The organism is Thioclava sp. PTB-PU3-1, from assembly GCF_055666785.1.
Map to the genome: position 1 here is coordinate 1 of NZ_JBVNVL010000003.1, position 109,868 is coordinate 109,868.

Annotated in this window: 110 protein-coding genes, 1 tRNA gene and 1 riboswitch (1 of these 112 running past the window's edge); of the genes, 53 read left to right on the forward strand and 58 right to left on the reverse strand. The window is 64.1% G+C overall.

From position 1 onward, the window contains the following. Nucleotides 1-659 precede the first annotated feature (659 nt). The 3 genes from ACZ7GB_RS09685 to ACZ7GB_RS09695 form a co-directional block, all read right to left on the reverse strand. Nucleotides 660-2,303: a flavin monoamine oxidase family protein gene (locus tag ACZ7GB_RS09685; RefSeq protein WP_472158481.1), complete on the reverse strand. Its 1,644-nt coding sequence runs from the start codon at nt 2,301-2,303 to the stop codon at nt 660-662. 175 nt (nt 2,304-2,478) lie between these two features. Beyond that, nucleotides 2,479-3,093 carry a glutathione S-transferase family protein gene (locus ACZ7GB_RS09690; protein WP_078570525.1) on the reverse strand — a complete coding sequence of 205 codons (615 nt, stop codon included), beginning with the start codon at nt 3,091-3,093 and terminating at the stop codon, nt 2,479-2,481. After that, nucleotides 3,090-4,466 (reverse strand): NAD-dependent succinate-semialdehyde dehydrogenase, encoded by a 1,377-nt coding sequence (locus ACZ7GB_RS09695; RefSeq protein ID WP_078602497.1) that lies wholly within the window; start codon nt 4,464-4,466, stop codon nt 3,090-3,092. The genes ACZ7GB_RS09690 and ACZ7GB_RS09695 overlap by 4 nt, the downstream gene beginning before the upstream one ends. Before the next feature lie 329 nt (nt 4,467-4,795). Between ACZ7GB_RS09695 and ACZ7GB_RS09700 the strand changes: the two genes are divergently transcribed. Further along, the gene (locus tag ACZ7GB_RS09700; RefSeq protein ID WP_078602496.1) at nt 4,796-5,908 is read left to right on the forward strand and encodes a zinc-binding dehydrogenase; all 1,113 of its coding nucleotides are present in this window, start codon (nt 4,796-4,798) and stop codon (nt 5,906-5,908) included. A gap of 82 nt (nt 5,909-5,990) precedes the next feature. On the opposite strand, the gene ACZ7GB_RS09705 is transcribed toward ACZ7GB_RS09700, so the two are convergent. From ACZ7GB_RS09705 to ACZ7GB_RS09745, 9 genes are all read right to left on the reverse strand, one after another. Next, complete coding sequence (locus ACZ7GB_RS09705) at nt 5,991-6,683, reverse strand: DUF4386 domain-containing protein (RefSeq protein ID WP_143595198.1); 693 nt, start codon at nt 6,681-6,683, stop codon at nt 5,991-5,993. 25 nt (nt 6,684-6,708) lie between these two features. Then, the gene (locus tag ACZ7GB_RS09710) at nt 6,709-7,608 is read right to left on the reverse strand and encodes an EamA family transporter (RefSeq protein ID WP_472158483.1); all 900 of its coding nucleotides are present in this window, start codon (nt 7,606-7,608) and stop codon (nt 6,709-6,711) included. Between the two features lie 70 nt (nt 7,609-7,678). After that, entirely contained in the window at nt 7,679-8,176 is a 498-nt protein-coding gene (locus ACZ7GB_RS09715) for a P-loop nucleotide/nucleoside kinase family protein (protein ID WP_472158484.1), read from the reverse strand. Nucleotides 8,177-8,199: 23 nt separating this feature from the next. After that, nucleotides 8,200-8,349, reverse strand: coding sequence for a hypothetical protein (locus tag ACZ7GB_RS09720; protein WP_274963655.1), 150 nt, complete (start codon nt 8,347-8,349; stop codon nt 8,200-8,202). A gap of 12 nt (nt 8,350-8,361) precedes the next feature. After that, nucleotides 8,362-9,000: a DsbA family oxidoreductase gene (locus ACZ7GB_RS09725; protein ID WP_472158485.1), complete on the reverse strand. Its 639-nt coding sequence runs from the start codon at nt 8,998-9,000 to the stop codon at nt 8,362-8,364. Further along, nucleotides 9,000-9,623 carry an NAD(P)H:quinone oxidoreductase gene (wrbA, locus tag ACZ7GB_RS09730; RefSeq protein ID WP_274963657.1) on the reverse strand — a complete coding sequence of 208 codons (624 nt, stop codon included), beginning with the start codon at nt 9,621-9,623 and terminating at the stop codon, nt 9,000-9,002. Before wrbA ends, ACZ7GB_RS09725 begins: the two co-directional genes overlap by 1 nt. Before the next feature lie 106 nt (nt 9,624-9,729). Next, a complete protein-coding gene (locus ACZ7GB_RS09735; RefSeq protein ID WP_472158487.1) occupies nt 9,730-10,617 on the reverse strand; it encodes a LysR family transcriptional regulator in 888 nt (295 codons plus the stop codon). 168 nt (nt 10,618-10,785) lie between these two features. After that, the gene (locus tag ACZ7GB_RS09740; protein WP_472158488.1) at nt 10,786-11,253 is read right to left on the reverse strand and encodes a GNAT family N-acetyltransferase; all 468 of its coding nucleotides are present in this window, start codon (nt 11,251-11,253) and stop codon (nt 10,786-10,788) included. Between the two features lie 459 nt (nt 11,254-11,712). Next, the gene (locus ACZ7GB_RS09745) at nt 11,713-12,183 is read right to left on the reverse strand and encodes a PepSY domain-containing protein (RefSeq protein ID WP_078522774.1); all 471 of its coding nucleotides are present in this window, start codon (nt 12,181-12,183) and stop codon (nt 11,713-11,715) included. Nucleotides 12,184-12,307: 124 nt separating this feature from the next. On the opposite strand from ACZ7GB_RS09745, the gene ACZ7GB_RS09750 reads away from it, so the two are divergent. The 15 genes from ACZ7GB_RS09750 (at nt 12,308) to ACZ7GB_RS09820 (ending at nt 26,869) form a co-directional block, all read left to right on the forward strand. Then, nucleotides 12,308-12,658, forward strand: a complete 351-nt coding sequence (locus ACZ7GB_RS09750; protein ID WP_078541404.1) for a PepSY domain-containing protein — start codon at nt 12,308-12,310, stop codon at nt 12,656-12,658. Beyond that, complete coding sequence (locus ACZ7GB_RS09755; protein WP_472158490.1) at nt 12,658-13,323, forward strand: response regulator transcription factor; 666 nt, start codon at nt 12,658-12,660, stop codon at nt 13,321-13,323. Before ACZ7GB_RS09750 ends, ACZ7GB_RS09755 begins: the two co-directional genes overlap by 1 nt. Further along, a complete protein-coding gene (locus ACZ7GB_RS09760; protein WP_472158491.1) occupies nt 13,323-14,687 on the forward strand; it encodes a sensor histidine kinase in 1,365 nt (454 codons plus the stop codon). Before ACZ7GB_RS09755 ends, ACZ7GB_RS09760 begins: the two co-directional genes overlap by 1 nt. Nucleotides 14,688-14,824: 137 nt before the next feature. Next, nucleotides 14,825-16,210, forward strand: coding sequence for an MBL fold metallo-hydrolase (locus ACZ7GB_RS09765; RefSeq protein ID WP_472158492.1), 1,386 nt, complete (start codon nt 14,825-14,827; stop codon nt 16,208-16,210). A gap of 28 nt (nt 16,211-16,238) precedes the next feature. Then, nucleotides 16,239-16,625, forward strand: a complete 387-nt coding sequence (locus ACZ7GB_RS09770) for a DUF302 domain-containing protein (protein WP_472158493.1) — start codon at nt 16,239-16,241, stop codon at nt 16,623-16,625. Between the two features lie 146 nt (nt 16,626-16,771). Beyond that, nucleotides 16,772-17,266, forward strand: a complete 495-nt coding sequence (locus ACZ7GB_RS09775; RefSeq protein WP_472158495.1) for a hypothetical protein — start codon at nt 16,772-16,774, stop codon at nt 17,264-17,266. A gap of 139 nt (nt 17,267-17,405) precedes the next feature. Then, the gene (locus ACZ7GB_RS09780; RefSeq protein ID WP_472158496.1) at nt 17,406-18,110 is read left to right on the forward strand and encodes an ABC transporter ATP-binding protein; all 705 of its coding nucleotides are present in this window, start codon (nt 17,406-17,408) and stop codon (nt 18,108-18,110) included. A gap of 4 nt (nt 18,111-18,114) precedes the next feature. Continuing rightward, on the forward strand, nt 18,115-20,478 hold the full coding sequence (locus ACZ7GB_RS09785) for an ABC transporter permease (RefSeq protein WP_472158497.1): 2,364 nt from the start codon (nt 18,115-18,117) through the stop codon (nt 20,476-20,478). A 3-nt stretch (nt 20,479-20,481) separates the two neighbouring features. Beyond that, nucleotides 20,482-21,699, forward strand: a complete 1,218-nt coding sequence (locus ACZ7GB_RS09790; RefSeq protein WP_083079335.1) for an efflux RND transporter periplasmic adaptor subunit — start codon at nt 20,482-20,484, stop codon at nt 21,697-21,699. A 209-nt stretch (nt 21,700-21,908) separates the two neighbouring features. Then, a riboswitch (guanidine-I (ykkC/yxkD leader) is annotated at nt 21,909-22,017 on the forward strand. Nucleotides 22,018-22,113: 96 nt separating this feature from the next. Then, on the forward strand, nt 22,114-23,181 hold the full coding sequence (locus tag ACZ7GB_RS09795; protein WP_472158498.1) for a putative urea ABC transporter substrate-binding protein: 1,068 nt from the start codon (nt 22,114-22,116) through the stop codon (nt 23,179-23,181). Between the two features lie 56 nt (nt 23,182-23,237). Next, nucleotides 23,238-24,050: an ABC transporter permease gene (locus ACZ7GB_RS09800; RefSeq protein WP_078522763.1), complete on the forward strand. Its 813-nt coding sequence runs from the start codon at nt 23,238-23,240 to the stop codon at nt 24,048-24,050. Then, entirely contained in the window at nt 24,047-24,838 is a 792-nt protein-coding gene (locus tag ACZ7GB_RS09805; RefSeq protein WP_472158500.1) for an ABC transporter ATP-binding protein, read from the forward strand. Before ACZ7GB_RS09800 ends, ACZ7GB_RS09805 begins: the two co-directional genes overlap by 4 nt. Before the next feature lie 103 nt (nt 24,839-24,941). Continuing rightward, on the forward strand, nt 24,942-26,216 hold the full coding sequence (locus tag ACZ7GB_RS09810) for an agmatinase family protein (protein ID WP_146673635.1): 1,275 nt from the start codon (nt 24,942-24,944) through the stop codon (nt 26,214-26,216). Between the two features lie 3 nt (nt 26,217-26,219). Then, nucleotides 26,220-26,708, forward strand: coding sequence for a hypothetical protein (locus ACZ7GB_RS09815; protein WP_078551097.1), 489 nt, complete (start codon nt 26,220-26,222; stop codon nt 26,706-26,708). Continuing rightward, a complete protein-coding gene (locus ACZ7GB_RS09820) occupies nt 26,705-26,869 on the forward strand; it encodes a peptidase M23 (RefSeq protein WP_143595195.1) in 165 nt (54 codons plus the stop codon). The genes ACZ7GB_RS09815 and ACZ7GB_RS09820 overlap by 4 nt, the downstream gene beginning before the upstream one ends. A 43-nt stretch (nt 26,870-26,912) precedes the next feature. Here ACZ7GB_RS09820 and ACZ7GB_RS09825 read toward each other — a convergent pair whose 3' ends face one another. The 7 genes from ACZ7GB_RS09825 to ehuB all read right to left on the reverse strand — a co-directional run bounded on the left by ACZ7GB_RS09825 (nt 26,913) and on the right by ehuB (nt 33,017). Next, nucleotides 26,913-27,626 carry a maleate cis-trans isomerase family protein gene (locus ACZ7GB_RS09825; protein ID WP_472158502.1) on the reverse strand — a complete coding sequence of 238 codons (714 nt, stop codon included), beginning with the start codon at nt 27,624-27,626 and terminating at the stop codon, nt 26,913-26,915. Beyond that, on the reverse strand, nt 27,626-28,801 hold the full coding sequence (locus tag ACZ7GB_RS09830; RefSeq protein ID WP_472158503.1) for a M24 family metallopeptidase: 1,176 nt from the start codon (nt 28,799-28,801) through the stop codon (nt 27,626-27,628). The genes ACZ7GB_RS09825 and ACZ7GB_RS09830 overlap by 1 nt, the downstream gene beginning before the upstream one ends. After that, nucleotides 28,794-29,840 (reverse strand): pyridoxal-phosphate dependent enzyme, encoded by a 1,047-nt coding sequence (locus ACZ7GB_RS09835; protein ID WP_472158505.1) that lies wholly within the window; start codon nt 29,838-29,840, stop codon nt 28,794-28,796. The genes ACZ7GB_RS09830 and ACZ7GB_RS09835 overlap by 8 nt, the downstream gene beginning before the upstream one ends. 102 nt (nt 29,841-29,942) lie before the next feature. Beyond that, nucleotides 29,943-30,758, reverse strand: a complete 816-nt coding sequence (gene ehuA, locus ACZ7GB_RS09840; protein ID WP_078522757.1) for an ectoine/hydroxyectoine ABC transporter ATP-binding protein EhuA — start codon at nt 30,756-30,758, stop codon at nt 29,943-29,945. Further along, nucleotides 30,758-31,429 carry an ectoine/hydroxyectoine ABC transporter permease subunit EhuD gene (gene ehuD, locus ACZ7GB_RS09845; RefSeq protein WP_078541419.1) on the reverse strand — a complete coding sequence of 224 codons (672 nt, stop codon included), beginning with the start codon at nt 31,427-31,429 and terminating at the stop codon, nt 30,758-30,760. Before ehuD ends, ehuA begins: the two co-directional genes overlap by 1 nt. A 3-nt stretch (nt 31,430-31,432) precedes the next feature. Continuing rightward, the gene (ehuC, locus tag ACZ7GB_RS09850) at nt 31,433-32,098 is read right to left on the reverse strand and encodes an ectoine/hydroxyectoine ABC transporter permease subunit EhuC (protein WP_472158506.1); all 666 of its coding nucleotides are present in this window, start codon (nt 32,096-32,098) and stop codon (nt 31,433-31,435) included. A 76-nt stretch (nt 32,099-32,174) separates the two neighbouring features. Beyond that, nucleotides 32,175-33,017, reverse strand: a complete 843-nt coding sequence (ehuB, locus tag ACZ7GB_RS09855; protein ID WP_078551091.1) for an ectoine/hydroxyectoine ABC transporter substrate-binding protein EhuB — start codon at nt 33,015-33,017, stop codon at nt 32,175-32,177. A 367-nt stretch (nt 33,018-33,384) separates the two neighbouring features. Here ehuB and ACZ7GB_RS09860 point away from each other — a divergent pair, with 367 nt between their 5' ends. Both ACZ7GB_RS09860 and ACZ7GB_RS09865 read left to right on the forward strand, forming a co-directional pair. After that, nucleotides 33,385-34,089, forward strand: a complete 705-nt coding sequence (locus ACZ7GB_RS09860; protein ID WP_472158508.1) for a GntR family transcriptional regulator — start codon at nt 33,385-33,387, stop codon at nt 34,087-34,089. 170 nt (nt 34,090-34,259) lie between these two features. Beyond that, nucleotides 34,260-36,158, forward strand: coding sequence for a glycoside hydrolase family 15 protein (locus ACZ7GB_RS09865; RefSeq protein WP_472158509.1), 1,899 nt, complete (start codon nt 34,260-34,262; stop codon nt 36,156-36,158). A 94-nt stretch (nt 36,159-36,252) separates the two neighbouring features. On the opposite strand, the gene ACZ7GB_RS09870 is transcribed toward ACZ7GB_RS09865, so the two are convergent. After that, entirely contained in the window at nt 36,253-37,050 is a 798-nt protein-coding gene (locus ACZ7GB_RS09870) for a response regulator (RefSeq protein ID WP_078522750.1), read from the reverse strand. 97 nt (nt 37,051-37,147) lie between these two features. Between ACZ7GB_RS09870 and ACZ7GB_RS09875 the strand changes: the two genes are divergently transcribed. The 4 genes from ACZ7GB_RS09875 (at nt 37,148) to ACZ7GB_RS09890 (ending at nt 41,362) form a co-directional block, all read left to right on the forward strand. Next, nucleotides 37,148-37,294 (forward strand): NepR family anti-sigma factor, encoded by a 147-nt coding sequence (locus tag ACZ7GB_RS09875; RefSeq protein ID WP_078522790.1) that lies wholly within the window; start codon nt 37,148-37,150, stop codon nt 37,292-37,294. Next, nucleotides 37,291-37,881: an RNA polymerase sigma factor gene (locus ACZ7GB_RS09880; protein WP_078522749.1), complete on the forward strand. Its 591-nt coding sequence runs from the start codon at nt 37,291-37,293 to the stop codon at nt 37,879-37,881. Before ACZ7GB_RS09875 ends, ACZ7GB_RS09880 begins: the two co-directional genes overlap by 4 nt. Beyond that, entirely contained in the window at nt 37,878-39,728 is a 1,851-nt protein-coding gene (locus ACZ7GB_RS09885) for a histidine kinase dimerization/phosphoacceptor domain -containing protein (protein ID WP_472158511.1), read from the forward strand. Before ACZ7GB_RS09880 ends, ACZ7GB_RS09885 begins: the two co-directional genes overlap by 4 nt. A gap of 140 nt (nt 39,729-39,868) precedes the next feature. Then, nucleotides 39,869-41,362: a hypothetical protein gene (locus ACZ7GB_RS09890; RefSeq protein WP_472158512.1), complete on the forward strand. Its 1,494-nt coding sequence runs from the start codon at nt 39,869-39,871 to the stop codon at nt 41,360-41,362. Between the two features lie 55 nt (nt 41,363-41,417). Here ACZ7GB_RS09890 and ACZ7GB_RS09895 read toward each other — a convergent pair whose 3' ends face one another. After that, nucleotides 41,418-42,479, reverse strand: coding sequence for an AI-2E family transporter (locus ACZ7GB_RS09895; RefSeq protein WP_078522746.1), 1,062 nt, complete (start codon nt 42,477-42,479; stop codon nt 41,418-41,420). 158 nt (nt 42,480-42,637) lie between these two features. Between ACZ7GB_RS09895 and ACZ7GB_RS09900 the strand changes: the two genes are divergently transcribed. After that, nucleotides 42,638-42,835, forward strand: a complete 198-nt coding sequence (locus ACZ7GB_RS09900; protein WP_078522745.1) for a CsbD family protein — start codon at nt 42,638-42,640, stop codon at nt 42,833-42,835. Nucleotides 42,836-43,005: 170 nt separating this feature from the next. Here the strand turns inward: ACZ7GB_RS09900 and ACZ7GB_RS09905 are convergent, their stop codons facing one another. The 3 genes from ACZ7GB_RS09905 to ACZ7GB_RS09915 form a co-directional block, all read right to left on the reverse strand. Next, nucleotides 43,006-44,196 (reverse strand): hypothetical protein, encoded by a 1,191-nt coding sequence (locus ACZ7GB_RS09905; RefSeq protein WP_472158514.1) that lies wholly within the window; start codon nt 44,194-44,196, stop codon nt 43,006-43,008. Then, nucleotides 44,193-44,612, reverse strand: a complete 420-nt coding sequence (locus ACZ7GB_RS09910; RefSeq protein ID WP_078541429.1) for a phage holin family protein — start codon at nt 44,610-44,612, stop codon at nt 44,193-44,195. The genes ACZ7GB_RS09905 and ACZ7GB_RS09910 overlap by 4 nt, the downstream gene beginning before the upstream one ends. A 109-nt stretch (nt 44,613-44,721) precedes the next feature. Beyond that, entirely contained in the window at nt 44,722-44,916 is a 195-nt protein-coding gene (locus ACZ7GB_RS09915; RefSeq protein WP_093477206.1) for a PLD nuclease N-terminal domain-containing protein, read from the reverse strand. A 177-nt stretch (nt 44,917-45,093) separates the two neighbouring features. Between ACZ7GB_RS09915 and ACZ7GB_RS09920 the strand changes: the two genes are divergently transcribed. Then, nucleotides 45,094-45,267: a DUF1328 domain-containing protein gene (locus ACZ7GB_RS09920; RefSeq protein WP_075776656.1), complete on the forward strand. Its 174-nt coding sequence runs from the start codon at nt 45,094-45,096 to the stop codon at nt 45,265-45,267. 51 nt (nt 45,268-45,318) lie between these two features. Here the strand turns inward: ACZ7GB_RS09920 and ACZ7GB_RS09925 are convergent, their stop codons facing one another. The 4 genes from ACZ7GB_RS09925 to ACZ7GB_RS09940 form a co-directional block, all read right to left on the reverse strand. After that, a complete protein-coding gene (locus ACZ7GB_RS09925; protein ID WP_472158515.1) occupies nt 45,319-45,981 on the reverse strand; it encodes a CerR family C-terminal domain-containing protein in 663 nt (220 codons plus the stop codon). A 123-nt stretch (nt 45,982-46,104) separates the two neighbouring features. Continuing rightward, nucleotides 46,105-46,884: a MipA/OmpV family protein gene (locus ACZ7GB_RS09930; RefSeq protein WP_472158516.1), complete on the reverse strand. Its 780-nt coding sequence runs from the start codon at nt 46,882-46,884 to the stop codon at nt 46,105-46,107. A gap of 89 nt (nt 46,885-46,973) precedes the next feature. Continuing rightward, entirely contained in the window at nt 46,974-48,608 is a 1,635-nt protein-coding gene (locus ACZ7GB_RS09935) for a hypothetical protein (RefSeq protein ID WP_472158517.1), read from the reverse strand. Nucleotides 48,609-48,688: 80 nt separating this feature from the next. Beyond that, nucleotides 48,689-50,497, reverse strand: coding sequence for a PhoX family protein (locus ACZ7GB_RS09940; protein WP_472158519.1), 1,809 nt, complete (start codon nt 50,495-50,497; stop codon nt 48,689-48,691). A 319-nt stretch (nt 50,498-50,816) separates the two neighbouring features. Here ACZ7GB_RS09940 and ACZ7GB_RS09945 point away from each other — a divergent pair, with 319 nt between their 5' ends. Then, nucleotides 50,817-51,710 (forward strand): YihY/virulence factor BrkB family protein, encoded by an 894-nt coding sequence (locus ACZ7GB_RS09945; protein ID WP_078570556.1) that lies wholly within the window; start codon nt 50,817-50,819, stop codon nt 51,708-51,710. A gap of 44 nt (nt 51,711-51,754) precedes the next feature. Here the strand turns inward: ACZ7GB_RS09945 and ACZ7GB_RS09950 are convergent, their stop codons facing one another. The 5 genes from ACZ7GB_RS09950 to ACZ7GB_RS09970 form a co-directional block, all read right to left on the reverse strand. Further along, entirely contained in the window at nt 51,755-55,666 is a 3,912-nt protein-coding gene (locus tag ACZ7GB_RS09950; protein ID WP_472158521.1) for a translocation/assembly module TamB domain-containing protein, read from the reverse strand. Then, nucleotides 55,666-57,345 carry an autotransporter assembly complex protein TamA gene (locus tag ACZ7GB_RS09955; RefSeq protein WP_472158522.1) on the reverse strand — a complete coding sequence of 560 codons (1,680 nt, stop codon included), beginning with the start codon at nt 57,343-57,345 and terminating at the stop codon, nt 55,666-55,668. The genes ACZ7GB_RS09950 and ACZ7GB_RS09955 overlap by 1 nt, the downstream gene beginning before the upstream one ends. Before the next feature lie 227 nt (nt 57,346-57,572). Continuing rightward, entirely contained in the window at nt 57,573-58,100 is a 528-nt protein-coding gene (locus ACZ7GB_RS09960) for an isopentenyl-diphosphate Delta-isomerase (protein ID WP_472158824.1), read from the reverse strand. A gap of 135 nt (nt 58,101-58,235) precedes the next feature. Beyond that, nucleotides 58,236-58,748, reverse strand: a complete 513-nt coding sequence (gene secB / locus ACZ7GB_RS09965; RefSeq protein ID WP_472158524.1) for a protein-export chaperone SecB — start codon at nt 58,746-58,748, stop codon at nt 58,236-58,238. A gap of 59 nt (nt 58,749-58,807) precedes the next feature. Beyond that, nucleotides 58,808-59,335, reverse strand: coding sequence for an FxsA family protein (locus ACZ7GB_RS09970; protein ID WP_078605819.1), 528 nt, complete (start codon nt 59,333-59,335; stop codon nt 58,808-58,810). A gap of 118 nt (nt 59,336-59,453) precedes the next feature. On the opposite strand from ACZ7GB_RS09970, the gene ACZ7GB_RS09975 reads away from it, so the two are divergent. Genes ACZ7GB_RS09975 through ACZ7GB_RS09985 form a run of 3 tightly spaced genes read left to right on the forward strand, consistent with a single transcriptional unit; the run spans nt 59,454 to nt 61,596 of the window. Continuing rightward, nucleotides 59,454-60,113 (forward strand): Tim44/TimA family putative adaptor protein, encoded by a 660-nt coding sequence (locus ACZ7GB_RS09975; RefSeq protein WP_083079527.1) that lies wholly within the window; start codon nt 59,454-59,456, stop codon nt 60,111-60,113. A gap of 5 nt (nt 60,114-60,118) precedes the next feature. Further along, nucleotides 60,119-61,006: a murein transglycosylase A gene (gene mltA / locus ACZ7GB_RS09980; RefSeq protein ID WP_472158526.1), complete on the forward strand. Its 888-nt coding sequence runs from the start codon at nt 60,119-60,121 to the stop codon at nt 61,004-61,006. Beyond that, nucleotides 61,003-61,596: a Smr/MutS family protein gene (locus ACZ7GB_RS09985; protein ID WP_472158527.1), complete on the forward strand. Its 594-nt coding sequence runs from the start codon at nt 61,003-61,005 to the stop codon at nt 61,594-61,596. Before mltA ends, ACZ7GB_RS09985 begins: the two co-directional genes overlap by 4 nt. Here the strand turns inward: ACZ7GB_RS09985 and ACZ7GB_RS09990 are convergent. The 4 genes from ACZ7GB_RS09990 to hslV all read right to left on the reverse strand — a co-directional run bounded on the left by ACZ7GB_RS09990 (nt 61,593) and on the right by hslV (nt 65,668). Then, a complete protein-coding gene (locus tag ACZ7GB_RS09990; RefSeq protein WP_472158529.1) occupies nt 61,593-62,684 on the reverse strand; it encodes an alpha/beta hydrolase in 1,092 nt (363 codons plus the stop codon). The two genes, ACZ7GB_RS09985 and ACZ7GB_RS09990, sit on opposite strands and share 4 nt — an antisense overlap. Nucleotides 62,685-62,745: 61 nt before the next feature. Continuing rightward, the gene (gene hslU, locus ACZ7GB_RS09995) at nt 62,746-64,053 is read right to left on the reverse strand and encodes an ATP-dependent protease ATPase subunit HslU (RefSeq protein WP_472158530.1); all 1,308 of its coding nucleotides are present in this window, start codon (nt 64,051-64,053) and stop codon (nt 62,746-62,748) included. A gap of 3 nt (nt 64,054-64,056) precedes the next feature. Further along, nucleotides 64,057-65,118 (reverse strand): hypothetical protein, encoded by a 1,062-nt coding sequence (locus ACZ7GB_RS10000; RefSeq protein ID WP_078541443.1) that lies wholly within the window; start codon nt 65,116-65,118, stop codon nt 64,057-64,059. Continuing rightward, entirely contained in the window at nt 65,111-65,668 is a 558-nt protein-coding gene (hslV, locus tag ACZ7GB_RS10005) for an ATP-dependent protease subunit HslV (protein WP_078522728.1), read from the reverse strand. The genes ACZ7GB_RS10000 and hslV overlap by 8 nt, the downstream gene beginning before the upstream one ends. A gap of 93 nt (nt 65,669-65,761) precedes the next feature. Here hslV and ACZ7GB_RS10010 point away from each other — a divergent pair, with 93 nt between their 5' ends. Continuing rightward, on the forward strand, nt 65,762-66,667 hold the full coding sequence (locus tag ACZ7GB_RS10010; protein ID WP_472158532.1) for a hypothetical protein: 906 nt from the start codon (nt 65,762-65,764) through the stop codon (nt 66,665-66,667). 48 nt (nt 66,668-66,715) lie between these two features. Here the strand turns inward: ACZ7GB_RS10010 and trxA are convergent, their stop codons facing one another. The 8 genes from trxA to regB all read right to left on the reverse strand — a co-directional run bounded on the left by trxA (nt 66,716) and on the right by regB (nt 78,691). Beyond that, nucleotides 66,716-67,036, reverse strand: a complete 321-nt coding sequence (gene trxA / locus ACZ7GB_RS10015; protein WP_078522726.1) for a thioredoxin — start codon at nt 67,034-67,036, stop codon at nt 66,716-66,718. Between the two features lie 55 nt (nt 67,037-67,091). After that, nucleotides 67,092-70,481, reverse strand: coding sequence for a double-strand break repair helicase AddA (gene addA, locus ACZ7GB_RS10020; protein ID WP_472158533.1), 3,390 nt, complete (start codon nt 70,479-70,481; stop codon nt 67,092-67,094). Continuing rightward, complete coding sequence (gene addB / locus ACZ7GB_RS10025) at nt 70,478-73,429, reverse strand: double-strand break repair protein AddB (RefSeq protein ID WP_472158534.1); 2,952 nt, start codon at nt 73,427-73,429, stop codon at nt 70,478-70,480. The genes addA and addB overlap by 4 nt, the downstream gene beginning before the upstream one ends. Beyond that, nucleotides 73,422-74,105, reverse strand: a complete 684-nt coding sequence (locus ACZ7GB_RS10030; RefSeq protein WP_472158536.1) for a nucleotidyltransferase family protein — start codon at nt 74,103-74,105, stop codon at nt 73,422-73,424. Before ACZ7GB_RS10030 ends, addB begins: the two co-directional genes overlap by 8 nt. Next, nucleotides 74,081-75,076 (reverse strand): aminoglycoside phosphotransferase family protein, encoded by a 996-nt coding sequence (locus ACZ7GB_RS10035; protein ID WP_472158537.1) that lies wholly within the window; start codon nt 75,074-75,076, stop codon nt 74,081-74,083. Before ACZ7GB_RS10035 ends, ACZ7GB_RS10030 begins: the two co-directional genes overlap by 25 nt. Then, complete coding sequence (tsaE, locus tag ACZ7GB_RS10040; RefSeq protein ID WP_472158539.1) at nt 75,069-75,563, reverse strand: tRNA (adenosine(37)-N6)-threonylcarbamoyltransferase complex ATPase subunit type 1 TsaE; 495 nt, start codon at nt 75,561-75,563, stop codon at nt 75,069-75,071. The genes ACZ7GB_RS10035 and tsaE overlap by 8 nt, the downstream gene beginning before the upstream one ends. Before the next feature lie 40 nt (nt 75,564-75,603). Next, nucleotides 75,604-77,181 carry a PAS-domain containing protein gene (locus ACZ7GB_RS10045; protein WP_472158540.1) on the reverse strand — a complete coding sequence of 526 codons (1,578 nt, stop codon included), beginning with the start codon at nt 77,179-77,181 and terminating at the stop codon, nt 75,604-75,606. A 127-nt stretch (nt 77,182-77,308) separates the two neighbouring features. Next, a complete protein-coding gene (gene regB, locus ACZ7GB_RS10050; RefSeq protein ID WP_078605829.1) occupies nt 77,309-78,691 on the reverse strand; it encodes a sensor histidine kinase RegB in 1,383 nt (460 codons plus the stop codon). 105 nt (nt 78,692-78,796) lie between these two features. On the opposite strand from regB, the gene ACZ7GB_RS10055 reads away from it, so the two are divergent. The 3 genes from ACZ7GB_RS10055 to ACZ7GB_RS10065 all read left to right on the forward strand — a co-directional run bounded on the left by ACZ7GB_RS10055 (nt 78,797) and on the right by ACZ7GB_RS10065 (nt 80,458). Beyond that, a complete protein-coding gene (locus ACZ7GB_RS10055; RefSeq protein ID WP_078522718.1) occupies nt 78,797-79,459 on the forward strand; it encodes an SCO family protein in 663 nt (220 codons plus the stop codon). 64 nt (nt 79,460-79,523) lie between these two features. Continuing rightward, entirely contained in the window at nt 79,524-80,078 is a 555-nt protein-coding gene (locus ACZ7GB_RS10060; protein ID WP_078522717.1) for an ActR/PrrA/RegA family redox response regulator transcription factor, read from the forward strand. 71 nt (nt 80,079-80,149) lie between these two features. Continuing rightward, complete coding sequence (locus ACZ7GB_RS10065) at nt 80,150-80,458, forward strand: H-NS histone family protein (RefSeq protein ID WP_078541453.1); 309 nt, start codon at nt 80,150-80,152, stop codon at nt 80,456-80,458. A 55-nt stretch (nt 80,459-80,513) separates the two neighbouring features. Here the strand turns inward: ACZ7GB_RS10065 and ACZ7GB_RS10070 are convergent, their stop codons facing one another. Together ACZ7GB_RS10070 and ACZ7GB_RS10075 are read right to left on the reverse strand one after the other, a co-directional pair. After that, complete coding sequence (locus ACZ7GB_RS10070; protein WP_078541454.1) at nt 80,514-81,098, reverse strand: HD domain-containing protein; 585 nt, start codon at nt 81,096-81,098, stop codon at nt 80,514-80,516. Further along, complete coding sequence (locus ACZ7GB_RS10075) at nt 81,095-82,051, reverse strand: glycosyltransferase family 8 protein (RefSeq protein ID WP_472158542.1); 957 nt, start codon at nt 82,049-82,051, stop codon at nt 81,095-81,097. Before ACZ7GB_RS10075 ends, ACZ7GB_RS10070 begins: the two co-directional genes overlap by 4 nt. A 130-nt stretch (nt 82,052-82,181) precedes the next feature. Here ACZ7GB_RS10075 and ACZ7GB_RS10080 point away from each other — a divergent pair, with 130 nt between their 5' ends. The 5 genes from ACZ7GB_RS10080 to ACZ7GB_RS10100 all read left to right on the forward strand — a co-directional run bounded on the left by ACZ7GB_RS10080 (nt 82,182) and on the right by ACZ7GB_RS10100 (nt 85,042). Then, nucleotides 82,182-82,691 (forward strand): hypothetical protein, encoded by a 510-nt coding sequence (locus ACZ7GB_RS10080; protein ID WP_472158543.1) that lies wholly within the window; start codon nt 82,182-82,184, stop codon nt 82,689-82,691. 73 nt (nt 82,692-82,764) lie between these two features. After that, nucleotides 82,765-84,156 (forward strand): adenosylhomocysteinase, encoded by a 1,392-nt coding sequence (ahcY, locus tag ACZ7GB_RS10085; protein WP_472158545.1) that lies wholly within the window; start codon nt 82,765-82,767, stop codon nt 84,154-84,156. Between the two features lie 99 nt (nt 84,157-84,255). Then, a complete protein-coding gene (locus ACZ7GB_RS10090) occupies nt 84,256-84,411 on the forward strand; it encodes a hypothetical protein (RefSeq protein WP_472158546.1) in 156 nt (51 codons plus the stop codon). Between the two features lie 9 nt (nt 84,412-84,420). Next, nucleotides 84,421-84,600 (forward strand): TraR/DksA family transcriptional regulator, encoded by a 180-nt coding sequence (locus ACZ7GB_RS10095; protein ID WP_472158547.1) that lies wholly within the window; start codon nt 84,421-84,423, stop codon nt 84,598-84,600. A gap of 100 nt (nt 84,601-84,700) precedes the next feature. Continuing rightward, entirely contained in the window at nt 84,701-85,042 is a 342-nt protein-coding gene (locus tag ACZ7GB_RS10100) for a DUF2853 family protein (RefSeq protein WP_078522711.1), read from the forward strand. A 60-nt stretch (nt 85,043-85,102) separates the two neighbouring features. Here the strand turns inward: ACZ7GB_RS10100 and ACZ7GB_RS10105 are convergent, their stop codons facing one another. Then, complete coding sequence (locus ACZ7GB_RS10105; protein WP_472158549.1) at nt 85,103-85,720, reverse strand: enoyl-CoA hydratase/isomerase family protein; 618 nt, start codon at nt 85,718-85,720, stop codon at nt 85,103-85,105. 118 nt (nt 85,721-85,838) lie between these two features. On the opposite strand from ACZ7GB_RS10105, the gene ACZ7GB_RS10110 reads away from it, so the two are divergent. The 3 genes from ACZ7GB_RS10110 (at nt 85,839) to ACZ7GB_RS10120 (ending at nt 89,520) form a co-directional block, all read left to right on the forward strand. Next, the gene (locus ACZ7GB_RS10110; RefSeq protein WP_472158551.1) at nt 85,839-87,329 is read left to right on the forward strand and encodes a DUF2125 domain-containing protein; all 1,491 of its coding nucleotides are present in this window, start codon (nt 85,839-85,841) and stop codon (nt 87,327-87,329) included. A 69-nt stretch (nt 87,330-87,398) separates the two neighbouring features. Then, complete coding sequence (locus ACZ7GB_RS10115) at nt 87,399-88,748, forward strand: TldD/PmbA family protein (RefSeq protein ID WP_472158552.1); 1,350 nt, start codon at nt 87,399-87,401, stop codon at nt 88,746-88,748. After that, nucleotides 88,735-89,520 (forward strand): 3'(2'),5'-bisphosphate nucleotidase CysQ, encoded by a 786-nt coding sequence (locus tag ACZ7GB_RS10120; protein ID WP_472158554.1) that lies wholly within the window; start codon nt 88,735-88,737, stop codon nt 89,518-89,520. The genes ACZ7GB_RS10115 and ACZ7GB_RS10120 overlap by 14 nt, the downstream gene beginning before the upstream one ends. 3 nt (nt 89,521-89,523) lie before the next feature. On the opposite strand, the gene ACZ7GB_RS10125 is transcribed toward ACZ7GB_RS10120, so the two are convergent. Beyond that, nucleotides 89,524-90,153 (reverse strand): NrsF family protein, encoded by a 630-nt coding sequence (locus tag ACZ7GB_RS10125; protein ID WP_472158555.1) that lies wholly within the window; start codon nt 90,151-90,153, stop codon nt 89,524-89,526. Continuing rightward, complete coding sequence (locus ACZ7GB_RS10130) at nt 90,150-90,698, reverse strand: sigma-70 family RNA polymerase sigma factor (RefSeq protein ID WP_078522786.1); 549 nt, start codon at nt 90,696-90,698, stop codon at nt 90,150-90,152. Before ACZ7GB_RS10130 ends, ACZ7GB_RS10125 begins: the two co-directional genes overlap by 4 nt. A gap of 152 nt (nt 90,699-90,850) precedes the next feature. Between ACZ7GB_RS10130 and ACZ7GB_RS10135 the strand changes: the two genes are divergently transcribed. The 5 genes from ACZ7GB_RS10135 to ACZ7GB_RS10155 all read left to right on the forward strand — a co-directional run bounded on the left by ACZ7GB_RS10135 (nt 90,851) and on the right by ACZ7GB_RS10155 (nt 93,858). Then, complete coding sequence (locus tag ACZ7GB_RS10135; RefSeq protein WP_078522705.1) at nt 90,851-91,123, forward strand: BufA1 family periplasmic bufferin-type metallophore; 273 nt, start codon at nt 90,851-90,853, stop codon at nt 91,121-91,123. Nucleotides 91,124-91,180: 57 nt separating this feature from the next. Further along, nucleotides 91,181-92,023 (forward strand): MNIO family bufferin maturase, encoded by an 843-nt coding sequence (gene bufB / locus ACZ7GB_RS10140; RefSeq protein ID WP_472158557.1) that lies wholly within the window; start codon nt 91,181-91,183, stop codon nt 92,021-92,023. Further along, complete coding sequence (locus ACZ7GB_RS10145; RefSeq protein ID WP_472158558.1) at nt 92,007-92,780, forward strand: HvfC/BufC family peptide modification chaperone; 774 nt, start codon at nt 92,007-92,009, stop codon at nt 92,778-92,780. Before bufB ends, ACZ7GB_RS10145 begins: the two co-directional genes overlap by 17 nt. After that, a complete protein-coding gene (locus ACZ7GB_RS10150; protein WP_472158559.1) occupies nt 92,777-93,244 on the forward strand; it encodes a DoxX family protein in 468 nt (155 codons plus the stop codon). Before ACZ7GB_RS10145 ends, ACZ7GB_RS10150 begins: the two co-directional genes overlap by 4 nt. Nucleotides 93,245-93,324: 80 nt before the next feature. Further along, complete coding sequence (locus tag ACZ7GB_RS10155) at nt 93,325-93,858, forward strand: flavin reductase family protein (protein WP_472158825.1); 534 nt, start codon at nt 93,325-93,327, stop codon at nt 93,856-93,858. Between the two features lie 16 nt (nt 93,859-93,874). Here the strand turns inward: ACZ7GB_RS10155 and ACZ7GB_RS10160 are convergent, their stop codons facing one another. Genes ACZ7GB_RS10160 through ACZ7GB_RS10175 form a run of 4 tightly spaced genes read right to left on the reverse strand, consistent with a single transcriptional unit; the run spans nt 93,875 to nt 97,697 of the window. Beyond that, nucleotides 93,875-94,438, reverse strand: coding sequence for a PqiC family protein (locus ACZ7GB_RS10160; protein ID WP_168174018.1), 564 nt, complete (start codon nt 94,436-94,438; stop codon nt 93,875-93,877). Nucleotides 94,439-94,450: 12 nt separating this feature from the next. After that, nucleotides 94,451-96,475, reverse strand: a complete 2,025-nt coding sequence (locus ACZ7GB_RS10165; protein WP_472158560.1) for a PqiB family protein — start codon at nt 96,473-96,475, stop codon at nt 94,451-94,453. Then, complete coding sequence (locus ACZ7GB_RS10170) at nt 96,472-97,086, reverse strand: paraquat-inducible protein A (protein WP_472158562.1); 615 nt, start codon at nt 97,084-97,086, stop codon at nt 96,472-96,474. Before ACZ7GB_RS10170 ends, ACZ7GB_RS10165 begins: the two co-directional genes overlap by 4 nt. Beyond that, entirely contained in the window at nt 97,083-97,697 is a 615-nt protein-coding gene (locus ACZ7GB_RS10175; protein ID WP_244176662.1) for a paraquat-inducible protein A, read from the reverse strand. Before ACZ7GB_RS10175 ends, ACZ7GB_RS10170 begins: the two co-directional genes overlap by 4 nt. A gap of 144 nt (nt 97,698-97,841) precedes the next feature. Between ACZ7GB_RS10175 and ACZ7GB_RS10180 the strand changes: the two genes are divergently transcribed. From ACZ7GB_RS10180 to ACZ7GB_RS10200, 5 genes are all read left to right on the forward strand, one after another. Then, entirely contained in the window at nt 97,842-98,690 is an 849-nt protein-coding gene (locus ACZ7GB_RS10180; protein WP_472158563.1) for a flagellar motor protein MotB, read from the forward strand. A 120-nt stretch (nt 98,691-98,810) separates the two neighbouring features. After that, nucleotides 98,811-100,145, forward strand: a complete 1,335-nt coding sequence (locus ACZ7GB_RS10185; protein ID WP_078541472.1) for a flagellar hook protein FlgE — start codon at nt 98,811-98,813, stop codon at nt 100,143-100,145. A gap of 30 nt (nt 100,146-100,175) precedes the next feature. Continuing rightward, the gene (gene flgK / locus ACZ7GB_RS10190; RefSeq protein ID WP_472158564.1) at nt 100,176-101,630 is read left to right on the forward strand and encodes a flagellar hook-associated protein FlgK; all 1,455 of its coding nucleotides are present in this window, start codon (nt 100,176-100,178) and stop codon (nt 101,628-101,630) included. Nucleotide 101,631: 1 nt separating this feature from the next. Continuing rightward, nucleotides 101,632-102,633 (forward strand): flagellin, encoded by a 1,002-nt coding sequence (locus ACZ7GB_RS10195; protein WP_472158565.1) that lies wholly within the window; start codon nt 101,632-101,634, stop codon nt 102,631-102,633. After that, the gene (locus ACZ7GB_RS10200) at nt 102,633-103,730 is read left to right on the forward strand and encodes a flagellar basal body P-ring protein FlgI (RefSeq protein WP_347429224.1); all 1,098 of its coding nucleotides are present in this window, start codon (nt 102,633-102,635) and stop codon (nt 103,728-103,730) included. Before ACZ7GB_RS10195 ends, ACZ7GB_RS10200 begins: the two co-directional genes overlap by 1 nt. Nucleotides 103,731-103,812: 82 nt before the next feature. Here ACZ7GB_RS10200 and ACZ7GB_RS10205 read toward each other — a convergent pair. From ACZ7GB_RS10205 to ACZ7GB_RS10215, 3 genes are all read right to left on the reverse strand, one after another. Continuing rightward, a tRNA-Thr gene (locus ACZ7GB_RS10205) sits at nt 103,813-103,888 on the reverse strand. A 52-nt stretch (nt 103,889-103,940) separates the two neighbouring features. Continuing rightward, nucleotides 103,941-105,458 carry a heme biosynthesis protein HemY gene (locus ACZ7GB_RS10210; protein WP_078605849.1) on the reverse strand — a complete coding sequence of 506 codons (1,518 nt, stop codon included), beginning with the start codon at nt 105,456-105,458 and terminating at the stop codon, nt 103,941-103,943. Nucleotides 105,459-105,468: 10 nt separating this feature from the next. Beyond that, entirely contained in the window at nt 105,469-106,413 is a 945-nt protein-coding gene (locus ACZ7GB_RS10215) for a COG4223 family protein (RefSeq protein ID WP_472158566.1), read from the reverse strand. 13 nt (nt 106,414-106,426) lie between these two features. On the opposite strand from ACZ7GB_RS10215, the gene ACZ7GB_RS10220 reads away from it, so the two are divergent. After that, entirely contained in the window at nt 106,427-106,975 is a 549-nt protein-coding gene (locus ACZ7GB_RS10220) for a hypothetical protein (protein ID WP_472158568.1), read from the forward strand. Nucleotides 106,976-107,036: 61 nt separating this feature from the next. Here the strand turns inward: ACZ7GB_RS10220 and ACZ7GB_RS10225 are convergent, their stop codons facing one another. After that, nucleotides 107,037-107,762, reverse strand: coding sequence for a uroporphyrinogen-III synthase (locus tag ACZ7GB_RS10225; protein ID WP_078541479.1), 726 nt, complete (start codon nt 107,760-107,762; stop codon nt 107,037-107,039). Between the two features lie 73 nt (nt 107,763-107,835). Here ACZ7GB_RS10225 and tsaD point away from each other — a divergent pair, with 73 nt between their 5' ends. Together tsaD and ACZ7GB_RS10235 are read left to right on the forward strand one after the other, a co-directional pair. Further along, on the forward strand, nt 107,836-108,930 hold the full coding sequence (gene tsaD / locus ACZ7GB_RS10230) for a tRNA (adenosine(37)-N6)-threonylcarbamoyltransferase complex transferase subunit TsaD (protein WP_472158569.1): 1,095 nt from the start codon (nt 107,836-107,838) through the stop codon (nt 108,928-108,930). Further along, nucleotides 108,927-109,868: the 5' portion of an NAD(P)H-dependent glycerol-3-phosphate dehydrogenase gene (locus ACZ7GB_RS10235; RefSeq protein ID WP_472158571.1), read on the forward strand. 15 nt of this gene lie beyond the right edge of the window; the window shows 942 of its 957 coding nt (coding positions 1-942); it begins with the start codon at nt 108,927-108,929; the stop codon falls past the right edge of the window. Before tsaD ends, ACZ7GB_RS10235 begins: the two co-directional genes overlap by 4 nt.

Consider the following 109,868-nt stretch of genomic DNA (forward strand, 5'->3'; position numbering starts at 1 on the left):
GCCAAACAGTGAAGCTGACACTCTCATCATCGCCCGAAAGCTAGAGAGCCGATATGCTCCGGTCCGCATCGATCATCGACCAAACCGCCCGCATATCTCTTCAGATATCTATCAATGTCAAAGAGCGCGGAGACAAAATCAACCGGCCTCGCCTCAATCCCTTGGGGCGCGCCTGCCAACCGTATCTCCAAAATTTCCTTCGCCTTCAGTCTCTTGCGATCCCTTCCGGCGCCCCGTTGCGGTGTGTGCCGCTTCGGTGAGGCGGTATTTACGGATCACTCCCGGGAGTCGCAAGTGCCTTTTTCGAAAAACTGTCACTTTTCTCGAAAGAACAACGCAACACACTGAAATCGCTACGCTTTCAACACCGCCGCAAATGCACCCAATTCACACCAAACCAGCCCAGGGAAGAATCTTGCGCAAATCACCCGCCCTCGCGAAACCTCCTGAGGACCATGCCCCAAGGGCAGCACCCCAAACCGCCCGAGTCACCAGCGAAACGTACGGAATCGAACAGCCATCAAAGCGATGAAGACGCCGAGCCAAGACTAGGCTCAGGGCCTATTGGTCGGCATGCATCCCTTGGGGCGGCCTCCTCCTGAGGGCAGGACACCTGACCCACGCGCGGCATGACATTCCTGCCGCGCGCGCCGTTTGGGTCAATCGGCCAGCCTGATCGGCCCGCGCTCGGGATAGAGGTCGCCGGGGCCGGGGTTTGCCACGGGGCTGCGTCCTCCGAGATGCGTCATGATCCCCCACACCGCATTGAGCGACGTCTGCACCGCGCCTTCGACCCAGGCGGGGGTCCAGCTCACACCATCACCGGCGAGGAATACGCCCTTCTGACTCGCGGCCATGCCTTGCTGCATGAAGTGGCCGTAGATGCGGTGGTTGTAGCGATAGTGGCCCGGCAGCGCGCCCTTGAAGGCTCCGAGGAAGTTTTCGTCCGCCTCCCAGCTCACGCAGATCGGCTGGCCGCGGATATGCGAGGCGATGTCGACGCCGGGGTAGATTTTGCCCAGCGCCTGCAGCGACAGTTCGACCCGGCGCTCCGCACTAAGCGGCAGCACCTTGAGCGCGTCGCTCATCCAAGCGTAGCTGAGACAGATCACACCGGGCCGGTCGGGTCCGTTGTCGAAGAAATAGGTGCCGCGCGTCAGCCGGTCGGTCAGCGTCATCGACATCAGCGGCTCGCCGGTTTCCGGATCGATGTCGTTCCAGAACGGCCGGTCGGTCATGACGAAGGTTTTCGCGGCCTGCATGTAGCGGGTCCGGTCGAGCGCCATCCACATCTTCTGATCGAACAGATCCTCTTCGGTCTCGATGGCCGTCGTCAGCAGGTGCGTCTGGCAGGTCGCGAGCACCGCCGCATAGTCGTCCTCGTTGCCCCATTGGTCCCGAAGCCGGATCATCTCGCCTTCGCGGCTCAGGGCGGTGGCGCGGCTGCGCGTCGCGCCGCCATGCAGGCTCGCGAGCGTCGAACCCTCCGGCCAATGCGCGCAGACAGGCGCCGCGTTCCAGAGGCGATGCAGGACAGTTTCCACCCCGCCCACGATGTAGCGCTGATCGTCGTCGAGCCCGAGCAGGTTCACCCGCAGGATTTCCAGCATCGAGTTCGGGAAGTCCGAATCCCAGCCGCCGGTTCCGAAGCCGACCTGACCGAAAATCTCCCGGTGCGAGAAATCGAGCTTCTGGAACGCATCCGAATGGGCCACGAAATCGTAGAAGGTGCGCTCATCCCAGTCTTGGACGAGCGGATCCCAGATCGCCTTGATGGCCTCAATGTCCTTGGCGCGCACCGCGGCTTGCAGGTCGGGAAAAGCCGCCTGACTGCGCAGCGCTTCGTCATAGGCCTCTGCAATCTGATGGTATTGCTCGGGCAGGTCCTCGAGGCTGCGGGCGAAATGCCGTTGGCCTTCGAGCTCGATGACGGTCGACCCGGCGGCGGGCGTCAGCGGGTTGGGAAAGGGTCGGCTCTCGCATCCGACGAGATCGACATAGTGGTAGAACCCACGCGAGGAGACGGGGAAGCGCATCCCGCCAAGCTCCGCCACGACCCCATTCGTTCCTTCGAAACTCTGCGAACGTAGCCGCCCGCCGAACTGAGAGGACTCGTAGACAACGGGCCGCAGTCCCAGCTTCATCAATTCGTAGGCCGCGATCACCCCGGCCGCTCCGGCGCCGATGATGGCGACAGGCGCGCCAAGCATGTCTTTGGGAATAGTGCCGAGACCCGCGGGATGACTGATCCAGTCCTCATAGGAAAAGGGGAAATCCGGTCCAAAGGCTGTCAATTGCTGCATAGCTGTCTCCTGCTCCGCCAGTCGTCACCGCAACCCGATGGATGCGGTAAAGAAGACCTCTACGAGAATATCAGGGTCTGCAAGCAGGCATTCCGCGGGCGCTCGGGCCGGCGGGTTGACCAGATCGATCCGGCCTTTCAAGCCCGAGCCACCGGAGCGAAATCCGCGACGGCTCTCACCCGGGAGGCGCCATCGGGCCGGCGGCTTCCGTCGCCGCGATGTATCCCGGCTGCGCTCGCAGCGCCGCCCAATAGGCCGCGACCTTCGGATGATCCGCGAGCAGGTCGAACCGCGCCAACAAGGCAATGACATAGGACATCTGGATATCGGCCAGCATCGCCTTGTCGCCGAACAGCAGAGGCCCCGTACCGATCGCCCGTGCGATGAAATTGAGATGGGCATCAAGCGCCGCCTGCGCCTGAGCGGGGACCGGCTTGTCGCGAAAGGCTGGCAAAATCGCTTGCAGCACGACCTCGGCGAAGGAGCTCTCGACGTAATCGAGGAGCTCCTCGTGCTGCCAGAATTCCGGAGTGCCCCGCGGCGGTGTGTGGGTCTCGTCGCCGTATTTCGCGACGAGGTAGCGAAGGATCGTCGCGGACTCCGCGAGTATCCGATTGCCGTCCTCGATCACCGGAGACTTGCCCAAGGGGTGAACCCGGGACAGGGCCTCCGGCGCGCGAAAATTCTCGGTGCGCTGATAATCGACCCGGTGGCAAGGCTCGCCAAGATCGGCGAGCAGCCACAGCACCCGGGTCGCGCGGGAATAGTGCAGAGCGTGAAGCGTGATCATGGCAGGAACACCGCTTTTGCGTTGACGAATTCCTTCATGCCGAAGCCGCCATGCTCGCGTCCGTAACCGGAATCCTTGACCCCGCCGAAGGGCATGTTCGGATCGGCGGTCCCGAAGGAGTTGATCCGGACCATCCCCGTGTCGAAGTGATCGCGGGCGAGTTTGAGGCCGCGGTCCTCATCCTTGCTGAAAATCCCACCGCCAAGGCCATAGCGGCTATCATTGGCGATGCGCATCGCATCCTCGTCATCCTTGGCGCGGATCACCGCAGCGACGGGACCGAAGATTTCATCATCATAGGCGGGCATGCCAGGGGTCACGTCGACCAGCACCGTCGCGGGATAATAGGCGCCGGTGCCGCCCGGGGCCTCGCCACCGCAAAGCGCCTTTGCACCCTTGGCGAGGCTCTGCTCCACCTGCTCCTTCACCGTCTCGAACTGATCCTCGCTGGACAGCGGACCAAGCTGGGTGTCGTCTTTCGTGGGATCGCCCATCTTCACTGCCTTCATCTGCGCCACGAAGGCCTCGACGAAGGCGTCATAGACCTTGTCCGCCACGACAAAGCGCTTCGCCGAGACGCAGGTCTCGCCGTTATTATACAGCCGCCCCATCAGCGAGAATTTCACCGCCGTTTCGATATCGGCATCTTCCAGCACGAGATAGGCATCGTTCGAGCCCAGCTCCAACACGGTCTTCTTCAGCGCCTTCGACGCCACGCTACCCACATGCCGACCTGCGCCGTCGCTGCCGGTCAGGGTCACACCGCGCACGAGCGGATGCTCGATCAGATTGTCGCTGGTCTCGTGGTCGATCAGGATGACCTGGAACAGATCCTCCGGCAGCCCGGCTTCGATGCACAGCTCGCGCAGGCGCAGCCCGGAGCCGGTGCAGATGCTCGCATGTTTGAGCACGCAGGCGTTGCCCGCCATCAGGTTCGCCGCCAGAACACGGACCGGCTGATAGAGCGGGAAGTTCCACGGCTGGATCGAGTAGATCACGCCGATCGGCTGATAGGTGACCACACCACGCGATCCGCTCGCGCCGTGGGTGCGTTCCTCGTCGGCCAGCGCGTCGGGCCCGGTCTTCGCGGTATATTCAAAGATCGCGGCGCAGATCTCGACCTCGGCCTTGCCGTCCTTCAGAAGCTTGCCGGTCTCGCGCGTCATCAGCGCGGCCAGCTCCTCCGCATTCTCGCGGAGCTTCGCGGCGATCTTGGTCAGGTAGGGCGCGCGTTCGGAATGGGACAGCTTGCGCCACTCCAGAAAAGCGGACTGCGCGGCCTCGAGTTTCTCGACGGCCTCCTGCTCGGACATCAGCGGATAGGTCTGGATCGTCTCGCCCGTCGCAGGGTTGGTGGTGGTGATCGTGGACATGAGAACTCCTTCGATTTCACCAGGGAAACTTGCACCGCAGTCGAGGAGTTCCAGCGCCCGCGACGGTAACGCGGCGTCTTTCGGCCCGCGAAACGGTCACTGCTGACCACGAAAACTTGTCCCTAAACCGACCCTACCCCTCCCGTGCAGTGCCACACCCCCGACACCCCCAAAAACGACGCAGCGGAACGTAGCCGCGCGCCTTTTCGCTGCACGCTTTGCGGTCGCCTCGGACGCAGGGCGCTCTATCTGGCAATGCAAGCGCGCCCTCGGAAATCTCTGGGCGTGAACCAACCTCTTCCCGACGACATTCAAATCTGGAGATCGACATGGCGACCACTGGCAAGCAACTGTTCACGACGCTGGAGGCAGACGGTACGCTCACCGTCGCGATCGAGGACGTGGACTTCCCCGATCCGACCGGCAACCAAGTCCTCGTGAAGATGGAAGCGGCTCCGATCAATCCGTCGGACCTCGCCATCCTCGTCGGCGCGGCGGATATGGAGAACGCGGAATATTCCCCCGGCAAATTCGTGGCCAAGATGCCCGAGCCGTTCAACGCGGGTTCGAAAGCGCGGCACGGCCTTAAGCTACCCGCCGGGAACGAGGGCGCGGGCACCGTGGTCGCGACCGGTGACAGCGACGCGGCCAAGGCGCTGATGGGGCAACGCGTGTCCTGCGTGCCGGGCAACGCCTACAGCCAATATTGCACCGCCGACGCGCAGATGTGCCTGCCGCTGGGCGATCACTCCTCCGAGGAGGGCGCGAGCGCCTTCGTCAATCCGATGACCGCGCTGGGGTTCGCCGAGAACGCCAAGATGGACGGGCAGGACGCGATCCTGCACACGGTCGGGGCGTCGAACCTCGGCCAGATGCTGACCCGCATCTGTCAGGAGGACGGGCTCGGTCTCGTCAATATCGTGCGCAAGGACGATCAGGTCGATCTGCTCCAGAAGATCGGCTCCACCCATGTCGTGAACTCGTCGCAGGATGACTTCATGGAGCAGCTCAGCGCCGCGATCGACGACACCGGCGCCTTCTACGGCTTCGATCCGATCGGCGGCGGCCACGCGGTCGACAACGCCTTCAAGGCGATGGAACAGGTCGCGGTGAGCCGGATGACGGAATATTCGCGCTACGGCTCGAACCAGCCGAAGCGGATGTTCATCTACGGGCGGCTCGACACCGGCCCGACGACGCTTTCCCCGAGCTATGGCTTCGGCTGGACGCTGTCGGGCTGGCTGCTGTTCCCGTTCCTGCAAGCGGCGGGGCAAGAAACCGTCGGCCGCATGCGCAAGCGCGTGCGCGACAATCTCACCACCACCTTCGCCAGCCATTACAAGACGCGCGTCAATCTCGACGAGATGCTGACGAAGGAAGCCGTGACCGATTACCGGAAGATGAAGACCGGGGAGAAATACCTCGTGACCCCCTGGTCCTGATGATTCATCGCCGAAGCGGCTCGGAACGGATCCGGGCCGCTTCGGATTCTGACGAACCGACAGTCGCTGGGCTAGACCAGAGTCAGCTCGCGCTCCGCCCGTGTCGACGCGGCGGAAACAGCAATCTGAGGCAGAACGCAGTCTCTGCGAGGATCGTCACCCCGTATGCCGGGGCGAAAGCCGATGAGAGGTCGGGGGCGAGAAACCGGATCCCGCTGCCAATCAGATAGACCAGACCGGCCAACGCGAGCCCCACCCCGAAGGCTTTCGCGAAGAGGCCCGAGCGCCAGACCAGCGCGCCCATCATCAGGCTGTTCACACCGAAGAAGACCAGCCCGAGATCGTAGCCATGGCCATGCAGCTCGAGAAAAATCAGCGCCAGCGACTGGGCGTCGGCCAGATCATGTGCGTTTGACAGAAGCAGCCAGGCCGTCTGCAAAGCCATCAGATTTGCCGCGATGAGGACCGCCTGAATCAGCCGGAACACCATCGCCGATAGGGCAAGACCCGGAGCGACGCTGCGAAAAATCAGGTAAAGCAAGGCGGCAAGCCCCGCATCGCTCAGCGCCATCACGAGATCAGCGATAATCGCCAGCCGGAACTGGCCCGGCGCCGCCAGTATCGCTGCGGCCGTGCCCGCGGCATCTGAAAGGTCGATCAGAGGAGCGCGCAGGCCAAGTTCGGCGCCGAGCCCCATGACAATGATGATGAGATATAGCAGCCCGGCGAGGCGCGACTTTCGGATCAGGTCGTCCGTCAGGGAAAGTTGGGCCACGCGGAAGTCCTCCGTTGATTGACGCTCACGCCGCTCTCGATTGCGCCACGACCGTGGGTCGGAAGGTGCCCGGCCCGCGCGGACGGTTCGCGCGCTGCCCGGCCCAGACCGAGATCAGAACGATAGCTGCGCCGCTCATCTGGAGCAACGACAGGCCCTGCCCCAGCCAGAGCCAGCCAAGGGAGACCGCCGTGACCGGGCTCATCATCCCCAGCATTGAGACCGCGCCGGGCTCGAGACGGGCGATGCCCCGGAACCAGATCGCATAGGTCGCGCCCGCCCCGATCAGGCCAAGCCAGATCAGACCCGACAGGTTAAGCGCGGTCAGCGGCGGCAGGGACGGCTCGACGATCAAAGCCAGTGGCAGCAGGACCAGCCCACCCGCCGTCAGTTGCCAGCCGGTGAAACTCAGCGCCGAGACAGGCGGCTGCCATTTTCGGCTCAGCACGGTGCCCGCCGCCATCGACGCGGCCCCGCCAATACCGGCGATAACACCCACGGGATCGAGCGCGGCTTCCGGCCCCAGCAGAAGAAGCGCGACGCCCAGCACACCCGTCGCCGCAGCAGTGACGGCCCCGGCACGCACCGGCGTGCCAAGCCAGCCGCGCGCCATGAGGATGACCATCATCGCCTGAAGCGAGCCGAGCGTCGCCGCGACCCCGCCGGGCAGACGATAGGCCGCCACGAAGAGAAGGCTCCAGAACAGAGCGAAGTTCAGGCTGCCAAGGAGGAAGGTGCGGCCAAGCCATGCACGCGGCGGCAGCGACCGCGTGAGCGCGACCAGCAACAGCCCCGCAGGCAAGGCGCGCAAGGCCGCAAGCGTGATGGGGTAGCCAGCGGGCAGCGCCTCGGTGGTGACGAGATAGGTGCTCCCCCAGATAGCCGGGGCGAGCGCCGTGAGGAAAATATCGGTAGTGCGTGACATCGGGTGACTCGTATTCAGGGGCAAGCGAGAGAGAGAAGACGGGGCCTTGGAACGGTATCGGCGGGCGGCGTCAGGGCCCTTCTGAATGCCTCACCTCATGGAAACCCTCCTCAGGCGTGGGTTCGACGAAATGGCGGGTGAACTGACGAAACTGGGTTTCGGAGACCTCGAACGGGTGATCCCCGCGATGATTGCGCGCCTGCAACCGCGCCAGGCACATAGCATCGGACACGTCGAGCACATGAAGCTGATGCGCCGCATCGGTCTGGTCGAGGATACCGCGTAGCCAGTCCCGTTGCGTGACGGTATTCGCCGGGAAATCGAGGACCACCGAAAGCCCCGCATTCAGCAGTTTCACGACATGCGGCGCGACGACCCGCCGGAGCCTCGAAGAATAGTCGACGTAATCGGACGGTGACCGCAACGCATCGGCGAAAAGCACATGGAGCCACTCGTCCTCGGCGATGAGTACCGTTCCGGGCGCACGCGCCAAGCGTGCCGCCAGAGTGGATTTGCCAGAGGCGATCTTGCCGCACAGCATGTAGAGGGTCGGAGATGGATAGGTCATTTTGGCGCCTTCGGTCGGGTCGCTCAGCGGAAGTGGCGCGGCGAGAGACAGGGACGCTCGGGCCAGGGCTCGAGCCCGATATCGCGCATCAGATAGGGCGAGAGATCGCGCGGCACGCGTCGCGGATGGAAGCGCCGATGCCGGAGACCACGGAACAACAAACGGATCTTCATAAGGGGCACTCCTCAGGCGACGAGTTTCAGCGAGCTGCGCAGCTGTGCCGCGAGGTCTTCACGCGTCCCGTTCACGAGCCGCGCGCCGGTTTCCCGAACGATCAGCGCCGGAATGGAGCGCACCTGAAGGGCACGGGCGCGTTGACGATCGGCTTCGACAGCCTCCGCCGTGGCCGGATCGTCGAACGCCTCTGCGAAGGCCGCCGCCTCGAACCCGAGGCTTCGCGCGACATCGCGCACGATGACCGGATCGGCGATGTTCCGGGCCTCGGAGAGATGCGCGCGCTGCAACCGGTCGAACATCTCCCAATGGCCGTCCTGCCCGCCCAGCGCCTCGGCGGCCTTGCATCCGAGCGCGGCGGTCATCCCGTGCGGATAGTCGAAATCAGCGACCCGCATGGCCTCGATATCGACACGCTCGGGCCGGTCGCTGACCTCTCTGCAGACCGCCCAATGCCCAAGAATGGTCTCGCGGGCGGCTTCGGGGGAGCCCCAGCGCGCAGCCATTTCGGCGCGGTCTGCCTGCAGGACGAATGTGCGATGCCGGATGTCGAGATCGAACTCGGAGGCGAGGCTGTGCATCCGCGACGAGATATTGAAACACCAGCAGCAGACCACGTCGTGAAAGAAATCGATGGTGAGCTTGGGCATCACGCGGCCTCCTCGTTCAGAGCGGCTCCTGCCAGCCGCGCCGCGATGCGCGCGACATGGGCGCCCTGGAAGCGTGCGCCCGCGAGATCGGTCTCGGTCGGTGTCCGCGACCCGTCCGCCCCGGCGATCGTGCCAGCGCCGTAGGGCGCTCCGCCGACGATCCCGTCGGCCCGCGTCTGATCCGCGAAAGTGTAGGGCATCCCGGCGATGAGCATCCCGAAATGCTGCAGCGGAATCTGCGTGGAAAGCAGCGTCGCCTCGTGCCCGCCATGCTGCGAGCCGGTCGAGGTGAACACGGCGGCGACCTTGCCGACCAGCGCATTGCGCGCCCAGAGCCCGCCCGCCTGATCGAGGAAGGACTTCACCTGCCCCGCCATCATCCCGAACAGCGTGGGCGTGCCGAAGATGATCGCATCATAGGCTTCGAGATCGGCGGGGCTGGCGACGGGCGTGTCGTCGGCGGCGAAGCCAGCCTTCTGCCGGATGTCGTCAGGCAGGGTTTCGGGAACGCGGCGCAGATCGACATGCGTGCCGGGCACGCTGCGTGCGCCCTCCGCCTCGGCTTGGGCGAGCGCGCGGACATGGCCGTAGCTGGAGTAATAAAGAACGAGAACGCGGGTCATTGGATCCTCTCAGGGCATGGGTTTCGTTGCCTGAGAAGATCGCGGATCAGCCGCGCCGGAATAAGCGGCCGAGGCGCAAATCACTCTTTACGCCCGTTGAAGAATGTCAGGCTTCCATCGCCGTCCGTAGGTGATCAAGAAACGCTGTCACCTTCGCATCCATACCCAACCGCGAGGCCGTCACGGCGAAAATCTCCGGTGCGGGCAGTTCCCACTCGGGCAGCACGCGCACCAGATCACCGCGCGCCTCGGCCGCGTTCGAGACGAAATCCGGCAAGGTGCCGATGCCTTGCCCCGCGATCAGCAGATCCCGCAGAACGAGGCTGTTGCCCACACGAATGGCGGGATCGAGATCTAGCGTGGTGGCCCCGGACGGCCCGTGCAGCGCCCATTTCGTCAGATGGTCGGCCAGCAGGAAGCCGATCACCCTATGCCCTGCGATATCCTCCGGCCCTTCGGGCGTCCCAGCTCGGGCAAGATATGCAGGCGAAGCGAAGATGCGCTGCCGCATGGTGCCGATCTTGCGCGCGACCAGAGCCGAATCCGGCATCGCCGGTCGGATGCGGATCGAGACGTCGAAGCCGCCCTCCACCATGTCGACAACTCGGTCATCGAGCGAGAGCGACAGCCGCAGATCAGGATGCGCCTCCAGAAACTCCGGCAGGATCGGGGAAATCACCGTCTGCCCGAAGGAGCTGGAGGCGTTCACTTTCAGATGCCCGCGCACCGCCCCGGCCCCGTCGCGGATACGCGTCTCGACCGAGGTCACCGCGTCGAGAATGCCGCTCGCCTCGTCATAGTAGAGACGCCCGGCATCGGTCAGAGACATCGAGCGCGTCGTGCGTGTCAGTAGCGAGCTCCCGAGGCTTTCTTCCAGCAGCTTGATCTCGCGGCTCAGAAGCGCCGGCGACACCCCGAGATCCTCCGCCGCGCGCGCGAAACTGCCGCGCTCGACAATGCGGCGGAAGGCTTGCATGACGGAAAGCTTGTCCATTTCGGAAAACCCTCGGGGCGGTCAGGTAGCGCTCCGAATAGCACGAATTTCGCCGCACGCGAACGCCTTCGCAGAGAGCGGTCATAAGTGCCGAAGCCGCAGGGTGCATCGCGGGAGACGAAGGCGACCTTCACGACCGCGGCCCAAAACTGCGACCAGAGGGCCCGCTCACTCGGCGGGCCGCTCCTCCAGATCCAGCCGCATCGTGGCCATGCCCTGCCGCCGCGACAGCTCCTCATAGCCAGCCGAGAGATAGGCGTTGTGGGCTGGCGCGTTGTCGACTTCCACCTTCAAGGTCAGGGTCAGCGCCCCGAGGTCGCGCGCCGCCTGCTCCACATGGCTCGTAAGCTCCGCAGCGGCGCCACCGCGTGCCTCTTCGATGAGATAGACATAGGTCAGGTGCCGCACTTCCGGCCCGACACCCTCTCGCAGCGCGAAGAAACCCACATCTCGCCCTGCGGCATCCTGCAGGTAGAAGGAAACATCTTCGCGGTCTCCGAGCCACTTCTGATGCCATTCCATCTCGTCGAACGGGACTTTCGCATTGGGATTGAGCAGCGGGATTTCGGCGTCCGAAAGCATTGCTGCCAAGGGTGCCAGATCGCGGTCGCGGTTGCGGCGCAGGGTAAGTGCCATATGTCCTTCCTTCGGCTGGGCCCGGCACGTGCGCCGAGGGTCCTCATGAAAGGTCGCGTGCCTGACACAAAAGTCCAGTCCGGGTCAACCGGAGGGGCCCCGCAACTGCGTCCATGTCCACGGTGCGGGCAGGCCCGAGCGGCGGGCCAGCAGATAGCGGCGTTCGGATATTCGCCATTTCGGAGCTTTGGAGAATAATCGAGCGAGCTTTGTGAGGGGTGTGGGGACGGCACAACAAAGCTCGCTCGATACCCCGCGGCTCAGGTCAGGCGTGTTTGCGGCCGGTGACCATGGCTCTCGCGAGGTGTTCGGGATGGGAGTGGCCCGCGAGGTGCACGCCTCCCAAATGTAGGACACTCAAATCGAGTGTCAGGTGGGCGGTGGCGAATCTCGCCACCAGCCCGCAGTATCCGAAGCGGACGAAAGGGCCTCAGACCCGCCTGGCCGCTCCTTCGCTCATCAGTCCAGCTCGGAGCCGATGATCTCGCCCGACACCGGGTCGAGCTTCAGCTCAAGCCGACGACCGTCGCGATCGCGAACCTTGGCTTCGTAGCTGTAGCGCTCCATCTCCATCTTGCTGATCTGGTAGCCCTCGGCACGCAGGTCGCTGGCGACCTCGTCCATCTTCTTCCACTGCTCGCGCGCCTGATTCATGTTGCGAACTTCCTCGCGGTAGTTCGACGGCATGCCATATTCGCCCTCGGACTCGCCATTGCGATACGAGTTGCGATATTCGTTCCGGTATTCGTAGGTCTCGCGGTTCTGGGACTTGGTCTGCGTGGCATTCTTCTGCGGCAGCATGACCTGACCGCCCGACTGCCCGCCGCCGCCATTCCCATTGCCACCAGGACCCTGCGCCTGTGCGGCACCGAGGCTGAATGCGCCGACAGCGGCACCGAGGGCGGCGGTGAAGAGAAGAGTGCGTTTCATCTTTAACTCCTGTGATCGGATAGGGCGATTTGCCCGGATGAGACGACATTGGCAGATTCACTCTGACGCCGTACTGACGGGTTCTGTCAGCGTTCTGTCAGCTTGTTTGCGCTAGGAAAGCCGTATGAAAACGCTCACGACCCTCCTCCTTCTTTCGCTGGCCACGGCCACGCCCGCCCTCGCCGAGCGTGCGGGCGGCGGCGGCGGCTCGGGCCGAGGCGGCTCGGATCACGATCGGGCGCGCAGCGCGGTCGAGCGTGAAGAGATTCTGCCGCTGTCGAAAATCCTCGGCGGCGTGCGCAACCGTTTCGGCGGCCGCGTCATCAAGCTGGATCTCGAATCGGATGACGGTCACTATGTCTACGAGCTCAAGCTGATCACCCCGGAAGGCCGGATCATCGAGCTTGAGGTTGACGCGGCGACCGGTTTGCCGATTGGTGGTCCCGAAGACAGCGAGCGCGACGGGGACAAGTAATGCGCGTATTGGCGGTCGAGGACGACCAGAGGATCGCGGCGGATCTCAAGGCTGCGCTCGAAGCGGCGGGATTTCTCGTCGAGACCTGCGCGGACGGGCTCGATGCGTGGTTTCTGGGCGATACCGAAGATTACGACCTCGTCATTCTCGATCTCGGCCTGCCGAAGATGGACGGGCTGAGCATCCTCAAGAAATGGCGCGCCAATGATCGCGAGATGCCGGTACTGGTGCTGACCGCGCGCGGCGCCTGGACCGAGCGGGTCGAGGGGATCGACGCTGGCGCGGATGACTACCTCCCCAAACCGTTCCGCATGGAAGAGCTGGTGGCGCGGGCGCGGGCCCTGATCCGGCGGTCGGCAGGGCGAGCCTCGGCGAACCAGAGCGTGGGCGAGTTGACGCTCGACGCGAACCGGATGAGCGTGTCGATCCGCGGCGTGCCGATCGCGGCGACGGCGCTGGAGTTCCGGCTGCTCTCCTACCTGATGCTGCATCGCGAACGCGTTGTGCCGCCGACGGAACTGCTCGAACATCTCTACGGCGACGACGACTCGCGCGAGGCCAATGCGCTCGAGGCGCTCGTCGCGCGGCTACGCCGCAAACTCGGCCCCGGCGTGATCGGCACGCGACGCGGCTTTGGCTATTTCCTCGAAGGCGGCGACGCGTGATGCGGTTGTCACTGCGCCTCCGGCTCGCGCTTGGCGGCGCGCTCGCGGTGGTGCTGGCGCTGGCGATTGCCTCCGCCGCGCTGACGGCGCTGTTTGCCGCCCATGTTCAGCGCCGGGCCGAGGCCGAACTGTCGGTGCAGCTCGATCAGGTCGTGGCCGGGCTCGGGCGCAATGCCGATGGGATGCTGGCACTGCAGACGCCGCCCGCCGATCCGCGCTTCGACCAGCCTCTGAGCGGGCTTTACTGGCAGATCGACCTCGGCGACACGCTGCTGCGGTCGCGCTCGCTTTGGGATTACGCGCTGCCCCTGCCGCCCGATGAGCTGCCCGACGGGCATATCCACGTGCATCGTCTCCCCGACCAGACAGGCGACACCCTTCTGACGCTGGAGCGCAGCGTCACCCTGCCGCGGTCTCTGGGCGAGGGCCGAGTGCGCGCGGCGGTCGCGCTGACGACGACCGATCTGGATCAGGCGCGCAGCGATTTTCTCAAGGAACTACTGCCCTATAATGCGATCCTCGCAGCCGCTCTGATCGCTGCCGGATGGGTTCAGCTCTTCTTCGGCCTGCGCCCCCTGTCGGAGGTCGGGCGGCGCGTGCTCGCCGTGCGCTCGGGAGAACAGCGCCGGCTCGGCAGCGATTTCCCGAAAGAGGTGCAACCGCTCGCCAATGAAGTCGACGCGCTGATCGACGCCCGCGAAGCCGAGCTGGACCGCGCGCGCCACCGCGCCGCCGATCTCGCGCATGGGTTCAAGACCCCACTGCAGGCGCTGATGGGTGAGGCCGACCGGCTGCGCCAGAACGGCCAGACCGAGTCTGCCGCCGCCATTGAGGAAATTGCCGAAGCGATGCGCCGCCATGTCGACCGCGAATTGACGCGGTCGCGGCTCGCGGGGCGCGTCGTGAAAGACAAGGCCACGGTGGCCCCTGTCGTGCAGCAGATCGTCTCGGTGATCCGGCGCACGCCCACGGGCAGCGCCGTTGAGTGGGAAATTGCGGTGCCCGAGGATCTGCAGGTGACGCTCGACGCCAGTGATCTTGCCGAAGCACTCGGGGCGCTGATCGAGAATGCCAGCCGACACGCCACATCGCAGGTCACAATCCGCGCAAGCCGCCGCGCGGAAATGATCGCCATCGACGTGCAGGACGACGGCCCGGGCATCTCGGCGGACCGCATCGAGCATCTTCAGAAACGGGGCGCGCGCGCCGATGAAAGCGGCCATGGATTGGGCCTGTCGATCAGCGCCGAGATCGCGCAGGCCGTCGGCGGCACGCTGAGCATCGCGAATGCGGAGACCGGGCTGCGCGTGACGCTAAACCTTCCGGACGCCCGCGCTGGCGTCCCCGGCACGCGCCGCTCCTGAACACCTGAAACGGGCATCATCCTCACGCATCGTTTATGAGCGATGTCCTGCCCACATATTCAAGTTTTGGAACATGAATCGATCGCGACGCATTTCTCCGGCAATCCCGAGCTGACGGAAATTCGGAGGCAAATGACATGACCATGCGTTTTGAACAGATCCTTGCGGAAGGGATCGCCCAGTGCTCCTACCTCTTGGGCGACACCGGCAGCGGCACCGCCGCCGTCGTCGATCCCCGCCCGGATTGCGATATCTATATCGAGCGCGCCAAGGCGCTCGGCCTGACGATCACCCATGTGTTCGAGACCCATATCCATGCCGACTTCATGTCAGGTGCGCGCGAATTGGTGGACCGGCTGGATGGCACGCCCAAGCTTTGCGTCAGCGTCGAAGGCGGCGCCGAATATGACTTCGCGCATGAGGGCATCCGCGACGGTGATCGCTTCACCTTCGGCGATCTCACGCTCGATGCGCGGCACACGCCGGGGCACACGCCCGAACACGTCTCCTTCCTGCTCTACGAGAAGGACAATGACGACCCGTGGGGCGTGCTGAGCGGCGATGCCTTCTTCGTGGATTCGGTCGGCCGCCCCGACCTCTTGGGCGACGACAAGACCGAGGAACTGACCGAGGCGCTCTTCCGCACCACGCAGGAATTCTACATGCAACTGCCCGACGGTGTGCTCGTCTACCCCTGCCACGGCGCGGGCTCGGCCTGCGGGCCGAATATCGGCGACCGGATGTCGACCAGCATCGCCTATGAGAAGGCCCATAACAAATACGTCCAGATCACCGATCTGCAGGCCTTCAAGGACGAGATGACGAAGGACGCGCCGCCGGTGCCGACGCATTACCCGCGCCTCAAGAAGGTAAACGCGGCGGGCCCCGAGGTTATGCACGGATTGCCGCGCTGCATCGGCAAGACACCGGAGGAGTTCGAGGCGTTGATCGCCAAGGACGACGTGCAGCTCGTCGATCTCCGCGACATGCTCGCCTTCGGCGGCGGCTTCATCGAGGGCTCGATCAACATCGGGCTGCAGCCGATCCTCTCGGTCTGGGCGGGCTGGACGCTCGATCCCGACAAGCCCATCGCCTTGGTTAGCGAAAAAGCTAGCGACATTGATGAGGCCGTGCTGCGTCTCTGGCGCGTGGGTTTCACGAAATTCGCGGGCTACCTGAACGGCGGCATCGCCGCGTGGCGCACTTCCGGGCGACCGCTTGCGCATATCCCGCAGGTCACCGTGCAGGAGTTGAAGGGCAGCGATCTGCCCCCGCTCGACGTGCGCAAGGACGAGGAATGGGACGGCGGTCATATCCCCGGCGCGATCCACCGTTTCCTCGGCACGCTCGACGACGAGATGGACCAGCTCGACCGCGCGACCGCCTACGCCGTCTACTGTCAGGGCGGCTACCGCGCCAGCCTCGCCGCGAGCCTGCTGCACCGCGCGGGGTTCAAGAACGTCTCGGCGGTGCCGGGCAGCTTCGGCGCCTGGTCCGCGCAGGACTACCCGGTCGAAACCTGAATCGCTTTCAACTCAAGGAGCCAACACCATGAGCTACACCATCGACAAACGCCTCACCAACACCACGCTCGAAGAGGCCGACACCCGGAGCCGCGAGGCCCTGAAAGAGCAAGGCTTCGGCGTGCTCACCGAGATCGACGTGCAGGGCACGATGAAGAAGAAGCTCGACGAGGACATGCCCGGCTACCTGATCCTCGGCGCCTGCAATCCGAAGATGGCGCATCAGGCGATCCAGCTGGAGCCGAATGTCGGCGCGATGCTGCCCTGCAACGTCATTCTGCGACAGGACGGTTCGGACATTCTCGTCTGCGCGATCGACCCGGAAGCCTCGATGACGGCGATCGACAATCCGCAGCTGAAATCCGTCGCGGGCGAAGTGCGCGCCATGCTGGCAAAGGCGATTGAAGCCCTTTGAGCTGGAATGACCCCGGCAGCGAGACCTCCTCCGCTGCCGGGGCACCCGCACACGCGTCCCGCGCAGCCCTTGCATTCAAGAGCCGTTTTGCGGGATATCACGGCCCGACGACTTTCCGTGCGAAGTCCCGTTAAGCGAAGGCCAGAATGTCCCAGACCGATCGTCTCAAGACCGACTGTTCTCAATGCGCAGCCCTGTGTTGTCTCGTGCTGGCCTTCGACAAGGGCAAGGATTTCGCCTTCAGCAAGAACCCCGGCGAGCCCTGTCGGCACCTCTGTGGGCATGACTGCTCGATCCACGACAAGCTGACGCAGGAAGGCATGGCGGGCTGCGTCGCCTATGATTGCCTAGGTTCCGGCAACCGTGTCGTCCAGGAGGTCTTCGGCGGGCAAACCTGGCAGACCGAGCCGCGCCTGATGCCGGTGATGATGGAAGCCTTCTCCGCCATGCGCGAGGTCCATAAGCGGATCGACCTGCTGCGCGCCGCCGAGACCCTGTCGCTGGATGCGAGCGACGAGCGCAAACGGCGCGATTTTCTCGACCGTCTCGAACAGCACGAATGGACCCACCCCGAACTGGCTGAATTCGAGTTCGGACTGGCGCTGGAAATCGACCTCTTCTTCCACAGCCTCAGCACCTGACGACGCCTGCGACTCGATGCGTCGGGGTCACGCTGAAGCGCTCAACTCCCCGCCAGAGCCGACAAATTTTGACTGCCTGAAGAAGCTGTGATCTGATCCGGGTTGGGCACTCTGCCCGATCTATCTCAAGAGGCCGAGCGTGCAGCCTGCCTTTCGCACCGAAGCATTGTCGAAGACCTACGGCGAAGGTCCTGCCGCGGTTCACGCGCTCCGAGAGGTGACGCTCGAAATTCCGCGCAGCGAAGTCGTCGTGCTGCTGGGCCCCTCGGGCAGCGGCAAATCCACCTTTCTCAACATCATCGGCGGGCTCGACAGGCCAAGCTCGGGTCAGGCGTGGTTCGGGGATCAGAACCTGACCGAAATGTCCGACCGCGCGCTGACGCAATATCGGCGCAGCCATGTCGGCTTCGTCTTCCAGTTCTACAACCTGATGCCCAGCCTCACCGCGCGCGAGAATGTCGATCTGGTGACCGAGATTTCGCATGACCCGATGGATGCGGGCGAGGCGCTGCGATTGGTGGGGCTGGAGGAACGACTCGACCATTTCCCGGCGCAGATGTCGGGCGGCGAGCAGCAGCGCGTCGCCATCGCGCGCGCCATCGCGAAGCGCCCGGCGGTGCTGTTTTGCGACGAGCCGACCGGCGCGCTCGACAGCACGACGGGGCGGCGCGTGCTGCAGGTGCTCAACGATGTGAACCGCGAGCTGGGCACCACCGTGCTGATCGTCACCCATGCGGCGGCGACGGCGGCGATGGCGCATCGCGTGCTGCATTTCACCGATGGCCAATTGCGCGAGACGATCATCAACGAGACCCGCGCCGATCCTGCCGAGATCGAATGGTGAGCCGATGGCCCTGACCGTTCTCCATCGCAAGCTGTTCCGCGACCTCTGGCGCATCCGGGCGCAGGCGCTCGCGATCTCGGCGGTCGTCGCTCTGGGTGTGATGGTGCAGGTGATGATGGCAGGGCTGACCGATACGCTCACCGTCACCCGCGACGCCTATTTCGAGCGGCACCGTCTGGCGCAGGTTTTCGAGCCGCTCACCCGCGCGCCCAGCTCGATGATGGAACAGGTCAACGCGATTCCCGGCGTGCTGGCCGCTGAAGGCCGGATCAGCGGCTTCGGCCGGATCGACGCGGATGGGGGCGAGCCGGTGCAGGCGCGCATCCTGTCGCTGCCCGGCGCGGCGGGGCTGAACGGCATCCTGATGACGGCGGGACGCAAGCCCATCGCCGGGCGCAGCGACGAGGTCGTGCTGCTCGACACGTTCGCAGCCGCCCGCGGGATCGCGCTTGGAGATACGCTCGGCGTCACCGTCGAAGGCCGCCACCAAAAACTGCAGGTCGTCGGCTTCGCCCGCGCGCCGGAGTTTCTGTTCATGCCCGCGCCGGGCGAATTCTTCCCGACCGATGGCCGCTTCGCCGTGATCTGGATGGAGCGCAAGGCCGCTGCCGCCGTGCTCGATCTCGACGGCGCGTTCAACGAGGTGCTCGCGCTCACCACGCGCGAGCGGCCCCGCAAGGCGGTGCTGGCCGATCTCGACCGACTGATGGCGCCCTATGGCGGCGGCGCGGGCTATGTGCAGGACCAGCAGACCTCGGCGCGCTTCATCGAGGAGGAACTCAAAGGTCTGCGCCAGTCGCGAGTGTTTCTACCGCCGATCTTCCTCGCCGTTGCGGCTTTCCTGCTCAATGTCACGATCACCCGGATCGTGCAGGCCGAGCGGCGCGAGATCGGGTTGATGAAAGCCTTCGGCCATAGCGGGGCGGAGATCGCGGGGCATTACCTCGAAATGGCGCTGATGATCGCCTTCGCGGGCGCGCTGCTCGGATCGGCCCTGGGCGTGATGCTCGGGCGGTCGATCACCGGGCTCTACATGGAATTCTACAAATTCCCCTATCTCGTCTTCTCGATGCATCCCGGTCCGTTCGCCGGGGGTCTCGCCTTCTCGCTGCTCGCCGCCGCGCTCGGTGCAGCGATTGCGCTGCGCACGGTGTTCCGCCTGACGCCCGCCGAGGCGATGCGCCCCCCGGCCCCGCCGGATTTCACCCATGGCCGGGTTGGCTTCCTCGCGATCGTCACGAGGGTCTTCGACCAGCCGGGGCGGATGATCCTGCGCCAGATCACGCGGCAACCTGTACGCAGCGTCGGCACGGTCGCTGGCGTGGCCGCCGGCCTCGCGCTGAACATGGCGATGCTGATGATCTATTCGGGCTTCGATCACACGATGGATGTCACCTTCGGCTTTGCCGACCGCTCGGATGCGACGGTGAGCTTCATCCACCCCGTCTCGCGCGATGTAACGCATGAAATTGCACACCTGCCCGGCGTGCTGGAGGCCGAGCCGACGCGCTACGTGCCGGTCCTCTTCCGCAACGGCGTCATCACCCATCGCGGCGAACTGACCGGCCTGTCCGAGGATGCGCAGCTCAACCGTGCGCTGCGGCCCGATCTGGAGCCGATCGCCCTGCCCGCGCAGGGCGTCGTGATCTCGCGGGGGCTCGCGGATGTGCTGAAACTTCAGCCGGGCGAAAACCTCACCGCCGAAGTCACCGAAGGCCGCAAGCGGACCCTGTCGCTGCCGGTCGCGGCGATCTCCGACACCTTGCTGGGCGCGCCGGCCTATATGCGCCTCGACTCGCTGACCCGGGCGGTGGGCGAGGCGGACCGGATCACCTCGGTCTCGATCCGCACCGAAGGCGCCCCATCGCCGGAGCTTCTGCACGAGCTGCGCGAGCGCCCCAAGGTCGCGGGCGTCTCGATCAAATCCGACAGTCTGGCGGCGTTCCGGGAAATCGCCGACGAGGGCGCGGGCCAGATGCGTTTCGTCTTTGGGGCAATCGCCTTCGTGCTGAGCTTCGGCATCGTCTACAACGCCGCCCGCAACGCATTCGCCGAGCGCGCGCATGAACTGGCGAGCCTGCGCGTCCTTGGCTTCACCCGCGGAGAGGTGACCCTGATCCTGGCCGGAGAGATCACCCTGCTGGTCGCCTGCGCGCTCCCGGTCGGCATCTGGTTCGGCTGGACGCTTGCCAAGTTGATCGCACGCGTTTTCTCCAATGAACTCTACCGGGTCAGCGTCAGCTTCGATCTGCCCAGCATCGCAATGGCGGTGCTGGTCGTGGTTTCGGCGACACTGGCCTCGATCCTGATGTTGCGCCGCGCGCTGGATCGGTTGAACATGATTTCGGCGCTCAAGGCGAGGGACTGACCCGTGACACCAAAACCCCGGACCAGATGGCTCATTCTCATCCTGATCGGCCTGATCGCAGCGGGCGCAATTGCCGCGCTGCTTTGGCCGCAGCCGCAGACCGTCGATATGGGCGAGGTCACGCGCGGCCCGATGAAGCTCGTGATCGAGGATGATGGCCGGACCCGCGTGAGCGAAAGCTATACGGTCTCGACCCCGGTCAGCGGCAGGCTGCAGCGGCTAGATATCCATGTCGGCGATCATGTCGTCGCGAATGAGACGGTCGTCGCCCGGATGCGCCCCGCCCTGCCCGCCGTTCTGGATGCCCGCAGCCGGGCGCAGGCAGAGGCCGCGCTGGCCGAGGCCCAAGCCGCGCTGAGTGCGGCCGAGGGCGATTACCGCGCCGCCGTCGCGATGCGCGAACAGGCCGACAGCGATCTCGCGCGGTCGCAACGGCTCGCGCTCTCCGGCACGATCAGCCAGTCGAAACTGGACCGCGATCAGATCAATGCCGACTACGCCGCCGCGCAGGAAGCCGCAGCGAAAGCCGCCATCGCGATGCGCGAAGCCGCGCTGGCCTCCGCAAAATCCGTGCTGCAGAATGACGCCGCCGCGAACAACAGCGACGGGGTCGAGCCGATCCCGCTTTATGCGCCCGCGACCGGAACGGTGCTGCAAATTCTGCAGGAGAACGAGACCGTGCTCTCCGCGGGCTCCCCGATCATGGAGATCGGCGACATCTCGGAGGGGCTCGAGGTGGTGGCCGATCTTCTCTCGCGCGATGCGGTGCGCGTGCGCCTCGGCGATCCGGTGGAGATCACCGATTGGGGCGGGCCGGATGTGCTCGAGGGCAAGGTGGTCCGCATCGATCCATCGGGCACGACGAAGGTCTCCGCCTTGGGCGTCGAGGAGCAACGCGTTGGCGTGGTCATCGCCTTTACCGGCGACGCCGCACAGCGGGCCGGCCTGGGCCACGGCTTCCAGGTGACCGCCCGGATCGTGGTCTGGCAGAACCCCGACGCGCTGCGCGTGCCGTCGAGCGCGCTGTTCCGGCGCGGCACCGGCTGGGCCGTCTTCAAGGTCGAGGACGGGCGCGCGCGGGAAGTGAACGTGAAAATCGGGACGGACAATGGCACCTATGCCGAGCTTCAGGACGGCCTCAGCGAGGGCGACAAGGTCGTACTCTATCCGGTCGAGACGCTGGAAGACGGCTCGCCGGTGGAGGCCCGATCCGGCGGTTGAGCTGCGCCTCACGCCCCGCCCCTCCCACCTCGCGAGGAATCACGAAGCCGCGCAAAAAGCACACCAACCGATCAAAGTGGCTTGGGGTGACGCCCAAAAAACCATCACTTGAGAGTTTTTTGCGCCCAAATGCCATGCGAGCCGCAATCGAGGCGGCTTTTGCCCCCTCTCCACCTTTGGAAACGCACCAAGGTCATGCCCGAATGAACCTGCAGGGCGCTTAGGGTTCCGTTGCCGACAAGGCAGGTCTGGTCCGAGAAGTGCCACCCACGCGGCAAATTCCGTGCGGGCACACGGCGGGCCAAAATCCCGGGAGATTACTGCGCAGGTCTGACCCGCGCCTCATCTCTTGTTCCGCCAGCGGGTCGGCCTCTACGCCATACAAAGGCGGGACGCATGCCAACGGGGAAGACCATGACCAGAACGAAATTCCTGTCCGCCACGGCCCTCAGCTTGGGCGTTCTCGCCGCCTCTCTCTCGCCCGCGATGGCCGAGCAGAAAACCGATTTCAAACTCGCATGGTCGATCTATGCCGGCTGGATGCCCTGGGGCTATCTGGACAGCTCGGGGATCATGGACAAATGGGCCGAGAAATACGGCATCACCGTCGATATCGTTCAGATCAACGACTACGTGGAATCGATCAACCAATACACCGCGGGCGGCTTCGATGGCGTCTCCGCGACGAACATGGACACGCTCTCGATCCCGTCGGGCGGCGGCGTCGACACGACCGCGCTGATCGTCGGCGACTATTCCGACGGCAATGACGCGATCATCTCGAAGAAAGCGACCTCGATCGAGGAGCTGAAGGACACCAAGGTGAACCTCGTCGAGCTGTCGGTCTCGCATTACCTGCTGGCGCGCGCGCTCGATAAAGCCGGGCTGGCCGAGAAGGATCTGGCCGGCGTGGTGAACACCTCCGACGCCGACATGATCGCCGCCTTCGCGACCCCCGAGGTCGAGACCGTCGTGACGTGGAACCCGTTGGTGTCGGAAATCCTCGACACCAACCCGGATGCGAACAAGCTGTTCGACAGCTCGCAGATCCCGGGTGAGATCCTCGATCTGATGGTGGTGAATACCGAGACGCTCAAGGACAATCCCGATTTCGGCAAGGCCGTGGTCGGCGCCTGGTATGAGGTCATGTCGAAGATGGCCGCAGGCGACGAAGAGGCCCTGACCGCGATGGCCGAAGCCGCCGGCACCGATCTGGAAGGCTACAAGGCCCAGCTCGCCGCGACGGCGATGTTCTACGATCCGGCCAAGGCGGTCGAGCAGGCCTCGAGCGCCGAGATGCCCGAGACCATGACGACGGTCGCGAACTTCCTGTTCGACAAGGGCATCCTTGGCGTCGATGCGCCTTCGGCCGATTTCGTGGGCGTCGAATATCCCGACGGCTCGGTGACGGGCGACGAAGCCAACGTGAAGCTGCGCTTCGATACGACCTACATGCAGATGGCGGCCGACGGCGCGCTTTGATCTGACTTGCCCGGCCTTCGGGCCGGGCCCTTTTCCGCCAATTGCCGAAAGCGCCCATGCGTCTGCTCAACCGACATCCGACCCGGCCCACCGGCATCCTGCTGGCCGCGCTGCCCTTCGTGGCGGTGCTGATCGCCTATTGGATCGGCTCGGAAATCCGGCTTGCGGCGAACCCGCAAGACAAGCTTCTGCCCGCGCCCGAGACCATCATGAACACCGCCGGGCGGCTGTTCACCGAACCGAACAAGCGTACCGGCGAGATCCTCCTCTGGGCCGATACCTTCGCGAGCCTGCGGCGTCTGGCCTTCGGTGTCGGCATCGGGGCACTGATCTCGCTGACGGTCGGGGTGGGGATCGGGTTGCTGCCTTACGTGCGACGCGGATTGTCGAGCTTCGTCGCGGTGCTCTCGATGGTGCCGCCGCTGGCGCTGCTGCCGATCCTCTTCATCGTTTTCGGGTTGGGTGAGACCTCGAAAATCGTGCTGATCGTCATCGGCATCACGCCCTTCCTGATCCGCGATCTCTCGCAGCGGGTGCTCGACATTCCACACGAGGAGATCGTGAAGGCGCAGACGCTGGGCGCCTCCACATGGGTCATCGCGCTGCGTGTGGTGCTGCCGCAAATCCTGCCGCGCCTGATCGCGGCCATCCGCCTGTCACTCGGCGCGGCTTGGCTGTTCCTGATCGCCGCAGAAGCCGTCGCGGCCGAGGTCGGCCTTGGCTACCGCATCTTCCTCGTCCGGCGTTACCTCGCGATGGATATCATCCTGACCTACGTCATCTGGATCACGCTGCTGGCCTTCCTGATCGACTTCGCGCTCAAGACGCTCTCGCGCAAAGCCTTCCCGTGGCTGGGAGGTGGGCTATGAGCTTCGTCACCGTCCGCGATGTCTTCCAGGAATACGACGGCCGCCCGATCATCGAACGCGTCAATCTCGACGTGGCCGAGGGCGAGTTCGTCTCGATTGTCGGCGCATCCGGCTGCGGCAAATCCACCTTCCTGCGGCTGCTCTTGGCCGATGAGACACCCACCCGCGGACGCATCACCGTCGATGGCGGTCGGCCCGCGCGCGAACCGGGCCGCGAGCGCGGCGTGGTGTTTCAGAAATACTCGGTCTTCCCGCATATGACCGTGCGCGACAACATCGTCGCCGCCGAGAGTTTCCCGAACGGCTGGGGCTGGTTTCGTGGCGCGAAACTGCGCGAGGCCCGGGCGCGCGCCGATGAGGTTCTCGAGCGGATTGGGCTCGCGCATGTGGCGAAGAACTACCCCTCGACGCTGTCGGGCGGGATGCAGCAACGCCTCGCCATCGGACAGGCGCTGCACGCGCGGCCCCGCATCCTGCTGCTCGACGAGCCCTTCGGCGCGCTCGACCCGGGCACGCGACTTTCGATGCACGAATTTCTGACGCAGCTGCGCGCTGAGACCAGCATGACCGTCTTCATGGTGACCCATGATCTGGGCGAGGGCTTCAAACTGGGCGACCGCGTTCTCGTGTTCGACAAGACCCGCTGGGATCCGGATTATCCCGAACGCTACGGTGCGACGATCACCTATGATTTCGACGCCCGCGATCACGGCATTCCGTATCAGCACATCCTCGACAAGATCCCCTCTCTGGCCGCGCAAAGCGACCCTGCACCCGCGCCGGACTGAGATCAAAGTTTCACCGCGCGCGCCGCTGGGCCCCGCGCGCGGGCCGCCGCCAAGGTCCAGACAGCCTGCCCCGATCCGGGGCTTCGATAGATTGGAGACAGAGATGTTCCATGATCTGCCAGGCGGGCGATCGCGCCCGCACCACCCGCAAGCAGCCATCGCGGCGCATGCCCTGCGCGAGCGCCGCCAGCACCACCCGGACCTGACCAAGCTCGCCGGCTGGAAGGCGATGCGCAAAGAGGCGGAACTCCCCGAGGGCCGCTGGGATGAGGAACGCCGCTGGGCGCTGCGCATGGGTCTGACCGGCGCGGACAGCATCGAGGACAAGTCGATCCCGACCTTCGCACGCGGCGAGCTGCCCCATTACGCGGGCATCAACACTTTCCTGAAGGCGCCCTATGCCGAGGACGTGCTGGAGGTCTCGCACTACGACGCGACCGTGCTGGGCATCCCCTTCGACGGCGGCACCACCTATCGCGCGGGCACCCGCTTCGGGCCGCAGGGCGTGCGCAAGATCTCCGCGCTCTACACGCCGTACAACTACGAAATCGGCGTCGACCTGCGCGAGCAGATGACGCTCTGCGATGCGGGCGACGTGTTCACCATCCCGGCGAATATCGAGAAGAGCTTCGACCAGATCAGCCGCGCGGTCAGCCACGTCTTCTCCTCGGGCTCGCTCCCGATCATGATCGGGGGCGACCACTCGATCGGCTTCCCTTGTGTGCGCGGTATCGCGGAATGCACCTCGAAGAAGATCGGCATCGTCCATTTCGACCGCCATGCCGACATTCAGGAAAAAGACCTCGACGAGCGGATGCACACCACGCCGTGGTTCCACTCGACCAACCTGCCCAACGTGCCCGCGAAGAACCTCGTGCAGATCGGCATCGGCGGCTGGCAGGTCCCGCGCGAGGCGGTGAAGGTCGCGCGCGAGCGTGAGACCAACATCATCACCATGGGCGACATGGAGAAGATGGGCATCGACAAGACGATCGAGATGGCGCTGGAGATGGCGTGGGACGGGGTCGACATGGTCTACATGTCCTTCGATATCGACTCCATCGACTGCGGCTTCGTGCCCGGCACCGGCTGGCCCGAACCGGGCGGCTTCCTGCCCCGCGAGGCGCTGGCGCTGGCCTCCGGCATCGCCGCCGAAGGCATCTGCGGGATGGAACTGGTCGAGGTCGCGCCGCCCTATGACGTGTCCGACATCACCGCGCTTATGGGCACGCGGGTGATCGTGGACGTGCTGGGCTCGCTGGTCGCCAATGGCAAGCTGGGCGCGCATCGCAAGCATATCGACAAGCCCGTCTCGCTGCCGCATGGCGAATTCGAGGGCAAGCGCTGGTCGAATTCCGAACCGCATAAGGTGGGCTGAGCCATGCCGCATGATCACGCCCCCCACGGGCACCATCACCACCACGATCACGGGCACAGCCACGGGCATTCCCATGACCACGCGCATCACGGGCATGGTCACAACCACGCCCATGGCGAGCATCTGCACAGCCACATGCATCATGAGGACGAGGCGGCGGACCTGCAGGTTCTGGCCACCCAGTTCATCGACGGCTTCATGCAGGCTTCCGACAAGACGAGCTATCTCAAGCTCGCGGGCGTCCCCTTCGAGCGTCCTTCGTCCACGGGGCCGAAATCGCTGAAACTCGTGGATGTGGAGCTCAAAACCGAATGGCAGGTGGGCACCGCCTCGCCCTCCTTCGGTTCGCGCGAACTGTCCTACCTTCCGTTCCCGGGCGAGATGGTCCGCGAACGCACCAACATGTCGCTGATCTACGTATCGATGGACGAGAAATCCGTGCTCGACATCCGCGACTTCCTGACTCAACGCAAGAAAGAGATCGACCAATGAAGACCAGCTTCGCAACGCTTCTGGGCGCAACGCTCGCCAGCCCGGCCCTCGCGCATTCCGGCACGCAATTCCATACCCACGGTGTCGAGCCGATGCTGATCGTCGGCGTCGCCGCCCTCGCGGTCTATGGTATCGTCGAATTCGTCAGATCGCGCCGCTGATTTTTCGAAACGACCTTACAAGGCGCCCCGACGGGCGCCTTGTTCACTCCGGCTCCCCGAGCCCCGCGAGCTTGCGCATATGCCAGGCCAGCGCCTGATTTGAGCTGAGCACCGGCATCCCGAGCTCCGCTTTCAGCTCCGGCAAAATCCGCCGCGTACGCAGGTTGGTGCAGGACAGGAAAATCCCGTCCAGCTTGGCCTGCCCCGCTAGGCTCCGCGCGGCTTCCGCGATCGAAGCCGGGTCGATCCGCGCCACCCGCGCCTCGACCTCCTCACCGAAAGACAGCGTCGCGGGGACGGTGATCCCCGCGGCGACAAAGGCCGCCCGCAAAGGCTCCGCGACCGAGGCGACATAGGGCGAGACGATGCCCACCCGCTCCATCCCCAGATCGGAAATCGCAGCCAGCGCGGCGCTCAGCGGATCGGTCACATGCCGCGTCGTGACGCCCGCCATGACATTCGCCCGCACCTCATCCGGCCCGATCAGCGCCGCGCCCGAGGTGCAGCCATAGCCCACCACGTCGAACTTCGCCGCAGGCGGCAGAAGCGCCGCCGCCCCGCTCAAAGCGCGCTCCATCTCGGCGATGCTCGACGGGGTCAGGTCATCGCCCGAATGGACGCGCGTGACATGCATCCGCGCGTCGCCCGGCAGGATGTAGCGGCGGAATTCGTCCTCGATAGTCTCGTCCACGCGCAGAACGATCAGCCCCATCGTGGGCGTGGCGTCGTCGCGAAGACGATAGGGGAAATCAGCCATCAGCTCAGCTCCGGCAGGGTTTCGGGGGCGCGCGGCGACAGCAACTCCGCCCCGGTCGCGCGCAGGACGATGTTTTCCTCATGGACCAACAGGCGGCGCGGACCCTGCGCAGTCTCGACCCACGCACCGGGTTCCAGCGTCAGCACCATGCCCTCGCGCAGCTCCGTGTCGTCGCGCGGGGTGAAGGAGGGCCATTCCGTCAGCGTGATCCCCAGCCCGTGGCCCAGACGCCCACCACCCGCCGCGACACCGCGCGCCGCGAGCCCCTCGACCACCAGACGATGCGCATCATGCGCCCGCATCCCGGGGCGCAGGTCGGCCTTCACCGCCTCGGTCACTTCCCAGAGCGCGGCATGGGTGCGCCGCACCGGAACGGACACCGGGCCAACGGAGAAATTGCGATCGAAGTCGCAGAAATACCCGTCGCGCACCGCGCCGGTATCCAGCATCAGCACATCGCCCGTCTGCAGCGGCTCGGGCCCGGCGGGCGAGATCACATCGTCATAGCCCGACGGCCCTGCCGCCCCGGCGACATAGCTGACCCAGTCCGCCCCCTCCTCCAGAAGCGCGGACTGGAAGGCGCGGAAAATCCCGTCGAGCGGACGCCCCGGCCCCGCGAATTCCGGCACCCGCGCGAAGGCACGGCCCGCGATGGCGCATGCCGTGCGGATCTTCTCGATCTCCGCCGCGCTCTTGATCTCGCGCACCCGCTGGATCGCGGCGGTGCCGTCGATGAAACGCCGCGGCGCGATACGCTCCCCGAGCCGCGCGTAATCCGCGAGCGGCATCCGCAGATGCGTCTCCAACCCCATCGGCACCCCGATCCGCGCGCTCTCGGGCAGCAGCTCGCAGAGCGTCTCGGCAAGCAGGCTCACGCCGTCATCCGTCGGATCGGGCGCCTCCCAAGTGCGGACCTGCGCCATCCATGTGCGGCCCATCAGTTCCGCCCCGATGGAGGGGATCACCGCGACCGGCGCCCCGCTGGCCGGAACGATCACGAACCACGGGCGCGCCGGGCTTTCCCAGAACCGGGTCAGGAAGCCCGTGACGTAGAAGATATCCGCAGCCGAGGTCAGGAACAGCGCATCCAGCCCCCGTTCGCTCATCTCGGCCTGTAGGCGGCCGACGCGGGCGCGAAACTCCTCCGCCGGGAAGATGAGCGAGCGCTCAGCCATTCTCCGGGCCTTCGCTGAGGATCGCCAGCACGCGCGCTTCGGGGCCCAGCGACAGTCCGGCAAGCAGAGCCGCCAGCCCTGCCCCGCCCGAAGGCGTCGTGGCCAGCCCGTGCGCTGCGAGGATATCGACGCCGGACTGCGCCTCGGCTTCGGTAATCGTGGCGAAGCGATCCGCGTCGCGCGACAGACCCGCCAGCGCCACCATCGAAGGCGTCTTGCAATCGAGCCGCCCCATTGCCGAGACCGGCCCTTCCGTGCTCACCAGATGGCCTGCGCGAATGCTCTCGATCAGCGCGGGCGCCGCATCGGGTTCGACCACGATGATCTCAGGCCCGTCGCCCCAAGCCAGCCGCGCATGGGCCGCGACGGCTGCCGCGAGCCCCCCCACCCCGGCCTGCAAAAGAATATGCGTCGGCGGCGCGTCGATCTGCGCGACGGCCTCGGCGGCAAGCTGGGTGTAGCCCTCCATCACCCGCAGCGGCAGGTCGACATAGCCCTCCCACGAGCTGTCCGACAGAAGCGTCCAGCCATTCTCCGCGGCGGCTGTCTCGGCGGCCTCCATGCTAGCTTGATACTCCGCGCCAGCCCGCACGACCTCGGCCCCGCATGCCTCCAACCGCGCGGCGAAGGCGGCGGGCACGGTCTCGGCGAGATAGATGACCGCGCGGGCGCCGAAAATCCGCGCGCCCGCCGCGACCGAGAGGCCGTGGTTGCCTGCACTGGCCGCGACATAGGTCTCACCGGAGAGGGCCGTTTGCAGGTCACCACCCTCGGCCCGCGCCGCCGCTTCCCGCGCGATCGCATGGACCGCGCCCAGCGCCTTGAAGCTGCCCAGCCCCATGCGCTCGCGCTCGTCCTTGATCCAGACCTCGCCGACCCCGGCGCGCTCCGCAATCTCGGGCGACTCGCGCAGCGGGGTTTCGCGATGTGCCGGACATTGGGCAAGCAGGCGGGCCACGCCCGAGGCATCCGCGATGGGCTGGATGCCCTCCGGATCGAGCCCGTCACCGCGCGAGGGATTGTCTATGATGATCGGCATTTCGGACCCTCGCTGCGATGGAAGCAGGCCCATAAGGCAACGAGACGTCCGCGCACGCAATGACCTTTTCAGACAGGCCATTGCGCGACACCGTGAGGCGCGTCAGTCGGCCTCTTTCACCGCCGAGAGGAATTGCTGCGTACGCTCTTTCTGCGGGTTGCCGAACAGATCCTCGGGGGCGCCCTGCTCTTCGATCTTACCGTCGAAGAAGAAGCAGACCCGGTCCGAGATGTCCTTCGCGAAGCCCATCTGGTGCGTCACCATCAGCATCGTCAGATTGTGCTTCTCCACGAGCGACCGGATCACGTTGGTCACCTCGCCGATCACCTCCGGGTCGAGCGCGGAGGTCACCTCGTCGAACAGCATCACCTTGGGGCGCATCGCCAGCGCGCGCGCGATCGCGACGCGCTGCTGCTGACCGCCGGAAAGCCGCGAGGGGTGTTGGTCGCGCTTGTCGGACATGCCCACAAGCTCCAGCAGTTCCTCGGCCCGCTCACGCGCCTCGGCCTTCTTCATGCCCAGCACCTGCACGGGGCCTTCCATGCAATTCTCCAGCGCGGTCATATGCGGGAAGAGGTTGAAATGCTGGAAGCACATGCCGATCTGACTGCGGGCCTTGCGCAGATATTTGCGGTCCGCGGGCACCAACTTGCCGTTTTTCTCCATATGAGTCAGCGGCTTGCCGTCCACGTAGATCACGCCCTCGTTGATCGTCTCGAGCGTCATCAGCATCCGCAGCACGGTCGTCTTGCCCGAGCCGGAGGGGCCGATGATCGTGACCATTTCCCCCTCGGCCACGTCGAGATCGAGCTGGTCGAGCACCACCAGATCGCCATAGCGCTTGGTGACTTTCAGGAACCGCACCATCGGCACATTGTCGCCCGTCAGTTCGAGCGGATAGTTCGAAAGGTCTTCCATCATTTCAATCCGAGTTTACGCCGCACGCGATCCTCGAAGACGCGGATCAGGGCAGCGGTGGGAAGCGAGATGGCGAGGAAGATGATCCCCACCAGCGTATAGGGTTCGAGATAGCGATAGCTCGACGAGCCGATCGCATTCGCGGTGTGCATCAGTTCTGCCACCCCGATCACCGAGAGCATCGGCGTATCCTTGAAGATCCCCACGAGGTAATTGCCCATCCCCGCCAGCGCGGGCGGAATGGCCTGCGGGATCACGATGCGCCAATAGGTATCGCGGGTCGACATGTTGAGCGCGGTGCAGGCCTCCCATTGGCCTTTCGGCACCGCGTCGAGACCGCCGCGATAGACCTCCGACAGATAGGCCGAATAGTGCAGCCCGATCGCGATCATGCCCGCCGTCCACGGCCCCAGCTTCAGACCGAATTGCGGGCCGACGTAATAGACGAAGAAGATCTGCAGGATCAGAGGCGTCGAGCGGATGAACTCGATGAATTCGCGCACGACCTTGGTCAGCACCCAGTAGGGCGTGCGTTGGGCCAGCGCGAAGACCATGCCCAGCACCACCGCGATGGCATAGCCGAAGCCCGCTGCCATCAGCGTATTGAGCGTCGCATGCATCAGCTTGGGCAGAATTTCCCAGGTGAATTCCCAGTTCCAGTTGAACCCCATGGATCAGGCCCTCCCCAGCTTGCGCCGCATGACCAGCTCCAGCCAGCGCATGAACGGCGTCACGATGAAGCGCGCGAAGACGTAGTAGACGATCAGCGCCGTCCCGAAGGTCTGCGCCGACAGGAAGGTGGAGCCGTTGATCTGCTTCGCCTCGAACATCAGGTCCGACACGGAGATCAGCGCAACCAGCGCGGTGTTCTTCAGCAGTTCGATCAGCAGGTTGCCCCAAGGCGGCAGCATGTTGACGAAAGCCTGCGGCAGGATGATCCGCCACATCCGCCTCATCGGGCTCATCGACAGCGCATAGGCCGCCTCCCATTGCCCCTTCGGCACGGACTGGATGCCACCGCGCACCAGCTCGGCGCCGTAGGCCCCGAGGTTCATCCCCACCGCGACGAAACCCGCGGTGAATTTCGGCAGCGTCAGTCCGAACAACGGCAGCACGAAGAAAATCCAGTACAGCTGGACCAGCAGTGAGGTGCCGCGGAAAATTTCGATATAGACGACGGCGATGCCCCGGATCAGCCCGTTGCGCGAAAGCTTCATAAGCCCGGCAATAAGCGCGATGACGATCGCCAGAGCGGAGGCCAGGAAGAACTGCCCCGCCGTCACGAGCGTGCCGTCCCAGAAGCGCGGCCCGTATTCTTTCAAAAATTCTATGTAACTCATTCCCGTCCCGCCCCGGCGGTGAATGTCAAAATGGACGGGCCATGCGCTGGCCCGTCCATGTCTTCAGCAGCTGCGCTTAGCGCATCTCGCAGACTTCTGCGGCGGTCTTGTCGCCCGGCAGGTTGCCTTTCGAGTAGCCGTACTCGCCGACCGCTTTCATCATCGCGTCCGAACCGAGATACTTCTTCTGAGCTTCGTTAAACTTGTCGACGAAGTCCTGATCCGCCTTGCGGAAGCCGATGCCGACCCAGTTCTGGGTCCATTCGGGAAGCTGGCTCACGTCCGACACTTCAACCGAACCGTCCGATTGCTTGGCGAGGTTCTGCGCGGTGAAGTAGGTCACGCCACCTGCATCCGCACGACCCGCTTTCACGGCGGCGAGGATTTCGGTCGGACCCGGCACGGTCATGACATTGCTGTCTTCGATGCCGCCCTTGGCTGCGGATTCCACCTGGTTGTAGCCCGCACCCGTCACGAAGGTCGCGCCAGCCTTGGCGACCTGCTCGTAGTTGTTCAGGTCCTTCGGGTTGCCCTTCGGCACGATGAACGCATCGCCCACCTTCGCCATCGGCTCCGAGAACGCGACGTTCTGGCAGCGCGAGTTGAGGATGTAGAGACCGCCCGTGACCATGTCGAAGCGGTTCGCGTTGAGGCCCGGGATCAGCCCGCCCCAATCGGTCACGACGGGGGTGATGTTGTCATAGCCCATCTCGTGGAGCACACCCAGAACATAGGCGTTCACGAAGCCCAGCGGCTTGTTGTCTTCGCCCGGATAGGCCCACGGAACTTCGTTCGCAAAGCCGATGCGGATCGGCTCGCCCGAGTTGATACGGTCCATCAGGGGTCCGGCCAGTGCGGCGGTGGCGCTCATCGCGAGGCCCATACCGGCAGCGGCGACAGATTTCCAAATCGATTTCATGCGTCTCTCCTGTTGGCTCTTGTTAACGGAAAGCCGAAAGCCTTCCGCGCTTGATGTACACAACACCTATGAGATTCCGGGGAGTGTCAAGCAGATCACATTGATTATACAGGGTTGCCAGACAGATATCGTGTGCTCGAAGTGGGCTGCGCGCATATGTTGTGTACCAATGCCGGAGCTTTGAGGAGGGAAGCGGCGCGCATCTGCACCTGCGCCGGCCCTCACTGCCGCCTCGCGCGGTTTACGCCACGCAATGAAACTCCGTATGTGCGGACAAAATCCACCTTGGGCAGCTGATACGAAGCAGATTGACCTGCGCGCCGCCGCCGCCGATCATGGCCTTCGCGCGAAGAGACAACAAAACCCGATGAACGAGATACCCCTGATCCCTCGGCAAACCGAACCGGAACGTCTGCGTGGCCGCGACCGCTTGGATCTCATCCATGCCGAAATCCGTAGCCGCATCTGCCTGCTCGACTACCCGCCCGGCATGCGCCTGTCGGAAACCGCGCTGGCGTCCGAATTCGGCATCTCGCGGACACCGCTGCGCCGGGTGTTGGCGCGGCTCGAGGATGACGGGTTGCTGCGCTCGATGCATGGGGTCGGCACGTTCGTCACCGATGTCGATTACACCGAACTGGCTCAGGTCTTTCGGCTGCGGCGCGAACTCACGGTGCTGCAGACCACGCTCGACCCGGTGCCGCCAAGCGCCGCACTGATCGCGTCTTTCGTCAGGCTGCAGGAACGCGGCCGCGCCCTTGTCGATGCACCCACCGCCCGCGCTTTCGCCGAGCTGGACCGCGATACCTTCCTCTGCCTGCTGGACCTGACCGCAAATGCGCCGCTGAGGGAAATGTCGGAGGCGCTGTATTTCCGCACGGCCCGGATCTGGCTGCAGCAGGTCACCGCCTCGCAGATCGACCTGATGCAGGAGATCGAGATCTACAATGACGAGCTGCGCGACATCCTGCGCGCCTTGCGGCTCGGCGATCTCGATGCGCTCGGCCATATGCGGCGCGGCCATATCTCCATGAGCTTCGCGCGGATGCCCGTCCTGATCAAAGCGCCCTAGCGGACGACTGGAGGCCGCAGCCTCCGCGACCGGGTTTACCCCGCGCGCGGCTCTCGAACGCACACGGTTTGTTCAAGGAACTGCGGCGCGGCGAGTCCGTTCGATCACTGAGAGGGATGTGATTGTCTCCGGGGGCGATGCCCGGAGATGCGACGAAGGACATGCATTCCATGACCGATCTCACTCACCCTTCCGCCGACCGATCCGCGAAGACCACGCCCGATCCGGACAGCCCGCCGCTGCGCTTTCTGGAAGGGCGGCGCGGCTATCTCCCGATTGGCGATTACGCGGTGATCGGGGACACGCGCACGGCGGCGCTGGTGGCCCGCGACGGCGCGATCGACTGGCTCTGCGGGCCTGATTTCGACGGCGATCCGGTCTTCGGGCGGCTGCTCGACCAGTTTCGCGGCGGGACATTCTACGTCGGTCCGGTGCCCGAAGCAGGCCGTCCAAGCGCGGCGAAACGTGCCTATGAAGACCACGGCCCGATCCTGACCACGACCCACCCGACCGAGGGCGGCCAACTCAAAGTCACCGACTTCATGAACCTCCCGGACTCGCTCGAAGAGGCGGCGAGCTTCGGACGCTCGGTCGTGCGGCTGTTAGAGGCTCAGGGGGGCGAAGCCGAGGTCGAAATCTGCATCGCCCCACGCTGCGACTACGCGCTGAACACCCCCAATTTCATCCGCCGCGGCCCGGGCAGCTGGCAATTCACGCAAGACGGCGACATCGTCCTGATCGACAGCTCCATCGAGTTGGAGATCGAAGGCTCGGGCCGGCTCAACGGGCGCGGCACGCTCGCCGTCGGAGAAGAAGGCTACGTCACCCTCACGATCACCCAAGGCGGCCACGGCCACGTGGGGGGAATGGGCGCGGCCCACAAGGCGCTCGCCGCGACCCGCGAGGCATGGCGCAAGCGGCAGTCCAAGACGGATTTCGGCGACGGGCCTTTCTCCGGGGCGCTCAAACGCTCGCTGATGGCGCTGCAGCTGCTGATCCACGCCCCCACCGGCGCCGTGATCGCCGCGCCGACGATGGGCCTGCCGGAGGTGATCGGCGGCATCCGCAATTACGACTATCGCTATTGCTGGCTGCGCGATGCGTATTTCGTGCTGCACGCCTTTCTCGATCAGGGCCTGACCGGAGAGGCCGACGCGTTCTTCCGCTGGCTGATGGCGGCCACGCGCGAAACGGCGCCAGAGCTGGGCACGCTCTACACGGTGCGGGGCGACAGTGACGTATCCCTGCAGAAACTGCAGACGGTCGAAGGCTACCGCCGCTCGGCCCCGGTGCAATTGGGCAACGGCGCTGCGACGCAACTGCAACTCGATGCGTACGGCTCGATGATCATGGCCGCGCGCGCCTATGTCGAAGCGGGCGGCGAATTGCATCCCGGCGAAGGTATCCGGCTTGCGAATTTCGCCGATGTCGTGGTCTCGCAATGGACCCGGCCCGATAACGGGATCTGGGAAATGCCCGACCCGCGCCGCCATCACACCTATTCCAAGGCGATGTGCTGGGGCGCGCTGAACGCGGTGATCGCGCTGGTCGAACGCGGTGTGATCGACGCCGACACAAAGCTCTGGAAAGCCGAGCGCGCCGCGATTGAGGCACTGATCCGGGAAGAGGCGTGGAACGAGCAGATCGGCGCCTTCACCGGCGCGATTGGCGAGGACTGGCTCGATGCGAGCGTCCTGCTGATGCCGCGCATCGGGGTGATCGCCGCCGACGATCCGAAGATGGCCGCGACCTACACCGCGATCCGCGAGCGGCTGGGCTCGGGCGTCCATCTGCAGCGCTACGACCTGCGGGAAGACGGGCTTCCCGGCGTCGAGGGGCACTTCAACGCCTGCGGCTTCTGGGCCGCCGATTACCTCGTGCGGGCCGGACGGCTCGACGATGCGAAGACCCAGATCGAGGGGATGCTGCACGCCACGACCGATCTTGGCCTGATGTCCGAGGAACACGACCCTGAGACTGGCGCGCAGTTGGGGAATTTCCCGCAAGGCCTGTCCCATGCCGGGATGATCGCGGCGATCACCGCCTATCGGGGCGCGGTGAAGGGCTGACCGTCTTCAAAAAAAACCGCGCGACCCGCATGTGAAAAAAGGCAGCCCCGATCCCCGGAGCCGCCTTTTTCCTGTGTTTCGCGTGATCCCGCCGTTACGCCGCAAGCGTCTCCGTGGAGGAGAAGAACATGGCCTGGCTCACCGCCGATTGCACCTGGCTCTCGGTATAGGGCTTGGTGATCAGGAAGGCGGGTTCAGGCCGCTCGCCGGTCAGCAGACGCTCCGGGAAGGCCGTGATGAAGACCACGGGCAGCTCGTTGCCGAACTGCGCGAGAATGTCGTTCACCGCGTCGATACCCGAGGAATTATCCGCCAACTGAATGTCGGCAAGGATCAGGTCGGGCTTGTCGGTCGAAGCAAGCTCCACCGCTTCGGTCCGGGTCCGGGCGATACCGGTGATCTGGTGACCCATATCCTCGACGATGGCACGAATATCCATCGCGATGATCGCCTCGTCCTCGATGATCATCACCTTGCCCGCGACGGAGGTTTCCATCTCGCGGATCGCGATGTCGATCAGTTCCTTCGCCTCGTCGGTGTCGACCTGCATGATCGTGCCGATCTCCTCGACGCGGAACCCTTCGATCGAGTGCAGCAGAAGCGCCTCACGCGTGTTCGGCGTCAGCGTCGACATGTGATCCTGCGCGCGTGCCGACAGCCGGTTGTCCGGCTCGCCCAGCGGTGCGCCCGCGGAGGCCCAGACCAGATGGAAGGCGTGGAACAATGCGAGCTTCGGATCGTTATTCTCGAAAGGCGTCGTGTCTTCGAGTATGGCCTCGAGCGTAGCCGCGGCGTATCTGTCGCCGCTGTCCTGGCTGCCGGTAAGGGCTCGGGCGTAGCGCCGCAGATACGGCAGGTTGGCTCCGATGGTGCCGGCGATGTCTTCGGACATGAAAACCCCCTTTTGCGTTTTTTCGGGAACCAAACTCTCTGGCCCCGCGTTCGGTTCCGTGCAAAATGAGTGGGATCGAAACCGGATGTATAGTGATATGGCAGACGAAAAGCCTAAGTCCAGTATCAGGGACCAGATCAATCAAAACCTGAAGAAGGTTTATGAGGAGGCGCTTCAGGAAGAAGTGCCAGATCGGTTCAAAGACTTGCTGGCGCAACTCAAGGCGAAGGAGGGCGAAAAATGACTTCGTCCTCCAAAGCCAACTCGTCTACCGAAGCCCGCGATCCGCGTGAGGAACTGCCCGATCATCTCGGGGCTCTGCGCGCCTTCGCCCTGTCGCTGACCCGGAATTCGGCCTCTGCCGACGACCTCGTGCAGGACACGATCGTCAAGGCGTGGTCGAATATCGAGAAATTTGAGCGCGGCACGAACCTGCGTGCATGGCTGTTCACGATCCTGCGCAATACCTTCTACTCGGACCGCCGAAAGCGTAAGCGCGAGGTTGCAGACCCCGAGGGTATCCACGCGGCTTCGCTCTACGAGAAACCTGCGCATGACGGACGTCTCGCGATGAACGATTTCGTCGTGGCCTTCGATCAGCTCAGCCCCGAACATCGCGAGGTTCTGACCCTCGTCGGCGCGTCGGGCTTCTCCTACGAGGAAGCCGCCGGAATGATGGGCGTCGCAGTCGGGACGGTGAAAAGTCGTGCCAACCGAGCCCGCGCCCGGCTTGCGGAGATGCTCGGGCTGGAAGAAGGTGAAGACATTCTGTCCGGCTCGGATCGAAATTCGCTGGCCGTGATGGGCAAATCCGGAGTTGCCGCCGCATGAATTCGGAAGCCGCGAAAGCGGCAGACGACGAGCACTACAGTGACCACGCCCCGTTTCAAGCTCGGAAACGGGGCGTCATTCCCTTTTTTGACGGGCTTGGCGTGCGTCTGGCCTTCATGCTGGCCGTCGCGCTCTTTCCCCTGCTGATCATCGCCGTGCTGCAATCGACCTCGGTCGTTCGCGAAGCGCAGGCGCGCTCCGAGGCTGCCCTGATGGGCGAGACGATGCGCGCCGTCGCAGGCGAGACGCGGGTGATCCAGCACGCGCAGGATGCAGCCCGCGTCCTTGCCAGCACCGTCCAACCGCTCGTGGGTAGTGACGAGGCCTGCTCGAACTGGATGCGGCAGATCTCGGGCGCTTTCCCCGAGTTCTCGCTGGTCGCTTTCATTCCCGACAGCGGCAAGATGAGCTGCTCGAACTCCGGCAAGAATTACGATTTCAAAGGTCAGGACATCTTCGAGAGGATGATGACCGCGGATCGCACCAGCTTCTACGTCAATCGCGATGCGCCGGTGTCGGGCACCTCGGTGCTGGGCGTGGCCCATCCCGTCTATAACGCGGCGGGCGATCATATCGGGATCATCGCGATCTCGATGAGCCACTCCTCGCTTTCGCTGGCGAAAGACGGGCCGAAGCTCGCCGATGACCGACCGCTGGTGATCATGACGTTCGACCGCGAGGGCACGATCCTGACCTCCTCGGACGGGCTGGCGAACACGCAGTCGCACCTGCCCGTGGATCGCTCGCTGAAACTGCTGGCGGGCAATGGCGCGGTGACCTTCTCGGGGGATTCCAATCGCGGCATAGAGCGGGTCTACTCCGTCGTCGAACTCGTCCCCGACCAACTCTATGCACTCGGTAGCTGGCCCGCGCAGGCCGCCTCCGCGCTGAGCCCCTTCGCCGATATATCGCCGGTGCTGTTCCCCGCGCTGATGTGGATGGCGAGCCTTCTGGTCGCCTATTTCGCGATGCAGAAACTGGTCATCGGCCATGTCCGCAAACTGTCGGGCGCGATCACCAGCTTCGCCACCGGCAGCCGGATCGTGGGCAATCTCAACCTCTCGACGGCCCCCTCGGAAATCCGCGACCTCGCCGAAGCCTACGACCGGATGACCGAGACCATCCTGCACGACGAGGCCGAACTCGAAGACATGGTGCACCACAAGGAAGTGCTGCTCCGCGAGGTCCACCACCGGGTGAAGAACAACCTCCAGCTCATCGCCTCGATCATCAATATGCAGATGCGGCAGGCGCGCACGCCCGAAGCCAAGGGGCTGATGAAATCGCTGCAGGAGCGGGTCATCTCGCTGGCGACGATCCACCGCGGCCTCTACCAGACCTCCGGGCTCACCGATATCCGCGCGCAGGAGCTGCTGCCCGATATCGTGCGCCAGATCACCCGTCTCGCGACTGGGCCGGGCCGCCATGTCTCGGTCGACTGCCATATCGACGACATTCACTTGACGCCCGATCAGGCCGTGCCGCTCTCGCTTCTACTGACCGAAGCTATGACCAACGCGATGAAATACGCCTCCGCCCGCGATGGCGAACCGAAACTCGATATCTCGCTTACCAAGCTCGAAGGGATGCAGGCGCGTCTCAGCGTGCGCAACACCGTCGATAAGGACGCCCCGCCGCTGGAGGCTGTGGACGGCACCGGGCTGGGATCGCAACTGGTCAACGCCTTCGTGCAACAGCTCTCCGGCACGATCGAGATCGAGACCACAGACGACGAGTACCTGCTCAATGCGGACTTCACATTGCGCCCCCTGGTCGAGAGCGAATTGCGTCACGAAGAGCGCTTGAAATCTCGGAAACACGAAACAGTTTCTGAAGAGAGCAATTGAGTGAGATACCTGCCGCGGCGACCTCTGGTCACCTTCGCGGCCGTTCAGAAAAAACGAGCCGCATGGAACGTCTTAAACAAGCCGGAGTTCACGCCGAGAGCCGCGTAAGACTGCTTTTGACAGCAGCCGAGGCTTACCCTGTGCTCGAGGATGCTTTCCTCGACTCGCGTCATTCTATCCACGGCTCCTTCCGCGTCTTCGACCTCAACACGAAGCTGAAATCGGATCGCGGGCGCGCCATCGGTGCGACTTGGTTCGACCTGATCATCCACCTGCTGAAACGTGGCGTGGCGATGCAGATCGACCTGACCGACTTCGACCCCTGCGCCAAGCCCGAGCTGCATCGCATGACGTGGTCGTCGATCCGCATGTTCTGCGCCGCGCGCGAACTGGCCGGGCCGAACGCCAATCTGCGACTGCGCGCGCTGATGCACCCGGCGCAATCGGGCATCCTGCCGCGCACGATCTTCTGGCCCTATGTCTATTACAAGCTCGGCAACCACGCGAGCTGGCTCAACGGGATGGACGAGGCCAAGCGGCTGACGGCGATGCGCGACATGCCGGGGCTGCGGGAATATCTCAAGGCCGGATCGGATAACAAAATCCGCCGCAAGTTCCGCGGCGCGCCGCCGAAACTGTTCCCGGCGACGCATCACCAGAAGCTCGCCGTGTTCGACGACAAGAAGCTCTATATCGGCGGGCTGGATCTCGACAATCGCCGCTTCGACACGCCCGTGCACGAGCGCGACGGCGAGATGACTTGGCACGATGTGCAGCTGATGATGACCGGCCCCGTGGTCGCCGAGGCGAAGGCCCATCTGGAGACCTTCCACGAAAGCTGCGCCGGCGAAAAGCTGGCAAAGCCGCCGCGTCGCCTGCTCCGCACGATTTCGCAGCGGCGCAAATTCGCGACCTTCCGGATCGGGCCGAAGCTCTATCGGACCGAGATCGAGAACGCGCATGAGATGCTGATCGCGCGCGCGCAGAAGCTGATCTATCTCGAAAGCCAGTTCTTCCGCTCGCGCAACCTCGCAAATCATCTGGCCCGCGCCGCGCGCGAGAACCCCAATCTCAACCTGATCCTGATGCTGCCCGCCGTGCCCGAGACGCTGATGCTGGCCGACCGCCCGACCAGCGACGTGCGCTATGGCGAGTATCTTCAGGTCCGCGCGCTGGATACGATCCGGGAAGCCTTCGGCAGCCGCCTGTTCATCGGCTGCCCGGCGGAGCCGCGCCTCGCCGCTCCCGACGATGACGGGGCGATGCGCACCGGTGGCGCGCCGCTGATCTACGTCCATGCGAAAGTCTCGATCTTCGACGAGGACGCGGCGCTGATCACCTCCGCGAACCTCAACGGCCGGTCGCTGCACTGGGACAGCGAGGCGGGCGTCTATCTGCGCCGCAATGACGGGATCCCGGCCATGCGCCGTCGCCTGATGCGCCATTGGCTGCCGCCTGCGCCCGAAGAGGCGTTCTTCGACCCGACTCGCGCAGTCTCGGCCTGGACCGAACTCGCACGCGAGAACGGCACCAAAGCCCCCGAGGACCGGGAAGGCTTCGTGCTCCCCTACGACATGGAAGCCGCGCGCAAAATTGCGCGCAAGCTGCCATTCATTCCCGAAGAGATGGTCTGATCCGCACTGGCGGATCGCGGGCGACGTTGCCTCATCTGGGGCGGGCCGCGTCGGCTCAGTTGGTTTCGAGCTTCTGCTCCGCCTCGGATTTCGGATCCGGCAGGCTGTCGGTCAGCACCAACGCCCAGAGCAGCAGCGGAATCGCCACGATCCCGCCCAGCGGCCCCCAGAGCCAGATCCCGAAGGTCAGCGACAGGAAGACCAGAAGCGGATTGAGCCGCATCTGCCGCCCGATCGCGGCCGGGGTCACGAATTGCGCCTCGGTCGCGTTGAGCATGACGTAGATCAGCGGCGGCAGGATCACCCGGATCCCGTCGAACGTCGCCACGCCTGCGAAGCCCAGCGCGATGATCAGCGCCGCGGGGCCGAGATACAGGATGTAGTTGATCAGGAAGGCCACCAGCCCCCAGAGCGGCGCATTCGGCAGCCCGATCAGCTGCATCGCGACGCCCACCGCCAGCCCGAGCCCGCCATTCACCACCGTGATGGTGAGGAAATAGCGCGACACCCGGGTCTCCGCCTTGCGCAGCCGTGCAGCGGTGGCTCCGCGGCTCGCCGGCTCCGCGAGATGCTTCGCGATCCAGTTGTAAATCTCGGTCCGCGAGAGCTGGAAGAAGAACAGCGCCCCGATATAGATCAGCCCCTGCGCAATGATGGCCGGAGCGAGCATGACGAGATCCTTGGCGTCCGGCACGGCGCTCTTGTCGCCATTGCCACCGCCATCCTGCGCGGCATCCTTTGCCGGCGTGATCGCATCGCTCACCTCCTTCGAGGCGTCCTGAATGCCTTGGAACATGTGGCGCATATGAATGATGGTGGAACGCATGTCGTCCATCACCTTCGGCGCTTGACGCATCAGCTCCGCGATCACCGGCTGGATCACGAGAACCAGCAGCACGGCGATCATCAGAGAAATAACGAGCGAGGTAAGTGCCCCCCAGACAGGCGACAGACCTCTTTTCTCCCATGCATCGGAAATTGGTGAAAGCACGATCCCAACGACGAGCGCGAGCACGACGGGGGCGAGCAAGCTTTCCACCTGGCTAAGCGCAGCCACGACAGCGATTACAGCGATCGCGATCATGGCGATGCGCGACAGGGTCTCCAGGCGATGCATTTCGAGAATTACTTCCCTCTTGGGTTTCGCGAGCTAACGCCGCTGGAGCCCCCGCAGTTCCCGAGTTTTTGCGCCCTCACACACAGGAACATCGCCCCCGGCGAAACGTTGATGGACGACGCCGAGACCCGCGTCTTCATCTTGAAAGGAGTGACGCCATGAATTGGGATCAGATTAAAGGCAGCTGGAAAGAAATGAAGGGCAAGGCCCGCGAGAACTGGGGCGAGTTGACCGACGACGAACTTGAGGAGGCCGCAGGCCATCGCGAGCAGATGGTCGGCCTGATCCAGAAGAAATACGGCAAGACGAAAGAGGACGCCGAGCGCGAAGTCGACACCTGGTCGAGCTCGGTCTGATCTTCGGAATTAGACCCTATTCCCGCGTAAAACAGCATAAACCGGCGTCGCAGAGATTGCGGCGCCGGTTCTCTTTTGCGGGTCGGTCACGCGCAGCGAGCGCCATGAGCCGCCAAGCAAAAAGGCCGGGCGCGAAGCCCGGCCTTTTCTAATCAGGTCCACCGATCGGATCAGTGGGTGGTTTTCGGCGCCGACGAGGACGTCGGGTTGGTCGAGGACGCGCTCGACGTGGACGAGGAGGACGAATGGTTCGCCTTCACCTTCTCAGCCGCCTCGTGAGTCTTCGCCTCAGCCTTGGACGCGACCTCTTCGGCCTTGGACTTCGCGGCATCCTTGGCCTCTTGGGCCCCGGCGCGCACTTCCTCTTCGCCTTTCTGCAGCGACTGGCCGACATCGCGCAGCGCGCGGTTGGCTTCCTGAGCAAGCTGGCGCGAGAGGCGGTCGATCAGCTGCTCTCCTGCGGCCATCGCCTGATCGCCGAAGTCGCGTGCAGCACTGCGTGCCTCGTCGCCGGCCGAGCTCATCACCGAGCGCGCGGTCCGCTTCAGCTCGTCGGTGAACTGATCGGCAACCTTGCCCGCACGGCGCTTCTCGTCGCGGTAGAGGCGCTCGGCCTCGTCGAACAGACGGTTCGCACGCGGGCCGAAGCTGCGGCGGCTGACATTGACGTCCGGCTTGGGCACCGCGTTGAAGATCGCGGCACCGATCGCAAAGCCGATAGCGGCGGCGATCAGCGGGTGATCCTTGACCATCTGCTTGCTCGTCGACCCGGCTTGGGTCGCACCGTCCTGCAGGCGAATCCGGGCGGAATAGGCTCTTTCACGGGCCCGCACCACGCGGTCGCGCGCATCCTCATTGAGGTCGCTCAGACCCGAGGACAGCGAGCCGCGCAGGTCGCTCGCGAATTTCTGCATCACCTCGGAGCGCTCCTTGACGAAGTCGCGCGCCTTGTCGGTCGAGCTGCGCTGCTCGGCCTCGAGATCTTCGAGACGCACCGACGCATCGTGGCGCAGCGTGTCGATCTCGTCGATCCAGCCGTCTGCGCCCGCTTCGCTCGGCATCACGAGCGGATCGGCATCGGCGACAAGATCCTCTTGCTCAACGGTGTCCGAGTTGCGCTGGCGCAGCAGGAACCAAGCGATACCGGCACCCGCGAGGGCGAAGGCCACGGGGTTCTTGCGCACGGCCTGTTCGGCACTGCGCGCAGCCGGCGCCGCGTAATCGCGCACGACTTGCGACACTTGATCGGAGAGATAGTCCGGCGCGATGCGGCCGGTCAGATCGCCGAGCGTCGATGCGAGATCGGCACGGTCCTGGCGCAGACGGTTCTCGATTTCCTCAATGGTTTTCTTCTCGGTCATTTGAAGCTCTCCTTAAGCGCCTGCGCGTCAGCAGACAGGTTTTCCTTGAGACGGGTGGGTGGGCTCGACACTTTGCGCAGCTTCGACGCGGCAATGAGCGCCGCGATGATGCCGAGGATCAGAAGCACCACGCCGACGATCAACGTCGCGGGGCCCCGGTCGAGGCCGGCCCATTCCAGCCCGTAGATGGCGGATTGCGTCAGGGGGAAGATCGCACCGAGCGCGAAAACCAAGGCGACCGCGCCGAGAATGACGGCATTGCGCGCAAGACCCGCCCGATGGGCAGCTTCGGCGCGCACCAATTCCGCCTCGGTCCGTGCGATCTCGCGCGTCTGCTCGATCACCCGGTTCAGCAAATCGGTCACCGTTCCCCGGCCCTCGTGGCCGTCAGGTTCTTCGGTCTCGTGGTAACTCATCGACCTCTCCCAAACATGTCACGGCCTCTTACCGCGATTTCTGTGGTTCCAACGCGGGTTGGGGAATGCGGTTCCTTGAGGGTCTCCGCAGCCGCCCCCCTTGATTTCGTCACTTCGAGGCGCGCGGCCCGGCCACCAGCCAGATCAGGAAACCGATCAGCGGCAAGAAGAAGACGAGAAGCGCCCAGAGCACTTTCTTGCCGGTGCTGGAATTCGACCCGACGATCGAGACCAGCGCCCAGATATCAAGTGCGAGAAGTAAGATACCCCAAAAGCCGCCGAGGCCCGTCATATTCATTTCCATGTCCCCATCTCCCTTTTTCGTGAGGTTGTGAATCGCCGCCCAAACGCCGGAAAGCGCACGATGTTCCGCGAATTTGCTGACTCAGGGTAATGGAACTTTCGGGAAAACGGCACGTTTGGATGTCATGAAAGCGCAGCACTCAGCGCTAATGTACGCAACATCCGAAGGAGAATACCCATGCTTGGTTGGGCTCTGACCTTTCTCGTTATCGCGCTGATTGCCGCGGCGCTCGGTTTTGGCGGCATCGCAGGCGCATCTGCCGGGATCGCACAGATCCTCTTCGTGGTCTTCCTGATCCTGTTCGTGGTGGCCATGGTCGCCCGGGCGGTAAAAGGCAAACCGCCGGTATAACTGCGAAGACGCTAGGAATTTTCGAGGCCGCTCCCGTCGGGGCGGCCTTTTTCATGTGTCGGGGGCGGTCTTGGCGCGCGCCTGCGCCAGCATCGCATCCAGATTGTCTGCGACGACCCGGGAAATCTGCGCAGCCTCCGCCGCGCCGATTTCAGACCAGCCCATCTTCCGGCGCACGACCTCCGCACCGAGCCGGAAATAAAGCACTTGGCCGATCATCGCGAAAACCCGCAGCGCGCTCTCCGGATCGTCCTCCGACGTTCCGCTCGCCCGGGCCCACAGCGCCAGAAGCCGCCCATGCACGATCGAAATCAGGCGGTCATAAAGAATATCGAGCGTCTCGCCGCCTTCGGTCACTTCGCGCATCACGAAGCCGATCATCGAGGCCGCATCCGGCTGCGTAAGGATGCGCGAGATCATCGCCTCCATCAGCGCCTTGAGCTCCGCCTCCGCCGCCTCGGGCGAGAGCGCCTCCGGGAGCCCAAGAGGCCGCATCACCTCTTCCATGCGCCGCACGAATTCCAACGCGCAGGCGCGGCGCAGCCCTTCCTTGCCTTGGAAATGGTAGGAAATCGCAGCGACATTCGCGCCCGCCGCCTCGGCCAGTTCCCGCGTCGAGGTGGCCGCGAACCCTTTCGTCCCGAACAGGCGCATCCCGGCTTCAATCAGGGCGCGCGCGGTGCGATCACGGGCAGGTGGCTGTGTCTGGGTCATCGGCGCATCACGTCTGGAGAGGAAATCTGCCGCCAACATGCGCGGCGCAGCGCGAAAAAAGCAAGCCGCACGGGCGACCCATGCGGCTTGGCTTTACGTGTCTCGTAGGAAGCTTTGGCCCGATCAGAACGGGAAGCTCACCCGGCGGGTCAGCATCAGCGAAACCGAGCTTTGCTCGCGCGAGCCTTGCTGCACGATCGGGCTGTCCGCCGCATCGCCCTGCAGGCGATCGTAGTTCAGCTTGCCCTCGACCGCCCAGTCATTGCCCAGCTGATAGGTCGCCGACAGTTCCAGACCGGTCGAGACGAGCCCGCCATCGGGCGAATAAGCCGCCAGACCGCTCGCCGTGGATTCCGACGGGCTGATGCCGAAATAGGTGCGGTTGTAGAGGCCCGAGCCATAGAAGACGCGCGGCCCGATGCTCAGCTTGAAATTGTCGGTCTTGATCGGTTTCCAGTCGGCGCCGATTTCGGCGACCACGGCGTTATGCCCGACCACGCCGTAGCGCATATCGGCAAAAGCACCCCATTGCGGCGCCTGGTAGCCAAGCCCGAGACCCAGTTCGAGCGACGTGGTGACGTCGTCGAGACCCGCGATCTCGGAATAGTCGCTGGAATTGCGCCCGCCGACGAGGCGGAAGGAGCCATGCACGTTCGGGCCGAGCTTTTCGTAATTCGGATCGTCCGAGCCGAACCGCATCCCCTGCAGCGTGAAGCTGTTGAGCTTCACCTTCGCGGTGGGGCTGGTGTCGTAATGATCCGCGCCGAAATAGGACGGGGCATAGCGTGCGCCCGCGCCGATGGTGAAGGTCACGCCACTTTCTGCCTGCGCGCTCGCGGCGGCGCAGACAGCAGCGACCGCGATTGCGGCGCTTGCGGAAAGTTGGCGGATGACTTTTGCCATGATGGCGCTCCCGAAAAAATGTACCGATTTGCGCAAACACTGCCAATTGACGGCGAAAAACGCAATCGGCTGGCGCAGATTGGTTCAGATTAGCGGCGCTTATACCACGGCTGGGCGATTTCCTCGATCCCTGTGGGCTGATCCTGCTCCACCTCACGCCAGACCGAGCCATCGACCGGCACCACCGTCGCATCGCGCCCTTGGGTGAAGCTCTGGTCGCGCACGATCATCCGATAGGCTGCGTTGAGCGCATCGGCGCGCTCCGGCGAGGGCAGGATCAGCGGGCCGATATCCTCGGCCAGAGCGGCCTCTTTCCCGGGCGGCAGCTTGCCCGCCTCCAGCCAAGCCTCGATGAGCTCGGCATTGGCGCGGAACTCGTCCCCCGCCCCGTTGGTGCGCAGGTAATGGGCGTAATCGCCGCTGCCATCGGCGCGGACCCGATCGGGCGTGCCCGCCAGCCCCTTCTGCGTCCAGTGATACCAGCCGCCGCGATAGGCGTCCTTGCCCAGCTTGCGCGCGAAGGCGAAGGTGGAATCGTCATTGACGCCCAGCGTGCCGTGGCAGCCGACGCAGAACACGGTCTCCTCGAAGCTCTGCGGGCGCAGATCGCCCGTCGCATCCTCGATGAAGCCCTGCAGCCGCCAGCCGAACGTGTTGGGCACGCCGGTCTCGGAACTGCCGAAGAACTGCTTGGTGCGATCGGGAAAGGCGCTGTCTTCTTTCAATTCGGCCAGCGCGGTCTCTTCCAGATCGGCATAGCTCTCCCAATCCGTCTTGACCATGTAGCGCAGCTCTTTCAGCCGCGCCGCCATTTCGATGCCCTCGGGTGTCGGGTCGATATAGCGCACCGAATGGACGAATTCCGTGCCCTTGGGATAGAGACCGGCGGCGAGCTCGGCGCCTTCGACACCCGCGCGCCCCGCCCAATGCATCGTGATCCCGTCGAGCGGCGCGAAGGCGAATTTCACCACCTCCGCCTGCCCCATCACCCCGTCGCGGTCCAGATCGACGCCCATCGCGGCCTCGTCGGTGGGCTCGATCGCGACATCCGCGCGGGTGATCAGCGCCTGCACGATCGCGAGGTTGGTCTTGTAGGTGGAAATGTCCTCGACCCCGTCGGCACTCTGACGAAACGCCTCGGGCAGTCGGATCATCACATCATCGGTCGAGCCATTCGTCGGCCAGAACGTGCCCGGCAGCGGCTGATAGGCGAAGGCGCGCCAGCCGGTCAGGCGACCATCGGGGGTGCGATCGAACCCCTCCTCGTCGAAGGCGAATTGCACGTCGGGGATGTAGCCGTCCCATTCGCCATTGCCGTTCACGTCCCAGGCCGCAGGCGGATCGGCGAGCCTCTTAGCCAAGGCGATCCTGCCCGCTGCATCGTGGTAATTGTCCTGCCGCACATAGGCGCGGATCTCGGCACTGTCGGTGGCGGCCACCTCGGCGCGGCGATCCACGAAGAGGTTGCGCCACGGGTTCTCGAGCGCCGGGCCCGGAAACGCATATTCGGTCTGCAGATCGGCATCGCGCACGTAATTGGGATGGCGCGGATAGGTGTGACAGGTCTGGCAGGGGTTATGCACCTCGCCCGCCGTGTCTTCCGTCTTGGTATAGCATTGCGGAGGAATATAGGCCGTCGGATTGTCCAGCACCGTGGTCTTCAGATCGACCGCCTCCGCCATCGTGGTCATGCTCAGCAGCGCCAAAATCGAAATCCGCAGCATCCGTCAGTCCTCAGTCTTGAAAGAAAAGGCGAGGCCCGGGTCTCCGCCGGGCCTCGCCAGAAATGTCTCGCGAGCGCCCCTTATTGGGTCTTCGCGGTGGCATCCATCTGCGGGAACGGACCGACGTAACCCACATAGGCACGCGCCTGCGCCGGGTCGGTCAGCTTGTCTTCGTCGCTCTCGCCATAGGGGTGCTGGATGACCGCCATCAGGTAGCCGTGGCCGTTGACGTTCGGGTACCAGTAGGTCGAGGTGGTTTCCGAACCGTAGGGCGTCGACACGATGCGGGTCAGCTCCTTGGTGTCGGTGTTCATCGCCCAGATCGCGTCGTTCTGGTGGCCCGAACCGGTGTCTTCACCGATGATCAGCGTGTTGTAGCCCGGGATGTAGGTGATGTTGTCCGGGTTCGCGATGCCATTGATATCGCAGCTGTTCAGCTCGGCCGTGTCGCCGCACATGTCATGGGCCGGATCGCAGCTTGCGTCCTGTGCTTTGACCTTGTGCTCTTCGGTGAGCGGCTTGCCCGAGATCAGACCCATCATCTTCGTCGCGGTGAACTTGTCGTCCAGCGAGAGCGAGTAGACCGTGCCGCACTTGTTCTTGGGCAGCTTGATCGCGTTCATCCCGCCCAGATCCTGCTTGGCACCGTCTTCCATGCCCTTCTCGACAGCCGACATCGACAGATACATCTGATGCTTGTCGGCATCGTAGGTGATGCCTTCCATCTTGCGGAACTCGGTCGTGGCGCCCTTCATCGAGGCGTAGCGACGGGTTTCCAGACGCGAGGCGATCGCATCCATGCCGTCCTTGACCTTCAGACACTCGGGATTGCCTTCGGCGTTCGAAGCCGAGAACCCGTCGGCGCAGGAACCGTCCTCGCCCATCTCGGCGGTCTCGAAGAGATCCGAGAACTGGGTGCCGGCTTCGATCGCCTTCTGGATCGTCGCATCGTCGGCATGGCCCAGATCGACCCATTCCAGATCGGCCGCGCCGCCATTTTCTGCCGAGGTCTGGTTCCACTTGGCCGCGTACAGCGTCCCGGCGCTCAGGTCGCCTGCGGTGTCGGCTTCAAAGCGGAACAGGCCCACATTGGTGCCGTCATCCGAGATATAGGCGGTTTTCTGGTCGGGCATGACATAGGCCAGCTCGACAGCCACGCGGCCCATCGCGAAATGCTTGTCAGCCTTGGCCGAGCCGTCTTCCGAGACGGTGATCTCGGTCGGGTAGCCATAGCGATAGGGCTTATACGCGTCGCGGAACTGCTCGAGGCTCATGCCCTCGGGGTTCACGCCCGCATAGCGCACCATCGGGAAGTCGTAATCGTCGATCTCGTCGAGCGAGGTCGCCGCTTCGATCGCGCGCGCATCGGCCGGGTATTCTTCCGAGCCCAGATGGGTCTCCCACGGCGTCACGGACCCCGCGCAGGGCACCCAGAGACCGTGATATTCGGAAAAGTCGATCGGCTTGGTGGAGACCAGCTTCAGGTTGCCGTCCGCATCCTGCGCGACTTCGCTGAGATACATCGCACCGGGGCGCGACTCGAAATGCGTCACCGAATAAAGCTTGTCGCCCTGACGGAGGAGCGAGGTGAAATCGGCGGAGTCCGAGATATGCTCGGAGCCGTCGGCCGACTTAACCGGGTTGCCGTCCTTGTCGGTCAGCAGGGCGAAGGTGTTGTCACCGATCTTGTCGCCCGAGCGCGCCATCACGTGATAGCCGATCTTGTAATCCTTGCCGTCGATGGTGACCGTGTCGGAGGCGATAGCCTGACGTTTGGCCGCGTCGTCCTTGGCGAAAGGAACGGGCGAGAAAGAGATGTCACCGGCATGCGCCGCAAGCGGCAGCACAGCGATAGCGGTGGCTTGGAGGAGGGTCGTACGAAGCGACATGGCTGATCCCTTGGCTAGTTGCGTTCACGACGCTCCTAACGGCGAAGTGATTCCCTTTTGTGACAATCTGGCGCTTTCGTGATCCTGGCCCCGACCACGGGCGGAGGGCGCGCGTGGCTCGGCCCGTACTGACCTGCGCCTTGGCCAAAAATAGACCCTATTCCAGCATGTTTTCGTGTTTCCGGCCCTGTCTGGCACAGGCACGGTTCGGCTCGCGCGACGCCAAGCGCCTGAGACGCAACAGCTTTCAGCAAAGCGCGGGCCCCGCGTTGCGATCACGCGGGGCTTGAGCAATGGTGAATGAAACGAGGAGTAGCGCGTGAGAGAAACGGCGAAATTCGCGGTCAGCCTGTTCGGGCGGCTGTTCCAATCGAATATCACCCTCGTGTCGGCGGGGGTCGCCTTCTATTCCATGCTCGCGATCTTCCCCGGCATCTCCGCGACCATCGCGCTCTGGAGCGCGTTTGCCGATCCGACCGTGATCCGCACCTATCTCAACGTGGCGGATGATTTCATCCCGCCCGAAGCCTATGCGCTGATCAACGACCAGATTCAGAACTGGCTGATCGGGCCGCGCGCGACAATCGGGCTCGGCGTGATGTTCTCTGCCGCCGTGACCCTGTTCTCGGCCCGCGCGGGTGTCGCGGCGTTGGTGCTCAGCCTCAACGTGATCCACGGCACCCGGCCCCGCGCGACGATCTGGAGCTTCATCATGGGCTACCTGATGACGATCGCGCTGGTCGGCGTGATGCTGGCCGCAATGGCGACGGTCGTCGTCGTCCCCGTCGCCATCAACTTCCTGCCCTTCCACGAATATTCCAAGATTCTGCTCTCGGGTCTGCCCTGGGCGGCGATGCTCTTGCTGATGCTGACCGCGCTCGGAATTCTCTATCGCTACGGGCCCAATACCGAGGGCAAGCGCGATCCGATCCTGACGCTCGGCGCGGTTCTGGCGACGGCGCTCTGGGGACTCAGCTCGATCGGGCTGACCTTCTACCTGTCGAATTTCGGCAATTACAACAAGATCTACGGCTCGATCGGGGCGGTGATCGCGCTTCTCGTCTGGCTCTATCTCAGCGCCTTTTCGGTGCTGATGGGGGCGGCGCTGAACGCCGAACTCGCCGCCTTCCGCAAGCGTCGCGCGCAAGAGAAACTCCGCGACGCGATCGAGGGCGACGACGAGGCTAAGGCCAAGGAAGCATCCTCGTCATAAGTTTCACTTATTTCCGGGCGCGGAAATGAAGTGAAACTTATGGATCAGTAGTTCTTCTCGAAATAGAGGCCGACCCCGCTCTTGCCGTCAGAGCCGACGGTGCCGCGCGCGGTGAGGCTCTTGGTCACATCCAGATTGAGGTTGATCTGCGAGGTGCCGTCGCCGCCCACCGTGACATCGGTATAGATATTGTCCGACAGGTATTTCCCGACCTTGAGCTGGGTGTTGCCCTGCGCATCGGTCGAGACGTCGAAATCATCCAGCCCGAAATTCTTCCGCAGCTTGCCGATGATCCCTTCGCCGCCCTTGCCCGCGAGCGTCGCGACTGCCGAGGCCAACTGCGCCGCCTGCAAGGGCGAGAGATTGTCGATGGACCGCCCGAAGATCAGCCGCGCCAGAACCTCGTCCTGCGGCAGGTCGGGCGAGGACGCGAACGTCACCAGCGGCGCATTCGCCTGCCCCTGAATGTTGATCGAGATCGTGTAATCTTCCTGCGTCGTCGTCGCGGTGAAGTCGATATAGGGTACCAGCGCGCCTTGCAGCGCGATCCGGCCCTGATCGAGCGTGAAGCGCTGGCCCAGAATGTCGAGCCGACCGCGCACAAGCGAGAACTGCCCGATCGGGATCACGTTCGCCGTGGTGCCGGTGATCCGCAGCGAACCGCCAAGCTCCGCATCCAGACCCCGGCCGCGCACGAAGATGCCGCGTTCGGAGGCGATGGTGACATCGAGCGGGAAGGACGGACCGGAGGCCTTCGCGCCACCGCTCGCATCGCTCTGGCCATTGTTCAGCAGGCTCGCACGCTTCAGCGTCTCGCGCACCGCACCGCTCTCGCCGACATGCTGGATCCCGTCGGGGACCGAAGCCCCGCCGCCGACGCCCGAGGAGGGCACCCGCAATTCGGTATCGCTCAGCGTGATGCGCCCGGCGATTTTCGCACCGCCGGTCAGCGGCCCGTCCATCGTGATCGTGCCCGAGGCGCGCGTGTCATACAGCTCGGGATCCTTCAGCCGCGCGCGGTCGAAACGGATCGTCAGATTGCCGTTATAGGGCGCGGAGAGGTTGATCGGGCCGTTGACGGTGATCTGCCCGCCCGTGCCCAGCCGCCCGGTCACGCCAAGCTGTGCACTGCCATTTGACAGCTGCACGCGCGTGTCGACGTTTTCCAGAACCATGCCGAGGTTGGGGGCGACAACCTTCGCACCATTCGACGTCACCGTGCCCGACAGCGCCGCCAGCCCCGGCTTGCCGTTCATCCGCAGATCGAAGCTAAGCGGGCCCTGGACCGAGCGCGGCTCGATGAAGCTGTTGGCGAGCGCGGTCTGCGCCTGCCCGGTGATCGAGAGATCGGCATCGGCGAAATTCGTCGCCATGCGGCCAGACACTTTCGCGTCCAAGCCGCCCGGTCCGGTGCCGGAGAGGTTCAGATTATACCCAGAGCCATCCTCGGTGACCGTGCCCGACACCGTCACCGGTCCCGGGAAGCCCGGCGCGAGCAGCGCGGCATTGGCGAGGCGCGCGTTCAGGTCGACCTTGCGCGAGGTCTCGCCCGCGGTCCCCTTGGCGGAGACGTCGAGCTGCGGGTTCTTCAGGTCGAGGTTCTGCACTTCGACCGCGCCGTTCGCATATTTGGCCTGCAGCGAGAGGTTCGTCGTGCCCGCCAGCAACTTGTCCGCCTCGGGCTGACCGATTGCGAGGGATTTGCCGGTGCCGTCGAGCGTCAGCCCATAGGTCGCGCCATCCATCGTCGCCGTCGCATCGGCCACAAGCGTGCCGCCATATTTTGCGCCCAGAACCGACAGGTCCTTGGTGTCGAGATGCGCGGTCACCTTGCCCTTGTCGCCGTCGAGATTGCCCTGCGCCTGCAGCTCGCCTGCCGCGGTTTTCACATCGAGCGAGTCGAGCGTCATGCTGGCATCGCTGCGCGAGCCCGAGACCGAAATCTCCGACCGTCCGGCCAACGCGCGGTCCACCTCGGGGATACCGATCGCGAGGGAATTGCCGGTGCCTTTGAGCGTCACGCCATAGGTGCCGCCATTCAGCGTCACAGTCGCATCGGCGGCCAACTTGCCGCCATATTGATCGCCCAGCAGCGACAGGTCATTGGTGTCGAGCGTGGCGGTCAGTTTACCGTTCTCGCTCGCCAGATCGCCCTGCGCCTGAAGCGTGCCGGCGCTTGTCTGCACGTTAAGCGAATCCAGTGTCAGCCCGGTCTCGTCCCGCTTGGCCGAGATCGCGATTTCCGACCGGCCCGCCAAGGCGCGATCCGCCTGCGGCTGGTCGATCGAGATGTCCTGACCGACGAGGTTGAGATTGGCGTCGAAGGCACCGCTGAGAACGGTGTATTTCCCCACGACCGTCATCCGCGCCGCGCCGCCGAGATCACGCCCCGCCAGACCCGACAGCATCGAGAGGTTCGAATGGTCGATCTGCGCCGCGCCCTCGATGGTGACGCCCTCGCTGATATTGTCGATCGTGAGGTTTGAATTCAGGCTGTAGCCGGCGCCCTTCAGCGCCAGTTGCGACAGGCGCAGCGGCTTGTCCTGCTGCCACGAGAACACGGTGCGCAGGGTGACGGCGCTGCCCGCGGCGGCGCTCAGCTTCGGATCGGACAGCTCCAGCCCGTTGATGCCCAAGAGCACCGTGCCACCCGCAGAGGGCGGCGAAGCCTGCCGGATGCGGCCCGAACCCGAGAGGTTCGCGGTCAGCATCTTGGTGCCATCCTCGCGGCGCAGCTGGTTCAGACGGCCCGTCAGCTTCCAGCCATCGCCTTCGGCCTTGTCATAAGAGAGATCGAGCGTGCCCGATTGCACATAGGTTTTCGGCCCCGAGATCGGCAGCAGCACCTCTTGGCCATCGCCGAGGCCGAGCTTGGCGGTGAGGTCGAATTTCACCGGCATGTTGTTGGCGCCGGTCTGCGCCGAGCCGTTCAGCTGCAGCGCGCGCGATTTCAGATCGAGCGTATTGAGCGTCGTCTGCCCCGAGGCCGTGCGCGTGCCATCCGCGACCAGCGCGACCTCGTTGCCGAAGAATTCGTGGTAGTCAGGCGGCAGGAGCGGACGGATATCGCCGCCCAGCGCGACGGAGAAGGTCGTGACCTTGTCGCTGCCTTCGGGTGCGCCCTCGGGCAGTTTGCTACCCACCGAGACCTGCCCCGCCAGACGCTGCTGACCTTCGGTGCTCAGCACGATATCGGCGGTGAAATCGTCGAGCGGGCCCTTGCCCGAAACGGCGAGCGTCATCGCCGGATTTCCGGGCAGGCCGATCTTCTGGACGATGATCCCGTTCTTGCCCTCGTCCACCAGCAGGTCGAGGCCCAGTTCGCGCGTGGCGTTTTCGTAGGATGCGGTGAGGGAGAACTGGCCCTTCTTGTTGTCGATCCGGGCGATGTCGAGCTTGGCATTGCCCTCGCCGCCAGCGAGCGACATCGAGCCAGAGACTTTGACTGTCGCCTCTTGCCCGAGGATCGGCTGGCCGAGGATCACCTTCTGCGCGTCGATCTTGCCGATCTGCACTGAGACGGGCAGGTCGGGAAGCTGGAACGGCTTGGCCTCGGGGCTGGGGGCGGTCGAGCTGCTCTCGGAGGTCGGCAGGCGCGGCAGGTCGATCTCGGCCGCGGAGAGCTCGTCGATCTCGATCTTGCCGGTTAGCAGCGCCGTGCGGTTCCACTGGAGCGCGCCGTCCTTGATCGTGATCCACGCGCCGTCCTTGTCGGAGATCGTGAGCTGATCGAAGGTCGCCCGCGAACTGAGCGCGCCCGAGAACCCGTCGAGCCGCACGGTACGCCCGGCGCCCGAGAGGTTATCCTCGATCAACCCGGTCAGATAGGAGCGGTCGCGCTGCGTCTGTTCGTCGGTCGCGGCCCCTGCCCCGTCCGCGGTCTGCGGCGCGCTGTCCTGCGCGGTGGCGACCAGCGGCGTGAGGCAGAAGGCGAGAAGGATAGCGAAACGTTTCATCAGAAGGCCTGCCCGATACCGATATAGAGTTGCGCCCCCGATCCGGTGCCGCCCGAGACCGGGAAGCCGACGTCGAGGCGGATCGGGCCGATGCCCGTCTTGTAGCGCAGGCCGAGACCCGCGCCTGCCTGCGAGCCCGAGTCGCCGCCGCCCGCGATATAGCCGTAATCGTAGAAGGCGACCGCGCCGATCTTGTCGGTGATGCCGATGCGCGCTTCGCCCTGGAAGCCCACGAATTCGGTGCCGCCGGTTTTCAGCGTGCCGCCGTCGAGCACTTCGACGCCAAGCGACTGATAGGGCTGGCCGCGCACGGTGCCGCCGCCGCCCGAATAGAACAGATAGTCGCGCGGGGTTTCTTCGAGATCGGAGCCATAGACCCCGCCAAGCTGCATGCGGCCCGCGAGCACGAAGCGATCGTTCTGCCCGAAGCCCCGATAGGCGCGCAGATCGCCCGTGACCTGCGCCCCGGTGCCGGTATCGCCGCCGATCCCCACGAAGGGCGTCACGCCTGCCTGAATGAAATAGCCCTTGGTCGGGTCGAGCTTGTTGTCGCGATCGTCCCAGGTGAGTTTCGTCGGCAGATAGACCTGCCGGAAATAGGTTTGCCCCGAGTCGTCGGTCACCTTGGACCAGCCGTAATTGATCGAGACGTCGCCGGTCAGCTTGTCATTGAAAATCCGCGTCAGACCGAAGCCGATATCGAAAGCGTTCTCGGTGTAATCCTCTTCGTTCTTCTGGCTGATCTCGGTGGTGATGTAGGCGCTGGTTTCCGGGTTGAAGGTCGCCGGGCGGTCGATCCGCGCGCCGATCGAGTAATCCGTGCCGCCCGTCGCGCCGCCGATGCCGGAGATGCCCGCATCCACGCGGAAGCGTTCGCCGCCGCCGAAGAGGTTGCGGTGCAGCCAGTAGCCGCTGAGGCCGAGCCCGTCGCTGGTGCTGAGTTCCGCGCCGAGGCCGATCTTGCGTTTCTTCTGCTCGACCACGGCGAGGTTCACATCGAGGCTGTCATCGGGGTTGAGCGTCTTCGCCTCGGTGATCGCGACCGAAGAGAAAATCCCGGTGCGCTGCAGTCGCGACTGAACCTGATCGAGTTTCTTCGGATCATAGACCTCGCCGGTGGGAAAACCCGCGATCTCGCGCAGGCGTTTCGTGCGCAGGCGCTTGTTGCCGGAGGTCTCGAGCCGCCCGAAGGTCACCAGCGGCCCCGGTGCCAGACGCACGTCGGAGGCCAGCTGATTGGCGCGGTGATCCGCGACGATGTTCTGATAGGAGACTTCCGCCTTGGCATGGCCCGCATCGCGCCAGCCGGTCGTCGCCGCGCTCGCCGCATCGACGATCACGCCCGATTTCGCGACCGCACCGACCTTGTAGCCCTCGGGCAGATTGGTTTTCGGCGCGACCGGCGCGATATCGGCACGCGAGAAGGTAAATTCCGGGCCCGGCGTCACGGTCACGGTGACGTTGTTCACCGTGGAAGGCGCATCGAGCGGCGGGATCGTGGCGGCCTCGCGCCCGTCGAGCTTGATCGACACGACGCCGGAATACCGCCCCTCGGCGAATAGCGCCGAGACGATGCGGTTATAGTCGGCGCGCGCCTCGGAGAGCACGTCCTGCGCGTCCTTGCTGTCGTCTTCTGCAGATTGCACCAGAAGCGATGCGCCCTTGATCGCGTTGCGCAAATCGTCTGACGCGCCGGGAGTATTAAACTTTAACGAATATGCGAGTGCCGGGGTCGCGAGGATCGCAAGCGCCGCCACGCTCAAATGAAAAACTCGGATGGTCTTCGGTCCCATTACTCATGCCCCCGCCCAATCGAGAGCAGAGTTACAGGTAAGCGATGCGAAAGCTAGGGCAAGCGCGGAATTCCGCGTAGCAATTTAAGGCAATCGGCAGAAATCCCCGCCGCTCAGCAGATCAGGGCGGGCAGGATGCGGGAGATATGCTCCTGCATGTAAAACCGCAGCCAGCGCGAGAACCGATCGGGATAGCGCCGCACCTCGGCACCGAGGTCGTAAAGACCGATCCAGCGGGTCTCCGAGACCAACTCGGGATCGGGATTCACGGTGAGGCCGCGCTGCGCATAGGCGATGTAGATGTCGGTTACTTCATGCTCGATCAGCCCGTCGCCGATATCCATCCGGTATTCGATGCGGTCGGCATGGGCGGGATAGAGCCCCTCGATGCCCAGCTCCTCACGCAGCCGCCGCAGCGCGCAGGTCTCGGGGCGCTCCCCCCAATCGGGGTGGCTACAGCAGGTATTCGACCAGAGACCGGGAGATTGCAGGCAGTTTTCCGAGCGCTTCTGCAAAAGGAGCTTTTCGCCATCCATGACGAAAATGGAAACCGCCCGGTGGCGGATCCCTTCGCGATGCGCATCCATCACATCGACAGGGGCGAGCGTGCCCTCGATCCATGCCTGTATCTGGCCCATGATACCTCTTCTGAATCCGGTGATCCTGCCCGGGTCGCGGACGGGATCACCGTTACAAAATGGGTCCGTGACAGGCCAGAGTCACGGTGTCAGCTTGTCCCTGAGGCACGATGCCGCGCCTCAGGCCAGCTTGACGAATCAGACCGTCGTGGGCGTCTCGGACTGCTGACGGCGCGCCAGTTCGTTGCGATACAGCGCGACGAAATCGACGATCTCGAGGTTGAAGGGCGGGAAGCCACCGTCGCGGGTCACATCCGAAACGATGCGGCGCACGAAGGGGAACAGCTGGCGCGGGCATTCGATCAGCAGGAACGGATGCAGCTGATCTTCCGGCACGCCTTCGACGTGGAAGATGCCGCCGTAATCGAGCTCGAGCAGATAAAGCGTCGCGCCATCCGACTTGTTGTTCGCGGTGATCTTGAACTTGGTGATCACCTCGTACTGGTGCTCGGCGTTGCGCTTCTTGGCATCGAGCGAAACCTGGACCTGCATCTCGGGCTGGATGTCGCTGGTCTGCACACCTTTCGTGGCGACATTGTTCTCGAAGGACATGTCGCGCGTGAATTGCGCGAGGATGTTCATACGCAGCCCTTGTTGCTCTTGCTGCGGATCCGCGGCGCCGTTGGTCTCGCCATTTGCTTCGTCAGTCATCGACCTCTCCCAAAATTATTTGTGCGAGGTTTAGCACCGGCAGAAAGAAGCCTCAATTCTCAATGACGCGTCCAGCCGGACGGCCCGTCGGAGGGCTTGCCGTTGGGATCGTCGCGATGGGTCATCTCCTCGACCTCTTCGGCATCGAGGATCTCCGGATCGCGCGGACGGTTCGGAGGTTCGCGGCGCGGATCGTATTGGGTCGTCGTCCGGTATGCGCCGCCCATCTCGAATCGCTGCACCTTCACCCGGCTCGCCGCGGCTTTCATCACCCAGTCGCGAATCCCGGGGATCAGCAGCAGGATCCCGACCGTGTCGGTAAAGAAGCCCGGAGTCAGCAGCAGCACCCCGGCCACGAGGATCATCGCGCCATGCGCCAGCGGCCGCGACGGGTCGCTCAATTCATTGAGAGAGCTGCGCAGATCGTTGAGCGCCCGCGCCCCTTCCCGACGTACCAGCGACGTGCCGACGATCGCGGTCAGCAACACGATCCCCAGCGTCGGCCACAGGCCGATGAGCCCGCCCACTTGAATGAACAGACCGATCTCGATCAGCGGCACGGCCAGAAAGGCCAGAAAGATCCACATGGCATCCTCTTTTATCGCGTCTCCGGGCAAGCTGCGCCGGTGGACTTGAACTAGTTGACGCCTTACATAAGTAGCCATTGACCTAGAAACAAACATGAAGCCAAACACAGGGGTCTCGATGTCCGGTGCCGTCATTCAGCTTATCGTCCTCGCGGCGATTGCGATCTTCCTGATTTTCAAGCTGAAAAGCGTGCTCGGGACCCGTGAGGGCTATGAAAAGCCGATCGCGCCCGAAACGCCGGACGCCCCGGCGCCGAAGCGCGATTTCGACGTGATCGAAGGCGGTCCCGATCACGATATCATCGACAATGTGCCCGAAGGCTCGACCGCCGCCGTCGCGCTGGCCGCGATGAAACGGGTCGAGCCGAGCTTCTCGGTGTCGGAATTCCTGCAAGGCGCGCGCGGCGCTTACGAGATGATCCTGATGGCTTTCGAGACCGGCGATCTGGAAAAGGTCCGCCCCTTCCTGTCGGCTGAGGTCTACGAGGCCTTCGAGGGCGCCGTGGAAGCGCGCAAGGAGAAGGGCCTCGACGTTCAGGCGGAATTCCTCGGCCTGCGCGAACTGGTGCTGAGCAATGCCGATTTCGACCACTCCACGAAAGAGGCCGAAGTGACCGTGCGCTTCGGGGCCGAGATCATCTCGGTTGCGCGCGATGCCGCCGGAGAGGTGGTCGAGGGCGACCCCAAATCGCCGCGCAAGCAGCGTGACATCTGGACTTTCGCCCGCACGATGGGTGCGAATGACCCGAACTGGCAGCTCGTCGCCACGGGCGGCTGAAGCCGGTGGCGCTGTCCTTCGCCAATATTCCCGGATGGAGCCGGGACGATCACGCCGCCGCTTGGGCGGCGTTTTGCGTTACGGCCGATCTCTATGGGATGGACACCGCCGGGCTGGGCGATGCCAAAGCTGCCTTCGAGACCTATTTCGCCCCTTATGAAATCGCCCCCGAGGGGGCCGCGCATTTCACCGGATATTACGAACCCGAACTGCCCGGCGCGCGGGAGAAATCCGACCGCTTCGCCTGGCCGCTTTATGCGAAACCGGGTGAAATAGGGTCTAATTCGCCGTGGTATACCCGCGCCGAGATCGCGGCGGGCGATCTGCTGGCAGGGCATGAACTGGTTTGGCTGGAGAGCCCGATCGAAGCCTATCTCGCGCAGGTGCAAGGCTCGCTACGGGTGCGGCTTGAGGACGGCGGCAGCCTGCGACTGGGTTTCGACGGCAAGAACGGGCATCCCTATCGCTCCATCGGTAAGGAACTGATCGCGCGCGGCGCAGCCCCGGCCGAGGAGATGACGCCCGAGTTCATCCGACGCTGGGCCGCCGAGAACCCCGATCAGCTGCAAGGGTTGCTCGATCACAACCCCTCTTTCGTGTTCTTCCGGGTGCTGGATATCCCCAGAGACACCGGCCCCCTGGGCGCGATGGGGCGTCCGGTGAGCGCAGGACGCAGCCTCGCCGTGGACCCCGAGGTCGTGCCGCTGGGCAGCCCGGTCTGGATCGACTGTCCGGGCTTCGGGCAGCGGTTGATGGTGGCGCAGGACGTTGGCTCTGCGATCAAGGGCGCAGGGCGCGGCGATATTTTCATTGGCACCGGTGACGAGGCCGGGCGCATCGCGGGCGCGATCAACGCCAAGGGCCGGATGATCGGCTTGCGGAGGCGCGCATGAGCCGCAAACGCAAACTCAGCCCCGAGGAACGCGCGCTGTGGGATCGCGTGGCGTCGACCACGGAGAATTACCGCCCGAAAAAGGCCGATCCCGCCGAATTAGAGTCTTTTCTGGCACCCAAACCGAAGCCGAAACCGAAAGCCGAAGGGCTGCGCAGTTTCGAGATGGGTCAGCACGCCAAGCCCTCGCCCAGCCGTCACAATCTTGCCCCGGAGCCGGGCGAGCATCTCGCGCGACAGCCCGTCACGATGGACCGCAAGGCGCATAAGGCGTTGACGCGCGGCAAGCTGAAGCCCGAAGGGGTGCTCGATCTGCACGGTCTGACGCTCGCCGAGGCGCATCCCGAACTGATCCGCTTCATCCTGAATTCGCAAAGCCACGGCAAACGGCTTGTGCTTGTGATCACAGGCAAGGGCAAGCGCGGCGACGATGACGGCCCGATCCCGCGCCGCGTCGGCGTGCTGCGCCATCAGGTGCCGCAATGGCTGCGGATGATGCCGCTCGCGCCCGCAGTCATGCAGATCAACGAGGCGCATCTGAAACATGGCGGCGCGGGCGCCTATTACGTCTATCTGCGCCGAATCCGCTAACCGCCCGAGATCGGCGCGAGGATGATCTGCGTCGTATTCTCGACCGTCAGCACCACAGCATCGCCCAGTCCCGTGCGCCCGAACTGCTCGACTTCGAGCACCTCGGCCACTTTCTGCGCGCTATCGAGAAGCCGGATCAGCGCTGGCGACGTGACGACGTTGAAATGCCCGTCGCCGGTGTTGAAGGCCGAAACATTGATCAGCGTCACCTTGTAATGCGCGATACTTGAGACGTTTTCCAGATTGCCCAGCCGGTCGCGCTTGCCCGACAGCCGCGCCGAGAGTTGCAGCGCGCGATCCTTTGCGGAGGTGAAGATCACGAAGGGCTGCGGCAACGCACCGATCGCGTCGGCCTGTGTCTTGAACACGTCCACCGCGATGTCGGGCGAGATCAGGACCACCCCGGAAATCGTCGAAAATCGACCCTGTTTCCGCGTAATCGCCTCCTGACGTAGCACCTCCATCACCAGTTCCGCGCCCAGCGAATGCCCCACGATCAGGATGCGTTTCGCCCCGGCCGCGTTTAGATCGTCGATCAATTTCTCTAGCCCGTCGCGCGCGAACAGCACCGAGTCCCGGTCATAGGCATAGCCCAGCACATTCGCCCGCGACGGCCAGGAATAATGCACCAGCACGCCGGGCAGATCGAAATCCGCGCCCATCTGCGCCATCCGGTACAGCCCTTCGGCGAAGGAGTTGTTGAAACCATGCACGAACAGCACCGCCTGCCCGTCATGTTTGCGCAGCGCCGCGCGCAGCTCCGACTGGAACGCGGGGCGCTTCATGTCGATCTCGGATTGCGAGACGAGGAACTGCTTGTCCGGGTCGACCGGCGAGGTGTCGGTCATCGGATAGGCGATCTCGGCCACCTCGCGGTCCGGCGGCGTGGCGACATCGAAGCGCGCGAGCCGCAGCTGCTGACTGCGCGCGGAGCCGAAGGGTTGCCCGGTCTGCGGATCGGGCGCCCGGGTCGAGCCCACGAAAATCGAGCGCGCATCGGCGACCGAGTGATCGAGATAGGCAAGCCGCCCACGCGGTGCGCAGGCGGCCAAGCTCAGCATCAAGATTACGATCAGAAACCGCACCATCGCCCGTGCCTTGCATCCCTCCCGCAGGAGGATACCAGAGCGCGCGCGAGGTGCCAGTGCCCTAGAGGACGTAGCGGCTCAAATCGGTGTCGCGGGTCAGATCGCCCAGCTCCTTCTCGACGAATTCCGCATCGACGGTGACGCTTTGTCCGCCACGGTCTGGCGCGGTGAAGGACAGCTCCTCGAACACCCGTTCCATGACGGTATAGAGCCTTCTCGCGCCGATATTCTCGACCGATTGGTTGACCTCCGCCGCGATCCGGGCGAGCGCCGCGATGCCGTCCTCGGTGAAGGCGACCTCGACCTCTTCGGTCTTCATCAGCGCCTGATATTGGCGGGTCAGCGCGTTGTCGGTCTCCGACAGGATGCGGGTGAAGTCCTGCTCGGTCAGCGCCTGCAGCTCCACGCGGATCGGCAGACGGCCCTGCAATTCAGGCAGCAGGTCCGACGGCTTCGCGATGTGGAACGCGCCCGAGGCGATGAAGAGGATATGGTCGGTTTTCACCGGGCCGAGCTTGGTCGAGACCGTCGTGCCCTCGATCAGCGGCAGCAGGTCGCGCTGCACGCCTTCACGCGAGACATCGGCCCCGCGCGCATCCGAGCGCGCCGTGACCTTGTCGATCTCGTCGATGAAGACCATGCCGGAATGCTGCACGGCCTCGAGGGCTGCGGTCTTCACCGTCTCGTCGTCGAGCAGCTTGTCGGCCTCTTCCGAGATCAGCGTCTCGTAGCTCTCCGAGACCGTCATCTTGCGCCGCGTGGTGCGGTTGCCGCCAAAGGCTTTGAACAGGTCCTGAAGACCCTGCATCTGCTGTTCCATGCCCGGCTGACCGCCCATCATCCCGATCGGCATGCCGCCGGACTGATCGGCCACGTCCAGCTCGATGATCTTGTCGTCGAGCTCTCCATCACGCAGCTTCTTGCGGAACATCTCGCGGGTGCTTTCGCGCGCATCGGTGCCGGCGAGCGCGGCGATCACGCGATCCTCGGCGGCCTGATGCGCCTTCGCCTTCACCTCTTCGCGCATGTAGTCGCGGGTCTGCACCATCGCGACATCGGCCAGATCGCGGATGATCTGCTCCACGTCACGCCCGACATAGCCCACTTCGGTGAACTTCGTGGCCTCCACCTTCAGGAAAGGCGCGCGGGCCAGTTTCGCCAGACGGCGCGAGATCTCGGTCTTGCCGACGCCGGTCGGGCCGATCATCAGGATGTTCTTCGGATAGACCTCTTCGCGCAGATCGTCGGGCAGTTGCTGACGGCGCCAGCGATTGCGCAGCGCAACGGCGACGGCGCGCTTGGCGTCCTTCTGGCCGATGATGAAACGGTCGAGTTCCGAGACGATTTCGCGGGGGGTCAGATCGGTCATGGATTACTCCGTGGCATAGGGCGGCAGGCGGTGCTTGCCGGGAAAATTGGGAAGCGCGCGCATCAGGCGCGTGCGCAGCTCGGTCCAGAAGGAGCCGAGCGCGGTGAGAAAGAGGCCGATCAGGATCAGCGTGATCCACCAGCTACGCGGATCGGCAGCGTCACCGAAAGCGTAGAAGCTGAGAAAGATCATGTAGCCGATCCCGGCCGTGAAGAAGGAGCGCCGGTCGATGATCAGCGCCAGCGCGGCAAAGACGGCAAGCGTGGCGAGCAGCAGCACATAGCCCGTGCCCGGCCCCATCTTGTAGAAGGTGAGCGCGAGCGTGTTGACCAGCGCGGGGGCTGCCAGAACGTGCAACCAGAAGCCCGAGGCCGATTGCCGACCCAGACGATGCGGGTCGCGCATGTCGAACCAGATGCCGCCTGCAAGCGCCAAGAGCCCGAAGACCAGCATCGCCAGCGACAGCGCCGAGCCGTTCGACAGATCGAACAGATCGACCGTCTGCGAAATCGGCGCTTCAGGGTCGAAGCCTTTCGCGAAAGACAGAAGCAGGCCCAGCCCGCAAAGCCCCACGAGGAACATCGAGAACGGCACCCGGTAGCGCAGGAACCATGCGATCAGCGCGACGGCGGTCGCGACCAGCGCGAGATCGAAGTTCGGGGCTTCGGCGATGAAGCGCATCCCGAGGATCGGAATGCCGAGGAAGCTCGCCAGCACCGCACCGCCCAGCGTGAGCGTCAGCAGGATCGAAGGCAGCACCATGCGGCGCTTGCGGGTGAAATATTCCCCCAGCAGCGCGATCAGCGGGATCAGCATCGCGTAACCCAGCTTGCCGCCTGCGAAGAGCAGGAAGCCGAACGACCCCGTGATCAGGATGCCGAGGCCGACGGTCACGAAGATCTCGGCAAAGCCTTTGAACAGCTCGAAGGGTTCGTCCTCGGCGGGCAAAGCCGCGCGACCGGCGAGACGGTTGCTGGCCAGCGCCATCACGGACGCGGCCTGCGCCTCGTTGATGTGGCCAGCCGCGACCGCCGCGCGCAGATCGTCGCGCGTCAGCTCAGCCACCGATGCTCTCCACCGTCAGGTTGCCGTTGGTGTAGACGCAGATGTCGGAGGCAATCGCCATCGCCTTGCGCGCGACCGCCTCGGCGTCGAGATCGGTTTCCATCAGCCCACGGGCCGCGGCGAGGGCGAAATTCCCTCCCGAGCCGATCGCGGCAATGCCGTGTTCCGGCTCCAGCACGTCGCCCGCGCCGGTCAGGACATAGAGATCTTTGCCGTCGGTCACGATCAGCATCGCTTCGAGATTGCGCAGGTATTTGTCCATGCGCCAATCCTTCGCCAGCTCCACGCAGCCGCGCATCAGCTGACCGGGCGAGGCCTCGAGCTTCTTCTCGAGCCGCTCCAGCAGGGTGAACGCATCCGCGGTCGAGCCTGCGAAGCCCGCCACGATGTCGTGACCGCCGGGGCTCAGGCGGCGCACCTTGCGCGCAGAGCCCTTGATGACGGTCTGGCCAAGGCTGACCTGCCCGTCGCCTGCGACCACCACTTTACCACCCTTGCGGATGCCGATGATCGTCGTGCCGTGCCAGCCCGGGAATTTCTCTTCGGCCATGTTAGTCCTCCGTTTGCGCCAAAGATATGTAACCCGCAGGCCGGGGCTGCAACCCCGCTTGCCGGTGCGTGAGCCTGCGGCTAGCGTCACCGCATGAGCGCGCAGCACCTTTCGATCTATCTCGATGACTGGATTCTGGAGCAGGTCCGGGCCGGTGAACACAATTTCTTCAAGCGGCTGATCGGAGCGGTGGAGACGGCGGATTGGACCGTCAGCCTGCATCGGACAGGCCCCGAGGCGCGCGCAGCGGCCCCTGCCCGCGAAGGCTATGCGCTTTACCGGATGGAGCCGCCGACCCATGCGCGGGCGCTGACTTGCCGGCGGACCTATGTCGGCGCGTTCTGGCATGTGGAGGCGGAGGCGGAGCGATGGGATTGGCCGGTCGCGCAGGCGTCCTTCGATGCCGATGACGTGGACGGAGAGGCTGCTGCGCATTTCTTCTTTTCCACGCGAAACAGGCTCTATCCCGGCGTAAAACCGTCCGATGAGGAGGATCTGGCCTTCATTCCGCTGCAGGGGCGACTGCTGGATCACCGCTCTTTTCAGTCGGTGAGCCCGGTGCAGATGATCGAGAAGGTGCTGGCCCGTCATTCCGGTCCGGTCGTGGCGACGCTGCATCCGCGCGAGGACTACACAGCGCGCGAAATCGAGGCGTTGGAGGCGATTGCAGCCCGCAACCCGCGCTTTCGTTTCCAGTCCGGTGGCTCGCCCGAGCTGCTGCGCCGCTGCCGCTTCGTCGCCACGCAAAACAGCGCAATGGCGCTGGAAGGGTTCTTCCTGCGAAAACCGGCGATCCTGTTCGGCCTGTCGGATTTCCACCACATCGCGGGATCCGTGCCGCGCGACGGGATCGAGGCCGCTTTCGCCAAACTGCGCGAGACGCCACCCGTGGCCCGCTACCTCTATTGGTTCCTGCAGCTGCAATCGCTCAACGCAGGCCGCCCCGAATTCGAAGACCGCCTACGCGCCCGGCTGCGCCATTTCGGCTGGCCGATATGAAAAAAAGGCGCCCGAGGGCGCCCTTTTCCGTCAAACCTGATCCGCAGATCAGATCGATTCGTTGATCCAGCTTTGCAGCGCCGCTTTAGGGGCCGCGCCGATCTTGTTCGAGACGACCTCGCCATCCTTGAACAGGAACAGGGCGGGGATGCCGCGCACGCCCAGCGTCGCCGGGCTGTCGGGGTTCTCGTCGACGTTCACTTTCACGACCTTGATCTTGCCCGACATTTCCTGGGCAATCTCTTCGAGCGACGGGCCGATCATGCGGCAGGGGCCGCACCATTCAGCCCAGAAATCCACCACGACGGGAACGTCGGACTTGCGCACTTCTTCGTCGAAAGTGGCGTCGGTAACAGCAACGGTAGCCATGTCAGCCTCCTGAATATTGGGTCGGCAAGGAAGGTAAGTTCCGCCCCCGTCGACGTCAAGATACAGTGGGCGTGCGCAAGCTCCCGTCTAGCTGTGCATCTGCGAGCGGCATGATCGTTCCGTCCTGTGTCCACAGGATCGCGCAGGTGATGCTGCGTCCGGGATGAATTTGCCGCAATGCCGCGCGATAGGCGGCCATCTGTCGCACGATCCCTTCGGGCACCTGATCGGGCGACGCTGGGACGATGCGGTTGGATTTGTAGTCGAGCACGTGAACACCCTCGGCATCGATCCGCAGACGGTCGATGAAGCCGTGAATCCGCTGGCCGCCGAATTCCTCCAGCGCGGCGGTGATCTCTACCTCGGCCAGACAGTCCGGCCCCAGCCAAGCCGCCATGCCCGGCGCTTCGAGAACGCGGATCGCTTCGGCCAAAACAGGCTCTATTTCACCCGGAAGCAGCGCATCTTCGCCCTCGGACAGCAAGAGTTCGGCAAGGTCTTCCCACTGGTCGCGCGGCCGTTCCGGCAGATGTTCGAGAAGCCGGTGCAGGTTGCGCCCGTGACGCAGCGCCTCGTCTTCGTCGATCACCTCGCCATCGCCGAACAGAGCCTTCGCCCCGCCCAGATCGGAGGGCGAAAGCGGACGCAGCGGAGGCTCGACGGCAGCGGCGGGGGTGAGGCTCCATGCGGGCAGTTCCGTCCGCGTGACTTCCAGCGCAGCCGCTGGCGCAAGTGCGTTCACCGGCCAAGCCCCGGTTGCGTGGCGGGGATATTCGCCAAGCTCCTGTAACGGCTTCGAAAGCCCCGTGACGTCCTCGGTCCCGGCAGCTTCGAGGCCTGATTTCATCCGGCTATACCAGGTCTCGTCGCCCTCGCCGACCTCGCCCGCTGCGGCCACGATCAGCCATTTCTCCGCCCGCGTCATCGCAACGTAGAGAAGCCGCTGCGCCTCTTCCGCCCGGGCGGTCGTCTCCTTCCCTGCGGCGGAAAGCTGGGCCTCCGGCGCGTCCGGCGCTGGCTGGCGCAGCCCAGCGACGCCATTGTCCAAACGCAGGATTTTAGGCGGGTTAGGCTCTTTTTTCTTCGCCGTATCGGGCAATATCACGATCGGCGCTTCCAACCCTTTCGAGCCGTGAACCGTCATCACCCGGATCGCGCGCCCTGCCCCGTCCAGCTGCCGCTTCACCTGCACATCATCCGCATCGAGCCAGCCGAGGAACCCGGTCAGGCTCGGCACTTCATTGCGCTCGAACGCCAGCGCCTGCGAAATCAGTTCGTCGATCCCGTCCTCCGCCTCGGGGCCAAGCCGCGCCAGAAGCCGCTCGCGCCCGCCATGCCGGGTCAGCAGGCGTTCGATCAGCTCGAAGGGCCGCAGGAAATCGGAATTGTCGCGCAGATCCTTCAGCATCTCCTGCGTGTCGGGCCGCATCTCACCGCGCCGGAGCGCCTCCCAGAGGTAGCCCTTCCGAGGCTGCGCGAGTTGGTAAAGCTCCTGCTCGGACCAGTTCAGAAGCGGCGAGCGCAGCGCCTCCGCCAGCGACAGATCGTCCTCGGGCGTCGCGAGGAAGCTGAGAAGCGAGCGGATATCGCGCACGGCAAGCTCCGCCCCGAGCTTCAGGCGATCCGCCCCCGCCACCGCAAGGCCGATAGACTTGCAGGCGCGGATGATCTCGGAAAACAGCTCCGAACGACGCCGCACGAGGATCAGGAAATCGCCCTCATGCACCGGGCGCGCGCCACCGGGCGCCTCGTGATCGGGGATTTGCACGCCTTGCGCGATCATCGCGGAAATCTCGGCGGCAATCATGCGCGACAGCTGGGAAATCGCAGATTCCGCGCTCGTCAGATCGACCGGGCTCTCCCAATCGTCCTCGTCATCCGTCTTCACCGACTCGATCGCGGGCCACAGATCGACGCGGCCCGGCAGCGCCTCGTGGAAGGCAATATGCGAGGGCGCCCCGCCGAGGCCCTGTTCGGCCCCGCGCGCAAAAGCGAGGTCCACGGAACGCAGCACGGCGGCGGACGATCGGAAGGAATGCTCCAGTTCCAGCGGAGAGAGCGCGCGACCGATATCCGCGAATTTTCGGGCGAAATGGGCGCGCATTTCCTCGAATTGCTGGAGGTCAGCCCCTTGGAAGGAATAGATCGACTGCTTGCGGTCGCCGACCACGAACAGCGTACGCTCGCCCTTATGCGCGCCTTCGCCGGAGGTGAATTCCTCGGCGATCCGCTCGATCACTCGCCATTGCCGGGGGCTGGTATCCTGCGCCTCGTCGACGAGGATGTGGTCGATCCCGCCATCGAGGCGGAACAGCACCCATTGCGCCACCGACGGCTCATCCAGCAGCGCCGCCGCGCGGTCGATCAAATCGTCGAAATCGAGCCAGCCGCGCGCGGCCTTATAGGCGTCGAGCCGCGGCAGGAAGACCTGCGCGAACCGGTGCAACGCATGGGCGCGCTTGGCCGCGACGAAGGCGAGACGGCGGGGGCGGTTCTCGGAGACGCGCTCGGACAGATCGGACAGCGCCGCCATCGTGCCGTCGCCCAGCGATTTGGCGAGCGCCTTGGTGGCGACCTTGTCGAGCTTGGGTTGATAGGGCGGGCCGTCCTTCGGTTTCTTGACGCAAAGCACGTCTTCCAGAGCCTGCACAGCGTCCAGATCGTGGGTACGCGCCGCCGCCAACCCTGCGCCGACGCGCTGATCGTTCTTGGTGCTTGCGAGGAACGCAGGCGCGACCTCGCGGATCATCTTCAGATCGCCGTCGTCGAAGACCTCGGACAGCAGCGCCTCTTCGGTCATGTCCCGCGGCAGATCGTAGGCTTCCAGCAGGTCTGCGAAGCCCAGATCGCCTGCAAAACCGACCCTATTCCGGCTTATATCGGCTGCGAGGGCCGTCAGATCCTCACCGGAATAGACGCCGAGCAACGCATCGAGCCGGTCGCAATCCGAGCCGGTCGCGATCTCCTCGAGGATATCCTCGCGCATCAATTCCCCAGCGCGGTCGTCCATCTCGGAAAAGCCCGGCGAGACTTTCGCCTCGAGCGGGAAGCGGCGCAGCAACCCCGCACAGAAGGCGTGGATCGTCTGGATCTTCAGCCCGCCCGGCGTCTCGATCGCCTTGGCGAACAGCCGCCGCGCTTTCGCCAGATCCTCGGCAGAGAGCGCCTCATCGGCACCCAGCGCCCTTAGCTTCTCGCGCAGCTTTGCCTCGTCCATCATCGCCCAGCCGCCCAGCAGCCCGAGCAGACGGTTCTGCATCTCCGCCGCGGCGGCCTTGGTGTAGGTCAGGCACAGGATGCGTTGAGGCTCTGTTCCCGCCAAAAGCATGCGCGCGACGCGGTCGGTCAGCACCTTGGTCTTGCCCGACCCCGCATTCGCGGCGAGCCAGACCGAGCTGTCCGGTTGCGAGGCCTGATGCTGTCTTAGGCTGGCCGGATGGGTCATGACACGTCCTCCCCCTCGGCCTCATCGGTGACATCCCATTCCCCGAAGCGCGAGACCTGATCGTAATCCGTCCGGGCGCGCGCTTTTTGCGGGGCGCGCCGCGCGGTGAAGCCCTGCGTCGGCTCGAAATAGCGCGCGATCAGTTTGCGGAATTTCTCCCAACTCTCCTCGGGCGTCTCGCTGCGATCACCGGATTTACCCTTGATCTGCGTGGTGGCGCCGTCGCCGCCGAGCCGCACATAGGACATGCCCGCGACCTCGCGCGGCCCGATCGCCTCGAAGGCCCCGCGCCCGACCATCGCGGCCTCCAGAAGCATCTGCTTGTTGAAGGCCATCACCTCCCGCTCGGAAGGCGGCGTGCCAGTTTTGTAATCGTAGATCCACGCGCGCCCGTCTTCGAGAATGTCGATCCGGTCGGGTTTCGCGGTCAGCGCAAAAAGCGGGTTTTGCAGTGAAACAGAGCCTTTTTTCTCCACCACCATGGGCGCGCCCTGCGCGCGACGCTCGGCCTCGGCCCGGCAGAATGTCTCGGCGATCCCCCGGACCCTTGCGAGCCAGATGCGCTGCGCACTGGGCCATGGAATTTCTCGGAGCATCACCTCCTCGGCGATCTCCATCAGACGCGCCTGCGCCGCTTCGATGGTGGCGGTCTCGTCATAGGTCTTCACGAAGGTTTCGACGATCTGGTGCAACACCTGACCGCGCAGCAAGGCGTCGGGTTCGGGGCGCAGCGGATCAAGAGCGCGCAGCTTCAGGATGCGCTTCGCATAGATGTCATAGGGGTCGCGGATCAGGGTCTCGATCGCGGTGACCGGCAATTCGCGCGGGCGCACATCGACCGGCGGGCGGGGCGACGGGCGTTTGGCGGGCTCAAGCGTGATCCGCGGCGTCTCGAGCGCATCCGCCAGATCGAGCCAGCGCTTGCCGCGCCCGCGCATCTCGGCCAGCGCCTCGGTGCCGCCTTGATCGGGCAGGCCGTCCACTAGATTCAAGAGACGATTGAGCCAGCGCGACGGGATCGTCTGCGCCTCCGCGTCGCGCGCGCAGCGCGACAGGATCACCTGCGGCCCGGCAACCGCCTGCTGGAAATCATGCGCCGAGAGGCCGACCTGCCGTTCGGGCAGTAATAGACCCGATTCCAGCCGCATTTGACGGCTGAACCACGGATCGGGCGCGGGCGCTTCGGGCCAGCTTCCCTCGTTCAACCCGCCACAAATCACCAGCTCGGCGCCCTGCGCGCGCGCTTCCAGCGTCCCCCAGATCGCGATCAATGGATGCGCCGCGAGTGTCTGCCGCACGAGCCCGCTCTGAAGGTGTCGATTGACCAGATCGGCGTAATCGAGCGCGCCAAGAAGCCCGCCGAAGCCGGACTGGCTGCGCAGGTCTTCCATCAGGCGACGCGCTTCACGGCCCGCCGCCTCGCGCCACAGCTCGCTGGTCTCGGTCGCGGCACTCGGTCCGGCGGCGACCCGTTCGGCGAGCCGGAAGTGCTGTTCCACGTGATCTGTCAGCGCGGCCGCGGGAGGCGCCGCGAAATCTTCGAGAATATCGCAGAGCCACTGCGCCCAAGATTCCCGTGAATCAGGGTCTTTTTCTGCCCATTTCGTGAGACTCTCGCGATCCGGGAACGCGGGCCCATAGCGGCGCAGGCGCAGCTCCAGCTCGCGCGTGTTGCGCAGGTGCGGCCCGCGTTCCTCCTCACCTGTCGCGGTCAGCGGATGTTTCAGCAGCGCGATCAGATCGGCGATCCCGACCGGACGCGCCCGCGTCGCCGCGATCTGCCGCAGGAACCGGCCCGGCGCAGTTTGCTGCAGCGGCTGCCCCGCACTGTCGTCCGGCACGATCCCCCACCGGTCGAGCGCCGCCGACACGCGGCGCGCCAGAAGGCGATCGGGCGTGATCAGAGCCGAACTGACGCCCCGCTCGACCGCGTCGCGCAGCGCGAGCGCGATCGACAGCGCCTCATGGCGCGGATCGCGCGCTTCGATCAGCGACAGCCCCTGACAGGCAGGAACGAGCGGCCCCAGCCCAGCGCCTTCGCGCCGCCATTGATCGGTGACCGGCGCCGGCCGCAGCGCGAGCGACACGAGACGGTTGCGGCCCGGGTCCGGCGCGGAGATCTCGTCCCAATCGACGACGTCCTCCGCCGAGAGCCCGAGCTTATCGAGCAAGCTGCGATAGCGGAACTGCGGGTGGTCTTCGAGCGGAAATGGGCCGGAATAGAGACTATCCCACGCCGCCTGCGTCATGTCGCGGTCGAAGCCGGGAAGAACGATCGAACCGTTTTCCAACCGCGCGACAGCCTGCATGAAGAGCGAGGTCGCCCCATGCGAACCGGTCGAGCCTGCGACGATCACCGGATCCGCGGGCGGGGTCTCGCGCCAACGCTCGATCACAGTCTCCACGACCATCCGCTGACGGCTCTCGCGGTCCAGCTCGGCGTCGTTGTCGAAATAACGCGCGATAATGCGGATGAAGCGCAGGCTCTCCTGCCAGTGGCGGGCGTGGGTCTCGGTCAGTTCGAGCTGGTCGAGATCGTCGATATGGACGCCCTCGCTCTGCATCTCGGCAAGAAGGGAATACAGGCTCTCGGCCAGCGCAAATTGGCTCGCGCCCGCCTCGAATTCGGGCATGGCGCGGGTGAGTTGCTCGACGAACTGGGCCAATTCGAGCTTGCGGCGCAGCGGGGGCACCGGCAGCGGCAGACCCGCGAGCGGATCGGCCCCGAGATCGCTCACCAGCAGGAGCCGCGGCAGATAGAGCGCGCCGCTTTCGAGAAAGACCTCCCGCACGCGGCGGCGCATCCGCCCGGAGTTCAGATAGAGCGTGACCCGGGCCAGCGCCTCGGGCGGCTGATCGGCAAAGCGCGCGCGCAGGCCAGCAACCAGGGCGCGGGGAAAATCGACGCCCGGCGGGAGGGCGTAGACGGAGGCGGCGTCCTCACTCATCGAGCATCGCCTCGGCCAGCGTAATGGATTCGGGTCGTCCGACATCGCACCACCCCCCGTCATGCACGAGACCGAAGACACGCCCCGCCGCAATCATCTCGTCCCACAGGATATTCAGCGAGAAGTTCCGTTCTGAAATAGACCCTATTCCAGCGGGATTTAGCATTTGCGCACCGGTATAGACATAGCCCGGCCCGCGCGTCAGGCGGCCGGTCTCGTCCATCGTGAAATCGCCCGCGCCCGCATGTCCGCGTGCATTTTCGGGCCGCACCAGCATCAGAAGCGCCGACATCTCATTGGGCCGCCACGCCTCGCGCAGCCGGGCCACGGGGTTCTCGCCGCGCCAGACGGCATCGGTGTTGAGCGTCATCACGGGCCCCTCACCCAGCAGCGGCAGCGCCTTACGCAGCCCGCCGCCGGTTTCCAGAATTTCGTCGCGCTCGTCCGAGATCGCGACGTCCTGCCCGGCCAGATGCGCGACCACCTGATCGGCGAGGTAATGCACATTGGCCACCAGCCGCCGCGCCCCGCCCGCCCGGGCAAGATCGAGCGCGTGGTCAATCAAGGGACGCCCCGCGACCTCGATCATCGGTTTAGGCCGGGTTTGCGTCAGCGCGCCCATGCGCGTGCCGAAACCGGCGGCGAAGAGCATCAAGGCGTCGGGCTGGTCGGGCATTTTCGTCTCAAATCAGCAATCAAATTCGGGTCGGGGGCAGAATAGGCGGCGTGGAACAGCTCCGCCAGATCGGCGAGCGCGGGATCGGCGAGGTTACGCGAGATATAGGCGTAAACGCGGGGCATACACTCAAGATATTGAGGCTTTCCGTCTCGAATGGTCAGCCGTGCGAAGATACCGAGGATCCGCAGCGCGCGTTGCAGGCCGAGCAGCCGGTAGGCGAGCTGGAACGCGCCCGGATCGGTCGTGGTCAGCGCGCAGTAATGGGCGATCTCGGCTGTCTCGACCCGCGGGCTCACATCTCGGCGCGCGTCCTGCAGCGCGGAGACCAGATCATATGCGGGATGGGCGCGCAGCGCGTCCTGGTAGTCGAGAAGCCCGAGACGGCGCAGGCCCGGGCGATCCAGCAGAATGATGTTCTCCGCGTGGAAATCGCGCAGGCAGAGGACCGGCTTCCACGCCGGAAAAGTGTCGAATTTTTTGGCGATCGCCTTCTGGAGCGCATCCGCGGCAGCCCGGTCCGTGCAGGGGTAGAACTCGGGCACCAAATCCAGCAGGTCGCCGAGCGCGGGACCATCCAGCAGCGGCAGATCCTCGGGCGGCGCATGGCGGGGAAGATCGGCGAGGAACGCGGTGATCAGAGCATAGAGCGCAGGCTCGTCCTCGGGCGTCGCGTCGAGGTGGCGAGCCGCGAGGGCATCGCCGAAATCTTCGAGCAGCAGCAGGCCCGCCGCATCGTCGCGCGCGAACACCTTCGGCGTGGAAAAACCGGCCTCGGCGAGCCAATCGCCGATGCGGGTGAAACGCGCGATCTCGGACCCGTCGGGCGCTTTCATCAACACGGCGCGATCTGCGCCGCGGGTCAGGCGTTCGTAGCTGCGGGCGGAGGCATCTCCGGCGAGCGGGCGGCGGCTGGCGTCGTGCCACCCGGCGGCGGTGAGGAAGCTTTGGATCTCGGCTTCGTTAACCATCCCACGCCTCCAGAACCTGCCGCGAAAGAGGCGTATTCGTCTCGAAACAGACCCTTCGCGCCGCGCCGTCTTCGGTTTGCTCAAACCGCAACCGAAGCGCCCCTTTCGGCGCGGCCGAGCCGAGCCGGTCGGGCCATTCGATCAGGCAGATCGCGCTGTCGAAGGCCGCATCCAGCCCGAGCTCGAGAACCTCGTCGGGATCGGTGAGCCGATAGAGATCGGCATGCCAGATTTCGCAATCGGCCTCGTAGGTCTGAACCAGCGTAAAGGTCGGCGAGGGCACATGCTCTGCCACGCCGAGCCGCGTCTGGATCAGGGCGCGCGCGAAATGGGTTTTCCCTGCGCCGATCTGACCGTCGAGCAGCAGCACATCGCCCGGCCCGGCGAATTCGGCAAAGAGCGCGCCAAGCCGCTCCGTCGCCTCGGGATCGGGGAGATCGAGGCAGGGCATTTCGCTGGAAACGGGGGCGTGCGTCGGCGCGGGCATGGCTCGGTTCTAGCGCGCCGATCGCCCCTTTGCCAAGCGGCTAGCCTTGCTGCGCGACCGCGGTGCCCGTCTGACGTGGCGGCGGCTTGCCGGCGGTGTCCCGAGCGGAGAAACGCAGGAGGAACGCCCCGCCCGAAAGCGTCTCGAGTTGGCAGGTCAAATGCCGCCCGTCGAGCAGGGTGATCTCTTCGGTCAGGTTCTCGCGCGCCCCGATTTCCCGGGCGAGATTCTGCAGCCACGACCAGAAGGCGCTGGGTTCGGCGCGCGCCTGCCATTGCTTCACCGCGTCGAGCAGGGTCACCCGGCCCAGCGTCGCCTCCGGCTCGACCCCCCAGAGCGCGCCATAGGCGGCATTCGCCATCGCCAATTCGCCCGAGGGACGGAACACCGCGATCGCGTCGCCCACCCGGTCGAACACCTCCTGAGACATCTCGATTTCACCACGAAACTGCCGGGTTAGAGACGTTTCCGACGAAATATCCTCGAACAGGAACGCCACTGCGCCATCGGGATGCGGGCGCCCGGTGACGCGATAGGTCTGCCCGCCGGGCAGGTTCCAGGTTTCGGCGTGAAACCCGGAGGCAGCCGCCTGCTCCAGCTCTGTCATTTCCTGCCGCCAGCTTCGGTAATCCTTCGGTTCGGGCATCATCTTGGTTTCGCGCAGCCTGTCGAGAAAGGCGTAGAGCGTCGGCCGCGTCGCGAGGAATTCCGGCCCGAGCTGAAGAAGGTCGCTCAGCGCCGGATTGAACAGCCGCAGCTGCCGGTCCCGGTCGAAAATCGCGAGCCCGATCGGCAGGTCGGCGAAGGTCTTGGTCAGGGTCTGGACGAAATCGCGCAACGCCTTCTCGGCCCGCACAGCGGCGTCGGCGGGGAGGGCGAAATGCAGCGTGCCGCGTTCGAGAACGACGGAGTGACAGTCGAACCATGTCGCGGCGTCCGAGGCGTTTTGTGAGGTTCGGCCGATTTCCAGACGATGCGGCCCGCCCCCGTCGAATGCGTCGGGCGGCAGCGTGAACAGGCTCGGCAGCGGCCATCCAAACCCTTCTTCCCCCGCATCGAAAGCCCCTGCGCGCACGAGATAGGCTCTGTTTGCCCAACTCATCTCACCGCCCTTCTCGGTCCGCCAGATCAGAACCGGCGACCGGTCGAGCGTCGTGCGCATCATCTCCAATTCGTCTTCCATCGCGCGGAAAGAGAGACTGTCGACGCGCTGGCCCTGCCCCTCCCCTTCGGGATCGACGAGGGTGATCCGCGCCAGACCGTTGAAATTCTCGACGGTGAGGCGGAGCCGGGGCTTGTCGGTGGCACTCGCGACTTCGGTCAACTCAAGCCGCCCGAGATCGGCGAGCTGGCCGATGCGGGACTGGAAATCGGGAAAGCGCGGCGCGGCGAAAGCGGTGAACCGTGTCCAATCGCTCGCCCCGATGGGCATCGATTCCAGCAAGCGCCGCGCCGGGGGCGTTGCATCCACAAGCGCCTCGTCGTCGAACAGGAAGGCCACCTCCTCGATGTCCTCTCGCGCAGCCGGGGTCAGCCTGCGCCCCGGCACGCGGCCCACGGCGAGCCATGTCAGCAGCAACGCGACCAAGGCCGCGCCCACCGAGGTAAGCGCGATCATTGTCGCCTCGAGCCATGCAGTCGTCATGTCTTTCGGCCTTTCAAACCTGTCCCCAGGCCGAGGGTGCGGAAGATTCGTTAACTCAGCGTTAACTTCGCTCGGGGAGCGGCAAGAGAGGTGAAGGCGATCAGACCGCGATCGGCTGGTTCAAACCAAGCCCCGCATCGTCCCGCGCCAGAAGGCGCGATGCAGGCCAGACGACCTCCACAACCGCACCGGAGCGCGCGGGCACCGCGGCACCGGGCGCGAAGGGCGCGTCCCCGTTCGAGAAGGTGAGCCGCCCGCCTGTCCGCTCGATCAGGGTCTTCGCGATGAAAACGCCAAGCCCCATCCCCTCATAGCCCTTGCGCTCCGCCGCATTCGCACGCGGTTGCAGGAAGGGATCGCCGATCCGGTTGAGCACGCTCGTCGGATAGCCTTTGCCGTCGTCGCTGATCCGCACAGTGATCTCTTCATCGTCCCATTCCGCTTCGACCCAAACCGTGGAGTGCGCGAAATCGACGGCGTTCTGGATGAAATTGCGCAGGGCGTGGATCAGTTCGGGATAGCGGTAGATCGTCGGCTGCCGCTCCAGCCCCTCGACGATGGGATGGGCATCGAAGTGAATTTCGATCCCACGCTCCATATGCGGGTCCGCCGCTTCGCGCAGAACGGCGACGATGGGCGCGGTCCGCATATGCAGGTCGTCTTTCCCGACCCGGCCCATCGAATGGAGAATGTCGCGGCACCGATTGGCCTGCTCGCGGATCAAGAGCGCATCGTCGCGCAGGTCGGGGCTGTCTTCGAGCTCGTCGGCCAGCTCCGAACTCACCAGCTTGATCGTCGCAAGCGGCGTGCCCAGCTCATGCGCCGCCGCCGCGACGACGCCGCCCAGATCGGTCAGCTTCTGCTCGCGCGTCAGGGCGAGCTGGGTCGCGCGCAACGCATCGCCCATGGAGCGCACTTCGCTCGCGACCTTATGTGCATAGGCACCAAGGAAGGCCACGCCGATGATGATCGACAGCCAGTAGCCGAATTCGAACACGTCAGGCACGGCGATCACCTCGCCGGTCTTGCTGACGAGCGGCAGATAGACCACGGCGACTATGGAAATCATCACCATCGTCGAAAGCCCCAGCAGGATCGTCGCAGACCGCTCCAGCGCGGTGGCAGCTATCGTGACCGGCACGAGAATGAGCAGCGCGAAGGGGTTGTTCATCCCGCCCGTGATCGACAGCAGCAGCGCGAGCTGCGCCATGTCGAACATCAGCGTCGCCGCCGCCTCGGGCTGGGTCAGACGCTTGGTGTCGGGAAAGAGAAAGATCGCCACGAGATTGGCTGCAATGGCCGCCGCGACCGTGGCGAGGCATAGCGCCAGATCCAGCGCGATATCATAGACGAAATAGGCGACGAAGATCGCGCCGAGCTGACCGACAATCGCAGTCCAGCGCAGGAAGATCAGCGTCCGGAGGCGCACCCAGTCGTGGTGAATCTCGGCCGGGCCGGGTTGGGCCTCGAGGCGTTGAGCCATGTCGTCTCCCGCGTCCAAAGCGCACATCGCCGGAATTGGCGGCATGAAAGCATTGATAATCGGCGCCCGCCGCGCGATCAATGCAGCCGTGAGAGGAGTGACAATATGAACCGTATTGCGAAAATTTCCGCTGCCGCCGCGACCGCGATCGTGGTCATCGGCCTGGGCGTCACCTGGTTCGCCGCGACCCGCAGCAATGACGACGATATTTTCGCGCAATGCCGGCAAAGCGTCGTCGCAGGCGGCGCGGGCGAAATCGGCGGTCCATTCACCCTGACCGATGAGAACGGCAAGGAAGTGACGAATACGGATGTCATCACCGAGCCGAGCATTCTCTATTTCGGCTATACCTATTGCCCGGATGTCTGCCCGCTCGACAGCGCGCGTAATGCCGAAGCCGTAAGCCTCCTCGAAAAGCGCGGCTATTCGGTGACGCCGGTCTTCATTTCGGTCGATTCCGCGCGCGACACGCCCGAGCTGCTGAAGGAATTCACCGATCTCATGCATCCGAAAATGATCGGGCTGACCGGCACGCCGGAGCAGATCAAGAAGGTCTCGCAGGAATACCGCACCTATTTCAAAGTGCAGGATCCGGGCGACCCCTACACCCTGATCGATCACTCGACCCAAAGCTATCTGGTTTTCCCGGACACTGGTTTCGCGGAATACTACAACCGCGACACCACGCCCGAGCAGATGGCCGACAGCGTCTCCTGTTTCGTCGACGCGTGGAAAAAGGCCAATCCCGACGGCGCAGCCGGAAATTGACCGAGCAGGCGCAACAGCTTAAAACAAATCCAAGCGTCAAACTCGGCGAGAGGGAGTTACGATAATGGCTGAAGACATCAGCGCCGATATCGGGTCGGACAAATCGCTTCTGATCGTCGATGATGATCTACCGTTTCTCACGCGGCTGGCCCGCGCGATGGAGAAACGCGGCTTCGAGACCCAGACCGCCGAAACCGTCGCCGCAGGGCGCGCCATCGTGCAGTCGAACCCGCCCGCCTATGCGGTGATTGATCTGCGGCTCGAGGATGGCAACGGGCTCGACGTGGTCGAGGCGCTGCGCGAAAAGCGCGCCGATGCGCGGATCGTGGTGCTGACCGGCTATGGGGCCATCGCGACCGCCGTGGCCGCCGTGAAAATGGGCGCGACCGATTATATCGCGAAACCCGCCGATGCCACCGACGTCACAAATGCGCTATTGGCGAAAGGCGAGGTTGCCCCGCCGCCGCCGGAAAACCCGATGAGCGCGGATCGCGTGCGTTGGGAACATATTCAACGGGTGTACGAACTTTGCGACCGGAATGTTTCGGAAACGGCGCGCCGCCTGAATATGCATCGCCGCACGCTTCAGCGGATTTTGGCTAAGAGAAGCCCAAGGTGACGCTTTGGTTAGGTTGTTAATTAATTAACCCTTCTATTTAATGCTCCGGATATCCAATTCGGAGCTTTAAAATGAATCTAGATGATATGTCCCTCGACGAGCTAAAAGCTCTTCGTAAGCAAGTCGACAAGGCGATCTCCGGCTACGAGGATCGCAAGAAGAAAGAAGCGATCGATCAGCTTGAGCGCGCGGCCCGCGATATGGGTTATTCGCTGGCGGAACTGACCGGATCGGGTTCGGCCAAGCCGCGCCGCACCGTGCCGCCGAAATATGCCAATCCGGACGATGCCAGCGAAACCTGGACCGGTCGTGGCCGTAAGCCGCGTTGGGTGCAAGCCGCTCTCGACAATGGTAAATCGCTCGACGATCTGAAGATCTGAGAAACAAATAAGTATTTTTGAATACGAGTGCCTGCTGGAATTGCAGACACTCGTATTACAGCTCTGACAAAAGCGCTTCGTGGCGTGCGGTATAATCCGTGCGCACCTCCGACGGCGGTCGCAGATGGATTTTAAAGGTTTCGGCATATTCGGGCGCGAGCTTTCCGAAAACCTTGTCGGCCTCAACCTTGGAAAACCCGGCAATCTGTTCGGCTTCCAACCGCGCCGAGACGATATCCGCCTTTTTGATCGCACGCTTGATTCGCACCGGGAGCGCTGCGGGTAGACCAAAGCGTATATGCACCGCCGCGATTAGCCGATCATCGAGCGTGCCGTAGCCTTCGCCAATCGCCGCCTTCACCGGGCTGATCATATCGCCCAGCACATATTCCGGCGCGTCATGCAAAAGCGCCGCCAATTTCCATTTCGCGGCGATCTTCGGATTCTGATGGCAGAAAATCTGCTCCACCAGCAACGAATGCTCGGCCACGGAATAGGGCCAGTCGCCGAAAGTCTGCCCGTTCCAGCGCGCCACGAAAGCCAGACCATGCGCGATATCCTCGATCTCGATATCGACGGGCGTCGGGTCCAGCAGGTCGAGCCTGCGCCCCGAAAGCATCCTTTGCCAAGCGCGTTTCATGTGATCACCGTATAGTCGTCGGGAAAGCGCGCGAGATAGCGCGCCATTTTGTTTCTGTTGATGAGGTGCCGGACGAGCATTTTCGTCATCAGCTTACTGCCCGGCCCGGGGCCGTCGGGAATATCGAAGCGCCGTTCCGGGAAATGCGCGGCGCAGAAATGGCGCAAAGCCCGCCCGAACCGGGGCGGCAGCGTTTCCGGTCGCGCTTTCCACGGTTTCGACGGGCCGATGAAATGCACGATATGCGCGCTGACCATCGCCTCATGCAGCCGCGAAGCCGGGGTATATTGCCAGTTCCACATCGGGCCGAGCTCCGCCCAGTTGCGATACAGAACGCAATTGAGAAGCGTCTGATCATTCCGACGCAGGCGGGCGCCGTTCTTTTCTCCAAAGCTCAGCGCCGCGTCGAGAATGCCTTGAGCGTTCCAGTTCGCCACATCGATCAGCAGCACGCCGGAATTGAAATAGGCGGCATTCTCTAGATCGAAATCCTTGAAATCCTCCGGCATCCGCGAGGGCGTCCGCCATTGCGGATTATCCCGCACTGCCGCGACCGGCTTCTCCCCGAGGTCGACCGTCAGCAGCCGCGAGAGATCGCCGCTTTCCACATGAATATCGGCATCCAGATAGAGAATGCGGTCATAATCATCTGCGAAAATCTGCGGCAGCATCAGCCGCATATACATGGCCGAACTGCGCCCGCGATCGGTCGAGAACCCCGAAAATATTAGGTCGGGATCGAAACTGCACAGCCGCAGGTTCAAACCGTCGAGCGACGCCGGAAGCGTCACGGGCTCGGCGCTGACGATGCAGATATCGAAATCCCGATCCGGGTGAAGCTGCGCGATCTGTCCCGCCGCATGCGCGGCATAAGGCAGGTAAGCGTCATCGCAGCAAAACGCGATCGCAGAGCGGTGCTGCGCAGGTTTCGAACAGGCCAGATTGATCTCCATTCGCCCCTCTCATGCAGCGCGTATCTGTGACTAGCCAAAGCCATTGCAGCTGTAAACGCCACAGATTGAGGAACATTTTCGCGCGGAGTGTGTTCTTGGGTTGACACGGAGAGAAAAAGGGGACGCCAAAATGCAGACCTCGAAAACTACGTTCTTTGCTGCCGGGATCGCGATTATCTCGATCCCCGCTACCATTGCCATCGCCGCCGTACGCAGCGACGAGGCTGTGACGCCCGCCCCGCAAGTTGAATCGGCGCGGCAGGTCATGCTGGATGGCTACGAGGGCGACGGTCGCCCGATGGAAGATATTCCGTCCGAGATTCCCTATGGCGATCTGTCGGCATTCGACAAGGTCACCGCGATCGGCGAGGCGCAAAGCCCCGATCAGCCCTATTGCGACAACCGCGCGAAGCTCGTGGACTCGCTCAATCACGACTTCGCGGAGAAGCCCGCGATGACGAAACAGCTTGGCGATCACCGTAAGGTCGAGCTTTACGCCTCGAGCATCATGGGCACTTGGACTGCGGTCTATACCCGTGCCGACAACGTCTCCTGCATCGTGTCCTCGGGCACCGATTGGAAGCGTGGCAACAACCCGGTGGCGCTCCTGCATCGTGAGGGGATTCTTCCCGCAACCTGATCGTGATCGGCCTTCATTGCCGCTTTACGGTCCCAGTGCTACATAGCTTCCAAATTCAGATTGGGAGCCGCACATGGCCGATTACGTCATCAAGGATATCGCTCTGGCCGACTACGGCCGGAAGGAGCTCGACATCGCCGAAACCGAAATGCCGGGCCTGATGGCCTGCCGCGCGGAATTCGGCGAGAGCAAACCGCTTAAAGGCGCACGCATCGCGGGGTCGCTGCACATGACCGTGCAGACCGCGGTGCTGATCGAAACGCTCAAGGCGCTCGGCGCCGATGTGCGTTGGGCCTCGTGCAACATCTTCTCGACGCAGGATCACGCGGCGGCTGCGATCGCGGCGGGCGGCACGCCCGTTTTCGCGATCAAGGGCGAGACGCTTGCGGAATACTGGTCCTATACCGACCAGATCTTCCAGTTCGAGGAAGGCACCTGCAACATGATCCTCGACGATGGCGGGGATGCGACGCTCTACATCCTGCTCGGCGCGCGGGTCGAGAATGGCGAGACCGACCTGATCGAAGTGCCCACCTCGGAAGAGGAGGAGGCGCTGTTCGCCCAGATCAAGAAGCGCATGAAGGAAAGCCCCGGCTGGTTCACCAAGCAGCGCGACGCGATCAAGGGCGTCTCGGAAGAGACCACCACCGGCGTGCATCGCCTTTACGATCTGCACAAGAAGGGCCTGCTGCCCTTCCCGGCGATCAACGTGAACGACTCCGTCACCAAGTCGAAATTCGACAACAAATACGGCTGTAAAGAGAGCCTCGTGGACGGCATCCGCCGTGCCACCGACACGATGATGGCCGGCAAGGTGGCCGTCGTCTGCGGTTATGGCGATGTGGGCAAAGGCTCCGCCGCGTCGCTACGTGGCGCAGGCGCCCGCGTGAAGGTCACCGAGGTCGATCCGATCTGCGCACTGCAAGCCGCGATGGACGGGTTCGAGGTCGTGGTTCTGGAAGACGTCGTCGACAGCGCCGACATCTTCATCACCACCACCGGCAACAAGGACGTCATCCGAATCGAGCATATGCGCGAGATGAAGGATATGGCGATCGTCGGGAACATCGGCCATTTCGACAATGAAATTCAGGTCGCGAACCTGAAGAACCACAAATGGACCAACATCAAGGACCAGGTGGACATGATCGAGATGCCCTCGGGCTCGCGCATCATCCTGCTGTCGGAAGGCCGCCTGCTGAACCTCGGCAACGCCACCGGCCACCCGAGCTTCGTGATGTCGGCGAGCTTCACCAACCAGGTGCTGGCGCAGATCGAGCTATGGACCAAGGGCGAGGACTATGCGCCGGGCGTCTACATCCTGCCCAAGCATCTCGACGAAAAGGTCGCCCGCCTGCATCTGGAGCGGATCGGCGTGAAGCTGACCCAGCTCAAGCCCGATCAGGCCGACTATATCGGCGTCACGGTCGAAGGGCCCTTCAAGCCCGAGCATTACCGCTACTGACCCGATCGCATCGCGATTTCAAAGGCCGCGCCGCAGGGTGCGGCCTTTTTACGTGCAACGCAGACCATGATCGGTTTTCCTCGGGACACGAGGAGAGCGATGACACCCGAAGACCTTGCCGCGCGGTTCAAACCGCAATTGGAGGCGGAACTGGCCGAGCTGCGCAGCGCGTCGCAGGATACCGCGCAGACCCGCAAACCCGTCGAGCTGGATCAGCAAAGCGTCGGGCGGTTGTCGCGTATGGATGCGCTGTAGAACCAGGCGATGGCCAATGCGGTCGATGGCCGCCGTCAGCACCGGATCACCGCGATCGAGGCCGCACTCCAGCGCATCGCGGAAGACGAATTCGGCTATTGCGACAGCTGCGGCGAGCCGATCCCCGAGAAGCGCCTCGAACTCGACCCGACCTTCACGCAATGCGTCTCCTGTCGCGGCGGAGGCTGAGGCGCGCGCGTCCCAGGATTTACGCTTTGTAATTTCACTATCTCGGCTTACCCTGCGCCTGCCTTCATTTCTGGGCAGAGCAACCTGATAGGTGGGACACATGGGTAAAAGAGACGAGCTGATTGAAAAATACGCCGAGGATCTGAAATCCAAATGCGGCATGACCCCGGACATGGATCTTCTGACCAAGGTAACGATCGGCTGCGGGCCCTCGATCTACAATGCGGATTCTTCGACCGTCGCGGCGACGGACAAGGCAGAGCTTGAGACCGTGAAGGACAACTTCCTCGTCAAAAAGCTTGGCCTCTCGGACAGCCCCGCGCTGATGGATGCGATCGACAGCGTGATCGAGACCTATGGCCGGTCCGAGCGCAACAAGTATCGCGCCGTGATTTATTACATGCTCACCAAGCATTTCGGCAAAGAAAGCGTCTACGCCTGATCGCGAGCACCTCGCGCAGCTTATGACGACCCACGGCCCGGCCTGTCCGGGCCGTTCGCTTTAGCGGATCAGCGCCTTGATCCCGGCGACATGCACCGCCTGCGCGCCCAGCGCATCGGCGGTCAGCGTCTCGATCGTCTCGTCCAGCGCCTCGCGCGGCACGATCCGGTCGATCAGCCCCCAGCTCAGCGCCTCTTCGGCCTCGATCTTCTGCCCCGCCATCAGGATCATCTTCGCCCGCGCGGGTCCCACCAGCGCGACCATGCGCGCAGGGTCCGAGGGCTGCGGCAGGAAGCCGAGCTTCATCACCGGGTAGAAGAATTTCGCGCCCGGAACGGCGATCCGCAGATCGCAGGCCAACGCCATTCCCATAGCGCCCCCGGCCAGCGTGCCATTGAGCGCCGCGATCGTCAGGCAGGGCAGCGATGCGATTGCGCCCGAAAGCCGCTCCCAGACCGGATCGGTCGCCAGTGTACCGGATTTCGCCTCGTCCAGATCGGCGCCGGCGGAGAAGACCTTGCCATTCCCGCTCAGAACGAAAGCCCGCGCCTCTTCACGCCCTGCACGTTCGGCCAGATCGGCGATCTCTCCCAGCATCGCGCCGGTCAGCGAATTGGCTTTTTCAGGCCGGTCTATGGTCACACGCCACAGCCCGTTCTCGATCTCGTGGCGGATCATTCCCAGCCTCCTCACAACTCCCGTGAAACCCGTCTAGCAGCCCCGGGAAGGCTTGACCATCGGCCTGACCCAAAGGAGGATGGCGCGACTTGGTTCTCAGTGGAAAGGTACCCCTCTTATGGCATGGCTCAAAACCGTCGGTTCCGGCGCCGTTGTGGTTTCGCTGCTGTCCACCACGGCCTCTTTTGCGGATGTCACCGCAGAGCAGGTCTGGCAGGCGTGGCAATCCGAATACCAGACCTACGGCTATGAGGTGATGGTCGGGAGCCAGAACCGCGAGGGCGACACGCTCACCGTCTCCGACGTGAAGATGGTCCGCAATGTCGACAATATGAGCCTCACGCTCGACGTGCCCGAACTCAAGCTGCGCGATCTTGGCGACGGCACGGTGGAGACCGTCTTCCCCGAAACCATGACCGGCGACATGACCGGCAAGCCGGGCACCGACACGTCTGACATCGCCATGAAGATGACGATGACCCAGACGGACAGCAAGGTCATCGTCTCCGGGTCGCCGGGCGATCTGACCTACGATATCGACGCGCCGAAGATGACGATGGATCTCGACCAGACCGTCACCGCCGAGGGGCAGGACGTGCCGGTCAAAATGTACTTCTCGCTGGAGAACACCAAGGGCAATTACCACGTTGTCGATGGCGACATGCATTCGGTCGATTCCAAGATGTCCATCGGAACGCTCGACCTGACCGCATCGGGTGCCGATCCCGAGGGCAGCGGCACGTTCAACATGAACGGCCAGATGAACGACCTCGCCTATGAAGGAACGTTCGCGATGCCCAAGGGCATCGACTCCGAGAAGCTCGACGAGGCGCTCAACGCCGGGGCGAACCTCGATCTTGCGATGACCTATGCCGGCTCGAACTGGACGGTGAGTGCCGACGGTCCCGACGGCAAGGTCGATCAGAAGACGACCGATCAGGGCGGTAAACTCGATATCGCGATGTCGAAGGACGGCCTGTCCTTCGGTGGCCAGAGCAATAACGGCCATATCGAGATGACGACGCCCGAACTGCCCTTCCCGATCACCGCGGATATCCAGTCGGCGGACATGAATTTCGCGATGCCGGTCGCGAAATCCGGTGAGGCGCAGGACTACAAGGCGAAGCTTGGCTTCAACGGCGTCACGGTCTCCGACAATATCTGGGCCATGTTCGATCCGAACGGCGATCTGCCCCATGACCCGGCAACGCTGCAGGTCGATCTCTCGGGCAAGATGAAGCTCTCCGAGGACCTGTTCAGCCCGGCCGCCGCCGCGATGGACGCACCGCCGATGCAGGTCGACACCGTCGACATCAACAACATCAAGCTGTCGATGGTCGGCGCCGATCTGAACGGCAAAGGCGCGCTCGAGCTGAAGAATGGCGGGCCGATGCCGATGCCCACGGGCAAGATCGACCTGACGCTGACCGGAGCTAACGCGCTTATGGACAAGCTGGTTGCGATGGGGCTCGTGCCGCAGGATCAGATCATGTTCGGGCGGATGATGCTCGGCCTCTACGCCAAGCCCACGGGCGACGATGCCTACGAGTCGCAGGTCGAGTTCCAGGATGGCGGGGAAATCCTCGTCAACGGCCAACGCGTCCAGTAAAGACTGAAACCCACGGCGAGAAGCCGTCCGGGTCTCCGGGCGGCTTTCGTTTTTCTCACGAGGTGTAAATTGACCAAGCCCTCCCTCTCCGATCTGACCCAGTCGCTGCTCGAGGCTGCGAAGCGCGCAGGTGCCCCTGCCGCCGATGCCATTGCGGTCGATGGGCGCTCGGTCGCGATCGATGTCCGCGAAGGCCGTCTCGAACAGGCCGAGCGGTCGGAGGGCGTCGAGATCGGGCTGCGTGTCCTTCTCGGCGGCAAACAGGCCTGCGTGTCCGCCTCCGATATTTCCGCCCGCACCTTCGAGGAAATGGCGCAGCGCGCGATTGCGATGGCCCGCGAAGCGCCGGAGGATCCGTTCATCGGCCTCGCCGATCCGTCGCAGCTGACCGACCGCCGCGATGCCGACGGCATGGAATTGGCCGATCCGAGCGCCGAGCCCTCCGCCGAGGCGCTGCAAAGTGACGCGCTAGAGGCCGAGGCCGCGGCGCTTGGCGTCGACGGCGTCGCCCAGGTGCAATCCGCCTCCGCCGCCTATTCCTATCGGCGCGTCCATGTCGCGGCCTCCAACGGTTTCGCGGGCGGCTATGATCGCAGCTCGCGCGTCGTCTCGGCCGTCGCGATTTCCGGCGAGGGGCTGGGGATGGAGCGGGACTGGGCCGCCGAAAGCCGCATTTTCCAGTCCGATCTGCCCAGCGCGCAAGAGATCGGGCGTCTGGCGGGCGAACGCGCCGCGGCCCGTGCCAATCCGCGCCGCCCGAAAACCGGTGCCTATCCGGTGCTGATCGACGAACGCGTCTCGGGCAGCCTGATCGGGCATCTTCTGTCGGCGGTGAACGGGCAGGCGATCTGTCGCGGCGCCTCGTGGCTGCGCGACGCATTGGACGAACAAGTTCTGCCCGAAGGCCTGTCGCTGATCGAGGAGCCGCATCGCAAGCGCGTCTCCGGCTCGCGCCCCTTCGACGCGGAAGGGCTGGCCACCGCGCGTCGCGCCATCGTCGAGAATGGTGCGCTGAAAAGCTGGACGCTCGACCTCGCCTGCGCGCGCAAGCTGGGGCTGCAATCGACGGCGAATGCCAGCCGCGGCACCTCTTCGCCGCCCTCGCCCGGCATCGGCAACGTGACCCTGACGCAGGGCGACAAGACGCGCGAGGAACTGATGGCCGAGATGGGCACCGGGCTTCTCGTAACCTCTTTCATCGGGGCCACGATCAACCCCAATACGGGCGATTATTCGCGCGGGGCCTCGGGTTATTGGGTCGAAAACGGCGAGCCGGTCTATCCGGTCAATGAATGCACCATCGCGGGCAACCTGCGCGATATGCTCCGCAGCATCCGGCCCGCGAATGACGCGCGGATGCATCTGAGCCATATCGTGCCCTCGCTTCTCCTCGAAGGAATGACGCTTGCCGGAGACTGATCTTCCCCTTCTGATCGAGACCGCGAAAGAGGCCGGTGCGCTTGCCCTGAAATATTGGAAAAAGGCGCCCGAAGCTTGGGACAAAGGCGACGGGGCCGGTCCGGTCTCGGAGGCCGATCTGGCGGTGAATGCGCTGCTGGAAGAGCGCCTGCGCGGCGCCCGGCCCGATTACGGCTGGCTGTCGGAGGAAAGCACCGACGATCCGGCGCGTCTCGAGGCGCGCTCGACCTTCATCGTCGATCCGATCGACGGCACGCGTGCGTTCCTTGCTCATGACGGTGGTTTCGCCCACGCTTTGGCCGTGGTGCGCGATGGCGCGGTCATTGCGGGCGTGGTGCATCTGCCGGTGCACGATCTCACCTATTCCGCGACAATCGACGGTCCGGCCTCCCTGAACGGCGAGCCCCTGCGCCCCGGTGCACAAGATGCGCTGTCCGGCGCGACGGTGCTGACCTCGAAACTCTCCGAAAATCCGAGCTTCTGGCGCCACGGCCTGCCGGATTATCAGCGCCATTTCCGCTCCTCGCTGGCATGGCGGCTCTGTCTGGTGGCGGAAGGGCAGTTCGATGCGACGATTTCGCTGCGCCCGGCATGGGAGTGGGACATCGCCGCGGCGAGCCTGATCGCGCAACGCGCGGGGCTGCTCGCCACCGATCGCAACGGCCGCGCGCTGCGGTTCAACCGGTCGCCGCCGCAATCGAGCGGGCTGGTCGTCGCCAACCCGACCCTGCATGAGAAATTCATCGAAAATCTGGCGTTCTGGCCGGATTAGGGTCTACCAGCGCAGCACGCGCGTCCCGATCAGAGCCCCCACAAGCATCACCACGACGATCCCGGCCCCGTACCAAGTGACGTAGAAAAGCGGGCTGTCCTCGGTGCAGTGCAGGGCGTAGATCGCGGTGCCCATACCCCCGGCAGCGAGCCCCGCCAGCGCCCCGGCCTGAGCCGGGCGCGTCACCGCCCCTTTGCGCAGGCTGATAAGGAGCGCACCCAGCGCCGGGAGGGACAGCATCGGCACGGAGATCAGGCAGGGCAGGATCGTTTCGCCCTCGAAATCCGACATGCGCTGGCCGTCAGGCGTGGTCAGGAAGGCATAGGCCAAAAGCGCTGCCCCGATCGCCGGGAAGATCCAGAGCCACCCGGTCGAAACCTTCGCCGTGGGCCGCCCCAGGCGCACCGCCATCGGGGTCACGAGCACGGCCAAGACCAGCGGCAGGTAGAATTTCGGGGCGATTTCCGGCGTCATAAGGGTCTGTTGCAGCGGAAAACGCAGCCCATAGACCGAAATCACGAACAGCGCCGACAGCAGAAGCGCCGGCACAAGCCAGCGGCCAAGCACCTGCTTCGGGCGCGGATCGGGCAACGTGTCTTGTTGCAATACGGATATCAGGTCTTCGGTTTTCATATCTCGATCAGCCTCTCGCGAAGCGCGGCCAGTTTTTTCAACGAGCGATGCAGCATCACGCGCACCGCTCCCTCACTCATATCTAACGCATCGCCGGTTTCCGCGATGCTCTTCCCTTCGAGCCCGATAGCGCGCACCAACTGCGCGGCGCGGGGCTCGAGATGGGTCAAAAACGTCTCTATATCGGCCTTTTCCGTGGGATCGGCCTCTGGAGCGGCGGGCAGCATCTCGGCGAAATCCTCCACCGGAAGATGGATACGTCGCCCCCGCTTCCGAAAGGCGTCGACCACCTTGTGCCGGGCGATCGCGTAGCACCACGGCGCCGCCGGCTCATCCTCGCGCCACGTGTGACGCTTCAGATGGATCGCGAGCAACACCTCCTGCACGACATCCTCGCAATCAGCTTCGGACAGCCCGGCACCGCGCGCCCGCACAACAGACCGCAACACCGGGGTCACGGCCTGCAGGAACAGACCGTAGGCGCGCTTGTCGCCCGCATTCGCAGCCCGCAGGAGCTGCGACCAATCTGCCCGCCGATCATGCATCATCGCCATCCTTTCGTTCGCGATCATGCCTTCGTTACAGCCAGAGCGAAAAACTTTTTCGTTCACGCTGGCGTGATCGGCGTAACGCGGCCGTGACCTGACGCGAAGGGTGATCAGGACCGCAACGGTCCCAACCAATCAGGGAGACTACCATGAAGACCGAAACCACCCTTGGCTTTGCAACTGCTCTGACCTGCGCGATGGGGCTGGCCAGCGCCGCCCATGCCGAAGATCAGGCGATGGAGAAATGCTACGGCGTCGCGATGGCCGGGCAGAACGATTGCGCCGCCGGGCCCGGCACCACCTGCGCCGGCACCGCGACGATGGATTATCAGGGCAACGCCTGGAAACTCGTCCCGGCGGGCACCTGCACCGAGATCGAGACGCCGCACGGTATGGGCTCGCTCGAACCCAAGGAGATGTGATCCCAAGCGGGGCGTGCGAGAGGCGCGCGCCCCGTTTCCTCACCGAAGGAGGCTGCCATGACACTGCCACGCAAAGCGGGCCTCGGCTTCAAGCCAGAGCACTTTCCCGCCATAACAGAGACGAAACCGGATCTCGGTTTCTTCGAAATCCACGCGGAAAACTATATGGGCGCGGGCGGCATGCCGCATGCGATGCTGGAACGGCTGCGCGCGGATTATGCGCTTTCGGTGCATGGCGTGGGCCTCTCGATCGGCGGCCCCGATCCGCTGGATCGCGACCACCTCGCGCGGCTCAAGAAGCTCTGCGACCGATACGCCCCCGAGAGCTTCTCGGAGCACCTTGCCTGGGCAAGCCATGGCGGTGTCTGGATGCACGATCTGCTGCCCCTGCCCTACAGTGCGGAAACGCTGGCGCTGATCTGCGATCACGTCGATGAGGTGCAGGAGCATCTCGGCCGCCGGATGCTGCTGGAGAACCCGGCGACCTATGTGCTCTTCGACGATTCCGACATCCCCGAGACCGAATTTCTGACCGAGATCAGCACGCGGACCGACTGTGGATTGCTGCTCGATGTGAACAATGTCTTCGTGTCCTGCGTGAACCACCGACAGGACCCGCGCGCCTATCTGGAGGCGTTCCCGCTGAACCGTGTCGGCGAGATCCATCTGGCGGGCCATGAAGAGGAGGAGCTGCCCTCCGGGCCCCTGCTCATCGATAGCCACGGGCGCGAAGTCGCGGAGCCGGTTTGGGCGCTTTATGCTGAAACAGTCTCTATAACCGGGCAGCTACCGAGCCTTATCGAATGGGACAATGATGTGCCGGACTTCGCCAGTTTGATGGCCGAGGCCGAGCGTGCGTCGATGATCTTGTCGGGTGACCACCATGCCCTCGCATCGTGACTTCGCCCGTGGTTTCCGCAAGAGTCTCGCCGGTGGGCCCGCGCCGCAAAACGCAACCGCCCAAGATCCGGCCGAGATCGAGCGCCGCTTCGACGTTTACCGCAACAACGTGGCGCATGGGCTGACACAGGCGCTTGCGCGGCATTTCCCGGCGATCGAACGGCTTCTTGGCGCGGATTGCTTCAGGGGGCTCGCCCGGGCCTATATCGCCGAGCACCCGCCGCGCACGCCCATCCTGACCGTTTGGGGCGGCGCGTTTCCGGCCTATCTGTCGGATGAACCTTCGCTGCAATCGCTGAGCTATCTGCCCGACGTCGCCCGCATCGAATGGGCGCGCAGCCGGGCCTATCACGCAGCCGATTCAGAGCCTATTGCGCCGGAACGCCTGCAAGAGACAGCCACACGCGCAGGTACTCACCTGTGCCTCGATCTGCATCCGTCGGTGCAGGTGCTTCAGCTCCTGACGCCCGCCGGTTCGATCTGGGCCTCGCAACAACCCGGTGGCCCCGCTCCACCGCGGGCGAAGGAGTGGAGACCGGAGACGCTGCTGATTGCGCGGCGCGGGATTTCTCATGTGATCACGTCCGTCGTTCGTAGCTCGACCGGCCGCTTCGTCTCGGCCCTCTGTGCAGGTGAAACCGTCGCCCGCGCGCAAGACCGGGCGGGAGCGGATTTTGACCTCAATGCAGCGCTTCTGCTGCTGGTGGAAAATGCGCTGATCGTCGGCGCGGGCATCGAAACAGGAGACGAGTCATGACCGATACGATCGAGATGAAAACGCCAAAACAGGGTCTATTCCGGCTGTATCATCGGTTTTCCGATGTAGCCCAGCGCTTCCCGGAGGAGGTTGTTCTGATCGGAGCGCGGCTCTTTCCGGCGATGGTATTCTGGATGTCCGGGCGGACCAAGGTGGAGGGGTTCATGATCAAGGATTCCACCTTCACCCTCTTTCAATACGAATACGACCTGCCCGTCATTCCGCATGAATGGGCGGCGGTGCTTGCGACCTTCGCGGAGCATTTCTTCCCATTGCTGCTGATCTTCGGCCTTGGCAGCCGCCTCGCGGCGCTCGCGCTTCTGGCGATGACGCTGGTGATCCAGATCTTCGTCTATCCCGGCGCGTGGGTCACGCATGGGCTTTGGGCCATCGCGCTTCTGACGGTTCTGATGAAGGGCCCCGGGCGGCTTTCTCTCGATAAGCTCATCGGATTGGAACGCTGAGCCTTGCTCTCCCCGCCTGCACGATTATGTGTGAGCGCAAAGGAGAGCCGATGCGCGAAAGCGACGATATCGAAGCCGCAATGGGCCGCGCCGAGAGCGAGGGCCACGGCCACCAGCCCGACCGGGCGAATACGCGGCTTTTGCGCGATGCGCTCGCGCAATTCGCGACCGGCGTGACCGTGGTGACCGCCTGTGCGCATGAAGACGCGGCAGAGCCTGTCGGGATGACGGTGAACAGCTTCGCCTCGGTCTCGCTCGATCCGGCGCTGATCCTGTGGTCGGCGGCGCGCTCCTCGTTTCGACATGCGCATTTCACCGCGACGCCCGCCTTTGCGGTGCATGTGCTGCGCTACGATCAGGAGGCGCTGGCACAGCGGTTCACCAAGCGCGGCGAAGGGTTCGACGGTCTGTCCTACCGGCTGAACGCGTCGGGCGTCCCGCTGATCGACGACACGCTCGCCCGGTTCGAATGCGTGACCGAGGCGCGCCATGACGGCGGAGATCACACGATCATCATCGGTCGCGTCACCCGCTTCGTGAAAGGCGCCGGGACCGATCCGCTGCTTTTCGCAGGCGGCCAGTTCGGGCGCTTCCTTCCCGATCAGCGCAGCTGATCAAAGTTTCAAGCTTTCAGCGTAGCTGAGCGATCTGCCGCGCGAGCATCGTCACCGCCGCGCTGTTCGCTTTTGCGATGGCCTGCGGCTCCTGAGAGCCGATCGGCACCGTGAAGTCGAACCGCCGCACCGTGTCTCCGCTGCGCTCATAGCCATTCGCCGAGACGAAATAGACACCTGCGACATGCAGCAGCCCGTCGGCGCCCGGCAGCATCTGTTCGATCCGGACCTCGATCTTGCGCGAGGGCGGATCGGCGAGCGGCCACGGTTCGGAAATTACGGTGGCACCCGAGAGGGACGAGATCTGCCGCGCCAGCGCCAGCGTCACCGACCGCGCCGGATCATCCGCCCAGAGATTGTCGGGGTTCGACCGCAGCGCCCCGTCCGCGGTCTGGAACGCGATCTCCTGTCCGCCCGCATAGTCAGGCAACGACACTTCCCGCAGCTCGGCCCGGCCCAGCCGGTTCGGCAGCGCCTTCTCGGCGGTGGGCGGGTCAATTGGATAGCGCGCGATCTTCTCGGGATCGGAACACGCCGCGAGGCCCAGGAGGCATAGCGGGATCAGGCTTAGAGCTTTCATCGTCATCTCCTGTCAGCGGCCCAGAATGAAGGACTGCGGATTGCGTTCGATCATACGCGCGAGCGAGCCGATATTCGAGATCGCCCGACGCAACTCGCGCAAGGTGCTAAGGGTTTCGTTCGAGAAGTTGGAGCCACGGCCATAGGTCGCCACCAGAGCCCCCGCCTGATCGACGAGCGATTGCAGTTTTTGCGTCAGTTCCGGCAGCTGATCCGAGGCTTTCGACACCGAATCCGCCGCGTTCTGCGCCGCATCGAGCGTCTGGTTCAGCTTGTCGGCCGCATTCGCCTCCTTCAGCTGGGTCAGGATCGCCGCGGTCTGCTCGAGCGTGTCGTTGAGCGATTGCGGTAGGTCCTGCGTGCCGGGCTTATTCAGAAGCTGGTCGATACTGGCGAGGATCGTGTCGAGTTTATCGCCCACATCTTTGAGCGGCATATCTGCGATGGCCGTCGCGGCGCGATCTGCAGAAGAGAGCGTCTCGTCGAGACCCGAGATTTCCTCGAGCACGGAGGACGCCGCTTCCGTCACACGGTCGAGTGCAGCCACGGTCTTATCCGCGGCATCCTTCTTGTTCAGCTCGGTCGTGAAGGTCTTGAGCTGCTCCAGCAGGCCGGACAACTCGCCCGGAACTTTTCGGGTTTCTTCACTCTCGGCCACGGCCGAAATCGAATCCAATGTGCGGATCGCGGAGCTCATCACCTCCTCGATCGGCAACCCTTCGATCCGCTTGAAGACGCCCTGCGCCGATTTCGAGAGATCATTCTCGGCCGCAGGCGCGGTCGGGAGCGTCGGATAGGGTTTGGCGTCGAGATTCATCTCGGCGTCTGGCAGATCGGGCACATCGGTCAGTTCAATCACCGTCGTTCCGCCCAGAAGCCCGATATTCGCGATCCGCGCTCTCAGTCCGCTTTGAATCTCGCCTTGCAGGAACTGCGTCACAGCCTCTTCCCCGGCGTCGCGGGACAGGCCGAGCCGGTCCGGCGACAGCGCGATCGTGAGCTGTTGCTGCGCATAGCTCTGGCCGGTGCTGTCCTTGCGGATCTTGATCGCAAGCCCGGTAACTTCGCCCGCCTCGACGCCCCGGAACTGCACTTTCGAGCCAACTTCGAGCCCCTGCACGGGATCATCGAACAGCAGCGTGTATTTCGGCGGATCGACCACGTCCGACTGGAAAACCGAGTTTTCCGCGGTGTCCTTGCCGTCGTAGAGGCGGAAGGCGTGTTCGTTCTCGACGATCCCGCCACCGCTGGTGAACGTGTCGAATTCCACCCCGCCCTGCACAAGCGTCGCGAGCGAGCGCACGTCGAGGCTGAGACCGGAGGTGTCGAATTTCACGGAGAAGCCCGAGGTGTCCCAGAACCGGGTCTGGGTCGTCAGCAGTTTGTTATGCGGCGCTTCGATGAAGGCATCTACAATCACGCCGGACCCGTCGTCATCAAGCCGCAGGTTCTGCAGATGTCCGACCGTCAGCCCGTGATAGAGAACCGGCGCCCCATCGACGATCCCGCCCGCATCCTTCGCGCGCAACTCGATGATGGTGCCCTTGGTCGGATCGGGGGAGATCGGCGGCTTGTCGAGACCCTGGAACATGCTCTGCTGGCCGTTGGGCTTATTGTTCCAGAAGCCCTCGATATAGGTGCCCGACAGCACGGTCCCGAGGTTCTGAATACCCCGCGCCGACACTTCGGGGCGCACCAGCCAGAATTTCGCCTCGGTATCGACGAAAGGCGCCACCTCGTTGTCGATGCGCACGCCCAGCTGCACCTGCTCCAGATCGGAGGTGAACGAGACGCTCTCGACCTTGCCGACATCGACATCGCGGAACTTGAGCGGCGTGCCGATCTCGACCCCGGTCGCATCCTTGAAGTTGATATGGATGAGCATCCCGCGATCCGAGACCGTCTTCCATGCGACGCCGAGCGTGATCAGCAAGGCGATCAACGGCACGATCCAGACGACGGAAAGCCGCGTCCAGATCGGGCGCGGAGCGTTGGAGGTTTCCAGCTCGGCCGGGCCGGTCTCGGGGGTGTCGTTCATGAACTCACTCTGTCAGGGCCGCGCCAGATGAGGCGCGGGTCGAAGCTTTGGGCGGATAGCATGGTGAATGCAACCGAGAGGGCAAAAGACGCGGCGGCAGGGCCGGGATGAATCGAGGCCACGAAACCAAGCTGCACCAGTGCGGAGAGGATCGCCACGACGAAGACGTCGATCATCGACCAGCGCCCGATGAATTCCACAACCTCGTAAAGATGCAGATGCGGAGGGCCGCCTTTGCGGCGCTCGTTTCCGACCGCGAGGGCGAGATAGGCAATGGCGATGAATTTCCCGATCGGGATCATCACCGAGGCGCCGAAGATGATCAGCGCCACGCCGTAATTGTGATGCCGCCACAGCTCCATCGCGCCGCCGACGATGGTGTTTTTCTGCTCATGACCAAGCGTCGCCGTGATCAGCATCGGGTAGAGATTGGCGGGAATGTAGAAAATCAGCCCCGCGATCCACCACGCCCAGACGCGCTGCAGCCCGCTCTTGTCGACCTTGTGCAACGTCGCGCCGCAGCGTTCGCAATGCGCATGATCCGGGGTCCAGACCCGACCGCATCGAGTGCAGCCGATCAATCCGGCATCGGTGGCGGTCAGCACATTCATTTTCGTTCGATCGCGTCCCATATCGTCCATTTGCTGACAAAGGAGTTCTTGAGCGCGATCACGATGATGAGAACGCAAAAAGCCCAGAAGGCGGGGCCAAGCGACACCTTGGCGAGACCGCCGAGTTTCACCAGCGCCACCGCCGTGCCGATGATGAAGATCTCCGCCATCGCCCAAGGCTGGCTTTCCTCGGCAAGGCGAAACATCGTCGCGGCATGTTTCCAGGCGGGTTTGCCATTGGCGAGCGGCCAGAGCGTGTAGATCAGCGCAGCAAACCGGAAGATCGGCAGCGCCACGATCATCGACAGCACGAAGAAGGCCAGAGGCGCGATCCATCCGTCGGAAAATGCCATCGCAACGCCGAAGATAGAGCTCTCATGGCTCAGCCCGCGAGTCGAAATCTCAAGGAAGGGGAAGAAGATCGCCCCGATCATCAGGATCATCCCGGTGAAGGAAAAGGCGATGACATGCAGAAACGATCTCTCGCGCGGCGAGATCAGCACCGTTCCACAGCGAACACAGGTCGCCCGCTTGCCATCGGGCAGATGCGTCGCGCGATAGAGCGCGTCGCATTGCGGACAGGCAATCAGATCGGCCGGGTCAACTGTCATTGTGTTCGGGTGCCCATTCATCTGCCAAATCTAGCGATTGCCCGCGCCACGACAAGGGAAGAGGCCGATGGCTCGCATTTTATCCGTCAATCGCCTGTTAACACGCACCTACTATACCGGACGCGGGTGAAAAGAGGTGGTGGAATGAGCAACCGCGACAACGCGGCGCCAATCATCATCAAGCGTAAGAAGGTTGTCGCAGGCGACGGGCACCACGGTGGGGCGTGGAAAGTGGCCTATGCCGATTTCGTCACTGCGATGATGGCCTTCTTCATGCTGATGTGGTTGCTGAACGCGACAACCGAGAAACAACGCAAGGGCATCGCGGATTACTTCAATCCGACGATCCCGATCAACCGCATCTCCGGTGGCGGCGAAGGCGCCTTCGGCGGGGATTCTGTCTTCTCCGAAGATCAGATCGCACAGACCGGGACCGGTGCCGTCTCGCAACGTCCGACCGAAGAGCGTCAGGCCCGCGGCGAAAACTCCGCCGACGACACGCAGGACAGCGACACGGCCAGTTTGAAAGAGATGGCGCGCGCAATCGAGCAAGCTCTGATGGGCGTGGGTGGCGAGTCGATGATCAGCGAGCAGCTCGCGCGCCACATCGTGACCCGCGTGACCGACGAGGGCCTGATCATCGAGATCTCCGACCTGCCCGACGCGCCGCTTTTCGTGGGCGACACGGCCAAGCCGCAACCGGTTCTCCCCGATCTGGCGAAAATCCTGACGCGGGTCTTCTCGCTCGTCTCGAACAATGTCGCGATCAACGGCTACACGAGATCCTACCCGAAAATGCTGGCCCATGACCCGGTCTGGGAGCTTTCCGCCGCACGCGCGCAAGCGATGCGGACATTGCTGGACGGCGCCGGTTTTCCGGCCGATCGGATGCAGCGCGTCAGCGGCTTCGCCGATCGCAAACCGAAGGTCGAGCGGGCGATGGACCTGCGCAATAACCGTCTGGAAGTGATCGTGCTGCGCAATGGCCGGTGAGGCGCGTCTTAGCGAAGCGGTAACTACGGATCGAAAAAACTGGACCTGTTAGGGCGATCTTAAATACCCGGGCGCAAAGGTATGGATGAACTTCGGACGCAGCAGCAGAAAGGCGCATCCATGTCCATTTCTTCCTCGCTCAATGCGGGCGTGGCCGGCTTGGCCGCGAATGCCACACGTCTTGCCACGATCTCGGACAATATCGCGAATTCGAGCACCTACGGCTACAAGCGCGCCGTCACCGAATTCGAAAGCATGGTGATCAATCAGGCGGCGAAGACTGGCTCCTATTCGGCTGGCGGTGTCCGTGCCTCCACGAGTCGCCTCATCGAAGAGAGAGGCTCGCTGGTCTCCACCTCGAACGCACTCGATATCGCGGTTTCCGGACGCGGTATGCTGCCCGTCATGACGGCCGTGGCGCTCGATAACTCGACGGGGGACGAACCTTTGAAGATGACCACGACCGGCGCGTTTCGCACCGATGTCGACGGGACACTGATGACGGAATCCGGGCTTGTTCTGCTCGGTTGGCCCGCCAGTGCCGATGGCACCATCCCGACCTTCGCGCGCGACACCATGTCCGGGATGGAGCCGGTGGTGATCAACGCCAACCAAACGGCAGGCGACCCCACAACGACGCTCAATCTCGGGGTCAACCTGCCCGCGACAGATACCGAAGCCGGGTCAGCCGGTGACACGCTGCCGCTTTCTGTCGAATATTTCGGAAATCTCGGAACATCCGAAACCCTGGACATCACGTTCCATCCCACGGTCCCGGCCAGCGGCGCATCGAACGAATGGGCAATGGTCATCCGCGACAGCGCTACGGTCGATGACCCGGGCACCCCCGCGACCGATGAAAGCGTTATCGGTCGCTATGTCCTGACTTTCGACGACAGCCGTAGCAGCGGCGGCACGCTCGCCTCGGTCAATGTTATCGCAGGTGGTACCTACGATGCCTCGACCGGCACGCTCGATCTCTCTGTCGCCGGCGGTCCGTTGAGCGTCACCATCGGCAAGATCGGCGACACCAACGGATTGACGCAGCTTTCCGACAGTTTCTCCCCGACATCGATCACGAAGGACGGCTCGCCCGTCGGCAACCTCACGGCCGTCGAAATCGATGAGGATGGCTACATCAAAGCGACCTACGACACCGGCTTCATCCGCACGGTCTATCAAATCCCCCTCGTGGATGTTCCCAATCAGAACGGCCTGATCGCGCTCGACAATCAGATCTTCGAAGTTTCCTCAAACTCCGGCTCTTTCTTCCTCTGGAATGCCGGTGACGGTCCGACCGGGTCGATCGAAGGCTACGCTCGCGAAGGCTCGACGGTCGACGTCGCAGAGGAACTGACCAACCTAATCCAGACGCAGCGCGCCTACTCGTCCAACGCCAAGGTAATCCAGACGGTCGACGAGATGCTGCAGGAAACCACCAATATCAAACGCTGATCCTGATCGGATCGGCGACGGGAGGTCGCGATGGGAATCTCGCAAACGCTATCCAATGCCTTGTCGGGCCTCACCGCGGCCTCTCGCATGGCCGAGGTCGTGGCCTCCAATACCGCCAACGCGCTCACCGACGGCTACGCGCGCCGCGAGATTTCACTCGGCGCGCAGGTCGTCGGCCAGCAAGGTGCCGGTGTTCGCGTGCTCAGCGTAGACCGCATCGTCAACGAAACCCTCCGCAGCGATCTCCGCCTCTCCGATGCTGCGGCCCAAAACGCATCGCTGCGCGGCGACTTTCTTTCAACCTTCGAAGCTCGCATCGGCACGCCGGAGGATACGAACTCCCTATCCTCCAAATTCGCAGAGCTCGAAGCCTCGCTCGTCGAAGCTGGTAGCCGCCCAGAAAGCGAAGCCCGCCTGTCCACAGTGCTAAACGCCGCCCGCGAGGTCACCGGGCACCTGAATTCGCTCTCCGCAGAATTGCAGGACAGCCGGATGGACGCAGATCGAAAAATCGCGACGCAGGTCGACGCCCTAAACGGCGCACTCGCGCAGGTCGATGAACTCAACGCAACGATCCTGGCCGGAAAGGCCGCAGGCCATGACACCAATGCGCTCAAGGATCAACGTCAAACGCTGGTCGACCGGATCTCCAGCATCGTCCCCACCCACCAAGTCCCGCGCGAAAACGATCAAATCGCACTCTTCACCACAGGCGGTGCCGTCCTTCTCGAAGGCAACCCAGTGGAGATCGGGTTCACGGCGCGCGGAATCGTTACGCCGGACATGACCCACGACGGAGGGGGTCTCTCAGGCCTGACGCTCAACGGAAACGACGTCTCAAGTGACGATGACGGGTTCTTCGGCGGCGGCACGCTTGGCGCCCTTTTCGCCATCCGTGATACGCTCGCTCCAAACTTGCAGGTTCAGATCGACGCACTCTCCCGCAACCTGATCGAGAGAGTCAGCGACCCGGCGGTCGACCCAACACTCAGTGGCGGCGCAGCCGGTCTCTTTACAGATGGCGGGGGCCCGCTCGACCCGCTCAACGAAACAGGCCTCGCCGGTCGGATCGTCATCAACCCGCTCGCGGACCCTGCACAAGGAGGCTCGCTCTCGCTGCTGCGTGACGGGTTCGGCGCATCTACCCCTGGCCCCGTGAGCAACGCAGAAAATCTTTTCGCACTCGCCTCAGCGTTAACAACCGCGTCCGCACCCGCGTCCGGAAATTTCGGCCCGTCGCTTCATTCAAGCGCGGAGCTATTCGCTAGCTTCTTGTCCCAAGTCACGAGCGATCGTCAAAGCAACGAGGCGACTCAAACCTATGCGACGACCCGCTACGACACATTGAAAGAGCAGGCCCTCGCTGAGGGCGTCGATACTGATCATGAAATGCAGAAACTTCTGCAAATTGAAGAACTCTACAGCGCCAATGCACGCGTCATTCAAACCGTCGATGCACTGATCAAACAGCTTCTGGAGATCTAAGATGAACTATCTCTCTGTTGGAGACATGGCGCTGAATTTCCAGATGCGACGCCACAATGCAGCGCTGGATACGAAATTGGCGGCCCTTACCCAAGAAGTGACGTCTGGTATCAAGTCCGATCTCGGCGCCGCCGTATCCGGAGACTTCGGCGCGCTCTCCGCGATCGATCGGAGCCTGAGATTGTTCGACGCATTCGACCTCGCCACTACCGAGGCGAGCCAATATGCAGACGCGATGCAACGCAGCCTCGAGCGGATCGGCAACCTCGACGACGGCATCAGCACGGCCCTCATGTCCGCCGCCACCACTTCCAGCAAGATCATGATCGACGCGACCGTCGCGTCGGCAGCCGAAAAGTTCGACGCGCTGATCGCAACGCTCAACACGAATTCTGTCGGACGCTACATATTTGCGGGCGATCAAGGAGATACGACCCCGCTACCCGATGCCGAAACGATTATCACGTCCCTGTCTGCGGAGATTTCGGGGGCGACGAATGCGACGGATGTACTCGCGACCCTCGATACGTGGTTCGCCGACCCAAGCGGTTTCAGCGCAACCTCCTATCAAGGTGGCGAAGCCAGGGGCAAATTCTACATCGCAGAGGGCGAAACCGCCGCGATCGGTGTCACCGCAAATGACCCAGGCGTCAAAGATGCGATCAAGGGCTACGCCATAGGAACGCTTTTGGACCGAGGTTTGTTCGACGGTGACTTGGCCCAGCGAAGTGCGCTTGCGAAGGAAGCGGGTGAGAGAATTCACTCGGGATCTCTCGCAACCGTCGAACTCGCCGCGGAAGTCGGTTCGTTCGAAGGCAAGGTCGCCTCAGCAGCCACACGAAACGATACTGAACGCGCCAGCCTTGAAATTGCACGGACGAAACTCATCGGCGCCGACCCGTACGCCTCAGCAACCGCGCTCGAAGCGGTACGCTCCCAGATCGAGACGCTCTATCTTCTGACAAGCCGTCTCTCCAACCTCTCGATGACGGATTACATGTGATGTGGCGCTGGTTGCTAGTTGCCCTCGTTTTCCTTCCGCAGATCGTTCTTTGCGCCCCGATCCGCATTAAGGATCTGGTCGAATTCGACGGAGTGCGCGGGAACGATCTCGTCGGCTATGGTCTGGTCGTTGGATTGAACGGCACGGGTGACGGGTTACGTAACGCTCCCTTTACCGAAGAGATCATGTCGAACATGCTCGAACGGCTCGGCGTTAACGTTACCGGCGAACAGTTTCGTCCTAAGAACGTCGCCGCCGTGATGATTACGGCGAGCCTGCCACCCTTCGCGCGCGCCGGAAGCCAAATCGACATCACAGTCTCAGCGATTGGTGACGCCAAGAGCCTTCTTGGCGGCACCCTCGTGATGACGCCTTTGAAAGCGGCAGATGGCGAAATCTATGCGGTCGCGCAAGGAGCGATCATTGCCGGCGGCGCTGTGGCACAGGGAAACGCCGCTTCGGTGACTCAAGGCGTTCCGACCTCGGGAAATATTCCGTCGGGCGCGCGCGTCGAGCGCGAAATCGCCTTCGAGATTAACGACCTCAATACGGTGCGCCTCGCGCTGCGCAAGCCCGACTTCACCACTGCAAGCCGAATTGAAACCGCGATTAACCGCGAATACGGCCGGCGCGTCGCGGAAATGCTCGACGGCGGCACTGTCGCTTTGAACATTCGCGAGACCCGCGCGCGCTCGGTCGCGCATGCGATCGGCCGGGTAGAGAATCTCAGTGTCGAACCAGAACAGCGCGCCCGGGTCGTGGTCGACCAGCGTTCGGGTACGATCGTCATGGGGGAAGACGTGCGGATTTCGCGCGTCGCCGTCAGTCAGGGAAATCTGACCCTCAAAGTGGAGGAAAGCCCCCTTGTGGTGCAGCCCAACCCGTTTTCGCAAGGAGATACGGTTGTCGTCCCCAGATCGCAGGCGACTCTCACAGAAGAGCCAGGCATTCGCATGGCCGAAGTCCCACAGGGCAGCTCGCTATCGGAATTGGTCGCGGGGCTCAACGCGCTCGGCGTTAGCCCGCGCGACATGATCGACATCCTCAAGAGCATCAATGCCGCGGGCGCGTTGCATGCAGAATTTGTCGTGAATTGATCTGAAGCCTCGAGAACGACTGCCCTGAAACAAGCGAAGCGGAACCTTGCGGTTCCGCCTCTGCGCCTAAACTTTCAGGAAGTGGTGCCGGTGATAGGACTCGAACCTACGACCCCATCATTACGAATGACGTGCTCTACCAGCTGAGCTACACCGGCACTGTGGCGGGCGATTACCATGCTCTTTCGGGGATGTGTAGCCCCAAAATGATCAAGCTGTCGCAGTTCCGCTTTGCGTCTCCTTCGATGCACTTGCAGCCTCGCCTTCCTCCTTCGGCGGATCGACGATTTCCGCGTCCTGAATGGGGGCGTCTTCGGCTTCATCTTCTTTCTTGGGCGAGGGTTCGGCACTCGGCTTGCCCACGATCAAGGGCAGCATCTCCGCCCCATGCGGCAGCGGCGACTGCGCCTGTTGCGGCTCGCGCCAGCTGAGCGTGTCGAAGCCACCGCAATTGTCACAGATCGGCGTCCATTCGGACTGAATGTTCTGACATTTGTCGCAGCACCATTGCGGACCGCGCGGTGCAGTCAGGGCCCGGGCCAACCACCCGCGCACGACGACATCCTCCGCCCCTTCACCGCGCTCGACCGCCGCCATGATCGTCAGCGATCGGGCCGTCGGATGTGTCTCGACGAGATCGCCCAGCGCCCGGCGCGCCGCAGGGAAATCTTCGGCCGCGATGTTCAGTTCCGCTTTCAGAAGGCGGGTTTCCTCATGATCGGGACGGCTCGAAAGCAGCTTCGAGAATCGCTTCAGCCGTGCTTCCGGCGTCTCATCCGGGGTAATCTCCGCGAAAGCGGTCGCAAGATCCGGATGCGGCCGCACTTCCCAAGCCTTGCGCAAGATACGCTCCGCCGCGCCTTTCTTGCCCTTGTCGATATAGGCGCGGGCCGCCATCACGACGGCAGGCACCAGATCGGGCGACGCTTTGGCGGCCGAAATCGCAGCTTCACGCGCCTCGACGCTCGCGCCTTCCTGCCAGACGCCCTTGGCCTCTTGCAGCGCGAGGACAGCATCGCGGCGCTTATGGACGTCACGCGGCAATTCGCCCTGACGCATCTTCGCCTGCAAAATCTCCCGCGCGCCTTTCCAGTCGCCCGTCTCAGTCTGCAGCCCCAGAAGCGTATCCTGAACTTCACGGTGGCGCGGTTTGATCGCGTAAGCTTTCTGCGCGAGCTTCAGCGCCGTTTCGGTATCGCCCTCTTCGAGCTTCTGGCGCAGCAGCCCGCGAATCCCCACGAACCGCGTGCGGTCATCGGCGAGGAGCCGTTTGTAAACTTCGGTCGCTTTCTTCGAGTCGCCCGAGGCTTCCGCCGCCTGCGCAGTGAGAAGGTTGGTCAGCTCCGGCCGTTGTAGATAGCGCTCGGCCTTCGCCGCTTTCGACATGGCGAGCTTGCCCTCGCCGGATGCGGCCGCGAGCAGCCCTTCGGACAAAGCCTGATAGCCTTTGCGCTCGCGATGCCGGTCGAAATAGCGGGTGATCGCGGTTTCGTCGCCCGCAAGGAAGCGCAGGAAGGCGACCACCAGACCGACGACCCGGATCACAATCCAGATCGCGATGAAAAGGATGATCGCCGCGATCACCGCCTGCAGCGGGCCCAAGGTGAATTCCATGCCGAGCGTCGTGATCCGCAGACCGCCCGTCATCTCGGCGAGATGCGCGAGGCCTAGGGTCGCCGCGGCGACGATAATCAGAAACAGCGCGATTTTGATGAATGACCAGATCATGTCTGTCTCCTTATTGCGTCGCGCCAAGCTGGTTGGCCGCGTCGATCGCAGCCACCCGTGCTTTCGCCTGGTTCACCCAGTCGGACATCGCCTCCTGCGCGGGGTCGGACAGTTTCGCGATCTCGTCGAGCGCCTCGGACAAAGCCCCCCGGTCGACATCGGCCTGCGCACGCGACAGGACCGCATCTGCGCTATCGCCCTCTTTCGGCGCGACCGAGCGCGCCCCGGTCTGAGCTAGAAGGAAGGCGCCGACGCGATCGCCGATCGAGCCGCCCGTCTCGGTGCGGCGCGCTGCCTGAAGCGCTGCCCGCGCGGCATCCGGGAAACTCGATTGCAGCGACTGCAGGCTCGGAATGTCACCACTGAGCGCCGCAGGGATTTCGACACCCGCGTCGCGCAGATCGGCCAGCGGTGCATCGAGCGAGGTGCCCGCATCCAGCGCCGCTTTCACGCGCGCCGCCGCAGCCTGCGTCATCGCCGCCTTGGCGGCCGCCTCGCTTTGCGATTTCAGGCTCTGCGCCTGCGCTTCGGCTTCTTTGATCCGGGCTTCGGCGGCTTTCGCGGCCGCTTCGATCTCGGCTTGCGCCGCGCTGCCGCCAGTGTCGGTCTGCAGCGACGCGATCTGCGATTTCAGATCCTCCAGCGCGGATTTGTTCGCCCGGATATCCGCGTTAACCTGATCGAGTGCGCCTTGAACGCCCGACAGATCGGGCGCGGGCGGCTGCGACGATTTCAGGGTCGCAATCTCTTCGGAGAGTTGGCCAATTTGCTTCGATTGGTCATCGAGCTTGGCTTGAATGGCCGCCTCGTCCACTGGGGCCGGTGCGGTCGGCAGCCATCCGGAAAGTTGCGGCGGCAGATTGGGGATCGCCCAAATCGCGACGCCCGCGCCGATCACAGCCGCAATCACACCGCCCAGGAAAGCGGACCCGAACCCGCCGCGCTTTTCGATCACCGGCTGGGGCGAGGTGCTCGACGCTGCTGTATCACTTTTCGGCGGGGTCCTGTCAGTGGTCGTGGCGCTGCTGGTCGTCGCGGCGCTCGCAGGCTTCTCGGCCTGCGCTTTATCTTCCGATGCGCCGCTTGCGGTCGACTTCTTCGGCTCGGCCTCCGGTTTTGCACTGGTCGTGGCCGGGGTCGAGGTCGTCTCAGCCTTCGCAGTCGCAGAATCGGACTTCAGCGCCGCATCGGATTTCGCAGGCGTCTCCGCCTTGATTGCCGGCGTGGAGGTCGGCTTGGCGGTCCCGGTCGTGCTCTTGGACGTATCCGCTTTGGTCGCAGGCGTAGACGTGGGGGACGACTTCGCGGGCGTGCTCGATTTCGATGCCGGAGCAGGCTTGCTGGACGCGGCCGCGCTCGACTTGTCCGTCGCCTCGGGAGTCGTGGCGGCCTTGCTATCCTTCGGGGTTTGCGAAGAGGTTGCGTCGGATTTGGTCTCGGACTCGGTCGTCGATTTCGCGTCTTCCGGCTTGCTCGTATCGGAAGATTTCCCGGTTGTCCGTTTCGCCATCGTCTAAGCCCTCCACTGCCGCACCAAATTGCGCGTTCACATCAACTTAGAAGTCAGTCCGCGACTGCTCAACCCGCCTTTTGCCTTTGCAGCAAGACGGCAAGCGCATCGAGCATCCCTTGCGCATCGGGATGCGAGGCAACTTCCAGATGGCACAAGCTAGCGCTTTTGAGGCGAGACGCCACTGCCTCGCTCATGGCTGCGACAAAGAGCGGCGGCTTAGGCGCATCGGGCATAGAATTTAGGAAGCGATCCGCCGCGTTTGGCGAGAAAATCGGCACTAAAACAGGGCGCGATGCGCGCAGAACCGCCTGCGCCTCATCGCTCAACGGGCGTGAGGCCTGGCGGTAAATGATCGCGGATTCAGTCTCTATTCCGGCGGAAGTCAGCCGGTTTTCGAGATCGAAGGCGACCTGCTCTCCCCTCACGAACAGCAGTTTTCCGCCGAGCTCACGTTGCGCGATTATTTCGCTCAACGCCTCCGCATCGCCTGGCCCGGCTATGGCGTCGAACCCGGCCTCGCGCGCCGCCTGCGCCGTGCGCTGCCCCACGCAATAGGCGCGACGGCCCTGTCCCTGAGCCAATCGTCGGAACGCAGCCACGGCATTTTGCGAGGTGAAGATTGCGGTCTGAAACTCGGGGATCGGCGTGTCCAGAGACTCGATCTCAGTGAGCGGAGAGACGATGACGGGCCAATCATGCCCAAACCTGTTGCGAAATGCCTCGACGAATCCTTCTGTCGCGACGGCGGGTCGCGTGACGAGGAGAATCGGTCTCTCAGGCTGGCTGTCCATCCACCGCCCCGGGATTGTGCGAACGCTTCCCCGGTGTTACCTGCGTTGGATAACCCACGCAACAGGCGCCCCGATGACCGATACGCTGACCTTTCTCGGGCTGGAATCGAGCTGCGACGATACGGCAGCGGCGATCGTGCGCCTGACGGATGGCCAGCCGGAGATCCTCTCGAGCGTCGTCGCCGGGCAGACCGATCTGCATGCGGCCTTTGGCGGCGTGGTCCCCGAAATCGCCGCGCGCGCCCATGCCGAGAAGCTCGATCTCTGCGTCGAAGAGGCGCTGGAAGAGGCCGGGCTTGGGCTCGAGGCGCTCGACGGGATCGCGGTGACGGCGGGACCGGGGCTGATCGGCGGGGTGATGTCGGGCGTGATGTGCGCCAAGGGTCTCGCCGCCGGGGCGGGTCTGCCGCTCGTCGGTGTGAACCACTTGGCGGGCCATGCGCTGACCCCGCGCCTGACCGATGGGCTCGCTTTTCCCTATCTGATGCTGCTAGTCTCCGGCGGGCATTGCCAGTTTCTGATCGCGAAAGGGCCGGAGGATTTCTCGCGGCTCGGCGGCACGATCGACGACGCGCCGGGTGAGGCCTTCGACAAGGCGGCGAAGCTGATGGCTCTGCCCCAACCCGGCGGACCCTCCGTCGAGGCCGAGGCGCGCAAGGGCGACCCCAAAGCTTTTGCCTTTCCGCGGCCCCTTCTGGATCGGCCGGGTTGCGATATGTCCTTCTCCGGGTTGAAGACCGCGCTGCTGCGCGCCCGCGATCAGGTGGTGGCAGGGCATGGCGGGCTGCCGCGCCAGATCCGCGCCGATCTTTGCGCCGGTTTTCAGCAGGCGATCGCGGATGTCCTGATCGAGAAATCACGGCGCGCCTTGGCGGAATATCTCAAACTTGCACCCGCCAACCCCGGCTTCGCGGTCGCAGGCGGTGTCGCGGCAAATCAGGCTATTCGGGCTGGATTAGAGACTGTTTCACGTGAAATGGGCGCCGAATTCGTAGCCCCGCCCTTGAAGCTTTGCACCGATAACGCGGCGATGATCGCATGGGCCGGGATCGAGAGATTCCGCAGTGGCGCGCAAGACGGGATGGACCTGACCGCCCGCCCCCGCTGGCCGCTGGATCGCAGCGCCGCGCCGCTTCTTGGATCGGGAAAGAAGGGGGCCAAGGCATGAGTATTTCGGTCTTGGGCGCGGGCGCTTTCGGCACGGCCATGGCGGTGACGCTGTCGCAAAACGGGCCGGTAACTCTTTGGGCCCGCGATGCCGAACATGTGCAGGCCATGCGCGAGAGCGGTGAAAACGCGCGCCGCCTTCCGGGTGTGAAACTGCCCGAAAACGTCACTGTTTCGGCGGAAATTGCAGATGCGCTGCAGGCCGAGACGCTGCTTCTCGCGATGCCGATGCAGAAGATGGCCGGGTTTCTCGACACCCATTCCGAAACGCTTGCGGGCAAGACCCTCGTCTCCTGCTCCAAGGGGATCGATCTTTCCACCGGCCAGGGGCCGACGGCCCTGATCCGCGCGAAAGTCCCGGGGGTGCGGGCTGCTGTGCTGACCGGGCCGAGCTTTGCCGGAGATATTGCGCGCGGCCTGCCGACTGCGCTTACGCTGGCCTGCGCCGATCATTCCGAGGAGCTGCAGGCCGAGCTGTCGACGCCGACGCTGCGGCTGTATCGCACGACCGACACGACCGGGGCGGAACTCGGCGGCGCGCTGAAGAATGTCTACGCAATTGCCGCGGGCACCGTGATCGGCGCAGGGCTTGGCGATTCCGCGCGCGCCGCGCTGATGACCCGCGGTTTCGCCGAGATGTTGCGGATCGCGACGGAACTCGGCGCCCGGCCCGAGACGCTTTCGGGCCTGTCGGGCTTCGGCGACCTCGTGCTGACCTGCACCTCGGCGCAATCGCGCAATTTCCGGCTGGGCCACGCGATCGGCGCGGGCGAAGCCTTCGATCCTACGATCACCGTCGAGGGGGCCGCGACCGCGCAGGCCCTGAACAAGCTGGCCCATGCGCGCGGGCTGGAAATTCCGGTCGCCGCGATGGTTCTTGCGCTTACCGAACAGTCAATCAGCGTGGATGAGGCGATGCAGGCTCTGCTCGCCCGCCCC

Bases quoted from the DNA above. Each gene is read 5' to 3' on its own strand.
- ACZ7GB_RS09685 (WP_472158481.1), bottom strand. From the start codon at position 2,303: ATGCAGCAATTGACAGCCTTTGGACCGGATTTCCCCTTTTCCTATGAG.
- ACZ7GB_RS09690 (WP_078570525.1), bottom strand. From the start codon at position 3,093: ATGATCACGCTTCACGCTCTGCACTATTCCCGCGCGACCCGGGTGCTG.
- ACZ7GB_RS09695 (WP_078602497.1), bottom strand. From the start codon at position 4,466: ATGTCCACGATCACCACCACCAACCCTGCGACGGGCGAGACGATCCAG.
- ACZ7GB_RS09700 (WP_078602496.1), top strand. From the start codon at position 4,796: ATGGCGACCACTGGCAAGCAACTGTTCACGACGCTGGAGGCAGACGGT.
- ACZ7GB_RS09710 (WP_472158483.1), bottom strand. From the start codon at position 7,608: ATGTCACGCACTACCGATATTTTCCTCACGGCGCTCGCCCCGGCTATC.
- ACZ7GB_RS09715 (WP_472158484.1), bottom strand. From the start codon at position 8,176: ATGACCTATCCATCTCCGACCCTCTACATGCTGTGCGGCAAGATCGCC.
- ACZ7GB_RS09720 (WP_274963655.1), bottom strand. From the start codon at position 8,349: ATGAAGATCCGTTTGTTGTTCCGTGGTCTCCGGCATCGGCGCTTCCAT.
- ACZ7GB_RS09725 (WP_472158485.1), bottom strand. From the start codon at position 9,000: ATGCCCAAGCTCACCATCGATTTCTTTCACGACGTGGTCTGCTGCTGG.
- wrbA (WP_274963657.1), bottom strand. From the start codon at position 9,623: ATGACCCGCGTTCTCGTTCTTTATTACTCCAGCTACGGCCATGTCCGC.
- ACZ7GB_RS09735 (WP_472158487.1), bottom strand. From the start codon at position 10,617: ATGGACAAGCTTTCCGTCATGCAAGCCTTCCGCCGCATTGTCGAGCGC.
- ACZ7GB_RS09740 (WP_472158488.1), bottom strand. From the start codon at position 11,253: ATGGCACTTACCCTGCGCCGCAACCGCGACCGCGATCTGGCACCCTTG.
- ACZ7GB_RS09745 (WP_078522774.1), bottom strand. From the start codon at position 12,183: ATGAAACGCACTCTTCTCTTCACCGCCGCCCTCGGTGCCGCTGTCGGC.
- ACZ7GB_RS09750 (WP_078541404.1), top strand. From the start codon at position 12,308: ATGAAAACGCTCACGACCCTCCTCCTTCTTTCGCTGGCCACGGCCACG.
- ACZ7GB_RS09755 (WP_472158490.1), top strand. From the start codon at position 12,658: ATGCGCGTATTGGCGGTCGAGGACGACCAGAGGATCGCGGCGGATCTC.
- ACZ7GB_RS09760 (WP_472158491.1), top strand. From the start codon at position 13,323: ATGCGGTTGTCACTGCGCCTCCGGCTCGCGCTTGGCGGCGCGCTCGCG.
- ACZ7GB_RS09765 (WP_472158492.1), top strand. From the start codon at position 14,825: ATGACCATGCGTTTTGAACAGATCCTTGCGGAAGGGATCGCCCAGTGC.
- ACZ7GB_RS09770 (WP_472158493.1), top strand. From the start codon at position 16,239: ATGAGCTACACCATCGACAAACGCCTCACCAACACCACGCTCGAAGAG.
- ACZ7GB_RS09775 (WP_472158495.1), top strand. From the start codon at position 16,772: ATGTCCCAGACCGATCGTCTCAAGACCGACTGTTCTCAATGCGCAGCC.
- ACZ7GB_RS09785 (WP_472158497.1), top strand. From the start codon at position 18,115: ATGGCCCTGACCGTTCTCCATCGCAAGCTGTTCCGCGACCTCTGGCGC.
- ACZ7GB_RS09795 (WP_472158498.1), top strand. From the start codon at position 22,114: ATGACCAGAACGAAATTCCTGTCCGCCACGGCCCTCAGCTTGGGCGTT.
- ACZ7GB_RS09800 (WP_078522763.1), top strand. From the start codon at position 23,238: ATGCGTCTGCTCAACCGACATCCGACCCGGCCCACCGGCATCCTGCTG.
- ACZ7GB_RS09805 (WP_472158500.1), top strand. From the start codon at position 24,047: ATGAGCTTCGTCACCGTCCGCGATGTCTTCCAGGAATACGACGGCCGC.
- ACZ7GB_RS09810 (WP_146673635.1), top strand. From the start codon at position 24,942: ATGTTCCATGATCTGCCAGGCGGGCGATCGCGCCCGCACCACCCGCAA.
- ACZ7GB_RS09815 (WP_078551097.1), top strand. From the start codon at position 26,220: ATGCCGCATGATCACGCCCCCCACGGGCACCATCACCACCACGATCAC.
- ACZ7GB_RS09820 (WP_143595195.1), top strand. From the start codon at position 26,705: ATGAAGACCAGCTTCGCAACGCTTCTGGGCGCAACGCTCGCCAGCCCG.
- ACZ7GB_RS09825 (WP_472158502.1), bottom strand. From the start codon at position 27,626: ATGGCTGATTTCCCCTATCGTCTTCGCGACGACGCCACGCCCACGATG.
- ACZ7GB_RS09830 (WP_472158503.1), bottom strand. From the start codon at position 28,801: ATGGCTGAGCGCTCGCTCATCTTCCCGGCGGAGGAGTTTCGCGCCCGC.
- ACZ7GB_RS09835 (WP_472158505.1), bottom strand. From the start codon at position 29,840: ATGCCGATCATCATAGACAATCCCTCGCGCGGTGACGGGCTCGATCCG.
- ehuA (WP_078522757.1), bottom strand. From the start codon at position 30,758: ATGGAAGACCTTTCGAACTATCCGCTCGAACTGACGGGCGACAATGTG.
- ehuD (WP_078541419.1), bottom strand. From the start codon at position 31,429: ATGGGGTTCAACTGGAACTGGGAATTCACCTGGGAAATTCTGCCCAAG.
- ehuC (WP_472158506.1), bottom strand. From the start codon at position 32,098: ATGAGTTACATAGAATTTTTGAAAGAATACGGGCCGCGCTTCTGGGAC.
- ehuB (WP_078551091.1), bottom strand. From the start codon at position 33,017: ATGAAATCGATTTGGAAATCTGTCGCCGCTGCCGGTATGGGCCTCGCG.
- ACZ7GB_RS09860 (WP_472158508.1), top strand. From the start codon at position 33,385: ATGAACGAGATACCCCTGATCCCTCGGCAAACCGAACCGGAACGTCTG.
- ACZ7GB_RS09865 (WP_472158509.1), top strand. From the start codon at position 34,260: ATGACCGATCTCACTCACCCTTCCGCCGACCGATCCGCGAAGACCACG.
- ACZ7GB_RS09870 (WP_078522750.1), bottom strand. From the start codon at position 37,050: ATGTCCGAAGACATCGCCGGCACCATCGGAGCCAACCTGCCGTATCTG.
- ACZ7GB_RS09875 (WP_078522790.1), top strand. From the start codon at position 37,148: ATGGCAGACGAAAAGCCTAAGTCCAGTATCAGGGACCAGATCAATCAA.
- ACZ7GB_RS09880 (WP_078522749.1), top strand. From the start codon at position 37,291: ATGACTTCGTCCTCCAAAGCCAACTCGTCTACCGAAGCCCGCGATCCG.
- ACZ7GB_RS09885 (WP_472158511.1), top strand. From the start codon at position 37,878: ATGAATTCGGAAGCCGCGAAAGCGGCAGACGACGAGCACTACAGTGAC.
- ACZ7GB_RS09895 (WP_078522746.1), bottom strand. From the start codon at position 42,479: ATGCATCGCCTGGAGACCCTGTCGCGCATCGCCATGATCGCGATCGCT.
- ACZ7GB_RS09900 (WP_078522745.1), top strand. From the start codon at position 42,638: ATGAATTGGGATCAGATTAAAGGCAGCTGGAAAGAAATGAAGGGCAAG.
- ACZ7GB_RS09905 (WP_472158514.1), bottom strand. From the start codon at position 44,196: ATGACCGAGAAGAAAACCATTGAGGAAATCGAGAACCGTCTGCGCCAG.
- ACZ7GB_RS09910 (WP_078541429.1), bottom strand. From the start codon at position 44,612: ATGAGTTACCACGAGACCGAAGAACCTGACGGCCACGAGGGCCGGGGA.
- ACZ7GB_RS09915 (WP_093477206.1), bottom strand. From the start codon at position 44,916: ATGGAAATGAATATGACGGGCCTCGGCGGCTTTTGGGGTATCTTACTT.
- ACZ7GB_RS09920 (WP_075776656.1), top strand. From the start codon at position 45,094: ATGCTTGGTTGGGCTCTGACCTTTCTCGTTATCGCGCTGATTGCCGCG.
- ACZ7GB_RS09925 (WP_472158515.1), bottom strand. From the start codon at position 45,981: ATGACCCAGACACAGCCACCTGCCCGTGATCGCACCGCGCGCGCCCTG.
- ACZ7GB_RS09930 (WP_472158516.1), bottom strand. From the start codon at position 46,884: ATGGCAAAAGTCATCCGCCAACTTTCCGCAAGCGCCGCAATCGCGGTC.
- ACZ7GB_RS09935 (WP_472158517.1), bottom strand. From the start codon at position 48,608: ATGCTGCGGATTTCGATTTTGGCGCTGCTGAGCATGACCACGATGGCG.
- ACZ7GB_RS09940 (WP_472158519.1), bottom strand. From the start codon at position 50,497: ATGTCGCTTCGTACGACCCTCCTCCAAGCCACCGCTATCGCTGTGCTG.
- ACZ7GB_RS09950 (WP_472158521.1), bottom strand. From the start codon at position 55,666: ATGAAACGTTTCGCTATCCTTCTCGCCTTCTGCCTCACGCCGCTGGTC.
- secB (WP_472158524.1), bottom strand. From the start codon at position 58,748: ATGACTGACGAAGCAAATGGCGAGACCAACGGCGCCGCGGATCCGCAG.
- ACZ7GB_RS09970 (WP_078605819.1), bottom strand. From the start codon at position 59,335: ATGTGGATCTTTCTGGCCTTTCTGGCCGTGCCGCTGATCGAGATCGGT.
- ACZ7GB_RS09975 (WP_083079527.1), top strand. From the start codon at position 59,454: ATGTCCGGTGCCGTCATTCAGCTTATCGTCCTCGCGGCGATTGCGATC.
- ACZ7GB_RS09985 (WP_472158527.1), top strand. From the start codon at position 61,003: ATGAGCCGCAAACGCAAACTCAGCCCCGAGGAACGCGCGCTGTGGGAT.
- ACZ7GB_RS09990 (WP_472158529.1), bottom strand. From the start codon at position 62,684: ATGGTGCGGTTTCTGATCGTAATCTTGATGCTGAGCTTGGCCGCCTGC.
- hslU (WP_472158530.1), bottom strand. From the start codon at position 64,053: ATGACCGATCTGACCCCCCGCGAAATCGTCTCGGAACTCGACCGTTTC.
- hslV (WP_078522728.1), bottom strand. From the start codon at position 65,668: ATGGCCGAAGAGAAATTCCCGGGCTGGCACGGCACGACGATCATCGGC.
- ACZ7GB_RS10010 (WP_472158532.1), top strand. From the start codon at position 65,762: ATGAGCGCGCAGCACCTTTCGATCTATCTCGATGACTGGATTCTGGAG.
- trxA (WP_078522726.1), bottom strand. From the start codon at position 67,036: ATGGCTACCGTTGCTGTTACCGACGCCACTTTCGACGAAGAAGTGCGC.
- addA (WP_472158533.1), bottom strand. From the start codon at position 70,481: ATGACCCATCCGGCCAGCCTAAGACAGCATCAGGCCTCGCAACCGGAC.
- addB (WP_472158534.1), bottom strand. From the start codon at position 73,429: ATGAGTGAGGACGCCGCCTCCGTCTACGCCCTCCCGCCGGGCGTCGAT.
- ACZ7GB_RS10030 (WP_472158536.1), bottom strand. From the start codon at position 74,105: ATGCCCGACCAGCCCGACGCCTTGATGCTCTTCGCCGCCGGTTTCGGC.
- ACZ7GB_RS10035 (WP_472158537.1), bottom strand. From the start codon at position 75,076: ATGGTTAACGAAGCCGAGATCCAAAGCTTCCTCACCGCCGCCGGGTGG.
- tsaE (WP_472158539.1), bottom strand. From the start codon at position 75,563: ATGCCCGCGCCGACGCACGCCCCCGTTTCCAGCGAAATGCCCTGCCTC.
- ACZ7GB_RS10045 (WP_472158540.1), bottom strand. From the start codon at position 77,181: ATGATCGCGCTTACCTCGGTGGGCGCGGCCTTGGTCGCGTTGCTGCTG.
- regB (WP_078605829.1), bottom strand. From the start codon at position 78,691: ATGGCTCAACGCCTCGAGGCCCAACCCGGCCCGGCCGAGATTCACCAC.
- ACZ7GB_RS10055 (WP_078522718.1), top strand. From the start codon at position 78,797: ATGAACCGTATTGCGAAAATTTCCGCTGCCGCCGCGACCGCGATCGTG.
- ACZ7GB_RS10060 (WP_078522717.1), top strand. From the start codon at position 79,524: ATGGCTGAAGACATCAGCGCCGATATCGGGTCGGACAAATCGCTTCTG.
- ACZ7GB_RS10065 (WP_078541453.1), top strand. From the start codon at position 80,150: ATGAATCTAGATGATATGTCCCTCGACGAGCTAAAAGCTCTTCGTAAG.
- ACZ7GB_RS10070 (WP_078541454.1), bottom strand. From the start codon at position 81,098: ATGAAACGCGCTTGGCAAAGGATGCTTTCGGGGCGCAGGCTCGACCTG.
- ACZ7GB_RS10075 (WP_472158542.1), bottom strand. From the start codon at position 82,051: ATGGAGATCAATCTGGCCTGTTCGAAACCTGCGCAGCACCGCTCTGCG.
- ACZ7GB_RS10080 (WP_472158543.1), top strand. From the start codon at position 82,182: ATGCAGACCTCGAAAACTACGTTCTTTGCTGCCGGGATCGCGATTATC.
- ahcY (WP_472158545.1), top strand. From the start codon at position 82,765: ATGGCCGATTACGTCATCAAGGATATCGCTCTGGCCGACTACGGCCGG.
- ACZ7GB_RS10090 (WP_472158546.1), top strand. From the start codon at position 84,256: ATGACACCCGAAGACCTTGCCGCGCGGTTCAAACCGCAATTGGAGGCG.
- ACZ7GB_RS10095 (WP_472158547.1), top strand. From the start codon at position 84,421: ATGGCCAATGCGGTCGATGGCCGCCGTCAGCACCGGATCACCGCGATC.
- ACZ7GB_RS10100 (WP_078522711.1), top strand. From the start codon at position 84,701: ATGGGTAAAAGAGACGAGCTGATTGAAAAATACGCCGAGGATCTGAAA.
- ACZ7GB_RS10105 (WP_472158549.1), bottom strand. From the start codon at position 85,720: ATGATCCGCCACGAGATCGAGAACGGGCTGTGGCGTGTGACCATAGAC.
- ACZ7GB_RS10110 (WP_472158551.1), top strand. From the start codon at position 85,839: ATGGCATGGCTCAAAACCGTCGGTTCCGGCGCCGTTGTGGTTTCGCTG.
- ACZ7GB_RS10125 (WP_472158555.1), bottom strand. From the start codon at position 90,153: ATGAAAACCGAAGACCTGATATCCGTATTGCAACAAGACACGTTGCCC.
- ACZ7GB_RS10130 (WP_078522786.1), bottom strand. From the start codon at position 90,698: ATGCATGATCGGCGGGCAGATTGGTCGCAGCTCCTGCGGGCTGCGAAT.
- ACZ7GB_RS10135 (WP_078522705.1), top strand. From the start codon at position 90,851: ATGAAGACCGAAACCACCCTTGGCTTTGCAACTGCTCTGACCTGCGCG.
- bufB (WP_472158557.1), top strand. From the start codon at position 91,181: ATGACACTGCCACGCAAAGCGGGCCTCGGCTTCAAGCCAGAGCACTTT.
- ACZ7GB_RS10145 (WP_472158558.1), top strand. From the start codon at position 92,007: ATGCCCTCGCATCGTGACTTCGCCCGTGGTTTCCGCAAGAGTCTCGCC.
- ACZ7GB_RS10150 (WP_472158559.1), top strand. From the start codon at position 92,777: ATGACCGATACGATCGAGATGAAAACGCCAAAACAGGGTCTATTCCGG.
- ACZ7GB_RS10155 (WP_472158825.1), top strand. From the start codon at position 93,325: ATGGGCCGCGCCGAGAGCGAGGGCCACGGCCACCAGCCCGACCGGGCG.
- ACZ7GB_RS10160 (WP_168174018.1), bottom strand. From the start codon at position 94,438: ATGAAAGCTCTAAGCCTGATCCCGCTATGCCTCCTGGGCCTCGCGGCG.
- ACZ7GB_RS10165 (WP_472158560.1), bottom strand. From the start codon at position 96,475: ATGAACGACACCCCCGAGACCGGCCCGGCCGAGCTGGAAACCTCCAAC.
- ACZ7GB_RS10170 (WP_472158562.1), bottom strand. From the start codon at position 97,086: ATGAATGTGCTGACCGCCACCGATGCCGGATTGATCGGCTGCACTCGA.
- ACZ7GB_RS10175 (WP_244176662.1), bottom strand. From the start codon at position 97,697: ATGACAGTTGACCCGGCCGATCTGATTGCCTGTCCGCAATGCGACGCG.
- ACZ7GB_RS10180 (WP_472158563.1), top strand. From the start codon at position 97,842: ATGAGCAACCGCGACAACGCGGCGCCAATCATCATCAAGCGTAAGAAG.
- ACZ7GB_RS10185 (WP_078541472.1), top strand. From the start codon at position 98,811: ATGTCCATTTCTTCCTCGCTCAATGCGGGCGTGGCCGGCTTGGCCGCG.
- flgK (WP_472158564.1), top strand. From the start codon at position 100,176: ATGGGAATCTCGCAAACGCTATCCAATGCCTTGTCGGGCCTCACCGCG.
- ACZ7GB_RS10195 (WP_472158565.1), top strand. From the start codon at position 101,632: ATGAACTATCTCTCTGTTGGAGACATGGCGCTGAATTTCCAGATGCGA.
- ACZ7GB_RS10200 (WP_347429224.1), top strand. From the start codon at position 102,633: ATGTGGCGCTGGTTGCTAGTTGCCCTCGTTTTCCTTCCGCAGATCGTT.
- ACZ7GB_RS10210 (WP_078605849.1), bottom strand. From the start codon at position 105,458: ATGATCTGGTCATTCATCAAAATCGCGCTGTTTCTGATTATCGTCGCC.
- ACZ7GB_RS10225 (WP_078541479.1), bottom strand. From the start codon at position 107,762: ATGGACAGCCAGCCTGAGAGACCGATTCTCCTCGTCACGCGACCCGCC.
- tsaD (WP_472158569.1), top strand. From the start codon at position 107,836: ATGACCGATACGCTGACCTTTCTCGGGCTGGAATCGAGCTGCGACGAT.